Below are 115,343 nucleotides of genomic sequence, written 5' to 3'. Positions count from 1 at the left end.
GCATACGCTCCACAAGCCATCCTGCTCCCATTCCGAAGGTCGATGTAACCCGTAGATTTCCTGCTGGCTTTTCACAGCTTTCACTTAATTGCGAGCGTGCACTTTCAAGCTTCATCAAAACATCATGTGTTGTCCGATACAGAATTTCACCCTGCTCTGTTAAGATTAACCCCCGCGCATGACGCTGAAACAAGGACACACCAACATCGTTCTCTAAAGCTGAAACCTGTCGTGAAATGGCTGATTGGGATAGATGAAGCTTTTGTGCCGCATGTGTAAAAGATCCTGCTTCTGCAACAGCATGAAAAACCCTCAACTTATCCCAATCCAACGGTGACGTCACAATTCTACCTCTAATTTTTTCACTTTTAATAAATTGTCATGTTTGTAGATCTAAAAAACGTTCTGCCTCCAACGCCGCCATACATCCCCTACCCGCTGCTGTTACAGCTTGACGAAATGTTTCGTCTGTTACATCACCTGCAGCAAAAACACCAGCAATGCTTGTTGCTGTTGAATCTGGTTCTGTCCATAAATAACCGCCTCGTTTTTGTTTCAGTTGCCCTTCAAACAAAGAAACAGCAGGATCATGACCAATGGCAATAAATATTCCCTCTGCATTCACCTTAATTTCTTGACCGGTTTTAACATTTTTAAGGCGTGCACCGGTTACAACAGCCCCCCTTGAATCCTGAGCTGGCAAACCAACAATTTCTTCTACCACATGATCCCAAAGAACACGTACATTATCGCAAGCAAGCAATCTATCTTGCAAAATTTTTTCTGCCCTAAAATAACCCCGCCGATGAACCACGCTTACACTCTTTGCCAAATGGGATAAATAAAGAGCTTCTTCAACAGCTGTATTTCCACCTCCCACAACAATGACATCCTTATCACGATAAAAAAAACCATCACATGTAGCACAGGCAGAAACACCGCCACCCATAAAAGTCTGTTCACTTTCCAAACCAAGCCAACGCGCCTGCGCTCCTGTTGCAATAATCAGCGCATCACAACAATATTGCGTTCCTGAATCTCCATATAAAATAAAAGGGTACTTCAATAAATCAGCCTTTGTAATACTATCATAGACAATTTTTGTACCCATATTTTCGGCTTGTTTTGCCATTTGTTCCATCAACCATGGTCCTTGAATTGGATCAGCAAAACCTGGATAATTTTCGACATCAGTTGTAATCATCAACTGACCGCCCTGCTGTAAGCCAGTGACCAAAACCGGCTTGAGCATTGCTCTTGCCGCATAGATCGCCGCTGTATAACCAGCTGGACCAGAGCCAATAATAAGCAACCGAATATGCGATTGTGCCATAGAATCCCCTTCACTTTTTCTTACTTAATTATTCTATAAATTATAACGGAATGCTGTATTAAAAAACATTTTTCAACAACCTCAATTATGGTGTATACATATCTTTTTTCAAATTTAGTGAAAATGTTTGGTTGTCAATTCATCAAATCCTGCTTAATGTAAAAACCAATTTTTACCCTATAAAGAAAAAAACGTAAATTCTTATGAGCACAAAACCATAACAAAAAAAGATAGAGAACGATCATTTTTCAATTTATTATCAATGTCTGTGCACGTTTTGCGTTAATCATGGGAGGAGCAATGCTTCTACCAATTTTTGTAGATTTGCACGACAGCAACCATAATTGGATAACCTTTCTCTACTCTTGCACCATAACCACCATATTAGCAACGCTGATTCTTTTAGCCACAAGAGGTGCCACCTGCCGTTTTTCAGCACGGCTTGGCTTTATGCTCACTGTCTGCCTTTGGCTAACAGGAAGCATCGTAGGTGCCTTACCTCTTTACCTTTCGCCCCTCTCAATTTCTTTAGCAGAAGCCATCTTTGAATCCGTCTCTGGAATTACCACCACAGGCTCTACAGTACTCACAGGCCTTGACAATTTATCGCGCAGTATTTTGTTATGGCGTTCTATCATATGCTGGATTGGAGGCATTGGCTTTATCGGTTTAGCGTTATTGCTTTTACCTTCACTGCGAGTGGGTGGAGTACGGCTTTTTCATATGGAATCATCCGATAAATCTGAAAAAATATTGCCCCGTATCAACCAAATTGCCAATGGAATTATCATAGCCTATGTTGGATTAACACTTGCTTGTATGCTTTCCTATTTTGCTTCGGGCATGAACTTATTTGATGCCATCAACCATGCAATGAGCACAATAGCAACAGCTGGATTCTCAACTCACGACGCCTCTTTTGGCTATTTCTCTGATAAACCAGCCATCTTGATTATTTCAACACTCTTCATGTTGCTCTCCGCACTACCATTCGTGCTTTATGTTAAATTAGTGCTTCCTGGCCACTCCAAACGCTTCATTGATCCGCAAGTGATCGTTTTTTTGCATATTGTTTTTCTCTTCAGCTTTGCTTTAGCAGCATGGCTACGATTTCATGATCATCGCGCGTTCCATTTAATTTTTCTTGATGTCATTTTTCACCTTTCATCCATCATTAGCACGACTGGCTATAGCGCTGAAGATTATCAACTTTGGGGGCCGTTTGCGCTTGGAGTTTTCTTCATTGTTTCTTTTACAGGTGGATGTGCTGGTTCTACCTCTGGTGGAATGAAAATCAATCGCTTAATTATCCTTTGGCGTATTACACAAACAAATATAGAAAAACTTTTTTCTCCTAATATCGTTGTAAAAGCGCGCTACGATCATTCAAACATATCGAGCGATGTTGCCAAAGCAGTTTTATTTTTTGTATGTCTTTATATGTTTTGTCTTCTTATCGGCACTGCACTTTTGCTTACAACTGGTCTTGACTTTACTTCTGCTTTTACGGGGGTCTTAACAGCTCTTTCAAATATTGGCCCAGGTTTTGGAGATATTATTGGTCCTGCTGGAAACTTTTCTACAATTAATGATAATGCCCTATGGATTTTGAGTTTTCTCATGCTCGCTGGGCGTCTTGAAATTATAACCATATTCGTACTTTTTATCCCCGCTTTTTGGCGTGAGCAATTTTAATACATAGCATTTAATTCCAAGTGATAAGAAATTTACAATATAAACACTATACATAACTAACAAAATAATCCCTAAAGTAGGAACCTGCACCCTTCTTTTTAGGCACATTAACTTTTTAAAATGGATGCAAAACACCAAGAACCCTCAAGTATCAGATCTTTCACGTCAGACGAGATCTTATAACATTCTTGCTGTATGCACCTTCCTCATCAAAGAAAGGCTTCAATGTAATATTTCAATATACCTTATCAACAGTCTTTAATTAAGAAAAACATAGAGGGCTTCTAGTAAAAATATTTTTTCTATTACAACACGCTTATTATGCTTTTATTATTGCAAAATACACAATCACTTCCATACTGAAGCAACACGAACAGCTTTAACAATCTAGTCTTTATAGAAAGAATACCACACTATATTCTCAAAAGCATTACCTGAATAAGAAACAATCATCCCTTCCATTTATTTACATCACTCTAAAAATATAAAATTTTAGCTCTTCTATCAAAGATTCTGATAGCTTATCGTTACATCACCTTAAAACATGCTAAATTCTACGAAATAAGATTTGCATTATTAAGCCATTCACTTGAAATATTTATTTGTGGAGACCTTTAAAGATGGCACATTCTCTCCTCTTCCCAAGAAGATTTCCAATATATTCAAAGTGTTCTTTCCACAAAGATTTCCTCGTAAACGCTCCCAATTGCTGCTGCTTCCTTTTCCAAAGGAAAGTTGGCACGAACATGGGCTAAAGCTCTTTGCCCTGCTAGCATTGTTTTTTCTAAATCAGTAAAATAAGGTTCAATCGCTGCTGTTAAAGCTGCTCCATCTCCTGCTTTCACAACCGTTCCTGTTCCCTCTACCACCAATTCTTTAAAAATTCCCACATCACTGGTCACTACAGCTGTCTGTGATGCCATTGCCTCCAATGGTGTCAAACCAAAACCTTCCAAACGAGAAGGAGTCACATAAAGTGACAGACGACGATACCACAGAGGTATATCAAGCCTCTCGCCAAGAAAAATAATACGATCACTCAAACCGGCCTCAGCAATCTTCTGACGTAATTTCTTTTCAAAATTATAATGTTGCTCTGTAGTTCGACCAGCGATAAGCGCTGTCCACTCAGGATAATGGGGCAATAATGTTATCATTGCATCCACAAACAGATCAGTGCCCTTTGCGTAGCGCACACGCCCAAAACACCCCACCGCATATTTTCCTAAAAACCCTGCTGCTGGGAAAAAATCATCAACAGTCTCCGGTGGTGAAAAACGCCTAACGTCCACCCCATGCATAATAACTTGATGAGGCACTTCTAGATAAGTCCCCGTGCATGCACTGGTAGCAATAACCTTATCCATACGACGAAGCAACCATTTGGTAAAAGGTTTGTGTTTGCGTTGAGATGCCGAAGTAAAGATGAGTTTAAGCTTCATTCGCAAAACATCCCGAAGAAATACTCCGCAAAGCATCTCAATATTGCGCCGTGCATGCCAAATACGAAATGACCTCCCCCTCGGACTTTTCCAAAGTCCAAAAAGGTCACTAAAGGAAAGAAACGGTAAATCTCGCGGTAATCCAAATCCAAAAGTGGATATATGTATACCCTGTTCTCGCTGCAATGGAATGAGTTGGATAACTGTAGAGGTCACTCCTGATAAGCGCTTTTTAAAGTGAGGAGCAATAATCTCCGTTTCTTCCAAAGATACATGCATAACAAATTAGATGTACTGAACCTTAATAATTTCGTAATTATGCGAACCACCTGGTGCATTCACCTCAATCACATCACCCTCTTGCTTTCCAATGAGTGCACGCGCAATAGGGGATGAAATAGAGATTTTACCAGTTTTGACATCAGCCTCTTGATCACCAACGATCTGATAAACCTTTTTTTCTTCAGTATCTTCGTCCAAAAGCTTGATAGTGGCTCCAAACTTAATTTTGTCACCTGAAAGGCGTGAGACATTAATAACTTCCGCCCGTGCAATATAGTCTTCAAGCTCATTTATACGCCCCTCATTATGACTTTGTGCCTCTTTAGCAGCGTGATATTCAGCATTTTCTGATAGATCACCATGTGCACGTGCTTCGGAAATTGCTTCAATAATTCGTGGACGTTCCTGTTGTTGGCGCCAACGTAACTCTTCTTTAAGACTTTCAAAACCAGCTGTAGTCATCGGAACTTTTTCCATAATCCGTCCCTTTCTATTACACGGAAGGTTTAATAAAAACACAAAAAACGGCCTCCAAAATCACTTTTGGAATCCGAAAACCATAATCCTCGTTTATTATATAGTACAGTATCCCCGTTTTCCATATAAAAATAAAAAAAGGAATAAAGTATTCACCAATTGTGTTTAAGCTATCTACTATTTTAGCACTTAAAATGCCAAACTGCATTCCAACCATTAGAATTCTAAAGAAGAAATAATTGTATTTTTTTCTGTTTTACCCTAACCTAACAGAAGAGATCTCATATGAAGAGAAAAGAAAAACTCTAAAGGAAGCCTCTACAAAAAATGAAAAAGCTCGTAATTTTTTTTGTTTTTGGCTCTCTCTCTCTAACCGCAACGGTATCCGGAGCTGCAGATGCCTTTACCACAAACAACCTTAATCTTAGAACGGGACCAAGCATTCAATATACGCTTTGCGGCTTAATCCCCGCAGGAAAGTTGGTATTTGTCCAAACATGTAAAAGGAACTGGTGCAACATCAGATATAACACCCAAACAGGTTGGGTATCATCTCGTTACCTCTCATTTAAAAATGGAAATGATCTTTATCAAACATACACAACTCTTCCAGTAACAAATTACAATACATACAGTCATTATCCACGGTAGCCACAGTAAATATTATAAATAAACGCCCTGTCAACATCATGGCGCAAATGAGATAGTGTAGATGAACGATTACAAATGTCACCACACTCTAAAAACAAAAAACCAAAGAACCTCCTTAAAGAATTAGTCTCATATCCCAAACTTATCAAATATCCTATGAAACATACAATAAACCGAAAAAAACTGCTGATTAACGTTTTGTCGTTATCGCGATTAAATTGTAAAATTGAGTATTTCGTTGAAAACCACAAGCACTTTTTTATATCAAAAAGGATGCAACAATGAAAAACGGTGTCACAGCAACAGTAGAAGCTCTTTCTGCCCTGATTGCGTCAGGCAATCCCCTTTTTAAGAATGGCGTATTATGGACACCCCACCGCCCTGCTCGTCCTGAAAAATCTGAAGGTGGCATTCCATTTCAACTCGAAACATCTTTTGAACCTGCCGGGGATCAACCCCAAGCAATCAAAACTCTGATTGAGGGGATAGAAAAGGATGAGCGTACACAAGTGCTTTTGGGTGTTACCGGTTCAGGAAAAACCTATACAATGGCCAAAATCATTGAAAAAACACAACGTCCAGCTTTGATCTTAGCACCAAATAAAACTTTAGCAGCACAGCTTTACGGAGAATTTAAAAGCTTTTTTCCCCACAATGCCGTCGAATATTTTGTTTCTTATTATGACTATTATCAGCCAGAAGCCTATGTTGCGCGCTCTGACACTTATATTGAAAAAGAATCTTCTATCAATGAACAAATCGACCGTATGCGTCATGCTGCAACACGTGCTGTACTTGAACGTGATGATGTCATTATTGTTGCATCTGTATCCTGTATCTACGGAATTGGTTCAGTAGAAACCTATACTGCCATGACCTTTGAAATAAAAAAAGGTGACAAACTCAATCAACGACAATTACTCACTGATTTAGTTGCTCAACACTATTGTCGACAAAATATAAACTTCATTCGTGGTTCCTTTCGTGTCCGAGGAGATATAATTGAAATTTTTCCTGCCCACCTTGAAGATCGTGCTTGGCGTATCTCTCTTTTTGGCGATGAAGTAGAAACAATTACTGAATTTGATCCCCTCACAGGCCAAAAAACAGGTGATCTTCAATCAATTAAAATTTATGCCAATTCACACTACGTAACACCACGCCCAACATTAAATCAGGCAATGAAGTCCATCAAAATGGAACTGGTGCAACGCCTTGCCGAATTAAATGCCGCGGGACGTCTTTTAGAGGCGCAACGTTTAGAACAGCGTACAATTTTTGATTTGGAAATGTTAGAAACAACCGGCTCATGCGCCGGAATCGAAAATTATTCACGCTATTTAACAGGGCGTAAACCCGGTGAACCACCTCCAACCTTGTTTGAATATATTCCAAACAATGCTCTCGTTTTTATCGATGAAAGCCATGTCACTATTCCCCAAATTGGTGGCATGTACCGAGGTGATTTTCGAAGAAAAGCAACCTTAGCAGAATATGGATTTCGTCTCCCTTCCTGTATGGACAATCGTCCCTTACGCTTTGAAGAATGGGATGCCATGCGCCCACAAACTATTGCTGTCTCTGCAACGCCTGGACGCTGGGAAATAGAACAAGCTCACGGCATTTTTGCTGAACAAATTATTCGCCCAACAGGATTGATTGATCCAGCAACAGAAATTCGCCCAGCCTCCAGCCAAGTCGATGATGTTGTGAACGAAATTCGTAAAACAATTCAAAAAGGCTACCGTACCTTAGTAACTGTCCTAACCAAGCGTATGGCCGAAGATTTGACAGAATATCTCCATGAACAAGGCATTCGCGTACGCTATATGCATTCTGACATTGATACGTTAGAACGTATTGAAATTCTACGTGATCTTCGGCTTGGCACCTTTGATGTTCTCATCGGTATTAACTTACTTCGGGAAGGTTTAGATATTCCAGAATGCGGTTTTGTTGCTATTCTAGATGCCGATAAAGAGGGGTTTTTGCGCTCTGAAACTTCGCTCGTACAAACAATTGGACGCGCTGCACGCAATGTAGATGGCCGCGTTATCCTTTACGCAGATACAATCACAGGCTCCATAGAACGCGCCTTACAGGAGACACAAAGACGTCGACAAAAACAAATAGCCTACAATGAAGAGCACCATATTACACCAACCAGTATCAAAAAAAATATCGATGATATTCTCAATTCAGGAGGCGAAAACAACCATACTTCCACAAATATTCCTGATTTTATCAGGCAAAACAATATGGTTGGCAACAATTTAACAATCCATATTAAATCCCTTGAAAAATCAATGCATGAAGCAGCTGCTGATCTTAACTTTGAAGAGGCCGCACGACTTCGCGATGAAATCAAACAATTACAAAAGATAGAACTAGAAATCGCGGAGAATCCCTTAACACATCATAGCGAACAATCCACCCATGGACCGATATTACAACCAAGTCTTTTCTCCAAACCAAACCTTGATCACATGGGACCAACCATGGATACTGGTATTTTGGAAAATCGAAAAGGGAAATCTCGTAAAAACACCCCTAACCAAGCGACCATAAAACGAAAAAAAACGCGTCCAACAAAGGAGCAAAAAAATTAAAATCACCAAAAATAATCTTTGGCTCTTCTAAAAAATAACTAAAAATGAAAAGCAACCAATATTGCCCTAAAAATAGATAACCTCAAACATTAAGGATTCTCAAATTTGTTTAAAACAACATAAGAAAGAATATTTTACAAAAAAAATCTTAAAAATATTGACTTTTTAAGCAATTTTTCTTGTTAAACAACGTTATAAAAATACATAAAAATGTAAAAAACTTCTAAGCTATAAAAAATCAGACAAATTTAAAGAAAATGTCTACGATATATCAAAAAATTAATGAAATATATTATATTCATAAATTTATAATTTGATATATAAATCAATATTATTTATCATTACAATATAATATAAAAACATTACAATTTTCTATAAAACAAATAAAGTAAAATAAGAATTTGTCATAACACAATAAGCCTATTATAACAAAAACGATAGCTTGTATTCATACACCTATTGTTAAATTAATATTATATCAAGTAATACAAAAAAGTATTCATAAATAAAGAATTTATAACCAATAGTAAAAAATCTTCTGCTCTCAATACAATCTGCTTAATTAACCTTAAGAAGAGTACATTAATTGAAATCAAAATTCTGTCATGATTTTACTTTACTGTATTGGCAATAGCTTTAACTAAATGAATTTTTATTTTTTTGTCACAATAAAGTTCAAAATTGTTCAGGCTCTATTCAGTTTGAAACGCGTAGGAAGCGAAAAATACGAATTTACACAAAGGAGCATCATTATGAAAAAAGTGATCAGGTTAGCGGTATTATCAGCAATGTCAGTTGTAACCGTTTTTATGCCGCTAAATGCAACGCTTGCGGATATAATATGGGATCTTACTCACCCTATCACGAAAGAAATAGATGATGAGATGAGAAAGATGCGTAAAGAAAGAGATGATGCGACAAGGGAAATTGATAAGAAAATTGATGATATCTGGCGTTCTAGTTTGTCTCGTTCCCATTGTTCTGATAGAAACCGCGGCTTTTTTTCTGATGATTTTCAAAAGTTTATTGATGATTTCCACGGGTGTTCTAGTGACAAAGACAAAAGCAAGAAACAGCAACAACAACAACAGCAGCAACAACATCATCACCATCACCATCACCATCATCAACATGTTGAAAACAAGACATATCACTACGTCGAGCGCGAAAAGACAAAAGCAGATACGACTCCTAGTACAATTTTAAAAAAACCAGAACAGCCACAAATTGTTTATCAAATAGTACCACAATATCAAATTGTATATCAACAGGTTCCACAAGAACAGATAATTTATGAAGCTCCGCAAACGGTGGAATATGGGCCACACCAGCAATCGTCGGTATCTAATTGGCTTAACTATTGCAAGAAAAAATACCGTTCGTTCAATCCTAAAACAGGCACTTTTCGAGACCGGAATGGTTTGGAACACTTTTGTTATGCTCCAATAAATTAATTTCTGTTCCGTCCTACTAAAAAATCTTAAATAGCACAAAAAACGCTCCAGAGCGTTTTTTGTGTTTATATGCTAACCATTTGAAAAAAAGGTTGTTTTGGCACTCATAGCCTATGCAACTTCCTGAACCATGCCCACAAATAAAACAAACGTCATCACCTAAGGGAAAAACTTTTTCCTTAAGAGATCTCACCAATTCTTCATGAGAACAGAATGGAAAATCCGTACGTCCAATAGAACCACGAAAAAGGACATCACCCAATAAAAAGCGAAGCGTTCTTTTTCATTGAAATAAATGACATGACCAGGGGAGTGTCCCAGTGTGTACAAAACCCTAAACTCATGTCCAGCAAAATGCACACACTCACCATCGTCTAACCAAATCGAACAACGCACCATGATGCTTTCGGGTGTAAGCCATGATTTAAGAACCATTCTCACCCGTTTTAAACTTCAGCTAGCGTTAGCAAATACTGACTTTGATATTAAGCCGCTTGAGCAAGATGTAAGCGACATGCAAAATATGTTAGAAGATTACCTTGCTTTTGCACGTGGTGAAGGAAGTGAATGTGTTAAAACTTTTGATTTAAATGCTCTTATGCAAAAATTCTCTACCGATGCGCATCTTCACAAACGTCAGTTTTCCTACACCATTGAAGGTCCTACACAAATACAAGTACGCCCACGTGCCTTCACGCGTCTCATAAACAATCTTGTGTCAAACGCATTTTGTCATGCCAATAATCTCAAACTAACAGCCATATCCCAACAAGAATCTTTCCTCATAACTATTGACGATGATGGACCTGGTATTCATAAAAATGTGCGCACAGAAGTCTTTAAGCCATTCTTTAGACTTGATAAAGCACGAAATAAAGATGCGAGTGGAACAGGACTCGGCCTTTCTATTGCTCAAGATATAGCACGTAGCCATGGAGGCAATATTCAATTGGATGATAGCCCTCTAGGGGGCTTACGCGCTATTATTGATCTACCCCTTTAGTAACTTTCCTTGTTAAACCACGTTATAAAAAATCCCTAAAACTATCAAAACACGCCCAAAACACTTCTAAAATCTAAACGAGCACAAAAAAATTAAAGAGAATGTTTCCCATATATCAAAAAAGTTCCCGCAATATATTATTTTTATACAGTTATAATCTAATATCGAACTCAATATTTAGCCTCACAAGAGAGTAGTCAAACAGGACTGTATTCTATCACACAAATAAAGTGAAATAAGATTTTATCATAGCACCATAAGCCTATGATAAAAAACGATAACTTTTATTCATACACCTATTGTTCAATTCATATTGTATCAAGCAATAAATAAAGTACTCATAAATAAAGAATTTATAACCAATAGTAAAAATCTGCTGCTCTCAATACACACTTATCAAGTAAAATTAAGCAGAGTAAAATAATTGAAATCAAAATTCTGTCATGATTTTATTTTATTGTTCCAGCAATATTTTTAACTAAATGAATTTTTATTTTTTTTCACAATAAAGTCCAAAATTTTTCAGGCTCTATTCAGTTTGAAACGTGTAGGATGTGAAAAATACGAATTTACATAAGGAGCATCATTATGAAAAAAGTGATCAAGCTAGCGGTATTGTCAGCAATGTCAACTGTAACCGTTTTTATGCCGCTAAATGCAGCACTTGCGGATATGGCATGGTATCATAACTATGATACGATGAGGGAAATAAGGAAGGAGGCTGGTTTACCGTCTCACAATTTTAGCTCCCATTTTTCTCATAGTGAACATCACTCTTTTGATAATCCCCATAAGCGTCATTATGTCAGCCATCAATGGGGAGCACAACAACATCATCATTTTGAACACAAGACATATCATTATGTCGAGCGCAAAAAGACAAAACACAGTAGTATTAATATAAATAACTCAGGAGAAGCTTTAGCAATGGGCATTCTTGCTCTTGCAGCAGGTGCACTTCTCGGCAAAATTTTAAAAAAACCAGAACAACCACAAATTGTATATCAACAGGTTCCACAAGAACAGATAATTTATGAAGCTCCGCAAACGGTGGAATATGGGCCACACCAGCAATCGTCGGCACCTAATTGGCTTAACTATTGCAAGAAAAAATACCGTTCGTTCAATCCTAAAACAGGTACTTTTCGAGACCGGAATGGTTTGGAACACTTTTGTTATGCTCCAATAAATTAATTTCTGTAACAGCTTACTAAAAAAATCTTAAATGGCACAAAAAACGCTCCAGAGCGTTTTTTGCATTTATATGCTAACCATTTGAAGAAAAGGGTTGTTTTGGCGCTCATAGCCTATACAACTTCCTGGACCATGCCCACAAATAAAACGAACGTCATCACCTAAGGGCAAAACTTTTTCCTTAAGAGATCTCATCAATTCTTCATGAGAACAGAATGGAAAATCCGTACGTCCAATAGAACCACGAAAAAGGACATCACCCAATAAAGCGAAGCGTTCTTTTTCATTGAAATAAATGACATGACCAGGGGAGTGCCCCGGTGTATGCAAAACCCTAAACTCATGTCCAGCAAAATGAACACACTCACCATCTTCTAACCATTGGTCAGGGATACAAATGCATGCATCTCTAATGCCGTAACTTTTTGCGCTTTCACTCACAACATCCATCAGGGGCTTGTCACCACGATGAGAACCAATGATTTTAACATTAAGCGCCTCTTTCGCTTGCATTGCCGCTCCTACATGATCAAAATGACCATGTGTTATCCAAATAGCTTCAACGGTAACACCTCTTTTCTGGATCACTTCTTGAACGCGAAGCCAATCACCACCGGGGTCAACCAAAACCCCTACTTTTTGTTCATTATCAAAAAGCAGGGTGCAATTTTGTTGAAAAGGTGTAACTGGAATAATATGTGTACTAAAACTATTCATGATGTCCTTTTCAAAAATAAAATTCTTCCAAGCTTACAAGACACATTTCCTCCCCTTTTATAAAAAATAGACTGCTCGACAGCTTTATATAACTTATGTAAACTTAAGTTTTGTGTAAACTAAATTTTTGTCAAGGTTTTTAAGAATGACCGATCATGTTGAAGTTTTGTGTGACGATGCACCTCACCTTCTTGTGATTGATGACGACACCCGTATTCGCAACCTTTTATTTCAATTCCTCATTAAAAATGGTTTTCGCGTTTCAGTCTCAGCCAATGCCGATGAAGCAAAGCGACAACTCGCATGCTTAGATTTTGACCTTCTTATAGTTGATGTCATGATGCCTGGTGAAAACGGCATCGATCTCACCTACTCACTGCGACAAACAAAAGATGTTCCTATCCTCATGCTTACAGCTTTATCGGAAACAGACCACCGTATCCATGGCTTAGAAGCAGGCGCTGATGACTATCTTGCTAAACCGTTTGATCCTCGTGAGCTTTTACTTCGCATTAACGCTATTTTACGACGTGGTTTTCCACTAAACCAACCCAAAATCGAGCAGATCGTTTTTGGACCATATATCTTTTCAATTGCACGGCGCGAGCTCAAAAAAGGAGGAGAAGTGATTAAACTGACAGATAAAGAACAAAAAATGATGGTTCTTTTTGCCGAAAATGCAGGTGATATCATCCCACGCCATAAATTTGCAACTGACGATAACAATACCAGTGAACGTGCCATTGATGTACAGATCAATCGTCTCCGTCGTAAAATCGAAAAAAATCCAGCTCTCCCGATATGGCTCCAGACCGTGCGAGGAATAGGTTATAAACTCTCAATTGAATAGATACACAATGATCAAACCCTCAAAAAAATTCGTCGGGTGGTTAACAAAAAAGATGCCTAAACGGCTTTATGCCCGCTCTTTGATCATCATTATTGCTCCTATGGTACTCTTGCAAACAGTGATTGCTTACGTTTTTATGGAACGTCATTGGCAAATGGTAACCGAGCGTCTTTCAACCGCTGTTGTCCACGATATTTCAGCCATTATCGATATCATTGAAACATATCAGCAACAAGATAACTATGAAGATATCAAGCGTATTGCACAACAACGTATGGGATTAAACATTTCTATCCTCCCCCCATCCCCCCTTCCCCCCCCAGGACCGAAACCATTTTTTGCAATTCTTGATTATTTTCTAAGTGAAGAAATTACTCGCCAAATTAACCGCCCATTCTGGATTGATACCGTAGGAGATTCTGATCTTGTCGAAATTCGTATTCACCTTGGTCACAACATCTTGCGTGTTTTTGCACCACGCAGCCAAGCCTACGCTTCCAATACCGCTATTTTTTTAAGCTGGATGGTAGGAACAGCTCTTGTTTTATTATTGATAGCGATTTACTTCTTGCGTAACCAAATCAAACCAATTCAACAATTGGCTGAAGCAGCAGAAAGTTTTGGACGCGGTCGTCCTTTACCAGAAGGGTTTCAACCACAAGGAGCTGATGAAGTCCGTCGTGCTGGCTTTGCTTTTTTACGCATGCGTGAACGTATTGAACGCCAAATCGAACAACGCACCATGATGCTTTCGGGTGTAAGCCATGATTTAAGAACCATTCTCACCCGTTTTAAACTTCAGCTAGCGTTAGCAAATACTGACTTTGATATTAAGCCGCTTGAGCAAGATGTAAGCGACATGCAAAATATGTTAGAAGATTACCTTGCTTTTGCACGTGGTGAAGGAAGTGAATGTGTTAAAACTTTTGATTTAAATGCTCTTATGCAAAAATTCTCTACCGATGCGCATCTTCACAAACGTCAGTTTTCCTATACCATTGAAGGACCTACACAAATACAAGTACGCCCACGTGCCTTCACGCGTCTCATCAGCAATCTTGTGTCAAACGCATTTTGTCACGCCAATACTGTCAAACTAACAGCCATATCCCAACAAGAATCTTTCCTCATAACTATTGACGATGATGGACCTGGTATTCATAAAAATATGCGCACAGAAGTCTTTAAGCCATTCTTTAGACTTGATAAAGCACGAAATCAAGATGCAAGTGGAACAGGACTCGGCCTTTCTATTGCTCAAGATATAGCACGTAGCCATGGAGGCAATATTCAATTGGATGATAGTCCTCTAGGGGGCTTACGCGCTATTATTGATGTCCCCCTTTAGCAATATTTCATAAATCGTCTATAAGAAAAAAAGCTAAATAAACTTGACAATTTAGGCATTCCCTACAGTTTCAAACAAAGTATATTGCAGTGCCTTGCAAGCGCTTTCCCCACACCAAGCGACCATCTGAAATGCAACATAATAGCTTTCACAGACTTTAAGAGCATTTATTAACAATGTTTCAACCTGTACATGAGATGGATGCACCCCACCAGCCAGAAGAAGCCCTTGCCGATAAATAACCGAATGATTCCCTTGCCAATAATCAAAATGTCCCAGCAATAATTTTTCATTAATTGCTAGCAATAAGCGATGCATTTCTGCCGTGCGAGCGTTTTTAATAGAAAGATCAAATGCACAAGCCAAATGAAGAGCTTCCTGCTCTTCCATCCATGAAAAAGCAAGGTGATAATTTGCCCTTTTTCCTTCCACACAAACACTAATTTCATCTTGTGCGTCCCGTTCAAACGACCAATCATATTTACAAGCAATCTGTTCTATAAAGTCAACAGGATGCTCTTCTCTTTCTGTGGTGCAAAATGCAAGCCTCATCATAATCCTCAATCATATTAAAACATTGTCAACAGAACATAATCAGCCTAAAAACTGTAACAACATTTTGCTACAATCAAAGCCTTTACACCAAACAAATACACATTAAAAACATCGACAGGACACCCCCCCAGAACCCAATAATGCTTCCTGCGGCAGCCTGATAACAATAAAACGAATCATCAAGCTTTTTCAGTGTATTGATACAATTTCATAGTACTAGTCCCCCACATTCAAAAAAGTGTTTTTTTACAAAAAACAAATGGATAATCTGCTCTAACAGACTCAGGATTAAGCATTTTTTAGTTTCATACATTCCATTGAAAAATTGGGGATATTTTTTCTAAAACTCTATTTTTTATAAAAACTATTTTACTTTTTTCGGGTCTGCGCTTTTTCCAAATCATCGAGGCGCCTTTTCAAATCAGCATTGTCGGCATGTGCTTTCAGTACCATCTCCTTAAATGTTTCAAATTCTTCACGTGAAACAAGATCAAGTTTGTTGGCTATCTTTTCAGCCTGAAAACGAAAAGCTGTTCCAGCTTCACGTCGTATACCTTGCACAACATCAGCGGCATCCGTTGCTAATTTTGCCAATTCATCAAGAATACGGTTTGATCCATTACGCATAATGTTTTTCCTTACATTTTAATTATTGACACACGCACTATAACGCATTTTCATAACATTTAGATACTGCATTTGTTCCTTTTATCCGATAGATTTTATCTTACCACGCAGATTTTTCTCTGAAATTTTTTTAAGTCTTTTTACACTTCTTTTACCACATATAAACTAGTAAAAACCTATTACCCTTCTGACTTGACCATTGTGTATTCATCTGTCATTTCTGTCCATCATGTAACTTCATATAATGTAAAATGCTTAACTCATGAACAGTCTTTCTTGTCCAGCCATTGCTTTTCCATCTTTTCTCGACCCCGTAATTATCCACTTAGGTCCTGTAGCTCTTCATTGGTACGGATTTGGGTACGTGGTGGGCATTCTTTTTGCTTGGTGGTATGCACAAAAACTGTTAAAAAAGCAATCCCTATGGCATGCAAATCAGCCTCCCATGGACAACCAGACGATTGGAGATTTTGTTGTCTGGTCTGCCATCAGTGTCGTTGTTGGTGGCCGCTTAGGACAAGTGCTTGTATGGGATCCCATTTATTATTTTAGCCATCCAAACGCCATTATCGCAGTATGGGATGGAGGAATGTCGTTTCATGGTGGGCTTGTTGCCATCATCATTGCAATGATCTGGTTTGCTCGTAAAAACAATATCAGCATACAAGCAATGTTTGATATAATTGCGGCAGGTGCTCCTATTGGTATTGGCATTGTACGAATATGCAACTTCATTAACCAAGAACTATGGGGTAATATTACCACATACCCTTGGGCTGTTTGCTTTCCCTTAGATCCTTACTATTTACCACGCCATCCAAGCCAACTTTATGAAGCGTTTATGGAAGGATTTCTTCTCTTCATCATCTTATTTATTCTTATTTTTGCTTTCAAAGCATTAAAACGCCCTGGTGCCGTATCAGGAACATTCATCATAGGCTATGCAATAGCACGCAGTATTTCAGAGGTTTACCGTGCACCTCAAGAAGATCCAGAATGGTTTTCTACCCTTTTCCATTCTATGGGGTTTACCTATGGCATGGCTTTATCTCTTCCCATGCTTGTTTTGGGATTTTATCTCCTTTTCCGAGCCTTCAAACACAAATCTACAGAAAATGGCTACTCTCAAAGAAAAAATTAAGGAAATTATCGCGCTTAATGGGCCAATCACTGTCAGTCAATATATGACATTAGCACTCACAGACCCCCAGTTTGGCTACTATCAAACACAAACACCCTTTGGGAGAGCTGGTGATTTCATTACAGCACCTGAAATAAGCCAGTTATTTGGAGAGATGATTGGCATTTGGACTCTTGCAAACTGGAAAGCTCAAGGTTGTCCCAATCCTTTCATCCTCGCCGAAATAGGTCCAGGACGTGGAACTTTGATGGATGATATTTTGCGCACCATTCAAAAATTATCCACCACAGCATTTAATGCTGCTGAAATTTTTCTTATTGAAATAAGTAAACAGCTTGCAAAAGAACAAAAGAAACGTCTTTTACCTTATAAAAAACAAATCTACAATATTGAAAGTTTTGATCAAATCCCTTCAAAACCTCTCTTCTTAATTGCCAATGAGTTCTTCGATACACTCCCCATCAACCAATATATTAAAGTCAAAGGAGAATGGAAAGAACGTCGCATTACAATCAATCAAGATGGAAACTTCATATTTATTGCTGCTCCACGAAAACTTCCTTCTTCTTGCTTACAATCCTACTGTTCTGAAATACCTGATGGAACAATTTTTGAACATGCACCCTCACGGCATCAATTAATGCAACAAATCAGTAACCATTTGATACAAATGAAAGGTTCTGCTTTACTTGTTGATTATGGAGCTTCTGATCTTGCATTTGGTGATACGCTGCAAGCAATCTCAAAACATAAATTTCGTGATATTTTTGATGCTCCCGGTGAACATGATTTAACATCACATGTTGGTTTTTTCTTTTTAAAAAAAGTCGCCCTTGAACAAGGCTGCTTTGCTGAAATTCTACAACAAGGAGATTTCCTTTTAAAAATGGGACTGCTGGAACGCGCAGCACAGCTTGGAGTCGGCAAAAGTGTTACAGTGCAAAACAAAATTCACCAAGATATCGAACGATTAGCCGGCCCAGATCAAATGGGTAAATTGTTTAAAGTCTTATATGTGAGTAATAAAAACATACCATTGCCACCTAGATTGTGACTACCAGCAATAATACGCCCAGTAATAATACGCATTGACAAATATAAACATCTCACACACCATTCTCACTTGAAAAATAACCATCCACATAAGGAACTTTTATGAATCCTGTGCTTCATCCCATCCTTGCAAAAGATCTTTCTGCTTTACACCCGTATGGGATAAGGCATGGTTTTTTTACGCGTCAAGGTGGGGTTTCTAAAAGCCTTTATCAAAGCCTTAATGTTGGACAAAGTTCAAATGATCACCCTAAAAATATTGCACAAAACCGCATTTTAATCGCTGATTATTTTGATGTTGAAGTACAAAGTTTAATCACTGTCAATCAAATACATTCTTGTGAAATTGTAGTGGTTAATCAAGCTTTTGTTGATGAGCCTCCTAAAGCTGATGCTCTTGTTACAACCATGCCAGAACTCATAATCGGCATTCTCACAGCAGATTGTGGACCAGTTCTGTTTGCTGATCCCAAAGCAGGCGTCATCGCTGCAGCACATGCTGGCTGGCGAGGAAGCTTAAATGGAATTATAGAAAAAACAATTTCTGTTATGGAAGAACAAGGAGCCAAAAGACAATCAATAACAGCAGTCCTTGGACCTTGTATTGGTCCTTGCCACTACGAAGTAACAAGCGAGTTTTACAAGCAATTTATTGATTGCCAGAATAAGTTCCAAAAATATTTTTTAAAAACAGATAAAGTAAATCACTTTCACTTCAACCTATGGGCATTCATTATGAATCAACTAAAAGAAGCAGGAGTTCATGCTTCTTGTGTGGAGCTTTGCACCTACCAAGATGAACAGCACTTTTTCTCCTATCGTCGTGCAACACACCGCAACGAACCTGATTATGGACGGCAAATTTCTGCTATTATGCTGAAATAATAAAATCTTTTTGCAAAAGAGAAGACCAAAACTGCAAAATAAAATTTCTACTTAAATAAAACAATAAGACCTCTTACACTATGCTTTTTTTAATAATTCATTAACGTACAAAATGTGAATGTTTTGGCTATTATTATTTTCAATATTGGATTTGTGATGATTAAGTTTAAGAGAAATTCTTTTAACAGCGGCTTCCCTTAGTCCATTTCACACATAAGACACCGCTCATATTGAAGCTACTCTTTTATAAAGAAAGTAAAAAAAGCTTAATCAATATGTATCTTTTTCTCCATGAATAGAAAACTTTGCTCTAAAAATAACAAAAATCTTGGAAAAAGAAAAAACAAAATGCATCCCTCTTTAATAATGATAGATAAAATTGTAATGCTTTCGTAATTGTTTCCTTGCAATCTGGTGACAAGAAGTTAAAAGGCGTTGTCGCACTCTACTGTGATTATTCAGAGGTTCTACCATGAAACTTTTCTGCGGAAATTCTAATCCACGTTTAGCTGAAGATGTTACAAGTTATTTAAACATCCCCTTAGGTAAAGCAACTGTGAAGCGCTTTGCTGATCAAGAAATTTTCGTAGAATTACATGAAAATGTCCGCGGACAAGATGTGTTTGTTTTGCAATCCACCTCCTATCCTGCAAACGATCATTTGATGGAATTGCTCATCATGATTGATGCTCTTCGCCGTTCTTCAGCGCGTCGTATCACAGCTGTTATACCCTATTTTGGTTACGCTCGCCAAGACCGTAAACCTGGACCAAGGACCCCCATTTCAGCAAAACTTGTTGCCAATCTGATTACTGAAGCAGGAGCCCATCGTGTTTTAACATTGGATCTTCATGCAGGACAAATTCAAGGTTTTTTTGATATTCCAACGGATAATCTCTATGCAGTTCCTGTTATTTCTCGCGATGTCAAGATCCATTACCCCCTTGAAAATGTGATTGTTGTTTCACCTGATGTCGGTGGAGTGGTACGCGCGCGCTCACTTGCCAAGCGCTTAAACAGTTTGCTAGCTATTGTTGATAAACGTCGTGAACGTGCTGGTGAATCAGAGGTTATGAATATCATTGGAGATGTATCTGGAAAAGATTGTCTTTTGCTCGATGATATTGTTGATTCAGGTGGAACGCTATGCAATGCAGCAAGTGCTCTCCTTAAACACGGTGCCAATAGCGTCACCGCTTACATCACACACGGTGTTCTTTCTGGGAATGCTATAGAACGCATTATCAATTCAGAAATGAAAGAATTGGTTATTACAGATTCAATTATGCCAACACAAGTAATTGAAAAGGCACATAATATTCGTGTTCTGCCAATTGCCGACCTAATTGGAGAAGCAATTGCAAGAACAGCAGCTGAACAATCTGTTTCAAGCTTATTTGGTTAAACTGGTGCCTTGGGATCTCCTAGTGCTGTTTCTACACCAAGCTCAGGGAAAGCTATAATACGTTGACCACTCAAATGCGTATGAATGACAATAAGTCCACGCTCTTCAAAGTAGGTTAAAAGTCGACGTGCACGACTTAAAGAATGGGTTCCATAAAGACGTGCCAAAAATGCATCTGATGGGCATGGTTGTCCGCTCAAAGCGGCTTGTGCTACATTCAAAAAAACACCTTGGACATCGTCTTCCAAACTTTCCGATAGATCTAAAACGCGTTTCCAGCTTTCACTAATAGCGATTTTTTCGTCAACACAAGCCTGAGCAATAGCTAATTTACGCCGAAATTGCGAAAGGTTTAAAAAATCTCCTGAGTGACCATGAATACGGCAACGAACCAAAAAATCTTGATAAAGCACCGCGGTTGAACGATAAGAAGCCTCGGGATCATCAAGAATTTCCCGAATAACACGTTCTGCTTGGTTATCACGATCAACAATAGACAGTTCAGGAAATAAGCTTGGTTCTTCTTCTAATAACTCTTGTTTTTTATGCACAGCCTCTTCTAACATCTCATGAATTGATTTTTCTTTTACCAACTCTCGTGATTGTTTAAATGGAATTAAAATTTCCTCCGGTGAAGCAGTAAAAACAAGCTCTTTTACATCAACCCGCTCTGTTGGAAGCGGCATTAATTTTGGGCTAGAAGAACGTGCTAATGTTTCAACAGGACCAATAATAATTGGTAAGGAACGCCTTGATAAAGCGGGGCCTAAAGCTATAAAATGACCGCGCTCAAGGTCTCTGAACATTTCCGCTTGGCGACGCTCCATTCCCAAAAGATCAGCAGCACGCACCATATCAATATCTAAAAAAGTCCGCCCTATTAAAAAATTTGAGGCTTCAGCAGCTACGTTTTTGGCAAGTTTAGCCAAACGCTGTGTAGCAATGACACCCGCAAGACCACGTTTGCGCCCTCGACACATAAGATTAGTCATAGCACTCAGTGAAATTTTACGCGCTTCATCAGAAACTTCTCCTGCCGCAGCTGGAGCAAATAATTGTGCTTCATCAACAACAACGAGCATGGGATACCAATAATCACGTTCCACATCAAACAATGCACCAAGAAAAGCCCCCACAGCGCGCATCTGTTGTTCAGTATCCAAACCTTCAAGATTGAACACCACCGAAACCCGATGTTGACGAATGCGTTGAGCAATACGTGTCAATTCTAGTTCACTGCATTGAGCCTCAACAATAACATGACCAAATTTATCTGCTAAAGTGACAAAATCACCCTCTGGATCAATCACACAATGTTGTACCCATGAAGCGCTTTGTTCAAGAAGGCGGCGAAGAAGATGTGATTTTCCTGAACCGGAATTGCCTTGCACAAGAAGACGCGTCGCCAATAATTCTTCCAAATCAACAAAAGCCGGTACAGATTTACACAAAGCACGACATTCTGCCATCTCACCCAAGGCAATCTCAACCTTCATAACATCTCCAGTATTTGATTTTGAATGTATCAGCTAGTAAGTTATTTATTCTCCATCTAAACTATGCTTGTAACATTTCCTCTCTCTAAACGATAGAAATCATCGATTTTTCCCACAACTCTTGCATCTGTGAATAGTTTGAATTATAGAAAAACTTCTGCGTAGACACCCTTGGAGGCAACGCAGAATGGAGCAATCGCTGCTTGGCAGTGCATATCTTCATATTCATGCAAAAACTGTTGTTGGTTTTTGATGGATCTCCAATCATGTAAAAGGACTTAAATCATGAGCAAAAGCTACACTCTTAAGGCCGAGATACGCGAGCGGGTTGGTAAGGGGTCCTCCCGTGAACTTCGCCGCAACGGTCTCATTCCTGCTGTCATTTATGGTGAAAAACAGCCTCCTTTGGCAATCGCAGTTCCCTATAAAGAAATTTTCCACAAAATTCACGCCGGTGGTTTTCGTACCACTGTTGCAACTATTGCAATTGGCAAACAAAAAGTTACGGTTTTACCAAAAGATTACCAATTGGACCCCGTGCGTGACTTTCCCTTACATGTAGATTTCCTGCGTATTTCAGCAAAATCTGTTGTGGAAGTGAATATTCCTGTACACTTCCTCAATGAAGACACAGCTCCTGGACTTAAAAAAGGAGGCGTCCTCAATATTGTTCGACACGAAATTGAATGTATCGCTCCAGCAAATGCTATCCCTGAAGCAATTGAGATTGATCTCTCCAGCTACTCTATTGGTGATTCTATCCATATTTCAGCAGTGCAACTGCCAAAAGATGTTACTCCAGTCATCCAAGACCGAGACTTTACTATTGCAACCATCGCAGCTCCTGCTGGCATGGATGTCAGTGATGAACCTTCCGAACAAGAAAATGACGAGAACAACAAAGAAACTTGATAAATTTTGGCAGGCGGGAAAATTCCCGCCTTAACTTTTTAGACATTTATTAACCGCTCACACTTTACTGAAGGTGCACATGTGGCTTATTGCTGGCCTTGGCAATCCTGGTTCACAATACAAAAATAACCGCCATAATATCGGGTTTATGGCTGTTGATGCTATTTACCAATCTTTTTCTTTTTCTCCATGGTCAAAAAAATTTCAAGCCGAAATTGCCAACGGTCTCATAAATGGTGAAAAAACTTTTCTTATAAAACCTCACACGTTCATGAATCTTTCTGGCCAAGCTATTGGTGAAGCCTTACGATTTTATAAATTAGATTTGAAAAATTTGATCATCATTTGCGATGAGCTAGATTTACCGCCGGGAAAAGTACGTGTAAAAATCGGTGGAGGAAATAATGGACATAATGGTATAAAGTCTATTGATGCCCATTGCGGTAATGATTACTGCCGTGTACGATTAGGGATCGGGCATCCTGGAACCAAAGAACTTGTTCATCAGCATGTTTTAGGAAATTTTACAAAATCTGACCAAGAATGGCTCCCTCCTCTTTTAGAGGCAATCGCAAAAAGCATTGCTTCTCTCATAAAAGGTGACAAGGTCCTCTTTATGAACGAAATTTCACAAGCAATGAAAAACAAAGATCTTCACAATAACAACCCATTTCGCTAGGGCATAAAACATAATCAATACTACTTAGTACAATTCTTGCCCATAGCACTTTTTTGAGAGAGCTCATTGAGCAGAAAGCCCAAAATGATCGAATAACACTAAATAAGCTTATCCTCCTTGGAATTAAAAAATTTCACTTGAATTTGGATTGATTGTTGACTGTAATGGATCGTAAACATTTGATTGTTGACTTAAAACACGAGATCTACTCTCACCATTTTGCAACACCACTACACGCGAACCATTGGGAACACGATCATAAAGATCAATAATATCTTGATTGAGCAAACGTATACACCCGCTTGAAATAGCATGGCCAATTGACCACGACTCGTGTGAACCGTGAATGCGGAAAAGTGTATCTTGTCCATTTTTGAAAAGATAAAGTGCTCGTGCCCCCAATGGATTATCAGGACCCGGTGGCATTCCTTTCCCCAAATGACCATAACGTTCTGGTTCTCGAGCCATCATTGCCGCTGTAGGAGCCCAATTTGGCCATCGGCGTTTGCGCTGCACAACCCCCTCACCTTCAAACGCCAACCCTTCTTTACCAACCCCGATACCGTAACGCAAAGCTTGCCCATTTTCACCAATAAGGTAAAGAAAACGCTCCTGCGTATCTATAACCAATGTACCAGGTGGATAAGACGTATAATAAATTACTTTTTGACGCCAAAATTTTGGCTCAATTGTCGAAAGATCAACAGCAGGCAATAAATAAGGCTCATTTGTTACAGGGCCGTACAAAGCCTGCATCTCTGCTGGGATGTATCGAACTTGTTGAGAAGAAACAAACGACATATCCGACTGACGCGTAGCACATCCAACCAAAGCCAAAGGTACTGCAATTAAAAAGGCACGACGAGATAACACTCTTATATTTTCTCCAATTAATTTTTTATGTAGGTTTGCATACTATGAAAAACTTAGCACATTGTTAACGTTAATTCTGAATTCTCTTACTGATATAAGATAGGGAGTATTTAGAATATGGCAAAAAAAGCAGATTAGCTTATCGCCATAGACTTTTTTTATCTACAGCAACAGGAGGCTATGACTTTTCTCAAAATATGCTATAGAAATTTTTAAAAAGTTTTATCTTGACCATAAAATCAATAGAAAAGAAGACATTCATGGGTTTTAAATGTGGTATTGTGGGATTACCTAATGTTGGTAAATCAACCCTTTTTAATGCATTAACAAAAACAGCAACAGCACAAGCTGCCAATTATCCTTTTTGTACAATCGAGCCCAACACGGGCGAAGTCGCAGTTCCAGATTTGCGAATGGAAAAAATTGCCTCTATCGCTGGTTCAAAAGAAATCATTCCTACACGCATCAGTTTCGTTGATATTGCCGGACTTGTACGTGGCGCTTCAAAAGGTGAAGGTTTAGGCAATAAATTTTTAGCCAATATTCGCGAAGTCGATGCCATTATCCACGTTTTACGCTGTTTTCAAGATGAAGATATTACCCATGTAGAAGGACGTATTGATCCCGTTTCTGATGCCACAACTGTTGAAACGGAACTCATGCTCGCGGATCTTGAAAGTCTTGAGCGGAGGATCGTACAAATCCGTAAACGTGCAACCGGAAAAGATAAGGAAGCTCTAACGATTCTTCCCGTTATGGAAACAGCATTAAACTTGCTGCAGAAAGGAAGTCCTGTCCGGTTATTACTTAAAGATATCTCTTCCGATGAACGCCGCATCCTTGAAAGTTTAAATCTTTTAACTTCCAAACCTGTACTTTATGTGTGCAATGTAAGTGAAAATGACGCCGCTCATGGAAATAGCTTTACCCAAACGGTTGAGAAAATAGCAACAGAGCAAAACGCTCAAAGCATTATCATTTCAGCTTCCATCGAAGCTGAAATTACTCAACTTAATGATGCAGAAGCCTCAGAGTATCTTAATGCCCTAGAACTCCTCGAACCGAGTCTAAATCGCCTCATTCGTGCTGGCTATCATTTGCTTAACCTCATTACTTATTTCACCTGTGGTCCTAAAGAAACACGAGCTTGGACAATTACGCGTGGCACGAAAGCACCCCAAGCAGCTGGCGTAATTCACTCAGATTTTGAACGTGGCTTTATTCGTGCTCAAACCATCAGCTACGATGATTATATTTCTCTAGGTGGAGAAAATGGCGCAAAAGAAGCAGGCAAAGCCCGCGATGAAGGCAAAGAATACGTTGTGCAAGACGGCGATATTATATTATTTAAACATAACACCTAATACCAACTTCGTCTTAATATTTTACATTTATTAAGCAAACAATAAAGCGTTTTTTAATGGAGAATGCCCCTCACGAAGAATGGCGCGTTATTATATTATTCATTTACGCAGAAATATCTCTCGTTGCCCTTAGCCCTATTTCACAGTGCCACCTGTGACAGGTATAAGCTGGCATCATTATTTTCTTTGCAAACTCCAAATGATGCCAACTATTATTGCATTGAGATAATTCATGTGAGGCATTTCTATTCCTTTCTTAAACGGTTTTTATCTACACGTTATTTCCTCTTGTGAAATACAAGAGAATAATTTTTCTGATTCATCAAAAGAAAGGACGAAATGAGAGAATATCCCTGTCTTCAAGATTATCACTCAAGGTGCATAACAATGAATTGTCTTTATAAATAAGTTATCCAATATAAAGAACATCTTGTTTTATAAAGCTTTTTAAAGATGAGAGATAGAATTTTCAAACGCTCTTATAAATCTATTAAGAATCCTGTTTGAGGTATTTTTTAGCTGCACGAAACATCCAGAATGGTTTTTCTAAAAAAATTAAAATCTTTAAAGAACTACAACCGCTTCTTACATAAAATTCTTGTAAAATCTTCAAAAAGGCCCTACGCAAAAAAGTTGCTATCATACATAAAATGGTAGCAACTTTTTTATCCATAGAAAATGGAAACGCAAAATTATCGTGCCCAATGACCTTCATATTTAAATGTAGGAGCTTCCTTTAAAGAATCTTTTGTTGCATTCGTAATAAGTTTCCACTTGCCATAATCATTTGTCATCTGAATTGTTTCTGGAGAAACGACCACATAACTCTCCCCTATACCAAGGAAACCACCAACTGCAATAACAAATCCCGCAATGTTATTTTCACGCAGAATAATATCTTTTACTTCACCAATATTTTCATCTTCTACATTGTATACATTTGCACCAATAAGGCTTGAAGCAACAAAATCAGTTGCTAAAGGTGTAACATAACGCACAGACATATCGGAACCCACCTGTACCATACCCGTCGAAGAAATCATCTCAGGTTTAGAAGGTACTGCGAAAGACTGGGCATAAGTACTAGAAGCCATCAAAACTGACAGAAGAGTAGTGTAGGCAATTTTTTTCATTTTAACATCTCCGTTTTTACTTTGCTTTTACTTGACAAAGTCTCAATGCATCATAACCGGATTTGTTCCCTATATTCTTTCAAGACCAGCCTCCGAGCCTTTTTCCTTCTCAGTCTTTTATTTTCTTTTCAAGCTCCTCCTCTAAACCCTGCCAAATACGGCCTTTTAAAATATAAACAAGCACTCCAAAAATGATAAGAAATAAAATAACACGAAAACCAATTTTTTTACGAATCTCCATGTGGGGATCAGCAGCCCACATCAAAAAAGCAGAAACATCACGCGCATAATGTTCAACTGTTTCGGGAGTTCCATCCTCATAGGAAACAACACCATCCCTCAGAGGAGGTGCCATAGTTAAAGAATTGCTTGCAATAAAATAAGGATTATACCAATAACCATCAGCAATTTCTGTTTTCTCTGGTGCCTTCTGATATCCTGTTAAAAGAGCCGTAATATAATCTGGACCAGCAGTATTATAATGAGTCAATACATCAGTAATCAAAGCAGGAAATGGCAAAGATATGGCACGTGCACGTGCCATCAGTGATAAATCGGGAGGATAAGCGCCATTATGAATAAACCTTGCTTCTTCTTCATTAGTAAAGGGAGAAGGAAAAGTGTCTGTTGCAGCATCTGCGCGTTTAAAAAATTTCCCTTCTTGATTAGGACCATCGCTCACTTCATATTGCCCCGCAAAAGCCTTAATCTGTTCCTGATCATAGCCAAGCGCCTTTAAATCGCGAAAAGCCACATATTTTAGCCCATGGCAACTAGAACAAACCTGTTTATAAATTTTTAACCCACGCCGCAATTGCGCTTTATCATAAACCCCGAATGGCCCTGAAAAGCTCCATTCCTGTTTTTTAGGAGAGCGCAAAGGAAAAGAAATAAACTCCTCCTTTGTATCAGAGATATTACCAGCAACACTGTGAAAAGAAAAGCTCATCACTGTTATAAAAATCAATCCAATAAAAACATTTACCATAGTATATTTTTTTTCTGTTTCATATCTTCAGTAATTGAAGAAGGAAAAGAACCTCTCTTTTCAAAAGAAGGGAGAATCGGTAAAATAATCAAAAAGAATATAAAATAATACGCCGTAGCCAATTGCGTCCATAAAAGAGTGCTGTCACTGATTTCTTGTGAACCAAGCCAACCAAGAAAAATAACATCGACAATTAACGCCCAAAAGAAAATTTTATAAACAGGTCGATACCTTGCGGAACATATTTTAGAGCGATCTAACCATGGAACAAAAATTAAAACGAAAACCGAACCAGCTAAGAGAACAACACCCACAAAAGTTGATGAAAGAGCACCAATATTAAACGTTATAGCACGCAGCATCGAATAAAAAGGCAAAAAATACCACTCCGGCACCACACGAAGAGGTGCCTTTAAAGGATCAGCAACGCTATAATTTTCAGCCTGTCCCATATAATCAGGCATATAAAACAAAAACCAAGCAAAAAAGATCAAAAAAACAGTAATAGCAAAAATATCCTTGATAAGCGCATAGGGCGCAAAAGGAATAGTTTCCTTATCTGATTGTATTGCAAGGCCGGTTGGATTACCCTGCCCAACTTGGTGGAGCGCAAAAATATGCAGCCCCACAAGAAAAAGCAAAACAAATGACAATAAATAATGAAAAACATAAAAACGGTTCAAGGTTGGTTGTCCTACGCTATAACCACCAAGAAATGTTTCATGCAACCACATCCCCACTAAAGGAATAGCTTTTAAAAGGCCTGCAACTACTGAAGCTGCTGAAACAGACATCATCCCCCAAACCAGCACATAACCAAAAAATGCTATTGCCATCATGATGATATAAATGCAAATGCCCGTGATCCAAACCATTTCTCGCATATTTTTATAAGAACCATAATAAAGGCTACGTGCTAAATGGATATAAACAGCAATAAAAAAAAACGAAGATCCTACACAATGCCATGGACGAAAAAGCCAACCAAACTGCCCTTCACGCCTAAAACGTTCACCAGTTTCAAAAGCTAAATGAATATCTGGCACATAATGCAATGCTAATACAATACCGGTTAAAAGCTGTGATAAAAGCATAACGGTCAAAATACCGCCAAATGTATAAAAATAATTAAGATTACGTGGAACAGGAAAAATGATAAATACATTATAAAAAAGTCGAGGAAGAGGTAAGCGCTTATCAAACCAACGGGCAAGAGCACTTTTAGGAAAATAAGAAGGAAATTTTGTCATCACTTTATCCTATTTTCAGCAAAGTATCAGAAAGAAATTGATAAGGCGGAATGGCTAAATTATAGGGTGCTGGCCCTGAGCGCACTCTTCCAGCTGTATCATAAACAGCACCATGACATGGACACAACCACCCCCCAAATTTACCTGATTGTCCAAGTGTTACACAGCCTAAATGCGTACAAAGATTAATGAGAATAAGCCAATTCTCACGCCCCTCGCCCGCAGAACGCGCGAAATCCGTCGCTTCTTCTTCACCTTCAAGATTAGGGTTACGCGCCTGACGATCTCTAAGAATATCCAATGTGATAGCACGAGATTCAGCAATTTCTTTCGCTGTACGGTTGCGAATAACAACAGGCTGTCCACGCCACCTGACCGTCACCGACATACCCTCTTCAATACCAGAAAGATCAACCTCAACAGAAGAAGATGCCAAAACAGCCTCATCAGGGCGCATTTGACAGATAAAAGGCCATACAACTGCACCAATTCCAACTGCCCCTGTAACACTTGTTACCAAAAACAGAAAATCGCGTCTTGTCTGCTCACTCATTACCTTAACTAAAGGATCCTATCCCCTAAAACATTTTTTACCATACCCTTCCCCATTACACAATCCCTGATCATTCAATCTCCTAAACCATAAAAATATCTCTAAAAAACTTTTTACTATTTGTATGATTTGTCCTCTTTTGTCTTTCCTTAACTAAACGCAATTTCGACCAATAATTGAGCACCAACATCCACCATATTTGCTATCTTCAACACTCTTTTATTTTTAAAATCCTACATTTGGAAATTATAATTTTTTTGTTCCAATCGTAGACGCAACTTCAACATCCTCAAGCTCTATAAAGAAATATTATCAGATATATTACCTGCTATAGCTAACCTATTTACTGCGAAACCTCAAAACTCTTTTGATTTTTAACTCACTAAATATTCTGCTATTGCTTCTACCAACAATATCGAAATTCTGCGTTTAATCTGCTTTATCACCTCATCGAAATCATAAAGCTTATCCGGTAGTTGGTACTGATAAAAGAAACAATAAAAGCTTATTTGATAACTGGTATGACTCCACGAACTATCTTTATTGTTAATCGAATTCTCACACTGATAAGTACCAAGCTTATGCAATAAAATGTTGCGAGAAAAATAAACCTGAACATTCTTTGATAGGACATATTTTTGTAATCATCCAAATCTGTATTGGAACGCATTAACCATAATCATCTTTCACTGCTCATGCTTTGCTCATCTTATAACAAATCTAGATGCATAGTTTTTCCTTGAAATCTAAAGTGAATAACAGATAAACAGAAAAACCACATGCTTCTCAATTATATTTTTTTAAGTAAGATACAGAGCTTCTTTACAAACACGAAGGAAAAATCATACTACATAGAATATGACACTTCACATTGCTCTTTTTCAACCCGATATTGCTGGCAATACTGGAACGATTTTGCGTCTTAGCGCTTGTTTTGGTTTATATGTGCACATTATTGAACCCGCAGGCTTTAATCTGTCAGATCGCAACCTTAAACGAGCAGGGTTGGATTATCTTGAATACGCCTCATTAGAGCGACACATTGATTGGCAACATTTTATAAAAACCATGAGACACTTTAACCGCCGTCTTTTACTTTTAAGTACAAAGGCAAAAACATGCTATACGCAGGTATGCTATCAGAAAAACGACGTTTTACTTTTTGGTCGTGAATCGGCCGGAGTTCCTGATTATATTCATGAAGCCGTTGATTATGCGCTGAAAATTCCCATGCAACCACACGCACGTTCTCTCAATCTTGCAATGAGCGTCGCTATAACAACAGGAGAAGCGCTTCGCCAAATTGGTTATAATGAAAAAAGAGAAACTTCATAAAGAAAATACAAAAATCTCATTAAGGGATTCAATAGATTGATAAAAACGCCTCGTGTATTGTACATATCCCATAGCTTTCAAAAAAACGAAATCGCCATATTTTCCGAAGACTTACAATACCCTTAAAATTTGATAATCTTCAATTATACTTCTGGTATAATCCTCCAAAACACCTTCACAAATCATCAGGGGAAAACTACATAGAACTACATGAAAATCAGAGTGTGTATAACCTTCATTGCACTATTTCCGCTATCAATAATCAAGCAACTACAAACAAACCTAATATTAAAAAATAACGAAAGCGTCTTTATAAAAATTCATATTACAAATTAATTTTTTCTAATAATGCATGACGATCCATTAAAAATCCGCTTTCAATCCATATCACTTCTAGCTCTTTGAGCTTTTTTCCTAAAAGGACTCCTTTACAAAAACCTTTTTTTATCAAATCCCCTCCTTTAACAGGAAACGTCGGAATCTGCCATTTTTGTGCAAGCTGGTAAAGTCTAATATAATCTCCTGCTTTTTGCGAAGTCCCATTCCCCCCAAAAGTATCAGTATGTGCTACTGCCACAGATAAAGATAACTGATCTAAAACCGGCTGACGACCATGAAAATAAATTAATTTTTGCACAACACCATCTGAACAATTTTGACTAATTGTTTTTAACTCTGCCCATTCCTTTAACCGCATTGTTTCTTTATGAGAAAAACGCAAGCGATGCGCCATTTCATGAAGACGTGCAGGGTCAGGAGGAAGAAGACTTTCCAGCCGTAACAACGGATCGATCTTCCAACCAAAAGCCTGTTCTGCTTTCACCAATGAATGGATTGCATCAATTCCCCATTTTTCTGTTTCAGGGAGAATGCGTGTTAAAATTCCACTTTGACGCATCCATAAAAGAGCACGTGTCGGATCTGAAGCAGCGAGAAGCTTTTTCATTTCTCCCCAAATACGCTCAGCTGAAAGTTTTTGCAGACCATCTTTTAAATAAACACATGCTTTCAACCCCTGCACATCAGGTCTTCCTGCTCCATACCAAGCAAAAAAACGAAAAAAACGCAAAATACGTAAATAATCTTCGCGAATACGATTTTCTGCAATACCAATAAAACGTACTGTGCGGCTGGCAATGTCATCCAAACCTCCCACATCATCATAAAGCTGCCCAACAGCATCACAATAAAGCGCATTAATCGTAAAATCCCGCCGTTCAGCATCTTTTTGCCAATCGCGACCGAATGCCACTTTTGCATGACGACCATCCGTTTCAATATCAGAGCGAAGTGTTGTTATTTCATAAGAACATAACTGAGAAACCACAGTCACTGTACCAAACGCAACGCCTGTAGGAATAGCTTTAAATCCTGCTTCTTCTACCCGCACTATAACCTGTTGTGGCAAACAGGTTGTCGCAATATCAATATCACTAATAGGCTGCCCTAACAACTGATTGCGCACTGCCCCCCCCACAACACGCGCCTCTTCACCCTCCAAAGACAAAATACGAAGAAGTGTTTGGACGTCACTATGCTGCAACCACTTAACCTGTTTAAAACTTTGTCTTATACTCACCCTTTAAACCTTTCAAAAAATTGTCCTCATTGTCTTAACCAGATATCTTCATAAGAACAATATTTCTAAGCTATCCTTTATACAACACATCTATTTGTTCCAAATAGATTACTCTGTGTATGTGCAAATATAAAAAAACAACATATTACACTTCTTTTCTTCTCATTTTCTGTTACAAATTATAAAATATTCATTATCATGCAGAAAAAATCAGTGATTTTGCAACAGATGCCTTAAGGAAGAAATATGAGTCAACCTGATATATCATCCAATTCTCTTAAAAAGGCTAATATCAATCATGAAGCCCAAGAAGTTATTAATGATATTGATACAGCACACAAAGAATTGGATATTTTACAACAAGAAATTGATAAAGTTATTTTTGGACAAAATCATGTGATTGAATACGCTTTAATAGCTATTTTCGCTAGTGGACACACCCTTCTCGTCGGTGCTCCAGGACTTGCTAAAACGCGTCTTGTTGAAACTTTGGGAACGGTATTAGGACTTGATGAAAAACGCATTCAATTTACCCCCGATTTGATGCCATCAGACATTATCGGTTCTGAAATTATGGATTCAGATAAAAATGGTAAACGTTCCTTCCGCTATGTTCAAGGCCCTATTTTCACTCAACTTCTCATGGCTGATGAAATTAATCGCGCCTCTCCTCGCACACAATCAGCTCTTTTACAAGCCATGCAAGAATATCATGTCACTGTCGCTGGTAACCGTTATGATTTACCACAACCTTTTCATGTACTTGCAACCCAAAATCCTTTTGAGCAGGAAGGAACCTACCCACTTCCTGAAGCACAACTGGATCGCTTTTTAATGCAAATTGACATTGACTATCCTGACCTAACCACAGAACGACGTATTATTTTAGAAACAACGAGAGAGAAAAACAAAAAAGCAAAACCGATTTTGTCAACTCAAAAACTGCAAAAGATTCAAAAGATCGTTCGCAAAATGCCACTCTCGGAAAATATTATAGAAGCCATTTTAAAGATCGTCCGTTCAGCCCGCCCCCATAAAGACAACACTCTTGCAAATGCTTATATTGCTTGGGGACCTGGTCCTCGAGCATCGCAAGCACTTTCACTTTGTGTCCGTGCCCGTGCTCTTTATCATGGGCGTTTAGCTCCTTCACTTGATGATGTTGAAGCATTAGCCCACCCCGTATTACAACACCGCATGGCACTCAATTTTTCCGCACATGCTGAAAATATAACAGTAAAAGATGTTATCAATGATCTCGTGAAAGACGCCCTCTAATGGCTATTGGTAAAAAAGTTTCAAAACAGTCTCCAATGTCCCTTGCGGTTAAACTGCATGAAGATGCTGCGAAGATGCCATATTTTCTTCTACAAGCACGTCAAATCGCTAAAACACTGATATCTGGACGGCACGGGCAACGTAAACGCGGCAACGGAGAAAATTTTTGGCAATTTCGCCCTTATGTTGAGGGGGAATCCATTACACGCATTGACTGGCGCCGCTCAGCACGTGATGAACATACTTACCTACGCGAACACGAATTGCAAATGACACAGACAGTATGGCTTTGGCCTGATCAAAGTGCATCTATGCATTACTGTTCGCGCTTTTCCAAAATCTCTAAGGGTGATCATGCCATTATTCTTACCCTTGCATTAGCATCACTTCTAGCACAAAGCGGTGAACGTATTGCTATCCCTAACTTAATGCCCCCTACAATGGCATCCAATGTACTAGAACGGATGGCGTTAGCTTTGGCAAATCATCAAAGTGAAAATCCATTTCCAAACTTTTCAACGATTACACGTTTTTCACATGCTATCATAATAAGCGACTTTCTTGATCATCCTGAAAAAATCATCCAACATTTAACCATTTTATCCACAAAACAGGTCACTGCTCATTTAATTGAAATTGCCGATCCCGCAGAAGAAAACTTTCCCTACAAGGGTCGCACAGAATTTTCTGATCCAGAAACAAAAGAAAAGCATATTTTCGGAAAAGCAGAGAACCTTCGTAAGCACTATTGCAAACTGTATCAAGCAAGGCGACAAAAATTAGCAAATTTTTGCTCACGCCAAGGATGGACCTATCACGTGAGTACAACAAACCAGCCCTTCAAAGAAACCATTTTGCATCTTGCAAACAAAATGGGGAGCTCTTCATCTCATAGCAGGAGGTTGCTTTGAGTTTTGCTGCTCCCTTGCTGTTACTAGGACTTTTATCCCTACCAGTCATTTGGTGGTTGTTGCGGATAACACCTCCATCCCCGCGTAAAGAGCTCTTTCCTCCTTTGCGCTTTCTACCAAAACCAACGGATCAGCAAGAAACCGCAAACCATACACCTTGGTGGTTACTGTTATTACGGTTAACCATAGCAGCACTCATTATTATCGCTTCGGCACAACCCACTTGGAATCAAAAGCCAATTACATTCTCTGGGTCTCACCCCCTTGCACTCATTATCGACAATGGATGGGCGTCAGCGAAAGAATGGGAAAAACGCATTTCTGTTGCCAAAACTCTCCTTGCACAAGCAGAAAAACACCAAAAAGATATTTATTTACTTGCAACTGCTGAAGATGATACCTCCCATATAGGCCCCCTACCCGCGCAAGCCATAAAACAACATTTAATGCATTTGCAGCCCCGCCCTTGGCCTGTCAATCGTATGCCAGCGCTAAAAAAACTCGTTGAAATAACCAAAAATGACCCTCTTGATATTGCTTACTTAAGTGATGGATTACAAATAAGTGACGGTGATCAGACCGTCGCTCTTATTGAACAATTAAAACCCAAAACATTCTTATGGTACTCAGCTGATATTTCTGATTTAATTGGCATAGCGGCCATAGAAAATAACAATGGAAACATGGTAGCACGCGTCATCCGTCCAACGACACATGGCAAAACTCCAGCCACGCTAAGCCTTTACGATGCAAACAATCAATTGCTCGGACAATTTACAACAAACTTTCCTGAGGGAGAAACAACAACGCTTGTTCCTTTTAATGTACCACTTGAACTCCACAATGATATTGCTTGGATGAAAATCAATAACCAAGCGCATGCTGCTGCTACCTTCTTAGTAGACAGCCACAATAGAGTGAACCGTGTTGCTCTCCTTTCACCAAGTACTAATGAAATGGTACAGCCTTTACTCTCTCCATTTTACTACATTATCAAAGCATTACAAAGCCATACACAGCTTATAACAGCCGATGGAAGAGAACTTTCAACTGATATTGATCACTTACTTAAACAAAATCCTTCTGTTTTCATTATGGGGGATATTGTGAACATCTCAAAAGAAGCAGAAAAAAAGCTATCTAACTTCGTAAATAAAGGAGGAACACTCATTCGCTTTGCAGGAGAGAATCTGAGTAGTGCAGAACACTATGATAGCCTACTACCGGTACCACTGCGTCCTGGTAAACGTTCTCTTGGAAGTATTATGTCTTGGACCAAACCGCAAAAACTTGCGCCTTTTGCAAAAAATAGCTTCTTCTTCGATCTCCCTTTTCCAGAAGATGTCACTGTCACACGCCAAATCTTAGCAGAACCAAGCTCAGATCTTTTTGAAAAAACATGGCTCAGTCTTTCTGATGGAACACCTCTTATTACAGCAACGCGTCGCGGCAAAGGAACGCTCATTCTTATTCATATTGCTCCCGATCCCACATGGTCAAATCTTCCACTTTCTGGCTTTTTTGCACAAATGTTGCAAAAACTGATCACATTAAGTACCTATGAAAATACAAACCCAACACACATAAAAAAAGGAACAGCAATACAAAATCCTTGGCGAACAGTGAGTGCCGACGGGCAATTACAAAGACCTCCTTCCCATGTTGTTCCACTGGTCCTTGATGCCCAAGATCTACCCATTCCTTCCTATCATACCCCACCTGGACTCTATGGCGTTAAAAATAATTTTTATGCACTCAATCTCTTAAATCATGCATCACACTTGATGAAGCAATCATCATTACCATCCTCTTTAAGCAAAAGTCCTTTATCTTACGATACTAAAGAAAAACATCTTACTGGCCTACTTTTAGGATTAGCTCTCTTATTATTTACCTTTGACAATTTTCTCATGTTATGGATGGGAGGCGCTTTTTTTCTCAACCGGCAGCGCAATATGCTTCTTTTCCTCCCTCTTACAATAGGTCTCATCACCTTATTTTCCCATGATCCAACAGTTCATGCACAAGGTACAGAAAATCATAATGAAACCATAATACAAGCAGCTGGTGCTACACATCTTGCTTACGTGATAACGAACAATCATGAAATTGATACAACGAGTAAAAGTGGTCTAGAAGCCTTAAGCAAATTTATTGCAGAACGTACAATGCTCTCGCCAAGCTCTGTGATAGCACTTGATCTCGATAAAGATGAGCTCTCCTTCTACCCTCTCATTTACTGGCCAATTGATGCTAACAGTCCTGTACCAACTTCAAAAAGCCTTGAAAAAATAAATAACTTCATGAAACACGGAGGCACCATTTTATTTGACACGCGTGATCAGATAAATACCAACCTTAATCTTGAAGGAGCGGCCACCCCTGCTACACAAAGATTACGAACCATCTTAAAGGGATTGAACATTCCAACCATTGAACCAGCATCAACCGATCATGTTATTGCGCGTTCTTTTTATATTATGCCTGATTTCCCTGGCCTCTATCGTGGCTCACCTTTGTGGGTTGAAACATCATCAACAAATAAAAAAAACAAAAGTTCTCTTGCCACCGGTGATAATGTAAGTTCCCTTCTGATCACCGCGAATAACTTTGCTGGTGCTTGGGCACTAAATGAAAAAGGCATGTGGAAATACCCACTTATTCCTAATGATCCAATGCAACGCCTATGGGCATTTCGTGCAGGATTAAACATTGTTATCTATGTGCTTACAGGAAACTATAAAGCTGACCAAGTTCATGTTCCAGCACTCTTAGAACGCTTTAAAAGAGAAAGAAGGCAATGATAGCATTCATCACTTTTCAGCCTTTTTTACCACTCTCTTGGATTCTCCTCTTAAGTGGATTATCTACCGTGTTCGTCATTATTGGCCTTGTTACACAACGCCAAGGCTCTTTATTGCGGCTGATGGCATTGTTCTCATTGATTCTTGCTCTGCTTAATCCCATGATCATAAAAGAGCAACGTGAACCAGTTAAAAGCACTGTAGGCATTGTCATTGATCGCAGCAAAAGCCAAACATTTGGCACACGCACAAGTGATAGTGACACAGCACGCGCGCAATTAACCAATGCATTGGCGCATTATCCGCAATTTGAACCACGATTTATTGAGGCTGGAAAACTTGCTGATAATCAATATGCCCACTCAACAAATTTGTTTAATGCCTTAACACAAGCGCTATCTGATATCCCACCATCTCGTTATGCAGGTACAATCTTCATCACTGATGGACAAGTCCATGACATTCCGCCTCTCTCAGAACTTCACCATAAAGCACCTGTCAATGCCCTTATAACAGGAAGATCAGATGAATTTGACCGCCAAATCAAATTTATTTCTCCTCCCCGCTTTGCCCTTATTAACAAACCACAAATGCTCTCCATCTTGGTAGAAGATAAAGGACAACCCAAAGAATCTCTACCAACGCAAGCAGACATTACTATAAGTATCAATGGACAAGAAGTTGGCCATTATTCTGTAACTCCTGGCATTGTTTTTCAAACTGAAATCACTCTTCTTCATGCTGAAAAAAATATCATCCAAGTTACTACTAATGCGCACAAAGGTGAATTAAGCTTTGAAAACAACCGTGCCATAACTATTATTGAAGGAATCAGAGAAAATTTGCGTGTCCTCCTTATTTCAGGAGCACCTTACAATGGTGAACGGACATGGCGTGATCTTTTGAAAGGTGATTCCAATATTGATCTTGTTCATTTTACTATTTTGCGTCCTCCGAACAAAGCAGATAATACGCCATTAAGCCAATTATCACTTGTAGTCTTTCCTACAAGAAAACTCTTTGTTGAAGAGATCGGGAATTTTGATCTCATCATCCTTGACGGCTACCAACATTCTACTGTTCTTCCATTAATCTATTATGATTATATCGCGCAATATGTACAAAAGGGTGGCGCGTTGCTGATGGTAACAGGACCTGAATTTACTCAACAAAACTCGCTTGCCAAAACACCTTTAATAAGCATCCTACCCGCACTACCAAATGGTGTTATTATTCAAAAACCTTTTCGCCCCCAATTAACTAAAGACGGTGAACGTCATCCTGTCACAAGAGGGCTTGCAACACCCACTGATCCAGCCTCTCAGTGGGGGCAATGGATGCGACAAATTGCCATTCAAAACGGACACAAAGGCACTTCTCTCATGAAAGGAGCTGATGAACAACCACTTTTGCTTCTTTCCCATGTTGGTAAAGGACGTGTAGGCATGTTACTCTCCGACGAAAGTTGGCTGTGGGCAAGAGGCTTTGAAGGAGGAGGACCTTATGCAGCTCTTTATCGCCGAATTGCCCATTGGCTTATGAAAGAACCAGAACTTGAAGAAGAAAAGTTAAGTACCACCAGCGACCAACATCGTTTAATGATTCACCGCCAAACGCTCAAAGATCACCCAGAGCCAGCCGAAATAACTTTTCCTTCTGGAAAAAAAGAAAATATTATCCTTACAAAAGAACAAGAAGGTGTCTTTACAGCAACTATTAATACGAATGAAACAGGGATTTTTACCATCAAAAATGGCAATCTAACAGCGCTTTCTTCTGTAGGGATATTTGATAATCTCGAATTGTTTGACTTAATTTCAACGGAAGAAAAATTAGCCCCTATCAGTAAACACACTGGCGGACATATCACGCGTTTATACGACAAAGAAAGAGGAAGCATTCATCTTCCTCCTCTCAAGGTAATTCGATCCCAAACAAGCCCAACATCCCTTCCTTCTCATTCAATTGTTCTGAGAGAAGCAACGGAGACCCGTTTAATCAATATTTTTCATTTTTCGATCTTTTCCGGTTTTTTTGCACTCCTTGCTTGTCTTTTACTATTAAACAGCATGTGGTATCGTGAAAGCCGTTAAAAAAAACTGAGAATTTATGCCGTAATCTAAAAATGCAATCCATCCTACAGAAAAATATACACCGATGAGCTAAATAATAACGCAGAGTATCATACTCTCTTTTTATCATCCAAAAACCAATGAAGCATAAATTCCCCAAAGGTTTTTATTACATTCACGACAAACTATTTTTTTATTTCACAATCCTCTCTTTCCTCCCAAAAGCACTGGGTTTTTTTATAATTTTTTTATTGCCTAAATCGTTTTCAACGTTATGCTAACGCTTATGTTTTATCTTGCTCATATATCGGATGTGCATCTTTCACCTTTGCCGCAACCTTCCCTATTTGAACTTTTTGGCAAGCGCCTTACTGGCTATCTTAATTGGCAAAGAAAACGTAAGAGCCAAATGGCAACCAATGTCCTAGAAACTTTAATGGATGCCTTAAAAAAGACAAATCCTGATCATCTTGTAATCTCTGGTGATCTTGTCAATCTTGCTCTCGACAAAGAATTTGAACAAGCACATAATTGGTTGCTTAACCAAGGACAGCCCCAAAATATTTCTTTAACATTTGGCAATCATGACGCCTATGTCGGTGGAGCATTTCTAAAAGCCTGTACTCTCTTTCAATCTTGGATCTCAAGTGATTCCCCTCAAAAACCTTCCCTTCCCTTCCCTTATATGCGCATTCGCAATAATATTGCCATTATAGGCGCTTCCTCAGCCATTGCTACACCACCTTTTCAAGCTTTTGGTTATTTTGGTAAAATGCAAGCGCAAGCTTTATCACAACTTTTAAACGAAGCAGCAGCACGCGATCTGTTTCGTGTCGTCATGATACATCATCCTCCCTTTCATCATGCAACCTCTTGGCATAAAAAATTATGGGGCATCGAGCGTTTTCTAGATGTTATAAAATATCATGGCTGTGAACTTGTTCTTCACGGTCATACCCATTTACCCACACTAAAGGTCATTGAAGGAACAATAGGAAAAATTCCTATTGTTGGTGTTGCTTCCGCATCACAGGCTTTTGGTGAAAAAAAACCACCCGCAGGTTTCAATTTATTTTCCATTGAGCGCTTTCACCATCGCTGGAACTGTCAGCTGCAACGCTATAATCTTATCAATCAAAAAAATGAAATAGCGTGTACTGAAACAATTAATCTTTAAACAATCTGTAAGAATAACCCAAAAATTGTAAAAACAAGCAAAAAACGAAAATATCTTTTAATTCATATTCCTTTAAATAATAATTTTGCCTCTTCTTCACCCTAAAAGAAGAAAGTTTTTAACCATCTCTGATTACAGATTAGTTCCTCTCGAGTGTGTATCATCAAGCTTTATATCACTATCCTAAAAAACAATGTTTACGCTTCTACAGATAATTGGGGAAAATCTTTTTATATAAAAGGAACCACCGTCGTGCCCAAGGGTAACTTAGCTTCATTTTCAGGCTCAACATGAATAGAAATACGCACATTATCAAACTCTTTTTGAAGAACCCCTTCAATTTTATCGCAAATCTGATGTGCTTCTCCTACCGACATTGCAGCTGGAACAACCAAATGAAACTCTATAAAAGTAACTCTACCAGCAACACGCGTAAGCAAATCATGGACTTCAAGTGCACCATGCGCATTTGCAGAAATAAGCTCCCGAATGCGCATATTTTCATTCAATTCAACTCCAACATCCATTAACCCTTGAACCGCACTCCTAATCACCTTCCAGCCTTGTAAAAGAATATTAACCCCAACAATTATCGCTAAAATCGGGTCCAAGACACTCCATCCACCCACAAAACCAGCAACCAAACCAATTAAAATGGCAAGTGACGTAAAAACATCTATCATGAAATGCATCCCATCAGCTTTAAGAGCTGGTGATCGATGAATTTTCCCCTGCCGCATCAGAACCCAGCCCCACATGTAATTTATAACACTTGCAACAAGATGAATAACGAGCCATATTCCAGGCTTCTGCAATAATTTAACGGTTGAAAGAGCCATCCATGCTTCTCTTAAAATAATAATTGCCGCAATAATGATCAGGATTCCTTCAAGAATTGCAGAAAAGTATTCTGCCTTATGATGTCCAAAAGGATGATCATGATCCGCAGGCTTCAGACTGATTTTAACAGCCCACCACGCTGCTAATGCAGCAAGTATATTTACGATCGATTCTAAAGCATCAGAATAAAGTGCAACGGAATCAGTAATGTAATATGCCCAATATTTCAAAGCAAAAACGATACAAGCAACGAAAATAGAGTATAAGGTTAAGCTTTGTATATTGATTTTTACATCCATAACCACACCCTTTTCTTCAGGTTATAAGAAATAACACTTTTAACCATATACCCTATGATATTTTTGACATATCGCCAATATTTCTCCAATATCACAGAAATTTCATAATACAATCAATGACTCTCACAGCGCACCATTGTTATTATAACAACTGCCCTATACTTATACTCAATATAATACAATGAATAGAAGTAACACGGATATAATTCAAACCAACAGCTCTTAAGAGAAATCACTTGTTATTTTTTCTCAAATGCATCACTCTCACGCACCATCATTCAATCTTGTTTATAATCATAGAGCCATTCAACAAATTAACATAATCGCACACAGCGTAAAAAGATCGCTTAACATTCTGTTGCAACCTTACACTTCAACTATATTAAAAAATATGACTGCTAAAACAACTTAAAAACCATTTTCTAGAACGAAAAAGGAATACCCAAAAAAGAATCTGGGCATTGGGGACCCAGATTCTTTTCCCTTAGGAATTAAGGGCATGCAGAGCTTAGGAAATAGCGGGGACCTAAGACCCTGCATCCGATGCGAAAACAAAATACATTGTACCGCCCTCGGCATTCCCTATGTATACCAAAGGTTGCATAATGTCAACATAAATTCTACCTTAGGTTTAAAATAATGTTTTTTTCGTCTTAACTATTCAAAAATAAAGCAAATATTTAACATCTGGCAATTTAGAAGAAAGAACATTAAAAGCCCCATATGCATTTGAACATCACCACAATCTACGAAACTGATGATCCACGTTTGAGAAACTATCACAATATCCGTGAAAAAGATCTTGTTGGACGGCAACATCAATTTATTGCTGAAGGCAAAGTAACATTGTCGGCATTGCTGCATTCGAAAGAATTTTCTGCTCTCTCTCTGCTTATTGTGATAGAACGTCTTCCTGGACTTATACCCCTTTTAAAAGAAACACAACCAACATGCCCCATTTATTGCGTTCCACAAAAAGTCATGGATAATATTGCGGGATTCCATGTTCATCGTGGTGTGCTTGGTATCGGTAAACGCAAAACGCTACTATCATTACAAAATTTTTTACAAGATCTTCCAGAAAAAGCCTTGATTCTAGTTTTATGCGGCATCTCTAATCACGATAATATGGGTGCTATTTTTCGTAATGCAGCTGCCTTTGCCAGTAATGGCATTATCGTTGACAAAACCTCTTGCGATCCACTTTACCGCAAATCAATCAGAGTTTCTGCTGGTGCAACTCTCAAGATACCCTATACACAAGGCGCCGATATTAATAACATTATAACAGCTTTACACGATGTAGACTTTCATCTTTATGCGCTTTCTCCCTCTAGCCCATGCACTCTAAAACAAGCAAAAATAACAAAAAGGACAGCCCTTATTTTGGGAACAGAAGGGGATGGCTTACCAAGCCATGTACTACAAAAATCAGACACCTTACGTATTCCAATGGCTCATGGCTTCGACAGCCTCAATGTAGCCACAGCATCAGGTATTGCACTCGCCCATTTTAGCGATTCTTATAAACTCTATTAAAGATTGATAATATTTTAATTTGTAAAAAATATCCGATGAAGATACCACTTTTATTTATAAGAAACGGTTGTTTAAATTTTGGAAGAAACAGTAGCTTTTGTTTCCAGATTACACAAAACGCGCTTCAACATCACTTCAGCACCGGCATCACGTTCTGAATGAGTAACAAAACCACCTCCAAGAACACGTGCTCCATCACCATTTCCATCATAAAGAACACAAGCTTGCCCTGGCGCCACACCGTTTTCACGTTCCAACAATTCAACGGAAAAAATACCGTCTTGATAATATACGCGAGCAAGATGGGGCGGACGTGTTGAACGAACTTTTACAGCTACCTCAATACCATCAGAAGGAAAATTATCTAATTGCTCATCACCAAGCCAATTTACGTCACGCAAAAAAAGCTTATGTGTTTCCAGCATTTCACGCGGCCCAACAATAACACGCGCATTTTCTACATCGAGATAAATCACATAAAGCGCTTCACCCGTTGCAACACCAATACCACGACGCTGACCAACAGTATAATTAACAATTCCCGAATGTTTTCCTAAAATCTGTCCATCAATATGCACAATAACCCCAGGATTAGCTGCTTCTGGACGTAATTTTGTGATAACATCAGAATATTTTCCTTGCGGAACAAAACAAATATCTTGGCTGTCATGCTTATTGGCAACAACAAAGCCCATTTCTGCTGCTATTTCACGAACACGTGCTTTCGGAAGATCACCAAGTGGAAAACGCAGATAATCAATCTGCTCTTGTGTCGTTGCAAAAAGAAAATAACTCTGATCGCGATCAGCATCGAGAGGACGAAAGAGCGCCCGATGTACTCCATGGGGACGCGAGCGAATATAATGCCCTGTTGCCAAAGCATCTGCCCTCAACTCACGCGCAGTTGCTAATAAATCAGCAAACTTGACAGTTTGATTGCAGGCCACGCAAGGTATGGGCGTTTCTCCATGTGCATAACTTTCTGCAAAAGGATTAATCACAGCTTCGCGAAATCGCTCTTCATAATCAAGAACATAGTGAGGTATCCCGAGTGTCTCTGCTACGCGACGCGCATCTTCAATATCTTGTCCAGCACAACATGCCCCCACACGATGTGTTACAGCACCATGATCATAAAGCTGCAATGTAATTCCAACGACATCATACCCTTCCTTTTTCAAAAGACCTGCAACAACCGACGAATCAACCCCACCAGACATTGCTACAACAATGCGGGAATTTTCAGGTTGGCCTGGCAAATCAAGACTGTTCAAAAACATGTATTCATTCTCTATTTAATGGGCATCTCTTGGCTCATTTTCCTATGTGCACTCTGTCACTTGTCATTTTTTATAGTTTTTTTATCCTATCCACAACCACTAGTATAACTCTACTTTAAAGCGGCTGAAAACGAAAAAAGAGTGATAAAAATAAGGCACAATAAAAGTCCTTTTTGCTCTTTTTAAAAAAATGCAACAAAAACATCGTAATAGGCTACTCTATGCGCCTCACTTTGCACCATATTTTTACCTACTGGCTTACTTTGTTAATTTTTTTTCAAGGTGTTTAGCTCTTTTTTAAATTTCATGTTTTACAAACGAATCAAGTCCTTGACTAAAGGTAGAGGATACAATGACTACTTTGATAAAAGCACAAATGAAATATGTTATTGGGCCAGATGGAAGTCCACTTACAATCGCGGATCTACCGCCAAAAACAACACGGCGTTGGGTAATCCGTCGCAAAGCTGAAGTTGTTGCGGCTGTCAGAGGTGGATTGTTAAGTCTTGATGAAGCGTGTCAACGCTATACTTTGACCGTAGAAGAATTTCTTTCATGGCAAAGTTTGATCGATGAGCACGGTTTAGCTGGATTACGAACGACCAGAATCCAACATTACAGGTATTAGTTACTACTGATAATGATTCGATATCGGCTATAAAACACCCTTAAAACAGCCAAGCTTTTATCAAGTTTGGCTGTTTTTATCTTTTCAGCACATAAACATCTTAATGAATTGATTTCCAAATAAAAACTTTTATCATCCAGTCATTGAGTTAGATTGAATTAAAATACAATCATCATCGACTTTTGCCTTCTTTTCCCGCGTCTCCAAAAGCTGTGCACGTTGCAACTCTATCTTGACTTCATGGAGAGCAATTTCAGCATTTGTTTTTTGAAGCTGCAAATCACGAATCGAATTTATAAGATTATCGCGCCTCTGCCGCGCTGCACGAGCAAAAGCAGAATAAGCAAAATGGTGAACATCATTATTTCCAGATTTACGTTCTTCATTAACAATTTGCGCTTCTAATTCTAGCACCATTTGCTCAAACTCTGCGATCATCATCTCAAGCTGTGCAATTTCGCGATGCTTCCCACGCATTTGAAACATCCTCAATTGCACCATACTTTCCCGTGGCTTCATACTCTCTACTCCTTGATTGCGCCAACCCAAAATTCGCATCCACACTCTTACATATACTTTTAATTACACCTTTTTCTGACGAAAACGGTGCATTTATTAACTTGAAATTATAATTGTTTTCCTTCCTTAAAACACCTGCAAACACAATCTGCTTTAAAGAGAAATAACCATTTTTTTACTTTTCACCCCCATTGTAGAATGAAGAGGCTTAAAGCTCAGTAAATAAACACTGAAATTGTAAAAAAGTAATTTAAAATAATCCGTTATAACTTTTTTAAAATCAAAGTTATTGGAAAAAGCATTTCACTTTTTTATTAAGTTAAAAAATATGCAATTTTTCTAAAATAATTTTATAACCTCTTTCAAAAATAAAAATATTTTGTTAACCACTATAATAGATAGTGGGGAATTCAGTGGTGATTTGTTGCGCGTACTACTGAAATATTCATAGACACTTTTATTGTAAGTGTTTGATTTTATGAATTGTTTTTTTATCAACAGTGGTTTTACCAACTGTTATAAATAAAAATGCTCCTTTTGATTCGGAGGAGCAAAGTGAGGGATCTAAAATGCGCGTATTACTAATTGAAGATGATAAAGCAACTACTCAAAGCATTGAGTTAATGCTAAAATCAGCAAACTTTAATGTCTATATCACTGATCTAGGTGAAGAAGGCATCGATTTAGGTAAGCTTTATGATTACGATATCATTCTGCTTGATCTCAATCTCCCTGATATGTCAGGGTATGATGTCTTGCGGACCCTAAGATTAGCAAAAATAAAAACCCCTGTTCTCATCCTTTCCGGCATGAATGCCATTGAAGACAAGGTACGTGGTTTTGGCTTTGGTGCAGATGATTATATGACAAAGCCCTTCCATAAGGATGAGCTCATTGCACGTATTCATGCAGTTGTTCGTCGCTCTAAAGGGCACGCGCAATCGATTATTGTTACCGGCGATCTCACCGTTAACCTTGATGCAAAAACAGTCGAAGTTGCTGGACGCCCCGTTCATTTAACTGGTAAAGAGTATCAGATGCTAGAGCTTCTCTCTCTGCGCAAAGGTACTACACTTACCAAGGAAATGTTTCTCAATCATCTCTACGGTGGAATGGATGAACCAGAACTTAAAATTATCGATGTCTTTATCTGTAAACTGCGGAAGAAACTGGAAGCAGTCTCTTCTCATGTGAACTACATCGATACAGTTTGGGGACGTGGTTATGTTTTACGTGATCCAGTTGAAGAAAACGTACGGAAAACCGCTTAAACAGTGAAAATACACATTGTAAAATCTCGGAGTGTAGCGGGCCGAGATTTTTATCTCTATTACAATAAAAGGCTCGCACACTAATTAAACCCTCTTTTTTACATAGCTTAAGTACTTTTATTTAAAGTTTCTTCACACTTTCCAAAATAATACAACTGTCATCAGTTTTATCGATATTTATTTTCATATCTGTCATCTCAGCAAGTAACACTGTGTAATAAAATTGGATGGCATGGGCATCAATATGTTCTTCCTGAATGTTACCATTATATAACGCAATAAAATGAGAAGGAATACGTAAAGTGTTACCGCAAATCTCAAATCGAAAAGAACGTTTATTTTCATCTTGCAAAATCATCACAACAATTTCTCCCCCACGAGAAACGGTTGCGTTTGCAATTAATAACAAATTAAGCAAAAGTTTAACTTCATTTTTTGGTAAAAGCAGAGCAGGAGCTTGCCATTTTAAAATTGCTTTTTCTTCCTTCATATATTGTTGAGCAACCTGTTCAGCAGAACGTGTATCTATCTGCCCGCCACTTGCTCCTGCAAAACCAAAAGCCAATCGCGCAAATTGTAGACGTGCAGAAGCATTCGCAACGGACCAACGCACCAATTGCAAAGCATCTTCTTCAGCTCCGCCTTCATCATAGAGCTCCATCGCATTTTGAATAGCGCCAACAGGTGAAATCAAATCATGGCAAATACGGCTACAAAGCAAAGCAGCAAGATCCGTAGGCTTCAAAACAACAGCTAATGTCATAATTATTGAAAACTCCTAGATTTAGAATAAGCTTCATTTTAAAGCAAAATTCTTAACATCCGATGCATATCTATGGGAAACTTTAACAATTACGCTAAATTTTTTTTCAGAAAAAATTCAAGAATTTAAATAACCTTAAATCTTATTTTTTATTTGAATAGAATGAAAATCCTAATATTATCTTTTTGTTTGTAACTAATAAAAGGGAAAAACTCTATGACTCTCTTTCTTCTAACACGCAGGTACAAAAGTATTGTATCTTTGATCTTCCTTTTATTTGTAACCATAAACACTGCAAATGCTCAACTCCGACCAATAGAACAAAACCAACCCCATTATTCGCTACAAGAAATTATCGATTCTGGTCATACTTTTTTTGGAAAAACAGCCAGTGGTATAGCAGTAGCAATTCAAAATATCTTTTCACAATACGGGTATCCTAATGCCTATATTTTAGGGGAAGAAGCTTCCGGTGCTTTCTTTGCTGGATTAACCTATGGCGAAGGAAAGCTTTTTACCAAAAACTACGGTCAACATAAAGTTTTTTGGCAAGGCCCTTCTGTAGGATGGGATTTTGGTGGACAAGGTTCCCGTTTAATGATCTTGGTTTACAATCTTAATGATACAAATAATTTATGGGGACGCTATGGTGGTATTTCAGGTTCGGCCTATTTAATTGCAGGTGTTGGTTTCCATGTCCTTAAACGGCACAATATCTTGCTAATTCCAGTACGTACAGGAATTGGTGCACGCCTTGGCATCAATGTAGGATATTTGAAATTAACACCCAAACCAACCTGGAATCCATTTTAAATGGACTCTCATTGAAAAGGGAATTTATGCTTATCCAATCATTTCTATTTTTTATTCTTGGAGTCGCAGCCACTTCTTGGTTATTGGTACTTTTTGCTCCTCTTATTTGGCGTAGAGCCTTGCATTTTGCGCATAAAGTTGTTTCTGTACAAATTCCGTCATCACACACTGAAATACAGGCAAACTATGATTTTCTCCGTGCTCAGCACGCTGTAGAACTAGTACGCTGTGAACAAAAATACGACTCTTTGCAAAAAAAATATGCACAACAGAAAATACAACTTAGCCAAGTAACGGAACAACTTTATCAATTAAAACTTTCCACACAAAACACTTCATCTTCCTCCAAAAAATTATTGCAATCGAATAAAATGTTGTCACAACAAATACTTTCGTAATGGAAACCAAAACTATGCATGAAAAAATCGCACATTATCAGCAACGTTTACAAAAAATTCAAACAGATGGGCTCAACACCACAATGCACCACCAACTCCTAGATGAACTACGTAAAGAAACAATGGAATTAGCAGCAACATTAGCTGCCGAAATAGCACTACAAGAAGGGAAAGATTCACCTATCATTGCAATGGCCAAATCTTTTCAACGACCCTACTATGTTAAAAAATACAAATGCCCTGAAGAGAGAAATGATCTTGCATTTCTTATTTACAAAAAAATACCCCACAGCCGCAAAGAAAACCTTACATAAGTTGCCTTTTAAAATAACTTAAAAGAATATTGAGATTAATTAACATTAACTGTATCTTTTGTAAGACAATCTTTATAAGATATGAGTGCCCCGATTAACAGAATACCCGCTAATTCTAACTTTATTTTTTAAATTAAAATACAAAAAACACCTTTCAAAGCATAATCTAAATAAAGCTCTCCGTTAAAATAATAAATTTAAAGATAAAAATCTCTGATTCGCTGAATAACCATATCTTGATCAGTTTGCGTCAAATAAGGATGCATCGGTAAACTTAAAACACAATTTCCTAGAGATTCAGAAACAGAAAGAGAATCTTTTACATAAGGAAAGTGTTTATAAGCTAACTGTTGATGTAATGGAGTTTTATAATAAACCATTGTAGGGATAGAATTTTTCTGTAAATAATCCTTTAATTTGTCGCGATTTTCTACCTTAATAGTATATTGCGCATAAGCACAACGCTCTCCCTCTCTCACTTCTGGAACTGTGACAATATCTCTTAAATTATTAGAATAATATTGAGCAATAGCCACACGCTTTTCTATCTCTTCTTCAAAAATAACAAACTTTTCTAACAAAATTGCCGCCTGAATGGTATCTAGACGTGAATTCATACCAATACGCACATTATCATATTGCGTTTCACCTTTACCATGAAACAGAATAGAACGTAAAAGTGCTGCTAAATTATCATCATTGGTCATCATAGCACCACCATCGCCATAACACCCTAATGGTTTTGCAGGATAAAAACTTGTCGCAGCCACATCACCAAAAGCTCCGCACATAATATTACCGCTTCTTCCCCCCATAGATTGCGCAGCATCTTCAATAATAAAAAGATTTTCCTTTGCCGCCACTTTAGCAATTTTCATATAATCAGCAGGAAGCCCAAACAAATCAACAGCAATAATTGCCTTTGGTTTGAGACGTCCCCTTTTTTTGACCATTTCGATTGCTTCAGAAAGTTTATCAACGTCAATATTAAATGTATTAGGCAAAACATCAACAAAAACAGGTTCAGCACCCACCAAAGCAACCACTTCAGCCGTTGCCGAAAACGTGAAACTAGGACAAAAAACAGCATCACCAGGACCAATATTTTTAGCCATAAGAGGCATCTTCAACGCATCAGTGCCGTTAGCACACGCAACCACATGCTTGACACCAAGATAATCCGCCAACCGCTCTTCAAATTCCGTTACCTTCGGCCCCAAAATATATTGACCGCTGGAGACCACATGCGCAATTGCAGTATTAATTTTATCTTCGATGCGCAAGCGCTGCGCTGCAAGGTCGATGAATTGCATATTAACTCCATTGATAGTTATACCCGTGTGAAACCACTACTCATCTTTTTTATTCATGATAATTAATATGAGCAGCAGTCAAAATTCGTAAAACAGCAATAGCTTCATTACCATTTGTACGAGGCGCTTGACGCGTCTCAATACAATGAAGAAAATGCTGCAATTCATAAGTTAGCGGCAAACCTTCACAAAGTTCAATGTAATTCAGCTCATCAGTACTAAAAGCCCACTTTTTACCTTCTTTCCAAACAGCAAAATGATGCAACGCTAATTTACGACTCCATGGCTCCATATCATCAAAGACAAGCATAGCTTTTGTACCAACAACTGTTAAGCGCCTTTCACGATAAGGACTTAGGCGTGAAGCAAAAAGATGGCTACGTATACCATTGGGAAATACCATATGAACATGTGCGAAATCAGAAAGCTTATCAACTACAGCAGCCCCCTCTCCGCGAATTTCAGAAGGTTCGCAACCTGTCAAAGCCAAAATCATCGAGAGATCATGAGGAGCAAGATCCCATAAAGCATCACTTTGTGTATGAAATTTGCCAAAACCTAATCGATGAGAATAAATATAACGCACATCCCCCAGCTCTCCTTTTGCCACCAACTCACATATTTTTTCAAAAGCAGGGTGAAATCGCAAAACATGCCCCACCATAAAAATGCGCCCATATTCACCAGCAACCTGCACTTGACGTTCAGCATCAGAAATATTCAAGGCTATTGGTTTTTCAACCAAGACATCTTTACCATTTTTAACAGCACGCAGAACATTTTCTGTATGAAATTGCGCAGGCAATGCCAACACCAGCGCATCAATATCTTTATGAGTAAAAAGATCTTTTGGCGCAATGGCTTCAACACCATACATACAAGCAAAGTGCGCCGCGCGCTCAACATCCATATCAGAAACTGCTGCTAAAGCTCCGAGCCCTTGGAGTGTTCGTATATGATTTCCACCCCAAGAACCACATCCTAAAACCGCTACACGTGGCATCATTTTATGCCTTACCCTGCTCATCATATAAAAAACATACTTTCATTTACTCCATATCGAGGATGAAATAGAATGACAAGAGAAAAGCTTAAAAACGATGCTTGACATATCACTATTCTACCTCTTATATCCGCAAAAGATAAGGTGAGTTACAATCATATCTCTCTATTTTGGCGGAGTAGCTCAGTAGGTTAGAGCAGAGGAATCATAATCCTTGTGTCGGGGGTTCAAATCCCTCCTCCGCTACCATTTTTTAAAGGGTTTGTGTAACTTGTCGGCGGGTTTTGTATATTTTGCCACTAGGTTTTGTACCAATTTATTTTTTTTCAAAGGATTTTTAAGGGGTTCTCAAAGGGTCTTCAAAGACCTTTCAAAGGGTATTTAAGGCCCCTTTTATGAGTATTTTTCTCTCCCTCTAAAAATCGCAATTTGAAATGATGAGCTCTCGAGCCAGAGTCTGATTCTTTGAACCGCATGTATAAGATGTATTCACCTCTTTTATCTTAAATTGGCTAAAGGTTTTTCGCATCTGAGGCACATCATTAAGAGACAGAAGAAACTTCCCCTTTAATTGTGCAAGCAGTGTGGACACCGCCTGATAATTCTCCCGCTTAAACAAATCCTTTCCATAATAATCCTCAACGCCAAAGTAAGGTAGAACAAGGTATTTAGCCGGTCATAGCGCCTGATAAAGTCAAACCAGTCTAAATGTTCAATGGTCACACCTGCCCAGCAAAACTCAACCGCTGCAGATATAAAAATCGCAAAGCCCGCTCTAAATCCGTCAGAGTCTTTGGATCTCGTAGAGTAAAACTTTGAAACGCCTCACAGCTGCTTATCTGGGACTCAAACAGATCCATAAAAGGGTGATAATGGCGTTGCAACACCCGAAAAAAATTCACCACATCACCTGAACGATCATTGATGACTTCATATAAAGGTATCAATTTCCTCCTAAAGAATATTCCTCCCATTCCAATAAAAAGCTCAGCATAAGTGCAATGGGGGATAGCTTCTATGATTTTGATACAGGAACTGATCACTGGCCATGCAATAATGCCGACTGATCCCCAAAACAATTAGACCGCCTGTAGGTTTTGAACACAGACAATTATTATAATTCAGACGATTAAAGATCGGATCTAAGGCTTTTTAATCCAGTGGACAAACACGAATAATATGGCCGTCGGGATCTTTGATTAGGAAGGTACGTCCATATACAGCAACACTTTGATTTATAAAGATAATTCACTGTTTTGCATATTGAATGAGAGACCCGAATATCCTAAGATTCTCTCATTTCAAATCTGTTTATGTTGCATCAATCAAAACCACTCATTTGCACGTTACAAGCAGGATTAGCGTGTGGATCAAATTTGTATAAGAAAGGACTAAAAATGGCTCTTATGAACCGCCTTAATGCAAGGGCTGTCGCAACATTGGGGGCTGGAAAATATAATGATGGTGCCGGCTTGCTTCTTCATAAGCGTAAAGATGGTGGTGCTCAATGGCTTTATCGTTATACCATTCATGGGCGGCGCCGTGAAATGGGTTGGGTACCTTAAGAAACGTTTCTTTAAAAAAAGCCCGTGAATTGGCAAACCAATGGCGTTCTGTTTTGCACGAAGGTCGTGATCCTATTAAAGAACGTGAGAAACAAAAGCGTGAAGCAATAAGCAATCTCCATTATTTAAAAGACATTGCTTTAGATGCTTTTGAAAGCCGTAAAGCTGAATTAAAAGGAGATGGTAAAGATGGGCGTTGGTTTTCGCCTTTACAACTTCATATTCTCCCTAAATTAGGGTGTTTACCCGTTAGATTACGCAAACAGAAATACGCAATGTTATTGCTCCTATTTGGCATACAAAAGCCGCAACAGCTAATAGAGCTCTTACCCGTCTCAATATTTGTCTCAAACATGCGGCTGCCTTGGGTTTGGATGTTGATTTACAAACAACAACAAAAGCACGCGCGCTCTTAGGAAAACAACTCCATAAAACACAAAATTTACCTGCAATGGATTGGAGAGATGTTCCCGATTTTTATAAAACACTTTGCGAAGCATCAACCCTCACACAACTGGCATTACGTTTGCTTATTTTGACAGGCGTTCGCACACGTCCTTTGCGTCATATCCATAAAGATCAGGTTGAGGGTGATCTATGGATCATCCCTGCTGAGAATATGAAAGGAAAGCGGGATGCTACAACAGAATTTCGCGTGCCCTTATCATCTGAAGCATTAGAAATCTTAAAACAAGCACGCTTGCTGTCTCGCAGTGATTTTTTCTTTTCTGCAAGCGGTCGGGGGCCCCTTGGTGAGGGTAATATGTTACAATATATGAAACGTATTGGACTTGAAACCTGCCCCCATGGTTTTCGCTCTAGTTTACGCAATTGGCTTGCTGAAACAACCGATGCCCCCTATGAGGTCGCTGAAACTATTCTCAGTCATACAGTAGGCGGTAAAGTAGAACGTGCCTATCGTCGCACTGACTATCTAGAACAGCGCCGTGTCTATATGGATAAATGGGCGGCATATGTTACAGGTCAATCTTAAGATATGGGGTGAATAACCCCATTATCTGTGGATAACTTTAGCTCTCTTTTCTCTCATTCTTTCTCAATAAGATTCATAAATTATCACATTAGAAAAACTATAATAATATATTGTTTTCTATGATTAAAATACCTTCAAAAATGAACCAAAATGTGGTTAATAAATAGTTATGATTTGTTCTCATTTTTTGATAGAAAGGATTTTAGTATGACAGAAAATGATATTCTTTTGACAGACCGTGAAAGTGCAAAATTGCTTCATATGAGTGTCTCAACATTCCGACGTCATGTAACCAATGGCTCTCTCCCCAAACCTCTAAAATTTGGTTTCTTATCGCGTTGGTTACAATCGGATCTTATCAATGTAATCGAGAAAGCAAAACAGCAACGTTATAGGATTTAAAATGATGTGTTCTTTTAAGAATGCGCAGGATATTACACGTGCCTTACGTGGTGTTTGGCATGGATATTATGGGATAGCCTGTTGTCCTGCTCATGATGATAGGCTACCTAGCTTATCCCTTGCCAATGGACATGATGGGCGTCTTTTACTCACTTGTTATGCTGGCTGCTCTTTTAGAGAGATCATACAAGCACTCATTAGAATTGGCTTGCTTGGAAAACAAGCCTTTTTTGATAAAGCTTATAATCAGACGCTCTCTTTCTCAAAACAGTTTTGTACTGATCTCAAACGAGCAAAACAGAAAGCAGAGAGAGCAAAAGCAATTTGGCTACAAAGCAAACCAATCAAAAATACTTTAGCAGAAACCTATTTACGTATGCGGGGTATACATGTGATTTGCCTACTGATTTATGCTTTCATAGCAAATGTCCACACCCTTTAGGGATTACGCTACTCGCGTTGGTCGCTCTTGTTAAGGGTGCTGGCTCTTTTGCCATTCATAGAACCTTTTTAAAAGACAATGGCTGCAAAACAGACCAAAAACCAGAAAAAGCCATGTTGGGATCTGTAACGGGTGGCGCGGTGCATTTAAGTCAAGCCAATCCCAAACATCTGGTCATTTGTGAGGGCATTGAAACCGGTCTGGCTCTGCTATCTGGGTTGTTATCAGAGCCCATTAATTTGGGCGTCCCTTTCAACCAGTGGCATGATGCGTGTGAATTTACCCGATACTAAATCCCGTCTCACCATTGCAATGGATGGGGATGATGCGGGGCGTAAAGCAGGTTTTACCCTAGCTGCACGTGCTTATAGCCAAGGCTTTGAAGTCTTTATCATGCAAGCTCCAAAAGGAGCCGATTTTAATAACGTATTACTTTCTCAAAAGAGGGAACTATGAAAGATAGTCATTTACAACACAATAATGAAAATACCCCCGTCAATGATAACGATAATGCCTCTTTAAACGATAATACTTGTTTAAAAGCCATTCCTTATGAACAAGCCTTGCAACAAAATGGTTGGGGGCAATTAAAACCGATTGCTACAGCTTCTTTTACCCGTCGAGCCTTTTAATCCATTACAGCTGCCAATGTCATTCATGAACTATATTTATGACGTTTCAGAGCGTCAACAAGCTCCAATGGATTTTATTGCTGTCTCTGCTCTCTGTGGTTTGGCTGCTGTCATTGGCAATGGCGTGCGGGTTGCTCCAAAACAACATGCCAATTGGAAAATTGTTCCTAATCTCTGGGGTGCCATTGTGGGGGAACCTTCAACTATGAAAACAGATACCATGGAAGCTGCTTTAGCACCTCTCGATGTTTTTCAAGAGGAAAAGAAGAAAAAACAGCAAGAAACAAAAGATATTCTTATTGAATTAGACAAAAGAGAAAAGAAAAAACAAGCCTACAAAGCACTCAAAGATCAAGACGAGGAACAAGCCCTTGCTCTTCTTTCTCAATCTCTTGAATATAAAGAAAGTGAGGAAGATGACACGCTTAATAAACGACGTCTTATTGTCAACGATGTGACCGTCGAAAAGCTTGGGGAATTGTTAAAAGAAAACCCCCGTGGTTTATTGTTGGTTCGTGATGAATTATCTGGTTTTTTATCCGATTTGGAACGTAAGGAATATCAATCAGACCGTGCTTTTTATCTAACAGCTTTTAATGGAGATGATCAATTTACCTATGACCGTATAGGGCGTGGAACCATTTTTATCCCTCATGTCACTTTATCCATAATTGGAGGCATTCAACCTTCACGCATTATTCCACTCATTCAAGCAATGCACCATGGAACAAATAATGACGGCTTATTGCAACGCTTTCAAATGCTGGTGTGGCCCGATGAGCGACAAGAGCGGTTATGGGTTGATAGACCTCCCAATCAAAAGGCATGGGAAAGTTATCAAAGGATTTTTCGTTCTCTTTATGATAAACCATTAGGATCACCAAAACACCCTATTACCATACGTTTTTCTGCTGAAGCTCAAGAAATGTTTCGTGAATGGTGGGAAAATTTTCAAAGAACAATCAAAGGAGGTCATTTCTCATCAAGTTTACAAGCGCATCTTTTGAAAATGAATAAAACCATACCAACCCTTGCATTGATTTTTGAATTGAGTGAAGGGGGGCGTTTTGAAATCAATAGAGATGCCCTTGAAAGAGCCTTGTATTGGGAAAAATATTTGATAAGTCATGCAAAACTCATTGTAGAGCCTTGTGATCATTTACCAGATGGTTTTAGCTGCACGAGATGTTTATAAGCGTGATTGGAAGCTTTTAAAGGATAAAGGAATTATTCAACAAACTTTAGAGCTTTTATGCTGTTGCAACTATCTTCATGAAATTTATGAAGACAAAAAAACCAAAAGGCAGTCGGCCTACAAAACGCTATGAATAGCCCACTTTGGTGAAAAATCATAGGACTACACAATAGAGAAATCTCTTTTGAGAGTTTTTCAAGCCAATCGCTCAAAGCTCTTTTTAGTGATATTCTCTTCATTGCTCTTTTTTCAAAGAAAATGATCAGAGTTCTTCTTACAAAGAGTTTTGTTGCTTTTGGAGAGTTATTCCAATGTTTATGTTATTTTTTAAATAATAAAAAATAAAAAACATTATATTTTAATATTTTTGTTTAGGATCTCGAGCTACTCTATGGAAATTTCTATTTTTGTAAAAAGTCCAAACGTGCAACAGTATGGTAAAATATATTTTTATGACATTGGTGATTATCTCTAGAGAAAAGAAAAACTTACGATAATAGAAGTCATTTGGGAGTATTGATGGTATTACGTGAATATCAGCTACAATATCATCTGGATTTATATTACTCGTAATTGGCATTTTGGATGCATGGCTCATTTGTTCTGCGAACTATTGGACTTGAATGTTTAATCCATAAGCCCAGTATTGATAGTATTAGAATAAACGCCATCTTAATTTGTAAGTTTAATCGAATGCAAATTGAGAACATTCGATATAATAACAAGCGTATGCTTCTTAGCTAGCCCCCTTTAAGTAAGATAATAAGGCCACCTGCTATACTGTTCTGATTGGGGGTGAGCTCAGCTTTATAATAAACATCAAGCTGAAATACCTATAATTCTTTCTCATCAAAAATCTTGAATAAAAAAGGCAAGTTGCTGTTTAAATTACTGCTAATATCAAAAAAATCAAAGCCAATTTTGCCACCATCTTTGACACTTTTAGTATATAAGATTCCGATACATGAGACAAGCACCATATCGTTCTTCCATCGGTATGTCCTATATCTATTCACGAAACATAGCTGCTTCAGAGTAGGAAACACTATATATTTGTAGCAATTTCTTTTAATTTATTCATATCAAAATACAAATCCGATACCTTTCGGCAAAATTTATCAAGATAAATAAACAATTCATCAGAGAGATATATCTTTTTTTCTCGAATTCTCATTAAATCCTCAGTTTTATTATTTAACGGATGCGCTTCAAAATTACTTGCACGATTTCCTGCTAATTTGGTAGGCATATAATGATTTATGATGTTACAAAAACTACAATCTAAAGGGCCAGAAACATTACTTCCAACCATACCAACGTAGTTATTTTTATTCTCAAAACACTTATATAATTCTTTAATATTACTTGCAAATGGCTTATAGACAAAAGCATTATAGCCATATTCGTGAATTTTTTCATAACCACATTTCACAAATGTCTCATCAGCGATATTTAAGAAACCCAAATCTGGAATTTTTGAAGGAAATTTCATAGGCTGTTCTATTCCAAACAAATTATTCTTATCTATCCTATCAATAAAATAATTCCACTGCTCAAAATTAATACTTGCATTGAAATCAATAATAAATTTTACATTTTTGTTTTCATTAACAATTGCAATTGTATCATCCAAATACTGATTCGATGATTTCAATTTTATCAAATCGTAATTACGTATCTCATCATCAATAATTTCACCTATTCCTATCGTTTTAATAGATTTTATTAATCCAGAATTAATAATTTTAGCCATTTCAACTTTTTTAAAAAAATCTTCCAACCCAAAGAAATAGCTTAAAGAATTTGAAAAGTGTTTACTTTTATTTATTGATCTTTCATTTACAGATTTTATAAAATCGTCCGGCATTTCTCCGTGACTAGGTGACAATGGCAACTCCATAGCAAAGGGCGAAATAACTTTATCCCGAACAGTAAATAAAATTATCAGTTCTGTTTTTTCAACTAACACACCAGAAGAACTATGAAAAGAATCCGATAATTTATATTTATTGGTGTAAACTCTGATGCGTATATCCATATTTTATCTCACAGCCAGAAAAAAAATCCCGTATCATATTTAACTGAAATGTATTCTCGTACTTTTTTCTATTTTCAAAATTAACTAAAATGAACTCGGGAGCAGCGATACATATTAGAGCTAACACTTCTGCCAAATCGAATCTCTCCGATAAAGTAATCGTCACACTATATGGTACGCTATATTTTTTCATACATTCTATGTTACGCACCCACTTTTGTTTATATTTTTTACTGTCTAGATTTCTTATCTCTGAAATAACATCTGTGCCTATTTGTATCCCTAAAAAGAACGGATTACTCTTTAATAGCTTCAAATATGGTTGAATATAGATATGCCCCCCTGTGGCAATCCGAAAATATTTTTTACAAATGAGACACATACAAGTATATTTATGAAGTAAATCATAATCGAGCTCAAAAGGCTCTCCACCAGAAAGAATAATAAAATCAGATTTTATGTCATTTATTGTATATAAAGATTCAGGCAACGCGTCATCTCTCACCATACATTCCATCGAATACGGACAATGATTGCAGCCCGCACTGCAATTTTTATTACAAATTACAATATTATCGCCCATGAAATTTCTTATTCAAGTTCATATAATCCAATACTAATTGTTTCATGAAAATATTTTGGTATAGACAAAGATCAGAAATTTTTTTAGCCACAAACGCTTTTATCATTGGTAAAGCTTCATCCTTTGATATAGACAGCAAATGAGAAATATAGTCTATCCGTTCTTCTAAATTGAGAGATAATCTTGGACTGGTGAAAAATGTTAAGATATCCAATTCCGGACTGGCTTCTTGACATAAATCCCAATCCACTACCATAAAAGAACTATCAGGAGTAACAATGATATTATCAGGATGTAAATCTCCATGTGATAAGATTATATTCTTGCTTAATCGATCTTGAAAAATCTTATTGATTTGATCAATAATCGTCTTTTGATGTAGCAAATCCATTTGGCTCAATACAGTACCCCGGATAAACTCCCATTCGACTACTTCATCGCAAAGTGTTATCAAATTTGGTGCAGGATAGAGACTTTGTCGAAAAGAGCCATCCTTGATGTTTTCATTAATGCACGATGCTTCCGGATAAATTTGCCCATAGCAAAACTCTTGATGCTTGCGTTTCAAGAAATGTTGTTTTGACGATTGTGCATTTTCAGGCTGTAACCAAATGATTTCTTGTTTTCTGACAAAAATAATTAAAGCAGACACCCCAAAAATCACAGCCATAATCACTGACAACCACAAATTAGCTTGCCAGAACGTTGAAAAAACATGACCGTATAAAAAACTGAATGCAAAGGATACAACAGCTGTAATAATGGCTGTAAATGATAAAACAGTCGCGATAGCTTTGGGATCAATCAGTGAATTTATAAGAAGAGACGACAGATAAGATCGATAAACAGATTTAAAAACACATAGCAGTAAAAATCCTAATATAAGAGCCGCAATGATTTGAAATGACATGAGAAAAAAAGCAATGGTTACCATACAACCAATCATTAAGACGGGAAAAATAGGATTTTGAAACTTTGAAAAATACTTCTGAAACAATATATTGGAACTTGCTGAAAAAAAATTCCCAATGATAAAAATAATCGAAACCAAAATAGCAGGTTGAAATGGCAAAAAATCAGAAAATGCGATAGAAACAGTTCGATTATTAACCAAAATAGCAAAAGCTGAAACTGCACTTAAAAAAATAAGAGTGAAGCGATAAGGATTTTTGACTTCTTTACGGCTGGCGCACATAACTGTGAAAATATTCGGATGAGCGTTGATATGAAAACTATCTAATCCCTTTGTCAGTTTTGAAAACATAAAAATAGCAAAAATTAATGAAAGGACTTGAAAAATCACAGGCAATGCAGGATGCACATAATAAAGTATTCCCCCTAAAAAAATAAGTACCGTTGTCACACTATAGGTAACAGCAGCCACTTCGGACTTAACGGAAAACAGTGTGCGATGCTTTGGTACTACAGAAAAGAGTAAACTATCTTCCGCACCTGAGAAACAAGCGGCTGCTAATGTAATACATAACAAATAAGTGGCGTAAGCAAAATATGCATAATTCATAAAAAGAGCTAAAAAACCGCAAAGAAAGAAAAACAGCCCAGTATAAATAACGCGCTTACTTCCATAAACATCTGATAATAAACCCAAGGGGACTTCTAAGATCAAAGGAAGCAATAAAAAATAACTACCGATTAAAACAATATCCGCTTGCGACAAATGCAATTTTTCCGACAAAAAAAGTGGTAAAACAGCAACCACTAGAGCAGTAGACTTGCTAACACTATAAATCTTAAATTGCTTAACCTTATCCACAAAATACCTTCCCACGACATCCGCTACATGCGCCAGATTCTTTCAAAGATTTTAAAACGCTTTGAGCAGACCAATCTATTGCCTCATAATTTTGTAGATTCCCAAAAGCTTCTGAATAAAAGCAATTTTTTAAATCTCCATTATAGTCCAATACCAAGGATGAAAATGGAAATAAACACATTAACGGCGACGAAACGTATGTAGAATTCTCGCCTAAGTAATAATTAATACAATTTACAAAATTTTGTGACGTCCATGAGATTTTCCTTTCTTGGAACTTTTTATCTATATAAATCTGGAGGGGGGATTCTTTCCTTGATAATTCATCTCTCAAATGAAAAAGTGAGGCGTTTGGCGGAAGAATTTTGTTTCTTAAAGCCTTAGATCGATCCTTTGTATTATTTTTTCTAGAAAAACTAAATGACGACGTATCGAGCGGGCTGAATCCGATATAATCGACATCTTTGCTTATACAAAAATCGATAAAATTAATAATATTTTCTAGAATCTCTTTGGTAACTGTCGCTCTTATTCCTATACTTTGCAGAGGTTGAAGATTCTTAACTGTTTCAATGTTTTTCCACACGCGATCAAATTTATTCGCCCCCCGTATATCATAATATCCTTGGACACTAGTCGAATCCATAGAAATAACAATTTCTTTTATGTCATACTGTGAAATCCATAAATTTTTATGCAATAAGATGCCATTGGTATTTAATTCAACAGGCAGACCTAGTTCATTCAACGTTAATAAAATATCTTTAAGCTTCGGATGCATTAAAGGTTCTCCCCCAGAAAGCATCACTGAGGCAGCTCCTTTTTCTTTCAACATTCTAAATAAGGGTATTAAACTTTCTGGAGTATGCCAATTTTTTTCCTTAATTTTCCAGCAATCGCACATGATACAAGGGCTATTGCAATTCTGGATAATATGTATAATAGGTGTTACAGGTACCCATAATTTTTTAAGATCAAAAATCGAATCTGACGCACTAATCAAGTTTCCCTTCTTTAAAAGAAAACCATTCTTTTCTAGTTCTCTTAACAAGATTGAAAAATCTGATGCTAAAATCTCTTTCTCTACATTAAGCTTTGCCGCAACAGTTTCAATTTTCTGATTTTGTAAAAAAACTGAATCAATTAAAAATATAGCTGAATCATTAAGCACAATAGTCTGAAAATCATTTAATCTAGTTATGCTATTCTCGTCGAGATTAATACGAAACATCCCCCCTCCTAAATTGTTTCTTAATAATACAATGGATAAGGGCGCAGCAGCGCCCTTATCCTGCTTTTTTATTTTTTTCTATCTCGCACCAATGGTTTATAACAAGTTAAGGTTGCACTATTCACAGTGCCAATCACCTGCGGTTTTTTATATGACATAATATCCTCCTCATATTGTTATTATGTACCTTATTTATATTCAAGGCATTGAAATTTACAACTTTATAATTGTAAAGTCAATTTAACTGTAATACGCAATATTCAGTTTGGAAAACAAATTGGCCTATACCGGTATAAATCGAAAAACTCTTGTGCTCAGCTAATTTCCATTTTAATTAGTAAGTTCATTCAAAAAGTATTATTCCTGATTTCAATGGCTATTTCACTTCAATCGCAATAAGAAATATGCAATGCTCTGCTTTATCAAGTAATTTTAAAAAGGTTTTTTTGGGCTGAAATAAAGAATAGTTGTTGCGTAAATCAGCTTCTCAGAAGAAAAATTTTTCAATTATTTTTCTGTTTTAATTGTAATTTTGTGAAATACTACTTGCGGTGAAATTACTTTTAAAAGAGGTTCTACTCGACGCCAAAATACAAACTTTTATTTCTTATTAAAGATACAATCATATTGATTTATAATGATAATCTAGCATTATTCATATTGAATTAGACCCTCGAATAACGCAAGATTCTTTCATTCCAAACCTGTTTATGTTGAATCAATTCATATCACTTGCTTGCACGTCAAAAGCGGGGCTGGTGTGTAGATAAAATTTATACAAGAAAGGACTAAAAATGGCTCTTATGAACCGCCTTAATGCAAGGGCTGTCGCAACATTGGGGGCTGGAAAATATAATGATGGTGCCGGCTTGCTTCTTCATAAGCGTAAAGATGGTGGTGCTCAATGGCTTTATCGTTATACCATTCATGGGCGGCGCCGTGAAATGGGTTGGGTACCTTAAGAAACGTTTCTTTAAAAAAAGCCCGTGAATTGGCAAACCAATGGCGTTCTGTTTTGCACGAAGGTCGTGATCCTATTAAAGAACGTGAGAAACAAAAGCGTGAAGCAATAAGCAATCTCCATTATTTAAAAGACATTGCTTTAGATGCTTTTGAAAGCCGTAAAGCTGAATTAAAAGGAGATGGTAAAGATGGGCGTTGGTTTTCGCCTTTACAACTTCATATTCTCCCTAAATTAGGGTGTTTACCCGTTAGATTACGCAAACAGAAATACGCAATGTTATTGCTCCTATTTGGCATACAAAAGCCGCAACAGCTAATAGAGCTCTTACCCGTCTCAATATTTGTCTCAAACATGCGGCTGCCTTGGGTTTGGATGTTGATTTACAAACAACAACAAAAGCACGCGCGCTCTTAGGAAAACAACTCCATAAAACACAAAATTTACCTGCAATGGATTGGAGAGATGTTCCCGATTTTTATAAAACACTTTGCGAAGCATCAACCCTCACACAACTGGCATTACGTTTGCTTATTTTGACAGGCGTTCGCACACGTCCTTTGCGTCATATCCATAAAGATCAGGTTGAGGGTGATCTATGGATCATCCCTGCTGAGAATATGAAAGGAAAGCGGGATGCTACAACAGAATTTCGCGTGCCCTTATCATCTGAAGCATTAGAAATCTTAAAACAAGCACGCTTGCTGTCTCGCAGTGATTTTTTCTTTTCTGCAAGCGGTCGGGGGCCCCTTGGTGAGGGTAATATGTTACAATATATGAAACGTATTGGACTTGAAACCTGCCCCCATGGTTTTCGCTCTAGTTTACGCAATTGGCTTGCTGAAACAACCGATGCCCCCTATGAGGTCGCTGAAACTATTCTCAGTCATACAGTAGGCGGTAAAGTAGAACGTGCCTATCGTCGCACTGACTATCTAGAACAGCGCCGTGTCTATATGGATAAATGGGCGGCATATGTTACAGGTCAATCTTAAGATATGGGGTGAATAACCCCATTATCTGTGGATAACTTTAGCTCTCTTTTCTCTCATTCTTTCTCAATAAGATTCATAAATTATCACATTAGAAAAACTATAATAATATATTGTTTTCTATGATTAAAATACCTTCAAAAATGAACCAAAATGTGGTTAATAAATAGTTATGATTTGTTCTCATTTTTTGATAGAAAGGATTTTAGTATGACAGAAAATGATATTCTTTTGACAGACCGTGAAAGTGCAAAATTGCTTCATATGAGTGTCTCAACATTCCGACGTCATGTAACCAATGGCTCTCTCCCCAAACCTCTAAAATTTGGTTTCTTATCGCGTTGGTTACAATCGGATCTTATCAATGTAATCGAGAAAGCAAAACAGCAACGTTATAGGATTTAAAATGATGTGTTCTTTTAAGAATGCGCAGGATATTACACGTGCCTTACGTGGTGTTTGGCATGGATATTATGGGATAGCCTGTTGTCCTGCTCATGATGATAGGCTACCTAGCTTATCCCTTGCCAATGGACATGATGGGCGTCTTTTACTCACTTGTTATGCTGGCTGCTCTTTTAGAGAGATCATACAAGCACTCATTAGAATTGGCTTGCTTGGAAAACAAGCCTTTTTTGATAAAGCTTATAATCAGACGCTCTCTTTCTCAAAACAGTTTTGTACTGATCTCAAACGAGCAAAACAGAAAGCAGAGAGAGCAAAAGCAATTTGGCTACAAAGCAAACCAATCAAAAATACTTTAGCAGAAACCTATTTACGTATGCGGGGTATACATGTGATTTGCCTACTGATTTATGCTTTCATAGCAAATGTCCACACCCTTTAGGGATTACGCTACTCGCGTTGGTCGCTCTTGTTAAGGGTGCTGGCTCTTTTGCCATTCATAGAACCTTTTTAAAAGACAATGGCTGCAAAACAGACCAAAAACCAGAAAAAGCCATGTTGGGATCTGTAACGGGTGGCGCGGTGCATTTAAGTCAAGCCAATCCCAAACATCTGGTCATTTGTGAGGGCATTGAAACCGGTCTGGCTCTGCTATCTGGGTTGTTATCAGAGCCCATTAATTTGGGCGTCCCTTTCAACCAGTGGCATGATGCGTGTGAATTTACCCGATACTAAATCCCGTCTCACCATTGCAATGGATGGGGATGATGCGGGGCGTAAAGCAGGTTTTACCCTAGCTGCACGTGCTTATAGCCAAGGCTTTGAAGTCTTTATCATGCAAGCTCCAAAAGGAGCCGATTTTAATAACGTATTACTTTCTCAAAAGAGGGAACTATGAAAGATAGTCATTTACAACACAATAATGAAAATACCCCCGTCAATGATAACGATAATGCCTCTTTAAACGATAATACTTGTTTAAAAGCCATTCCTTATGAACAAGCCTTGCAACAAAATGGTTGGGGGCAATTAAAACCGATTGCTACAGCTTCTTTTACCCGTCGAGCCTTTTAATCCATTACAGCTGCCAATGTCATTCATGAACTATATTTATGACGTTTCAGAGCGTCAACAAGCTCCAATGGATTTTATTGCTGTCTCTGCTCTCTGTGGTTTGGCTGCTGTCATTGGCAATGGCGTGCGGGTTGCTCCAAAACAACATGCCAATTGGAAAATTGTTCCTAATCTCTGGGGTGCCATTGTGGGGGAACCTTCAACTATGAAAACAGATACCATGGAAGCTGCTTTAGCACCTCTCGATGTTTTTCAAGAGGAAAAGAAGAAAAAACAGCAAGAAACAAAAGATATTCTTATTGAATTAGACAAAAGAGAAAAGAAAAAACAAGCCTACAAAGCACTCAAAGATCAAGACGAGGAACAAGCCCTTGCTCTTCTTTCTCAATCTCTTGAATATAAAGAAAGTGAGGAAGATGACACGCTTAATAAACGACGTCTTATTGTCAACGATGTGACCGTCGAAAAGCTTGGGGAATTGTTAAAAGAAAACCCCCGTGGTTTATTGTTGGTTCGTGATGAATTATCTGGTTTTTTATCCGATTTGGAACGTAAGGAATATCAATCAGACCGTGCTTTTTATCTAACAGCTTTTAATGGAGATGATCAATTTACCTATGACCGTATAGGGCGTGGAACCATTTTTATCCCTCATGTCACTTTATCCATAATTGGAGGCATTCAACCTTCACGCATTATTCCACTCATTCAAGCAATGCACCATGGAACAAATAATGACGGCTTATTGCAACGCTTTCAAATGCTGGTGTGGCCCGATGAGCGACAAGAGCGGTTATGGGTTGATAGACCTCCCAATCAAAAGGCATGGGAAAGTTATCAAAGGATTTTTCGTTCTCTTTATGATAAACCATTAGGATCACCAAAACACCCTATTACCATACGTTTTTCTGCTGAAGCTCAAGAAATGTTTCGTGAATGGTGGGAAAATTTTCAAAGAACAATCAAAGGAGGTCATTTCTCATCAAGTTTACAAGCGCATCTTTTGAAAATGAATAAAACCATACCAACCCTTGCATTGATTTTTGAATTGAGTGAAGGGGGGCGTTTTGAAATCAATAGAGATGCCCTTGAAAGAGCCTTGTATTGGGAAAAATATTTGATAAGTCATGCAAAACGTCTTTATGCGGCGAATGATACATTAACAGAAGAGCGTGCAAAATTAATTGTAGAGCGCTGTGATCATTTACCCAATGTTTTTACGGCAAGAGATATCTATAGACGGTGTTGGAGGTCTTTAAAAGACAATGGAGCCGTTAAGCAAGCTTTAGAGCTTTTATATCGTTGTAACTATATTCGTGAATTTCCTATAGAGGGGAATGAATTAGGTCGGCGTCCTGATAGACGGTATGAATGGCATCCTTTGGTTAAAAACAACAGCATAAAACAATAAAGAAATCTCTTTTGAAGTCTTTAAGACAACCACGCAAAACTCTTTTTATGGCATTCTCATCAAGGAACTTTTTTCCAAAAGCAAATGATCTGAGTGATCTGAACAGAAGAGTTTTGTCCAGTGCTGTCAGTGTTGTCAGTTCTTTTTAGAGCCTATATTATTTTTTTAAATGAGAAAAAAAATTAAAACATTATATTTCAATATGTTAGCATTTTAACGATACAACCTATATCGACAATATAACCTTAAATACAATCCATAATACATATTTGTCAGTTTGTGTTTGTAAATTGAACTGACAAACTAGATTATTTTAGTGACTCATAAAACCTATCAAAATAATCATTATGATATTTTAAAAGCACATGCTTCATTTGTCTTTTTTCCATAAAATAAACAGCAAATTTCACTATTTTGCTGATCTGATCTCTCTCATGGGCTGCGGATAAACAGCATTTAAAAACTCTTTTGAAAAAAATTTATCCGCTTTTTTAGCATTTTTCTGCATTTTTTCTCAATTCGTTCAAAATGGATTTAATAAGCTTCGTTTTGATTCTTTTGAAGATAATTAAACCCCTTATACGAAAACGGAGCTCTGTTGTAACAGGGCGTGAACTGGATCATTTGCACGTGAATTATGAAACTGTAGAATCTTATTCCGTGCCTTAAAAAAGGGTAATCCAAAATTTACAGAGATCTCTAATTATGAGAAATTCTATTATGTGACTGAAATGAAATTCGCAAAAATTAAGAATAGTAAGGAAAAAGATAAATCGACTGTTATTTATAACAGCAATATCATCATGACAGGCATCCCTCTTGAAGCTTATGAGTATATCGTCAATGGTAAACCCGCTCTTGAATGGATAATGGGTCGTCAATGTGTTAAGGCTGATAAAAAGAGCGGCATTGTGAATGATGCCAATCGTTATGCTGTTGAAACCGTTGGCAACCCTGCTTATCCATTAGAATTGTTTCAAAGGGTTATTACTGTAAGTTTAGAAACAATGAAGATTGTTAAGAACCTACCAAAATTGGAAATTAGAGAAACTGAATAGACTTATAAAGCATGCTCACATAATGAGTGTGATAACCTTACAAGGGGTATAAGGTCTTATAACCATTAATCTATACCTCTCTTGTTAAATTACTTACATACAATCTTAAAAGGAGTGTTTATATGCGTTATTCTAAAAAGAAAAAACTTGCACTTTTAGATACTCTTATTTGAATTGCTTTAAGACTTTTAAGAAATCCCATCTTAAAGTGAATACACTTCTTTTACATTGCCTTTAAGAGGTTATACCGTAATCTAAAATGATAGCTTTATTGTTATCAGAAGCTTTGTTTAAAGAGAGTTATGTATATTCATTTTCTTATATTACTTATAGGATTTGAAGGTGTTTACTCCCCCAAAACTCTACAAAATATATAGCATTAGTTGAATTTATAGGTTGTAATGTTGATATAGATTGTTTTTTGAAAAATTGATAAAATTAACCACTTGAAATATAATAAACTTTTATTTTGGATAAAAAAATAAAATAATACGTATAAGAAGCACCCCCTAAACCTCCAAAACTCATAACCATAATGGTCTTGATAGCATTTATTATGATTATAATCCCTTTCTTTTGAAAGGCTTTAAAGGATCACATACTCTCATAAGACATGTTTTAATCATTCACTAAATGATCACTTTTGTCGATTCAATGCACTGACACAAACTGACAAATATATATTTACAGTTGTATTTGTTTGTTATGGCTGTTTTAATAAGTTGTATTTTGAAAAATTGACAAAACTTAACTCATTGAAATATAATGATTTTAATTTTCTCTCATTTAAAAAAAATGATATAGGTTCTAAAAAGAACTGACAAGACTGACAAAAGTTTATTAAAAGGGATTTTGCTCATCTCTATAATGCAGTAGCGGTTGCCTGACATACTGTACCTATATTAGACAATATTTCAACAAGAGTTTGTGACGCCTCCGTTCACGGTGTGCTCTATTTATATGTTTTTACTCGCTTATTGCTATATGCTAAAATAGCAAAGCCGCGACTACATAGTCTTCACCAACTTGATTTTACCACCAACATAAGCAGCAGCTGGTTCTATAGAAACAACAGATTTTAATGTTTCTTCACAAAGTGTATCCATCATTTTTAACACTCTTTCATCTATATTAGCCATCTTCTCATTGCTTCAAGTGATAAGAAGTGGCTGCGATGTTGTGTTATCTTACATCGGATGGATGTGTTGCAAACTATCCCAGTTGGCTGAGCAACCAACCCAACTTCTATTTTTCGCTGCTTTCTTTTCCCTTTTTTGGAGCTTCGAGTGTAATTTCTGTGATATATCCGCTTTGCTTATCATAGCAATGAGTAACGGTTGCGACTTTCTATGGACAATTGATTTCAGCCCGAAACCCTTGCAACACTAGAGGCTGATCGGCCATGATTTCTGGTTGCCCTTCGAAAGACAAAGAACCACTCCCCACAACACAGCATAGATGGTCTGATTCTGATGCCACTGCAGTCAAAGCCTCTTCCTTGCTGGTGTAACAAGTACGAAGACGCCGCACAGGACCAATAAAACCTGTCTGATGCTTGACTTGACATTGCTGCTCTTGGTGAATGATCAAAATAAGAGGCTTCAATGGTGCCATATTGGGTGCGTGGCTCAAGGGTAAATTCCCAATGAAAGAAGTCCTATTTATGGATTGCTAATGCCGGTAAACTGTAATCGCTCAAAAACAAAAACTCATTGTCTTTAATTAAAAAACGCACCTGCACCCGGTCGGCAAGCCGTGTTAAAAAATCATGGGTCGATTGATCCGTACGAATCATGTAAGGTAAAGGTTTCTTAGTGAACTGTTGATTCACTTTTGCTTGATACCCATGGCGTTTAACTAATATTTCAACAATTTTACCAACGGTTCTATAGTCAAAATATTCACTGCTTTGTTCTTTGATTTCTTTATACATAGAGGCACTTTTGCCACAAAAGGCGCAAAATCTCCCCATAGCTACCCCAGACACTTACAATCGATTCGACAACAAAACACCCATAGAAACACTAATGCTGTTCTCACTGCACAATAAGTTTAATGGGTATTTTACCGCAAAGCCAACTTGACCAATGAAACTGGTCCTATAAATCAATGCTGCCAACCCATTCTCTGATACGTTGGGGCAAGGATTTAAAAAAATCCTTCAGCCTTGTAATGAGTGTCAGCAATCAACATCCAATTAGCCAAGTCTTTCCTCGCCTGTTCTATACCGGATTTTGCACCATAAGAAAGCCTTTCGCGGGCAAAAAACTCCCCAACCAACCCCAAAAATTGGAAAGGTTTTGCTTAAAATCATCCCATAAATTGCCAAACCATTGAGCAATAATCCCGCAACCTTGTTTCAACTTTTCCAATGTTCAGAAAAGTCAAAGGCGCCGGCAAGTGCCTTTTCCCACTTGGTGATGGTTACCGTATCGGCACTCCAAAATATACTAGTCATCATATATTCAACAAAAAATTTAACAAATATATTTCATTAAATTTCAGAAAATAGAACAATGCAATAACAGCTCCACACTACACCATTACATCCAGAACCAACTAACTCAATCAAAAAAACATATTAAACGATCAAAAGACCATTCTATGTTCTTTTATTGTTCTATTGAATAACATCCTCTCTAGGAAAGGAGAGTGCACACTTATCGACAAAAACACCCTTCAAGATGATCATTGACAATCCCAACGGACTGCATAAAAGCATAACAAATTGTAGGACCAACGAATGTCCAACCACGTTTTTTCAAATCCTTAGAAAGGCGAAGAGAAGCAGGTGTTATGGGATTAGCCAACAGTGTTTGAAAATCTATTTTTTTATAACGCTCTGATTGTGGTGGTTGAAACGACCAAAAATAGCGGGACAAACTCCCCCACTCTGTTATAATTTCCTGCGCTCTAAATGCATTATTAAGCACCGATCGAACTTTTCCTTGATGGCGAACAATACCTTTATTCTGCATCAACATTTGCACTTTTACTTCATCATAATGCATAATTTTTTCAAAATCAAAGTGATCAAACGCATTTCGAAAAGAAGGGATTTTTTTTAAAATTGTGTGCCAAGAAAGCCCTGCCTGAAAACCTTCAAGACAAATTTTCTCAAACAAATGGCGATCTTCAAAAACAGGTTTTCCCCATTCATTATCATGATAAGCACAATAAAGTGGATCCGTCCCTGCCCATGAACAACGAACTTTTCCATCCGCCCCCATAAGAAGCCCTTCATCGAGCACCACATTTATTGTATTAAAAGAGCGTTCCTTGATCATCTTGCTTCGATTTGATCCGTTTAGATTTTGAAGATCGGTTGAGAGCATGATCATGCGTTGAAACACTAACTTCACCATCAAAAAAACGTAAACTGATTTGCCCCGTTTCAGGAAACTGCACCAACCGTTTAATGGGCTTATTATCCTGCCCCAAAGCCAAAACAAAACCACGCTCTAAAATATTTTGATACGAAGTGCTTTTTAAAAGCCTAAACGCGACCTCTACCTGAGCACGTTGTTTTTCCACATTGTGCACAAAAGCACGATGAAGGCGCGCAGTATACTCCTTTGTATTACGTTTCGCTTTTTCAGTATTCAGTAAACGCGGTGAAAAACGTATAGCAAGCGCATGAAAAGAAAAATGTTTTTTATCGCAGCTCACATGAAGAGCACGCAGCAATCGACTTGAAATTTCATCAAAACCACGCCGAGGTAGAGCGAAAAGTTGATCGACAGTCGGAAGCCCTCTTATAATAGCACGCAATTTTTGTTGATGAAAATCAAAATAACGCACCAATCCCTTGCGTAAACGGGCACCAAGAGACGCAACATACACTTCGAGATCAAGCTTAACAGGAACAGCCTTTTCTGCCGCTCCTGTGGGAGTTGGAGCGCGCCAATCAGCAACATAATCAATCAAAGTCCAATCTGTTTCATGCCCAACAGCAGAGATAACCGGAAGAGCTGACGCATAAACAGCACGAACAACAGCTTCGTCATTAAATCCCCATAAATCTTCTAAACTTCCTCCTCCCCGTGCAACAATAATAAGATCAGGTTTTGGAACAAGCCCTCCTAAAGGAAGAGCATTAAAACCTTCAACAGCAGCAGCCACTTCCTGACCACTTGTTTCCCCCTGAACACGGACGGGCCAAACCAAAATATGCAATGGAAAACGATCTGATACACGATGAATAATATCACGAATAACAGCGCCTGTTGGTGATGTCACAACACCTATAATTCGCGGCATATAAGGCAAAGGTTTTTTCTTGGATTCATCAAATAAACCTTCATCTGCAAGCTTTTTCTTGCGCTTTTCTAGAAGTGTCATCAAAGCGCCAACTCCTGTTGGCTCAAGCGCCTCAATGACAATTTGATATTTTGATGACCCCGGGTAAGTTGTCAGTTTGCCGACAGCGATCACTTCCATCCCTTCTTCGGGAGGAAATTTGAGCTTTTCCATAATGCCACGCCAAATAACCGCTTCCAACCGTGCCTTATCATCTTTTAAGGCAAAGTAAGCATGACCGGAAGCATGAGCCCCGCGATAACCTGATATCTCTCCCCGCACCCGCACATAACCAAATTTCTCTTCAACAACGCGCTTTAAAGCCCCTGCTATTTCGGAAACAGTAAATTCTGCTACATTCGTTGCACCTATTTTTTCACCAAACAAACTTACCATTTTTCAATTCTTTACACCCGTTTCTGTGAATCTTTTTGCAACACTGCATCTTTAATCATTTGATTTATATTTTTATCTAAATACCCATTAGCACCAATTCAGATACCTATATTCTTAGCCTCAAACCGATTATGAGAGTTATAAATAACACCTAAAGCCATTGTATGGAAATCCACACAACCATTATTCTATCTCATAAAATTGCATCAACGACAGTTAAAATATTAAATCTTAACATCCACACAAATACATCTTTAATGAGAATGAAATCTCTTCCTAAAAGAGAATGTTTTGAAATGAAATTCTCTATAAAACATATCAACATATCACCTATAAAATTCAACGTATTGCGAAGTTTTTAAACGCTTTGCAATACGTTAAATATATCGTAATCATACTTTTTCGTATTTTATAAACTTAATACTCTTTTATTTTTCAATTGCACTATAAAAAATATGTGGTGCACTATTCCAAACCCATTTTTTGACATTAGGTGTCATAGCAACAATATTATATGTCTGATAGATAAAAGCATAAGGTCCTTTTTGCATAAATTCACGCTGCAAATCAGCATACATTTGCGCCCGTTTTTGTGGATCTTTTTCAAACAACGCATCCTGAACCTTTTGATTCATAGTTTTATCAAAATACCCATGGCACCAACTAGCATAGCCTGTATTTTTTGCCTCATACCGATTATCAGGATTGTAAATAAGACGTGAAGCCATTGTATGGGGATCACCAGAGCCATTATTCCATCCGAAAAAAATCGTATCAAAACCTCGTGCATAAAATTTTGAAAACAACTGCGTACCTACAAAACGTTCAATTTTAAAACGCACGCCAATTTTTTTTGCATTGTCTTGAAGGGACTGAGCAATGGGCAAAGCAAAAGGATAAGGAGATGCACCTGCAAAAATATTGGCCTCAAAACCATTCGGATAACCTGCTTCCGTTAAAAGCTGCTTTGCCTTTTGAAGATCAAGTTTAAAGGGTTGCCCTTCTTTTTCATCCAAAGCTCCAAAATTACCAAGAGGAATAAAACTTGCACGTGGAACACCAACATCTTTAAGAAGGGTCTTACCAAGTCCTTCATAATCAATAAGATAGCGCATCGCCAAACGCACCTTTTCATTGGCAAAAATAGAATTTGTCGCATTAAAGCCCCATATGATCATGGAAGGCGCCAACACTCTTTCAACTTTAATATCTGTTGTTGCTTGGAGATCTGCTACATCCTCTGGCATCAAATTACGTGCAACATCGATATCGTGTTTTTGCAACAATAAACGTTGTGTTCCAGGCTCCGCGACATGGCGAATTAAAATCTTCTTCAATTTAGGTGCTTCTCCCCAATAGTTAGGACTTGCATGCAACAAAAGGGCTTCTCCAGGACGCCAGCTACTTATCTGATAAGGACCAACACAAGCAGAATGGCTAGCCAAATACCGGTTTCCCATATCACCATCTTGTTCATGTTTTATAAGTGTCTCACGATCCAGCAAAGCAACAGTACGGTTAGTAGAAATATTGCTAAGAATAAGTTCTGCTGGATAAGGTTTATCAAATTTCATCACTACGGTTTTTTCATCCGGTGCTTGAAAGGCCTCATCAACATTCTGTTCTGTGATACCATATTCATTAAATGTAGGAGCATTAGACATCTTCAGTTTAACAACCCGCCTCATACCCCAAACAAGATCATGAGCACCAGCAGGACGACCATCATTAAACTTTAAACCATCACGCAAATGAAAAGTAATTACCGTGCTCTGATCATCACTTAAAACATCCCAACTCTTTGCCAAAGAAGGAACCATTTTAGTTGCATCATCTTTAGCGGATTCAACTAAATTATCACAAACATTGACAACAATTTCAGTTCCATAACGGTCATTGAGTTGTGCAGGATCAAATGTACTTATTGCATCGAGATTCCAAGCCATCACAAGAGTATCGGCAGGCGTTTTTGCTGCAACTTGTTGCACAAACATTCCCATGGAAATAAGAGCAGAAACAAAAGAGCTGCTACCCTTCAATATTTTTCTTTTCAAGTTCATAGGCTTTTCCTTTTAAAGCTTATTCTATAAATTCCCCATGCAACAACGACAGACAAAAATAATAAGATAAGGCTTAGAAACCACACCTCTTAGAAGTAAAATTCAAAATCTTCAAAAGCAGCAGCTACCTTCCAACCATTCTTTCCCCCTGAACAGGTATAGGCCAAACAAAAAGATGCAACAGAAAATGCTCTAATATCCAATGAGTGATATCACGCATGATAACTACCTGTTGATGATGCCACAACACCTAAACTCAGGGCATATAAGACAAAAGTTTCTTCTTTATCTCATCAAACAAGACTTCTGCTTCAAATCTCTTTTTGCGATTTTCTAAAAAGAATCCTCAGAGCACCAACCTCGGTTGGTTTAAAAACCTCAATCATCCTTTGATATTTTGATGATCCTCATAAGCAAGTGCTAACCATGGACACTCCTCTCCTTCCTCACAAGGCAATTTGAGCATTTTCATGAACCCACACCAAGGACAATCCCCAGCATATCATCATTTTTAAGGAAAGGCAGTGCAATTTGAAGCATCAGCTCCACAATAACCTCATACTCCCCAAATTCACCTACATACAACCAAATTTTTTCTCAACAGTACATTCTAAGGTCCCCCGCTTTTTCTAAAAAATACTAAATTCTGCTTATATTCAGTGTGCTCGTTTCTTTAACAAACAAATTTATTATTTTTTTAGTTTACTTAAGATTAAAATCTCCAATCTTAATATCTATGTGTACATGCATTTTATAAAAATGCATAGCCCCTCTCTAAAGAAGGGTGTATTGAAGTTACTCTATAGAGAATAAATCAATACATTTTACAAATAAACTTCGATATTTTGCTAAAGTTTTAAACCCTATACAAAACATCGAAGATATCATGATAGTATTTTTATATGTTACAACATTTAAGACATACTTATTTTTCAATAGCATTATAAAAAATACGTGGTGCACTATTCCACACCCATTTTTTTACTTCAGGTGTCATAGTGATAATACTATATGTCTGATAAATAAAAGCATAAGGTCCTTTTTGCATAAAATCACGCTGCAAATCAGCATACATTTGTGCCCGTTTCTGTGGATCTTTTTGAAACAGGGCTTCCCTTACCTTCTTATTCATATCTTCATCAAAATAGCCATGGCACCAACTAGGATAGCCTGTGTTTTTAGCTTCAAATCGATTATCAGGATTATAAACAAGACGTGAAGCCATTGTATAAGGATCTGCAGAATCGTTATTCCATCCCATAAAAATTGTATCAAAGCCCCGTGCATAAAGTTTTGAAAACAACTGCGTTCCTACAAAATGTTCAATCTTAAAGCGCACACCTATTTTTTTTGCATTGTCCTGGATAGACTGAGCAATGGGCAAAGCAAAAGGATAAGGAGATTTTCCTGCTAAAATATTGGCCTGAAAACCATTCGGATAACCTGCTTCCGTTAAAAGCTGCTTGGCTTTTTTTAGATCAAGTTTAAAGGGTTGCCCTTCTTTTTCATTCAAAGCCCCAAGATTACCAATGGGAATAAAGCTTGCCCGTGGAATACCAACATCTTTAAGAAGAGTCTTTCCAATAGTGTCATAATCGATAAGATAGCGCATCGCCAAACGCACCTTTTCATTGGCAAAAATGGGATTTGTCGTATTAAATCCCCACATTATCACAGATGGCGCCAACACTTTTTCAATCTTAATATCTGTTGTTGCTTGAAGATCTGCTATATCCTCTGGCATCACATTACGAGCAACATCGATATCATGTTTTTCTAACAACAAACGTTGTGTGCCAGGCTCTGCAATATGACGAATTAAAATCTGCTTCAATTTTGCTGCCTCTCCCCAATAATTGGAACTTGCACGCAACAAAATTGCTTCTCCAGAACGCCAGCTCACTAATTGATAAGGACCAACACAAGCAGCATGACTTGCCAAATAGCGATTGCCCATATCACCATCTTGTTCGTGTTTCATAATTGTCTCACGATCAAGCAAAGCAGCAACACGAGTAGTAAGAATATGTCCAAGGATTATCTCTGCTGGATAAGGTTTATCAAATTTCATCACTACGGTTTTTTCATCCGGTGCTTGAAGAGTAGAATCAACATTTTGTTCTGTAATTCCATATTCGTTAAATACTGCCGCTGCAGACAACTTCAATTTAACAATCCGCCTCATACCCCAAACAAGATCATGAGCACCAGCAGGCCGACCATCATTAAACTTCAAACCATCGCGCAAATGAAAAGTAATTACCGTACCCCCGCCCTCATTTGAAACATCCCAACTCTTTGCCAAAGAAGGCGCTATTTTAGCTGGATCATCTGTAGCAGAATCGATTAAATTATCACAAATATTGGCAACAATTTCATTGCCATAACGTTCATTGATTTGCGCAGGATCAAAAGTCTCGATTGAATCGAGATTCAAAGCCATCACGAGGGTATCGGCAGGTGTTTTTGCTGCAACTTGTTGCACAAGTATCCCCAAAGCAATAACAGCAGAAACAAAAGAGCTGCTACCCTTCAATATTTTTCTTTTCAAGTTCATAGACTTTTCCTTTTAAAGCTTATTCTATAAATTCCCCATGCAACAACGACAGACAAAAATAATAAGATAAGGCTTAGAAACCACACCTCTTAGAAGTAAAATTCAAAATCTTCAAAAGCAGCAGCTACCTTCCAACCATTCTTTCCCCCTGAACAGGTATAGGCCAAACAAAAATATGCAACAGAAAATGCTCTAATATCCAATGAGTGATATCACGCATGATAACTACCTGTTGATGATACCACAACACCTAAACTCATGGCATATAAGGCAAAAACTTATTCTTTATTTCATCAAACAGAACTTCTTCTTACGATTTTCTAATGAAGTGTCATCAAACCGCCAACTCCCGTTTGTGCAAAAACCTCCTTAACAATTTGATATTTTGATAATCCTAAATAAGTTGTAAACTGCCCACAATAACCACATCTATCCCTTATTCAGAGGGAATTTGAGCTTTCCACAACTCCACACCAAAAAATAACTCAAAATTTGTACCTCGCGATATTTTAAGGCAAAGAGAATATAATCTGAAACATGAGCAGCGTAATAACCTGTCATTTTACCACACATCCGCAGATAATAACCAAAACTTTCTTCAACAATCCAATTAAAAGCTCCCCACTCTTTCAGAAACACTAAACTCTGCTTCCTTTGTTCCGCATGCTTTTTCAACAACAAACTTACTATTTTTTCAATTTACGCAGATTGAAATATCCACTGTTAATACCTATACGAGCACAATTTTACCCAAATGAATAGTCTCTCTAAGAGAAGATGTCTTGAAATTACGCCCTATACACAATATATAAAGCTATTATAGGTTCTTAGACGTAGTACAGAAAATTTTCATCATCATGTAGAACGTCGAGACATTATCAATATTCTCCCACAAATTCTTAGAAACTAAACAATATCCATCAAATTAATGAAAGGAATACTATGAAAAAACCTCGAAAAATGCCAACAGAACACGAACGCGTTTCAGAAACAAGCGCAGATGTTACACCAGTATTACAAGGTGGTGAACTCGAAAAAAAAGTAAGGAAAAACAAAAGAAACATTTTTTCTTTTTGGTGATAACATGATTGTGTTATGCAGTGAAAGCGTAATATACGCGAAAGTGAATTAAAATGAACAAAAGGAAAAAGTTGTCTAATTCTCTTCATGCATTTCTTGGAAGAACATCAGGGCATGTTGCTTTAAAATTGCTCATCCTTTCATTCCTTGTTGGCATCGTGATGAACTTTTTTGGGTGGACTCCTCCAAGTCTCGTGCAAAGAATAATAGAATTTTTTAAATCTCTATGGAAAACAGGATTTATAACTCTTGCAAATTTTTCCCATATGACCATGATGGGTGCCATTATTGTTGTGCCTATTTTTCTTTTTCTACGCATTTTTCATAAAAAATAAACGCCTTCACGTTTCCCTTCTACTAATCTTTTCGAAAAATTAAACGACATAAAAAGCCTGTACTAATAGCCACAATTACCGCTACAATACCATATATAAAACTATGCTTATGCGCTGCATGAAAAATTGTATAAGCAATATGTGCTTTAACGATTTCAAGAGTTGTAGTCGCACTATCAATAAATTCCCCATCGCGGAAAAGATAAGCTCGAGCCTGATAATGTCCGACAGGAATATTTGCCGGCAAACGAAAATGCGCTGTAAATAGTGCACCGGAACCAAAACGGACGCCACCCACTTCCTCATGGTAAAGGTTTTTAGCTTTTTGCAATTTTATAAGTTCATCGCGAAAAATCTGTATTTTCCCCTGATCTTGTTCATCCGTCTGCAACAACAAATAGGGTAATCCTAGTCTCAAACGTTTATAATCTTCAACGCCAGTAATAGCATCAGTCTCACGCGTTGTGACCATAGAATAAAAGAGAGGAACATTTTTAAAAGTGAGAGAATCTGTGTTAACCCAAACTCCAGCATTACGTTTTTTTTCCCGCATAATCATAGATCGAGCTTGTCCTTCCAAGCTCACAACAATATCATAGCGGTTCTGTCGAGAATACAATGGATCAATATTTTCCAAAACACCAGCAATATAAAAATCACGACCATCAAAATGTGCATCAACTGTAATCGTACTCGTTGTTACGATAATTTGGATAGTCTCGTGATTAACTTGATCAAGGAGCGCAGCTTTCGTGCCAACATGCCCCCACGTAGAAGAAGAGACTATATAAAAGCAACCCGCAATAATGCATAAAGAAAATAATCTACCCATTTTTATCTCATCAGAATATCCAGAGAGAAAAGATTATCAGGGCGTACAAATAATTGAAAAGCAAGACGCATACATACAATCAACACCAAAAATGCAAGCGCCATGCGCAATTGTTCAGCCTGTAATTTTCGTCCAGTGCGTGTTCCATATTGTGCACCAATACTTCCGCCAAGCATCAGTAAAAAAGCCAAAACAATATCAACTGACTGATTACTTACACTTTGTAAAACTGTGGTAAAAGAAGAGACAAATGTAATTTGAAAAAGTGAAGTTCCAATCACCACACGAGTTGGGACACGCATAAGATAAATCAATGCTGGTATCATAAAGAATCCCCCACCAATCCCCATAATAGAAGACAATAAACCAACAATAAGACCAATTCCTAAAACTGGAATGATGCTAACATATATCATTGATGTCCGAAAACGCATTTTCAACGGCAAGCGATGGATCCAATTATGTCTACCTGCAAGACGAACATTGACTTTTTGTGCTGTGCGTTGACGCACCATATCACGCCAACTTTCAATAATCATCAGACTTCCTACACTCCCAAGAAGAATCACATAAAGAAGCGAAATCATGAGATCTAATTGCCCTAATTTTTTCAGAACAGAAAAAATCTGAATCCCGATTAGAGAGCCAATCCCTCCTCCAATCACTAAAAAAATACCAAGTTTTATATCAAGAGTACGTCTTCTAAAATGTGTAATCGCCCCAGTTACAGATGATGCAATCATCTGATTAGCCCCTGTTGCAACAGCAATAGCAGGAGGAATATTATAAAAAATCAATAAAGGCGTGATGAGAAAACCACCACCAATTCCAAAAAGGCCTGAAAAAAAACCAGCAACAACTCCCATACCAATCAAGATCAGCATGTTGAGTGACATTTCAGCAATTGGTAAATAAATACTCACTTACAGAACCTTCAAGATAATTTGAATTTTTAGATAATTCGAGAGCTTCTCTTTAATCAACTCCCCTCTTCAATAATCTTTGTTGCACGTTTAAAAGAACAAGTTTAGATGCTACACACGTTTTTGCAAAATTATGAATGTGCAACCTACTACACATCACTTAACCTAACATCATAAAATTAAAAAAATGAACTCCTTTTAAAAAGCCATAAAAGCATAACGTCATCGCTGCCATAAATGCAATGATTAAAAAACAAAGAAGAAATTTTTTAATAGGATAACATAAAAAAAAGGAAATTCCCAGAGACTCCGCTTTCAATGAAGAAGATTGATCATTTTCAATGCAACGACCAGATGCTTGAACAGCAGAGCGCCTTTCTTCTATTACAGAATTCTCCACAAACTCCTCAGCCTCTTTTGAAGAAGACTTCATATCCTCTATTGGTGAAGAGCTTCTATTCCCCTGTTGCAATGTATTTTCAATATTTGTTTGGATTGGAGTTATGCTATTTTGTTCCGAAAAATTTTGTACCTTTTGGAGCGACGCGCATTCTTGGCTTTCCTCACATTTCATATGAGCAAGATGCTGTACAACAGAATCAAACGATTTTGAACGAGACATATACCGTGTTACTGCTGCTTGTTCTAAGCTTTTTTTTTCGCTATGCAAACTCTGAACAAGCGTTTTTATCTGCTCTAAATGCTCAAACAGCTTTTTTTCTTTTTGGCGACGTATATAATACTCTGCCAAAATTGCCCGACTAATATCATCCAAGTAAGATTTAAAACTCTCTTCCACAGAGCTTTGTAATGTCAAATGACGCGGTGAATGCTTCATCTGCATTTGTGCATGAACCAAGCGCAATTTTTTAGCAATATCCGACATCGTCACTTCAGTAGGCGTGCCCACCGTCTCCTTTTGCTCAATAGCAAAAAAAGAGGGTTTTTCATGCTTAATTTGCTCTATAATATGACTCTTCGTATTCAAAAACACTACCCCTCACTGTATTGCAAATGCTACGCCTCATTAATTTTTTGCAAAGAATCGCACAAATGAATGGAAAGTGTGCTCTATTTTAGTAAATAGAGCTTTAAGAATTTCCAAAACATTGCCAAAAATCTTTAAAAGAGTGAACTTTAATTTTCCTGCTTTCAAGATTTAAATTGAAAAGCCTCTCCTCCATTTTTGCTTTTTTTACTTTTTTGCCATTACATAAAAGACCTCTGATATCCGTTACAAAGCAAGCATACGAACCTAAAGAAAGAATACTCTCATAACACACTGATTTTTTACTTTTTGTTCAAACAAAGAAGACAATTATTGAAGTGCAAAAAAAGCCAAATATAGATTGGACACGATGATAAGAGTACAAATAAATGCAAGAAAGCTTATATAATGAGAAAACCAATTATAAGTGAAATTCAGTTCTAAACGATTTGGTTTCTTATGATTATTAGGATAAACTTTTGATCATACAAACAAAGAGGATCATCATGAAAATAATTGTCGCTGTCAAACGTGTTGTTGATTATAACATCAAAATACGCGTCAAACCTGATGGCACAGGCCTTGATCTATCTCACGTAAAGATGTCTATGAACCCTTTTGATGAAATCGCCGTGGAAGAAGCAATTCGCCAGAAAGAATCTGGAAAAATTTCAGAAGTTGTTCTTGTTTCAATTGGACCTGAAGCCGCACAGGAAACCTTACGAACAGGGCTTGCAATGGGTGCCGATCGCGCACTCCTTGTAACAACAGAGCAGACACTTGAACCCCTAGCAATTGCTAAAATTCTCAAGGTCATTGTTCATGATGAAAAACCAGATATAGTCTTTTTAGGAAAACAAGCCATTGATGATGATAGCAACCAAACCGGACAAATGTTAGCAGCGCTTCTTGGTTGGGGGCAAGCAACTTTTGCTTCGCATCTAAACATAGAAAATGGGCACGCGACTGTTATCCGTGAAGTAGATAATGGCACACAAACTCTTTGTCTACCCCTCCCCATCGTGATGACTGCTGATCTACGGTTAAATGAACCACGTTATACTTCTCTGCCCAATATTATGAAGGCAAGAAAGAAGCTCATTGAACAAAAAGCACTTGCCAACCTTGGCGTAGATACAAAAGCACGCTTAACACTCCTTAGCGTTGAAGAGCCCAAAGCCCGTCAATCCGGTGTCAAAGTGGCTAATGTAGCAGAACTAGTCAATGCGCTAAAACAAACAAATCGCATTTAATATTCGATAACAAATAGATCAAAAACAACACTGTATAAAAGGGCAAAAACTTATGGCAATTCTTTTATTGGCCGAACATAATATAGAGGAAACTGCAAAAGCACTCACCGCAGCGCAAGCAATCAGCGATAATATTGATATTTTGGTTTGTGGAACAAAGGTTCAAAAGATTGCCGAAAACAGTTCCAAGCTCGCTGGTATACGGCAAATTCTTGTTGCTGAAGCTGATTATTTAGCACATCAACTCGCTGAACCTATGGCAAATACAATTGTCAAATATGCGAATAATTATGATGTGATCATGGCTGCATCTACCAGTACTGGTAAAAATGTAATGCCACGCGTAGCTGCTCTTCTTGATCTTATGCAAATCTCAGACATTATCGCGGTTATTGCCCCCGATACCTTTAAACGACCAATCTATGCAGGAAATGCACTTGAAACTGTACGCACCACTGATCGCCAAAAAGTTATTACAGTCCGTACAGCCTCTTTCATACCAGCCCCTTTCCAAAATAACACTGCTCCCATTAAAACGATAACACCAGCTCCCAATCCAAACCTTTCTTCTTTCATAAAAGCAGAAACCAACAAAAGTGATCGCCCTGATCTCACCTGCGCACGTGTTATTATATCAGGCGGACGTGGTCTTGGCTCACAAGAGCAATTTATGGCACTCCTTCTCCCCCTTGCAAACAAACTAAAAGCTGCTTTAGGTGCTAGCCGCGCAGCAGTGGACGCAGGCTATGCTCCTAATGACTGGCAAATTGGACAAACAGGCAAAGTTGTTGCTCCAGAACTCTATATTGCTGTCGGTATTTCCGGTGCAATCCAACATTTAGCCGGCATAATGGATGCGCAAGTTATTGTAGCTATTAACAAAGATGCTGAAGCCCCTATCATGCAAATTGCTGATTACGCCCTCATAGGCGATCTTCATCAAATTATTCCTGAGTTGGAGAAAGCTTTATAAGCCATGAATGCATCTGTGCATCACCAACGTGAAACTATGGAATTTGACATAGTAATTATCGGAGCTGGACCTGCAGGACTTTCTGCCGCAATTCGTCTCAAACAGATTAATCCCGAACTTTCTGTCACAATCGTTGAAAAAGGCACTGAAGTTGGTGCACATATCCTGTCTGGAGCAGTTGTTGACCCTATCGGCATTGATACACTCTTGCCAGAATGGAGAAATGAAAACGATCATCCTTTCAAAACACCTGTCACCAGTGATCAGTTTTTTCTTCTAAAGCCCAAAAACGCCACAGTATTTCCCAATATTTTGCGCCCAAAAATCTTATCAAATGATGGATGCTATATCGTTTCGCTCGGAAATGTTTGCCGTTGGTTAAGCAAAAAAGCCGAAGCGCTCGGCGTCGAAATCTATCCTGGTTTTGCCATAACAGAAATCATTCAAAACGATAATGGAGCTATCATTGGTGTTCTCACAGGTGATATGGGGCTTGAAAAGAATGGGACCCCTGGGAAAAATTACATGCCAGGTATGGCCTTACTAGCAAAATATACCCTAGTCGCAGAAGGCGCGCGTGGCTCCATTGCAAAACAACTAATACAGAAATTTGATCTTAGTAAAAACCGTGAACCACAAAAGTTTGGTCTCGGTCTCAAAGAACTTTGGGAAGTTGATCCACAAAAACACAAACTTGGTTTAGTTCAACATTTTACCGGTTGGCCCTTAGACAATCGTACCGGTGGTGGCGGTTTTCTTTATCACCAAGAAAACAACTTAGTTTCTGCCGGTTTTGTTGTGCACTTAGATTATAAAAATCCTTATATTTCTCCCTTCGAAGAGTTTCAACGTTTTAAAACACACCCTCAACTTTATGAAATTTTCAAAGGTGCAAAGCGCCTTTCTTATGGTGCACGCGTCATCAGCGAAGGCGGTTGGCAATCTGTACCAAAACTTACCTTTCCCGGTGGAGCGCTTATTGGCTGTTCTGCTGGTTTTGTCAATGTCCCCCGTATCAAAGGATCTCACAATGCCATCCTATCTGGTATATTAGCAGCCGATAAAATCGCTACCGCTCTTGCTCAAGGCCGCGCCCATGATGAAGTCAAAGAAATCGAAGAACATTGGCGAAAAGGTCCCATTGGAAAAGATCTTTATAAAGTACGCAACGCGAAACCACTCTGGGAAAAATTCGGCACAAAATACGGAATTAAGCTTGCCGGCTTTGATCTGTGGTGGCAACAATTATTTGGATTTTCCTTATTTAAAACACTCTCTCACACAAAAGCAGATTATGAATGTCTCGAACCAGCAGAAAAATTTCAACCCATTGCTTATCCAAAACCAGATGGTATTGTAACCTTTGATCGTCTTTCTAGTGTCGCACTTTCTCATACACATCATGAAGAAAACCAACCTTGCCATTTAAAAGTAGCCTCATTAAAAAAACAAAAAAACTCCGAATATGCAATCTATGGAGGGCCCTCGACACGCTATTGCCCCGCAGCTGTCTACGAATGGCTAGACCATAATGATCAAGAAACTTATGTTATCAATGCTTCAAACTGCATACATTGTAAAACCTGCGATATCAAAGACCCAAACCAAAATATCAATTGGACCTGTCCGCAAGGCAATGAGGGACCACTTTATCTCAATATGTAATCATTGTTCATTCTACTAAAATAAAAATCCTATCCGATACTTTTAAGGCACGAGTTTTTGCACAATGTAGAATGTGTTCTATCACTACTCCCACAATCAAAAACTCTCTTACTACCGCATCATTTTTTTCATCAGAAATATCTATAACATAACGGTTATTTAAAATTTTTTATCTATCAATGACAAAACAAAGACTAATATAGTGGGAACATTCTGCTCGTAAAGACGCAACCCATTGTGCATCTTCATCATCTTCTTTAATTCAGTTCTCCGACCTTCAAAAACATCCACAGCAATATCTTTTAAAGAATGAAGATTGCACAACACCACACGCTTTTGCTTTTCTCTTTTCTTTACTGGATTCACGTCCCTCGTAATGAACAACACACCATTTTACGCTACGCATTCACGCAACTGTTTCAAAGAGATGTTTCTCATAACTCCCAAAACCTATTTTCACCCTCCTCCATGAACAGTATAATATAAGATCCATCAGGCACTATCATCTTTGCGTTTATGAAAGCACAAACAGGCATCACCATTCTATTTGCCAGCACAAAATGTTGCACCTACTCCTGTATAAAATTTGTTTATAAAGGAGCATATTTACTCCCTTCTTAAATGATCTGTACCCATATGTTGATCCTCTCTATAACATATAAAAACAAACGTTTTTTTGGTTCATGAAAAGAGAAATTAAAAGAAGAGAAGCGTGCTGTATTCAGTGTTCTCATTCAAGTTACGAACGATAAATTATCTTTATAAATTAACTTATCACTGTAGAAAAATTCTGAATATCAATCTGTTTTGGTTTTAAAATATGTATATGTTCACATAAATCTAAACGAGCACACCAATACCACTCTCATTAAGACCAGAAAGAACATATTAATCCAGCATTTTAATGTGTAAACGGAACGTTTATTTTTTGCAAAGTGGTCTCAAGAGCCGTTATTAAAGCACTCCTTCCCCCTTGACGAGAAAAACAGTTTGACAACAGCTCGTTTGTTCCCCCCTTCGTTGAAAACTCTTTCTCAAGCAGAGAAAAATCAAGAAGTTTTGAACAATCGGCTGCTATAGTTTTGCGCATTTCATCCGTAAGATTTCCAAACATCATGGCAAGAAAATCTGCTGATTGTTGTTTTTCCAACCCCTGTGTCACAAACCATTGGTGTGCTGTTTCTATAAAATTAAAATAAACCCCCATGAGTGAACCTGCTGTCATAAAAAGATTAAACTGCTCTTCTGCATCCAACACCAATGTTCCTCCCAACGCATCAAACAAAATACGCAAAAATGGATGATCAGGATAAATGGGCGTCAAATTTTTACATTCTGCCACAAAAGGAAGCGGAACAGCACGATAAACCTTATGGTTGATCCACTCTTCAACTTCTGCTGCTTTTGCCATGGCAAGCACGGAAATGACAAGCTGTTCTGGATGAAAACGAAGAGAACGCAAAACTTCTTCTGCAATTTGGTTGGGCAAACAAAGAAAAACACAATCACTAAAATCCAGCAATGCTTGATTGTTTTCAGCAATAATAACCTTATCATAATTGTGTGAAAGGCGCTCTGCACTTTGTGCATTGCGGGGAGAAACAATAATGGAAGAAACGTCAAAAGCGCTCATCATTAAACCCTCAATCATTGAGGTACTGATTTTACCCGTTCCCAAAAAGCCAATTTTCATTTCTTTTCCTTATCCTCATAATTTTAAAGAGAACTCAACCAGCGCTTCACGCATTTTAACTAACGTAAATACTAATTGAGGAAGCAACACACAACATAGCAAGAATAATCAATCCCAAATAAACTTTGGGCTTATCAAAAATAACTGCAAAAGCAGAAAACCAACCAACGACAGCAGCTGCTAATGCAAATAAAAAACCTGGCTTATTCATGAGTGCAATATGCATTGCCATGAGACCACCAATAATAAGTGCTCCAAAAACAATCAACAAACCCGTTGCAAACTTTTCATAATCATCCATTATTTCACTCCTCATAGTGCTCAAACTGTTAAGCACTTTTTTATCCCATGTGCTCATAAAAACGAAATATTTTCCATCTACCATGGTTAAAATGATATAAAAACTCTTATTTACCAGACGTAAAAAATGCTGGAATATGCTGCGGCCAACACCACGGTAAAATTGCAATCAAGTCAAAGCGTAAACATAAAAGAGCACGATCTTTTTGTCGTGCTAACCAAATATCAGCTGCTGCCTCAATGCGCCTCTCATTCACCCGAGAAACCGCCGCCATTGCTTCAGCCAATGTTGAACGCGCTTTTACCTCAACGATTAAAACAAGATTTCCACGCCGCGCAATTAAATCAATTTCACCGCACTTTGTTTTAAAACGAATTTCAGCAATGTGAAACCCTTTAAAACGTAACCACCAAGCAGCCCATTTTTCTGCACGAACACCCCTATAAAAAGACTTTTTCCTACGTTCTTTTTGTATGCTTTTCCTCATCATTTTACACATCTTTTAAAAAATTCAACCGCTGAAAAAGTTCCTGCTTTTTTAAGCCAGTTTTCTTTGCCGCCAAAGCAGCCGCTTGAGCCGCAGAATGTGTGCACGCCAATTCTAATAACATCTCATCAATTTCTTGATCACTCATCACTTCCAAGGAGGCAAGTGCTTCCCCAACAAGCACAACAATTTCCCCACGAATATGCGCTTGCTTACTGTAATTTTCTAACAAATTTCCTAAATGAGAAACATCTACTGTTTCAAACTTTTTTGTTAATTCACGACAAATTGCGGCAGGACGATCAGCCGAAAAAAAAGAGACCATATCCCGTAAAGTCTCGACAAGACGATGGGGTGATTCATAAAAAACCAACGTCGCGGGAATAGCTCTTAATTGCTCCAACCGCTTTTGACGCTGTACCTTTCGCGCACTCAAAAAACCAGCAAAGAAAAAACTATCTGTAGGAAGCCCCGTTGCAACAAGAGCAGCTAAAAGTGCTGATGCCCCAGGAATTGGAACGATTTTGTGACCAGCTTTGCGTGCTTCTTCTACCAATCGAAATCCAGGATCAGAAATAAGCGGTGTCCCAGCATCTGAGACAAGCGCTACAGTTTTATTTTCTGCTAAAGCTGCTAATAACTTCACCCCTGCTTTCTGCGCATTATGTTCATGATAAACAAATGGTTTTTTCTGAATACCATAGCGTTCTAACAAAACACGGGTCACCCGCGTATCCTCACACGCTAAAATATCAACACCTGCAAGTATTTGCAAAGCACGAAGAGTGATATCTGCAAGATTTCCGATAGGCGTTGCCACAAGATAAAGCCCTGGTTCTATGACGGGTGCACAATAAGCATGAGCACCTATAAAATATGTTTTTTTCACACATACCTTTCTTTCATAATCAAATATCCCCTCTTCACAAGCTCTAAACAAAAACTTTTATCTGTAATCATCAATGATTTCTTTCTGCAAAATTTTCTTTGCCACTGCCAAAAGATCACTCACTCGAATAATTGCTCGTAACACAACAAGATAGCTTGTACCATCATCCATGCTTTTTTGATATCATACCCCCTTTTTGTTCATTATTATCCCCTTCAATAGAATGAACTCCCAGCGTTACCAATAACCACATCAGTCCCAATAATTTTCCGCAAAACCTTTACTCAAGAACCGAAGAAATAATTCTACTCATTCCCACATTGCGAGCTTATTCAATCTTTTTTAAGAGTTAAATTCTCCCGATAACCTCTATAACCGGCATTTTTAAAATCAGCCTCATTTATCGATGTTCAAATCTTTACCCCAAGTAAAAATGAATCACTTACTAGCAACAGCAACAACTGTATGTATCATTTTTAGATAACATGAACTATCCGTACCGCAACATCTCATTTTGCAACGCTATGATCAATATTCAACAACTTCGTATAAAAAAACCGTGTTTTTCGCACTCAAATGAGATCTTTCATCCCATTAGCAAAAAAACAACTGACAGCTTTTTTATAAAAACAAAATTATCGCTCACCGTATGATTAGTTTTTTGCCCATTTCACATCTAAAAGATCTAACCCAAAAATGAGACATTCATGGAATGCAATTCCCATAAAAACAGCTATTTATGTTTTTTAATATTGTGTCCTAGAAAACTCTCTAAGAAAAACGTAAATCTAACAAAATTTGTCTTTCACTTGATCAACAATCGCACGATAAAGTTTGGCATGCTCCTCATCAGGCTTAGCGATAAAGATAGGTACACCGCCATCTGAGGAAGACCGCAAAGCCGCATCAAGTGGCACTTCTGCTAAGAAAGGTACCCCTCGGCGTTCTGCTTCTGCACGCGTGCCACCATAACCAAAAATATCGTAGCGTTTTCGCGTATCAGGAGCAATAAAATAACTCATATTTTCAATGAGTCCTAAAATAGGAACATCGACTTTCATAAACATTTCTATCGCTTTACGTGCATCAACCAAGGCAAGCTCCTGTGGAGTAGAAACAACCAACGCACCCGTTAACTGCACTTGTTGAGCAAGTGTCAATTGTGCATCCCCTGTACCTGGTGGCATATCCACCACCAAAACATCAAGAGGTTCCCATAAAACATCTCTGAGCAATTGCGTCACAGCCGCCATTACCATAGGGCCACGCCATACCACTGGTTTTTCTTCCTCAACCAAAAAACCCATCGACATCAATTTAAGTCCGAATTTTTCAAGAGGTTGAAGTTTTTTCTCGCCAATAAGCTGTGGTTTTTGGTTAACAAGTCCTGTCAAACGTGGCAAAGATGGACCATAAATATCCGCATCCATCAAACCTGTTTTGAAACCAGAATCCTGTAAAGCTAAAGCAATATTTATCGCCATTGTAGATTTGCCAACCCCTCCCTTTCCAGAAGCAACCGCAATCACATGGCGCACACCTTCTATCGGCGTTTTTACAGGCAATACCTTTGCTCTACGTTTTGACGCAAGAAAATGTGAAGATACCTTCGATTTTTTTTCTGCCGTAAGTGTAACAACAACAGATTCAACCCCATCCAAAGCACATACCACTTCTTCAGCAACACGGCGCAGCGATTCCCATTCTTGCACACGTCCATCTGGAACTGTAATGGAAAAGAAAACCTTACCATGAGCAACCAATATTTCTGAAACAAGCCCCAATGATACAATATCGCTTTCAAAATCCGGTCCTTTGACTTTATGTAACGCACTGCGGATAACCTCGCTTGTAATAGGATTCATGCTCTTTCCTCTCTATAGAAATGCCAGAAAATATAGCAATAATGACCAAAAACACTTCAACTTAACCACCTGAAGTTTTCCACTTTATAAGGATTATAAAATGTAAATATATTACACTTTATCTCTATAAAACAGGAAACCAGTCTCAATAAAAACCTCGAGCATAAAATCTAGTACAAAATCCTATCAAACATGTTTCATGCAAACACTTTACGAATGTTTCTATAAAAGCCTTTAAGAGGCAAAACTGAACACACTTTTTATGTTAAAAAATACACTTTGCTACAATCATAAAATAACAAGCGACGATTCTTTATTTACTCCTTTAACGTCTTGAGTATTCACTTGTATTATAAAAGAGATAACTGTAAACTGGGCTATTACCAATTATTATTTTTCTTAAATTTTAGAATGTTACGAATAAAATACACATCTACCGTAGAGTTTTTTGTGTTTTAATAAAGATAGAAAAATAATCTAAGATTGACTTTTTTTATATTTTTCCTTATGTGTAAGCAGCTATATGATAAGGTGAGATTGTTCATCTAGCGCATAATTGCCCATAAAATTAAGAAGGGCCGCACTCCGCGGTATTTAAATAAATGAAACGTACTTACCAACCCTCTAAACTTGTCCGTAAACGCCGCCATGGGTTTCGTGCACGTATGGCAACAGCTGGTGGCCGTAAAGTTATCGCCGCAAGGCGTGCGCGTGGGCGTAAGCGGTTATCTGCTTAATCATTTATAAATTTTCACAGCAATTGAATATTACTTATTCTTTTTTGTTGTGAAGCTTTCGTTGTAAACCTTTAGTGCCTGCTTTTGCAGGCATTTAGCAAAATTGCAAAACGCTCTTTATGAAGAAAAAACACCCCTGCCGTATTCGCAAAAGATCGGATTTTTTGGCTGTACGCACAGGAGAAAAACGACGCGGTCCTTTATTTTTGCTCGAAGTTAAATCCCATGAGCAAACAGCAGAAATAAAATCTCCGCTTGTTGCGCGCGTAGGTTTCACGGTTACACGTAGAAACGGCAATGCTGTCAAACGCAATCGTATCAAAAGACGTCTACGCGAAGCAGTAAGGGTTGGTTTAACAGAAAACATGGAGGCAGGAACAGATTATGTCATTGTGGCGCGTCCTGATGTGCTTCATGCACCTTTTGCATCTTTGATCAATGAATTAAACCGACGGATAAAACCAAAAACAAAACATCAAAAACGGCAACAGGGGTGTACGAATGGAATATAACCGCAATTTCTTTATCGCCATTGGGTTGTCTTTTGGTGTGCTTATCGCATGGCAATTTCTTCATGTTGTTCCCAAACAGGCTGAATTAGAAAAACAACAAATCATCGCACAGCACTTGTCAAAACAACAGTCAGCACTTTCTACTCCTACTCCAAATTTTTCTGACGCAGCACAAACGCACGGAGCAGCATCTGTAATTGATCACAAAATGACTCCTGAAGTCCGGAATGCTGTATTAGCCAAAACAAATCGTATTGCCATAAAAACCAGTGAACTTGAAGGTTCTATTAATCTTGTTGGTGCACAGTTTGATGATCTTCTCCTCAAAAAATATCGCCTGACAGTAGAGAAGAAATCACCGGAAATTGCTTTGTTGAACCCAAAGGGATTCACAACGACCTACCTTGCTGAATTTGGTTTTACCAGTCCGTCTTTGTCAAAAGAAGCCTTGCCACAATCTGATACACAATGGCAAATAGAGGGAAACAATACAACACTGACCCCTTCAACACCGGTCACTTTAATTTATAATAACGGACAAGGACAAATTTTCCGCCGTATTCTTTCTGTTGATGATCACTACATGTTTACCATTGAGGATTCTATCAGCAATGAAGGGGATAAACCGATATATCTCTCGTCCTATGCTCGCGTTGCACGCGCAGCTCCACCAGAACATACAAATGCAACCTACCTGCTTCATGAAGGCATGATAGGCATTGCAGGTGATTCACTTAAAACTGAGAAATACAAAAACTTAGCGGAGCTTGATCCAAATCCTGATAATGGCCAAAAAAGCATAGCTTTCTCCAAAGTAACAGGAGGTTGGATTGGTATTACCGATAAATATTGGGCTGTAGCGGTCATTCCCCCACAAGATAAAGAATATACAAGCCGCTTTATTTATTTTGATCGCTTGCAAACACATTATCAGTCTGACTTGCTAGGATCGCTTTTAACTATTGCTCCAAATGAAACAAAAACCGTTACAAATCACCTTTTTGCTGGTGCAAAACAAGTTGAAATCATTAATCACTATCAAAATGACTTGAAAATTAAAAAATTTGCTCTTTTAATCGATTGGGGCTGGTTTGATTTCATCACCAAACCAATGTTTTCTCTTATTGACCTTCTTTATAAGCAAACAGGCAATTTTGGTATTGCCATTCTTCTTGTCACGGTGCTCTTAAAAACGCTTCTCTTCCCGCTAGCAAATAAGTCCTATAAATCTATGGCGCGCATGAAGCTTATACAACCGATGTTGTTAGAAATAAAAGAAAAATATCCAGATGACAGAACCAAACAACAACAAGCAATTATAGAACTATATAAAAACCAAAAAATCAATCCTCTTGCAGGCTGTTGGCCGATGTTGGTTCAATTTCCAATATTTTTTGCTCTTTATAAAGTTCTCTATATCACCATCGAAATGCGGCATGCACCTTTCTTTGGTTGGATTCAAGATTTAGCAGCACCCGATCCAACTTCCCTTTTTAATCTATTTGGCCTTTTACCGTACACAACTCCAACGTTTCTTATGCTTGGTGCATGGCCTTTGATTATGGGAATAACGATGTTTTTACAAATGCGTATGAACCCAGCCCCTCAAGACCAAACACAAGCTATGATCTTTGCGTGGATGCCAATCATCTTTACTTTTATGCTTGCTTCCTTCCCTGTTGGTCTTGTCATCTACTGGGCATGGAACAATATATTATCAATGATTCAGCAAGGCATCATGATGAAACGTCAAGGAGCTAAAATTGAGCTTTTTGATAATCTTAAAGCCTTGTGGCGAAAATCACCCAAAAAAGAAGTGCATGAATGACAAAGTGTTCGTCTCTTTTTGGAATTTTTTCTCGCAAGTGGGTTTTTATTCGTGGTGTACCTGCATTACGCTTTCTTCCACCAGAAGGACCACCAGAAATCGCATTTGCGGGACGTTCCAATGTTGGGAAATCATCTTTAATCAACGCACTCGTCCAACAAAAAAGCTTGGCGCGTACCTCAAATACACCAGGGCGAACTCAAGAACTTAATTACTTTGTCCCCGATGGCTTCAGTGGACAACTAGGAGATCTCCCCCCTATAGCGCTCGTAGATATGCCAGGTTATGGTTTTGCCGAAGCTCCTAAAAATCTGGTTGATGCGTGGACAGAGTTGATTTTTAACTATTTGCGGGGACGCACAACACTAAAACGTGTTTATGTCTTGATTGATTCACGTCATGGAATCAAAAAAAATGATGCAGATGTTCTAGATCTTCTTGATAAAGCAGCCGTCTCTTATCAAATTGTTTTAACGAAAAGTGATAAAATAAAATCGAACGTCCTTGAAAAATTAATAATAACCACAAAAACAAAGCTGCTCAAACATCCAGCAGCATATCCTGAAATTCTTGTGACATCTTCAGAAAAAGCATTAGGTTTGGAAGAATTGCGTGCTGCCATTTTACAAGCAATCACAGCATAGAACATATTCCTTTTATTAGAAGTTTATTAAACATAATTGTGAGCTTTTACTAATAATCTTGTACTTCTAGTAAAGCACCTTTATAAAAATTCTTATTACTTGAAAAAAATCTCATCAACTCTATTTGATAGTGTAGATTATGCTGACACTTTTTCATTCTCCTCTATCTTCTGCCTCTCGATTTATACGCCTCATTCTTGGTGAATATGGTGTAAGCACTCAACTGATTGAAGAACATGAATGGGCAAGAAGGCATGAATTCCTCGCATTGAATCCAGCTGGTCATGTCCCTGTTCTTCTTGATGAACATGAAGTTCCATTATCAGGAGCCTTTGTAATCTACGAATATTTAGATGAAACACATGGGAGTTTACGACAAGAGAACAAATTCTTTCCAGCAAACCCTTTAGACCGTGCCGAGGTGCGCCGCCTCAATGACTGGTTTTTAAATAAATTTGAAAATGAAGCAGCACGCCATATTGTACGAGAACGAATCTATAAACGCGAAATGCCGCTAGCCATTGGTGGTGGTGCTCCCAATTCACAAATTTTACGCAATGCGCGCGCCAACATTTTACCACATATGAACTATCTCAATTGGCTCTGTGCATCTCGTGACTGGTTAGTCGGCTCTGCATTATCTTATGCGGATCTAGCAGCCGCAGCATCTGTTTCTGTACTTGATTTTCTGGGGGAGATTGACTGGGAACAATCCCCCGCCGCAAAAGACTGGTATATGAGGATGAAATCGCGACCTTCTTTTCGCTCTCTTTTAACAGATCGCATCCGAGGAATTGTAGCAAGTCCTCATTATGCGGATCTTGACTTCTAAACACATTTCCCGACAAATAGAAGTGATATTAAAGATCTCAGAGAAATATGCCTCTGCACCAACAAAATCTTATGCATTTTTATACGCCATGTAAGGGATTGACTTATAAAGACAGTTCATCATTTTACAATTGGAAATCTTCCAAATACAAGGATATTTTCTTATTTTCGCCCTATCTTATGATGAATCAAAAAATGTTTTCTTACACATTACAAGCAGGATTAGCGTGCAAATAAAAATCATTTCAGAAAGAATTTAAAATGCCTCTTAATGAATTGTTTAAATGCAAAAACTGTGGCAGTATTGAGAGCTGAAAAATAGAATGATGGTGCCAACTTGTAATCCTCCATTCTGCCCAATACATATGAAAAAACGTATTGCGTAACATTCTACATTGTTTACTCTATAATGAAAACAAAAACTCCTTTTATCATGTTATCATGCACTTCTATAAACTAGCAATTTCTTTACACAACTAAAGAAGTAAAATTTTTTCTATAGAGAATAAAGAACCGTTGGAAAGAGAGAGAGAATTTGCCTATACTTAAAAAGTAAAGTTATAAGGAGAAAAATATGCGCCTTACAGTTGTTGGTGCTAATGGAAAAATGGGGCGCGAGCTCATTGCAGCTATCCAAGATAGAAAAGATATAGAGCTTTGTGCTGTGCTTGTGCGCAAAGGATCACCTTTTGTAAACAAAGATGCTGGCACATTGATTGGTTCAAACCCTCTTGGCATTCAGATCACGGATGATCCTGAAAATGCCTTTTCTCATACTGAAGGTATTTTAGATTTTTCACAGCCACAAGCCAGTATTCTCTACGCCAACTATGCTGCTCAAAAAGGTCTTGCCCATATTATTGGCACAACGGGATTTAGCAAAACAGAAGAAGAAAAAATTGCAGATTTTGCGAAATATACAACTATTGTCAAATCCGGCAATATGAGCCTTGGGATAAATTTGTTAGCGAACTTTGTAAAGAGAGCTGCCAAAGCATTAGAACCTGATGATTTTGATATTGAAATTTACGAAATGCATCACGCTAATAAAGTTGATGCCCCTTCAGGAACAGCTCTTCTTCTTGGGAAAGCAGCAGCAGAAGGTCGTGATATTACGCTTAAAAATGTGAGTGTGAGTGAACGCAGTGGCCATATAGGTAAACGCAAAAAAGGCGCAATAGGCTTTGCCTGTTCACGGGGTGGAACGGTTGTTGGCGACCATAGTGTCACTTTTGCCGGCCAAAATGAGCGTATCGTTTTTTCACACACAGCGCAAGAACGCTCTATTTTTGCCAATGGTGCATTAAAAGCAGCTTTATGGGCAAAGAATCACGAAAATGGTCTTTATTCAATGCTTGACGTTTTGGGATTGAACGATGAATTTTAAACAGTCAATGTAATGTAGGAAATTCATAATGGGACGCACACTTGTACTTATCCGTCACGGACAAAGTGAATGGAATCTCAAAAACCTTTTTACCGGTTGGAAAGATCCCGATTTGACAAAAAAAGGTCATGCTGAAGCAATAGCTGCAGGGAAGAAACTTAAAGAAGCTGGTTTAAAATTTGATATTGCTTATACATCTGCCTTACAGCGCGCGCAAAAAACGGCGCAACACATTTTAGAGCAGATGGAACAATCCGATTTACAATTGATAAAAAATCCAGCATTGAATGAGCGAAATTATGGTGATCTTGCTGGTTTAAATAAAGATGAGGTCCGTCACCAATGGGGAGAAGAGCAAGTGCAAATATGGCGCCGCTCTTATACGATTGCTCCCCCTAATGGAGAAAGCCTACGCGATACTGGTGCACGCGTTTGGCCTTACTATCTTTACCATATCCAACCGCATATTTTGCGCTCTAAAACTGTTTTGGTCGCAGCACACGGTAACACTCTTCGTGCTCTTATTATGGCACTTGAAGGTTTAAATGGTGAGGAAATTATCTCTCAAGAATTAGCAACCGGTATTCCTATTATTTATACATTTAATTCTGACTCAACAATTTTATCAAAGACAATCATCACACCTTAAATTTCTAAAAATCGTAGTGGACATAAGCAGTTTAACGCAATAATTTTGAGCTGAAAAATAAATTTTATAATTTTATTGACAGAGCTGTTTCACAAGCTTAGATGAATCTTAAGCCCAGATGGCGGAATTGGTAGACGCGCAGGTTTCAGGTACCTGTGCCGCAAGGCGTGGAGGTTCGAGTCCTCTTTTGGGCACCAAATGTATTTATGTTACATTTCCTTATCGATTTTGTATATCTTTTTAAGGTAAAGAAAGTTGCCAATTTCTATAGAAAATAAAAATGCACAGATATACCCCGTTTTTTAGCCACATCTATTAGTCTATTACTGGCATACAATAGCTTTCTTATCGTAAAGAATTCAATCAAAACGATTAACAACTGTCTATCAATATGTACCTAAGAAGCACTCATTGTTCATCAATATACTTACATACTAAAGCTGACTTATATAAAGCATACCCTTATTACTATTTTTATAAAAATATGCATCCTCTATCATAAAAATGTATTTACAATAATGCTGTTTCGACATAACCCGCCTCTGTCACATTCGTGGCAAATAATGGAAACATAGAAATTAAGGGGGGAAGATCATGGATCATATGGGTTGTAATTAATTAATAAAAAATTCTTTTACCTGAAATTACTTTTCAGGTAAAAGTTAAACCAATGAATAAATGTGGGGGGAAGTGTGGAACAGCAATATATTTTAGGAAAATACACACGTGTTGTTGTCCGTGAGAAGGATGTAATTTTTGGTGCAGGCTCAAAACAATTTATTATCAATGATCGAAAACACTGGGAGAGTTTGGTACTTCTCGCCGCACAATGGATCGAGAAAAAAACGATAGAAGAAGCTTACCATTCGCTATCGTCAACCATGTTAAGAGAAAACTTTAACCGCTCATTTGACTTTCTTTTTTCTAACCATTTTCTTGTTTTGGCTGAAACATCAGAAAATATCTTCAATAATCGGTATTCCAGAAGTCATCTCCACTATCAAAGTTACGGTATGAATCCAAACTCCGTTCAGCACACCCTATCACAAAAAGTGGTCGTCATTTTAGGATGTGGCGGGATTGGTAATCATGTATCAGCAATGCTGGCTACTTCTGGTGTAGGGAAATTAATTCTTATTGATAATGATGTGATTGAGATGACCAACCTTACCAGACAAATTCTCTTTACTGAAGAAGATATAGGGCTTCCGAAAACAACTGTTCTTCGACGTGAATTGATGCGGAGAAACAGCAAAATAGAAGTTCATGAATTACAAATATCGATCACTACGAAAGAAGATATCAAAAAATTACCCACAGCTGATTTATGGATCATTTCTGCTGATACACCTGATCAACTGGTACCATGGATAAATGAATGGTGCGTCCAAAATAAACAAGCCTATATAAATTCCGGCTATGTCAATGATATAGCTGTTTTTGGCCCTTTTTACATACCTGGACAAACTGGCTGCTACGCATGCAGCTCGTCCATAGGAAATCTCCCCCCAAAAAGTGACCACTTAATCTATGAGGCTTGTGCTGCTATCAATAATAACTTTAAAGTCGCCACCTTTCCCCCCGTGAATGCTCTTTCAGCTTCAATGTGCGCCAATGATGCGCTTAAATTTTTGGGTGGTTATGGTGATCTACTTTCCACTAATCGCCGTGTAGGGATATGGAGCAGCAAACTTTTCACAGAAGAGCGTTCCTTAAAAAAGAATCCTCACTGCAAAGTCTGTGGAACAAAACAATGAACAGACCCCGAACACTCGCTGTAACCTATGGATCCTACCACGCAGTACGGATGTTGATCGGTGTTTATCACGCCATTTTTTTGATGTCTATGGGTGTTAGCCTATCCCAATTGGCTCTGCTACAAATCACCTTTTCAGGAACCGTCTTACTTCTTGATTTTCCCTGTGCTGTTTTGGCTGACAAATATCGGCGTAAATACTCGGTCACAGCTGGAGTTTTCATGACTGGGTTGTTTTACATTCTCTGTCTTCAAGCCCCCAATATGACAGCACTTATCATTTCACAGATCTTCTATGCAGCAGGAATTTGCCTTATTGTCAGCGCCATTGACGGATGGATTTACCATTCTTTAGGCAACAAACAGGATCTTTTTTCGCATTATGCGCATCTTTCTCACCAAGTAAATTCCTTCGGAAGCGTTATGAGTGGTATAGTAGGAATTGCAACGATATATTACTCGCAGCAATATTTCATGGGATATATCATCTCGTGCCTGATGATGGGAGTACTTCTCTTTGTATTTCTTATTGTTCCTGAAGAGACGAAATCAAAAAGTGAAGGGACAAAAACAAAAACCATCCTACAAAATGTTAAAGAAACGCTCTGGATATTTCAAAACACCGTGGGAGGAGCATGGTTTGTTTTTCTGATGTGCCTTTTCAGCGCTGGTATTCAGATTATCTATCACTTCTGGCAACCGATAATACTCTCAGGGGGAAAAATAAATCAACTCAATGGCTCACAGATGTTAATATTAATGTGCTGCCATATCGGAGCCTTCTCAGCGCAATATTTTTCTAATTTACTGATGTCTAAATATCACGTCTTTGATAAAAAATATAAGAATTCTGTAAAATATTTTTCCTTTTTTTCTGCCCTTATGTGCATAGCGCTTTATTTTTTCGTCCATAGCAATCAAACCACTGCATCAATCATCGCGTTTTCGTTAATTCATGGTTTCATTTGCACTGTACCGATAGGCGCAAAAAGTTTGTTTTTTTCAGAGCTTACCCAAAAACAAACTCAGCATATTTCCGGTGTTGTTGGCGCTGTATCCTTCAGCGGAAGAATATTTTCAATCGCAGTGTTAAGCGTTATCTCTCTTCTTCCTGCAAAAGTGTCACCTTCTTATTATCTTATATTACCAACCGTGACTTTTTTCATGTGTGGTTTGGTTATCATGAGATGGATGACGCTCTCTCGCAAATCTATATGAGAAGAAAACCATACAATTACCATCTCCAAATGTTTCCTTTTGAAATATATCTTATGCTTTTTTGACCTTCTGCACATCGAAACATTTCAAAACACAACGCAGACATCATGATAAAAATCAATGAAATACATCATAAAGCTATTATTGCTCACCGGAATCGAAGTACCTGAAACAACAGCACATCCAAACAGGTTAATAGGTTTATAAAACGATATGATGATAACTTTGGCATCAGCATATAAATCAAGCCATACTCAATCTCTTCTTATCTTGTGATAACAAAACACTCAAGGCGGTAAAGTTGTATAGTAATTGTGCGTAAGGATCACAAACCACAGCATAGGATACAAAAAGTTTATGAACTGCGAGCATCTATTAAAAACTACAAAATTGTGCTTTTAAAATTACAAAGATATCATCCCCCAAGATTTAGGTAATCTTATTAAGGTTTAGCCTGCATGATTGCTCAAACTGAGTAACATCGTAGCAAAAAACTGTGCAACATCTCTAAAACTCATTCTAATGCTCCCAAAACCCATTTTAATGAAAACCTCGAATTTTGACACTTCACATAAAACTACCCCAAAACAGTTCATACAACAATTCAATAATACAAAGAAACTTTCTGTAGCTACTCAAAATTTTCTGAAAGCATGCAATGTTTTTTAAATGAACAATTGACAAGGAGCTTTTAGAAGATAATCCAATTTTAGAACGTAAAAAAATATCTTTTAACAACAAACAGAGCATCGCTACACAGTAAAAACTGCAAACCGCAAGAGATACACTCTCGAAGCAAAAAGACTACAAAAATGTCGGGATAAGAAAAAATAAATCAAGTAAATAAAAGCACTAAAAATGCCTAGCCTTATTTATGAATCATTGATTTTATTGGTGAATGGCGGAGAGGAAGAGATTCGAACTCTCGAGAGCCTTTTGAGCCCTACTCCCTTAGCAGGGGAGCGCCTTCGACCACTCGGCCACCTCTCCAAGGAAGTGCATAAATGGTATCAACAGAAACTTCAAGACATTTTCGATTTTTTTCAAAAATATCTAAAGTTTTTCCTTTTCAATGATCCAAGATCATAAAAAGTTAACAAAACAAAAATTGTGCCTTTTTTACCACATTGCCTTGAATAGTACATGAATATCCTTCAGAAAGATAATTTCATATTTGTATCTTTAAAAAAGATAAGTATAGCTAGAATTACAAGTATCGCGTATTTTTGCCTTTCATGAGTTGAGCAAATAATATTCCCTAGAAAAGATTAAACTACCTTTCATTGGAGATCCACTATGAATGTTAAATCCCTATTTTTAAGTTCTACAGCAGCTTTCTTAGCAATTTCTGGAGCACAAGCAGCTTCCACAGTGATTCCAGAACCAGAGCCTGTAGAATATATTCGCGTTTGCGATGCATACGGGAAAGGATATTTCTATATCCCCGGAACAGAGACTTGCATGCGTTTATCAGGAAATGTCCGCGCTGATTTTCTAGGTGGTGATAACGTTGATGCAACAACCGACGCTGAATTAGCTACAAAAAGAAAAACCTATGGTGCATCATCACGATTAACCCTTGTTTTTCAAGCCGCTTCTGAAACAGAAATGGGAACACTCCGTTCTTATGCACGAATCTACTCAAGCTGGGGTGATGGTGCTAACAAAGCTGGTGCAACACTATCCGCTGCTTACATTGAACTGGGTGGTTTTCGCGTAGGTCTTGATGATACAATTTTCAACAGTTGGACCGGTGGTTATGGAAACGTTCTAAATGATGACAGCATAGCACCAGCTGGTAACACACGTACCAATTTTATTTCTTACACCTTTAGTGGTGACGCTGGCTTTTCTGCCATTATCGGAGCCGAATTAGGTAACGCCTCAGGCCCTACTACAGAGGGTAAGACATACTACTATATTGATAACAATGATAAAATTGCTGTTGTTCCTAACGATCGTCTCCCAAGTAAAGAAATAAAAAATTACACTCCTAATCTGGTTTTTGGTATAAAATTTATGCAAAAATGGGGGGGCTTTTCAACAGTTGCCGCTTATGATGCTTATTACAAAAAATGGGCTGGTAAAGTACGTGTAGATTTCAATGTCAATGATCGTTTTAACCTATGGGTAATGGCGGGCTATAAAAATAGTGTTGATTACTACGCACATGATCCAAAAGATGAAAACAACGTATTATCACGACAGAACACAACAATCTACGCAAACTGGGGAGGCAAATGGGCTGCTTGGGCTGGTGCAACTTACAAACTCACTCCAAAAGCAGATTTGAACGCTCAAGTTTCTTATAGCGCTGTCAAAACCTTTGCAACTTCTGTGAATATTGCATACACGCTGGTTCCAGGCTTTGTGATCACACCAGAGCTCACTTATGTTTCTTGGAACGATGATCGCTCCTTAAAAAGCATAGACAATGCTACAACACATACACATGCTCTGCATGGGAAAAGTGCTTTACAAGGTATGATTCGCTTCCAGCGCTCATTCTAATCCCTTTGAACTATATTTTTAAAAACTGGCAACATATGTTGCCAGTTTTTAATCTTTAAAGTTCCCTAGGATAACTATAACACTATCTCATGATGTTTTTTTTGCCACTATCTCTGTAAAAAGTTGCTTACTGTTATAAAAACATTCCAAACAAATGAACCTCTCGATGGATGCCTTCACAAGCCTTACACATGTGATTTAAATAAATAATGCAGATTTTTATCACCAGAGAATTTATCATCAAAGCTGTGTAAATATTTTCAAAATAAAACAAAATGAGCAGGATATAGCTTCAATGCATTAGACAATTGATCATAGAAATATTTTTAGTAAAAATGATCATGCTAAAATAAATAACGAAATTATTTACAACTTGAGTATTTGTAAATACGTCAAAAATATCCTCTTAAGAGTAGAAGTGATGTATATTTTTCAAAACCCTGAAAACATTGGCACCTATATTCTTTGCAGTGCGCATGCCATCATTCTATTTACCAGCTCCCAATGTTACAACTGATCTTGCATAGAGACGGCCCATAGGAGGTTACCTCTTTTTAAATGAGGGTGTTTCATAAACGATAAAGAAACGGGTTTTAAAGTTTACCTCTTAAAACTACAGAGCTTTTTTCATGAATAGCTTTATATGTAATTTTTTTCTCACACTGTAAACAAGCCTCTTTTACACAAACCCAATAGGCAAAATAAAAAAACACTGGCCATAGAAAACACACACTATGAGAATTATACGCATTTTAATAAAGATGCACTGAATTAATTCGACGGAAAATACTTATCTACCAAAGCATAAATAATGGCTGCTGTTTCAACATCCAAAATACCATCATAATTTTCTTGACGAAAATGAAGTTGAAATGCTCGTATCAAATCCTTATATCCAATTTCGGTACATGCAACCGAAATATCGTATCCATAACATTTCAGTTTAGCCAAAATATCCTCTTTAGCTGGAAGACCCTTAGAGAACTGTTTTTGATAATGATCTTTTAGTTCATCATCATACCATGCCCCTATACCAGCCATATAAAGTTCTTTCCACGGGAAAGCTGCCCCTGGATCACTCTTCCTTCCAATGGCAATATCACTGTGTCCAACAACATCGACTGGCATGATATCTGGATACCGTTGAAGAATATTCAATGCCAGTTCCTTAACTGCATCAATTTGCGTTGGATTATAAGGAGGAAATACAAAATCTTCATTATTGTAAGTAGTGAGGTTAATTGTCTCAAACTGTAGAGCTGTACCACTCACATGAGTGCCCTCAGCCCATGAACAAACATTAGTCTGTAATTGGCACCCATCTTTATTAACGAGATTTAAAACACGCGCATCCTTTAAAGCTACTTCAACATACGTCTGCTCTACACTATCAGAATGACCAGTAGCTAAATTGACTATTTCAATCCCAATAGAGGTATCATTTATATTACTACGCCCCGCCCATGAACTCACACCCGCATGCCACGCACGCTCGTTTTCATCTACCAGATTAAAGATACGCATATCCTTAAACCCTGCCTCAATATACGTCTGCTCTGATGGATCAGGAACAAGATAGTGGGCACTAACTCTCTCTCCTGTGAGAGCCATAACTGACTCCTTAAAATTTAGGGAGGTATAATGCATGATAAGAAAATGAACACGACGACTAAAGCTCTTGGTAGAACGATAACTGTTATAATCAATCTGATACATAGAAATCCTGCTTTTTCTAGTTCAAAAACACCATCGCACATTACAATAGATATTACACGAAATGCGTGTTGAAAAACATACAACCAGATATCGCCACACAAAAGGCATAAGAACTAATCATCGTGCGATATAAAAACATGAGAAGTGTACTCATGATATCTTTATGTCGATTTATTGGCAGACTCATAAAAAATGCATATTCGCGATTAACTCTTCACTGTGTATTTCCTACAAGACTCGCAAACTTTTTCTGTACAGTCACAAATAATCAAGATCCCTTCTTATTTTTTCATAAAGAAGTTTTCTCTATCTCTCTTCTTAAAAGCATATTCCTCATCTCTAAATCAGCACTTGCAAAAAATCTTTCTTGAACTGAATAAAACAATCTTCAAGAGGTACTGTGGTTTTATCATGGAACAAAAATCCCTTTACAATTCATGTATCCTTATGATTTCTACCAAAACTATATAAATATTTGTTGCAAAAAAGGTAATGGCGAGCTCTAGCCCCAGCAATATCACGAACAAAACCTGAAAGATAATACCGAGATTTTTTCTGTAAAAGCATTTAGAGTAGAATATTTTACCTTTATTAATACCGCTTAGCTATTGTTTGATGTCAAAGGAAACGCTAGTAAATATAAATGATCTAGACTATCAAATAGAGCACTTTCTTTAACCCAAACAACAAAAAAATGATGTGGAGAATATTCCTAAATCCCTAAAGAGTATCATTTGCGTTTCTCCGTTTGCGAATATCTTTTTAAAACTAACCAAGCCGCATATTCCTGTAAGACTACACCTAAAAGCGGACGTGTATAGGGAAAAGTTACACGCTCATCATCATAGCCTTTCATCCGTATAGTTATGGTAGCATGTCCAAGGCTTTCTTCTTGATTTTCTAGTATCTCCAAAGAAGGTGACAAGCTAACCCCAACCTCAAGCTTCGGAACATTTTTTGTACTTTTTTCTGTTGAGTGAAAATATTGTAAAAGGTGCGGATCAGTCGCAAACCAATGAACTTCTGCACGCATTGCCAATTGTTTACTAGCAGTAGTAACTTCTGCACCAACCAAATATGGGCGAAAATAACTTTCAAATTCTTCGATTAAATGCGGTGCCAAAGGCGCTTCTGATTGACCAACCAGTTGTACCAAAACATAAGGGCTTTTCCATAAAAAATGCCGTTCAAATGGCTCATTTTCAAGATGACAATCAACCCACTGCGCAATTGTACTTTCATCAATTCCAATCAAAGTCCATGCATATTGAGCACGCGATACAGAAGAATATTTCTTCTCATTGTGTTCTAAATAATTCTCTAAAAGCGCAAGAGCCTGTGATGGCGGCCCAGGCAAAACAACAAGCGTACTTCCAAAACAAGAGAGATAAAACCCTGGTGCTGTACCAGTAGGATTGTCAAGCACGGTTGCTGTTTCTGGAAACAACGCTTGACGCGCATTGCTGGCATCAGGCGCAATACCTAACCGTTGTAATTGACCTTTTATCGTTTGCCAAACAGCTTCATGATGAACCAAAGGCTGCTGTACAGCTTGAGCAACCGCATCACGTGTTTTATCATCTGATGTTGGTCCCAATCCCCCACTGATAATGATAAGATCTTCTTGTCCAAGACAAGCAATCACTGTCTCACTTATTTGCTGTAATTGATCAGCACAAACAAAATGCTGTGTTACTTGGATATTTCTCCTATTTAAGCTCTGACTTAAATCCTGCAAATTCGTATTCAAATATTGTCCTGAAAGGAGTTCATCACCCACCGTAATAATTGCTGCACGACAAACAGAGACAGACTTCACAAGAGAATTAAGAACAGCTTCAGCCATTTGACGTGTAGAGGCTACGCCTCCCAAATCATAAGTGACAGTTTTTCCAATGCGAATAACCTGATCAACACTCTCAGATAATTGTTTTGCTTCTTCCTGAAAACCTAAATACTCTAAAAGTAAAGCCGTAGTATAAAGCATGGCAGAAGGATTTGCTTTATTTTGTCCAGCAATGCGCGGTGCACTCCCATGAACGGGTTCAAAATAAGCAATTTTGCTGCCCACATTTGCGCTAGACGCAAGCCCCAATCCCCCCATCACTCCAGCAGCAAGGTCAGAGAGAATATCGCCAAACATGTTTTCAGCAACAATCACACCAAACTGCTCTGGTTTTGTTGCAATCCACAAAGCGACCGCATCAACATTATGAATATCTGCTTCGATTTCTGGATAATATTGCGCGATTTTCTCAAAAATTTCCTGAGCAAATTGTCCACTTTCCCGCATAACATTTGGTTTATCAGCAAAAGTAACCCGCTTAAATCCGTGTTTGCGTGCATAAGAAAAAGCGTATTCAAATAACCGCTCTAAACCAAAGCGTGTTTGCAAACGGACCGTCCACGCAGCCTCCTCAAGACCGTATTTTTCTAAATTGGGGTGTTTTAACCAGGCGGCTGTTTCAGGAGTTATTCCACGAAAATCTAATCCCGCATAAAGACCTTCACTATTCTCTCTGATAACACAAAACTGAAAAGGCTTTCTCGGACCAAAAATGTATCTGATAGGGCGTATATTCGCAAACAAACCTAACTTTTGACGAAGTTGAATAACAGGAGAAACATAGGCAAGTTTTTTCTCTTTTAAATGCGGTGCAAGTTCTTTTAAAGCCGCTTCTTTTCCTTTACTGGTCACAGCTCCAAGTAAAACAGCGTCACTCTCAGTGATTTTTTGCCAAGTAGCTTGAGGAACAGGATCTCCTTCCTGTTTCCAACATTCCCAACCAATATCGCCATAAGTAAACTCGATCGGCAATTGAAATTGCTCCAAGACCATCAGCGCAGCATCACAGACCTCAAGCCCCACCCCATCACCAGGTAATACAAGAATTTTCTTTTTCATAATCTATCAATCCATTCATCAATGACTGCATTCGTCATAGTAGGATTATCCTCCCACAAACGCGTACCAGCACCAGAGATAATCTTATATTCATGATGCATACAATGACTTCTCGTTTGATTATCTACGGTTGCAAGTTGTGAGTTTTCACCTACCAAAGCTAAAAACCTTCCAGTGTATTTAATAATCTCATCCCTAGCATCCATTCCCAACAAGAATTTAAATCCTCTCGTCATACGTTCAATTGCCAAATTCTTTTGCTCATCAGGAATCTCCAATAAGACTCTTTTTTTCATGACCTCACGAGGACACATAAAAACATTAAGTGTTTCTAGAGCTGCCGACAGATCACCATTTTCCAATAAAGTAAGAACAGATCCAAGTCGTTGTTGCAAAGTCTTATCTGGATAGCCTGGAGCATTCACAGCGAGCACAGCCCGAACATTTGGAAGTCGAGCGGCTAATATTTGTACTAACATTCCAGCCATAGAAAACCCCACGAACACTGAGGATTCCTTAAAATATTTTTCAAGTTTCTCTGTAATAACAGACAAAATTCCTATGGGAGAGTTATGAGAAAAAAAAGAATTATTAGGGAAAAGGGACAGTGTATCAAGTAGAGTAATTTGGAATCCTTTTGCTAAACATAGCTTTGTAAACGAGGAACAAAAAACGCCACGATCCCAAATTGGCATCACAGGAGAAAGAATAACAATATGAAGTCCCATTATCTACACCCCACCCCTCTTGTTTCAAAACATGAACTGTAGCAGAAACTTCCCTACTGACTATAACGCATAAAATATAGACATGGCAAAACTTTCCCGCGTATAAGCTTATCACCTGTAATAATCACCGAAATAACTGATTGTATCAGCTATAAACTAAGCCACAATAAACTTTAAGCATGCTCGAGAAAATGAGCATCATTAAAATTCACTCTCAGGGTCTGTCATTTCCGTCTAAGCAAAATAACATCACAACGTTTTTGCACGATCTTTTTTATCACTTCACTCAATCTATTTCCAAATGCATAAAATCATGCGCTTTTCGAATATAAATTATAAACCCTAATAGACAACATACAGCCAATGAGATCGCCATCACCCGTGGACTGTGCCCAGAGATCTTTCCAATAACCGCAGCACTTAGTGCAGCACTTCCTAATTGTAAGGCTCCCATAACACCAGAAGCTGTCCCAGCAGCTTGCGGATGCGATGAAATCGCCAACGCTGTTCCTAACGGCAATAAAAAACCATTACCAAAAGTAAGAACAGCGATAGCTACAAAACTCGTCACAAGTGGCCATGGACTTAGATACATTTGCAGAGCAAAGAGCATTCCTCCTATAACAAAAATAATATACCCGCGCCATACAGTTCTTTCCATAGACTCTCGCTTAAAAAGCCATCGCGCCACGAGATTTCCCAAAATATAGGGTAATGAGACACCAATATAACTATAACCAATATATATCGGTGACAAACCTAAAGTTGTGAGTAAAAAAGGCGATTCCACAATATACGCAAAATATGCCGCATAAGAAAAACACGGAATAAGTGCATAAAAAATAAATTGTTTATTTTTAAGCACCGCGAAACACCCCTTGATAAATCCCACAGGTGAAAAACGCTGACGCCTTTGAAGAGGTAATGTCTCCGTTAGTACAAAATAACAGAGCAAAATGGTAAAGAATATAAAAAGACTTAAAAAGATAAAAGTAGCATGCCAATTGAAAGCTTGTAACAACAGCCCCCCAATTAAAGGTGCAAGCGCTGGTGACATCCCAATAAAGGGGAAAACAATCAAATAAAGCTTTCCTGCTGCCTTTTTATCTAACAAATCATTGATAATAGCACGACTTAAAACAATCCCTGCACAAGCTCCAAGACCTTGTAAGAAACGTAACGCAAGAAAAACGTGAATATTATCCGTATAAAGCACACTGAGAGTGGTAAACAACCACAAAAATAAGCCAAATAGAAGTGTTTTTTTACGCCCAAAATTATCACTTAGTGGTCCATAAATAAGCTGCCCAAGTGCCAATGCAAACAAAAAAATTGCTACCGCACTCTGAATCTGGGATTCTGTTACTTGGTAGTATTGGCGCATCTCTCCAAGTGCCGGCAGAAAAATGTCTGTAGAAATCAGACCTCCTGTCGATAAACATACGATAAGTATAATGAATGATAATGTATATTTATGTTGCATAAAAAAGGCACACTTTGTAATTTAAAAAATGAATATTACTTACTATAATAAATGCTATATTATTTGTTATATAAATATAATTCTATTTTTTATTTATTAACAGAAATATATAAATGCTTTATTATAAAGTTTTTATTTTCTTTAAGAGTATTTATCTCTCATAAAACACACTTTCTCAATCAACTAGCACGAGACTAAAGTTTCTTAAGAAGACGTTTTATCATCGTTTTGGTATGATAATCAGCGCATGATTATCAGCATTTGTTTTGGGTATTTCCCTTCCATTTTTGGCGCACATTTATCCATTTTGGAACATAATGGTTCAGGAAGCATTGTATCTCCAGCATTATTCAAGGAGATAAACACATGGAAACCCGCATTCCTGAAGACACACCATTCGATACTCATTTTCTAGGGGAAACATCCCTAGAGAAAGAATATTCCTTTTTCTACACACCCATTTCATGGTCAGCAATCTTTGCTGGACTGGTGACAGCTTTCGCCACATCTATCTGCCTCTCTTTTCTAGTTGCAGCGTTAGGCTTAAGCCAAATGGATTTCACCTCCTCAACCCCATTTGAGGGTTCTTTTCTCTCCTTTGGCATTGGTTCTCTTATCGTTATGCTGATAAGCCTTGCTTTGGGAGGTTTTGTTGCTGGGCGTTTTGCAGAATCCTCAGGAAGCCTTCATGGTTTTCTCACCTGGGCTCTGTTAACACTTCTGATGACCCTTCAAGCCATCCACGTAGTTTCAAGTACAGCAAAAATAGGGACTAAAGCTGCCTTAGAAAACAGCTCCATGGTCCAACAAACCGTAGACAACTTCAAAACAAATCTTTCTCCCCTTCTTTCAAAATTAAATGGCGAAAGTCTTGAAAAGTTTTTTGCAAAAAACAGTGACAATGGCGTTGATTTTGATCAGCTTGGTAGTGAATTGCGCACCCTTCTTAATAAAAGCGACATTCCTGCCCTCAACCCTGAGCGCTTAAAACAAACCTATCAGGCAGCCCTCAACGATATTGGCTCTGCAATAACAGCTTTTAAAAATGATCCTTCTGACTATCGCACCACTTTAAAAAATCTTGGTGAGCGCCTATCTGATCGTGTAGAAGCCATTACAGCAAAGCTTGATCGAAGTGATATCATCAATGGTCTTATGAACAATGGCATGTCACGTGCAGATGCGCAAAAAACCGCCAACCGTGCTGTTCAACTCTATCAAACAGCAGAAACAAAAACCGAGGACGCACTCAAAGCCCTTGAAGAACAAGCAGAAACACTCTCGGACAATCTTGAGGATGCCATAGAGGGAGCAAAAAACACTGCGACTAAAGTCACCAAAACAGCATCACATATGGGCTGGTGGGGCTTTTTAGGAAGCTTGATTGGTGCCATAATTTCCAGTGTGTGTGGCTATTATGGTTACAGAAGCCGTAAGGATACTTTTATGCTTTAAAAACTTTTGCCTTATAATGCATAAAACAAATAAAAAGCTGTACAGACCGTACAGCTTTTTTTGTAACTTTTTTTGCCTGCTCTTTTGTATCATTGAATTTCATATCGTAAACTTCACTCCCTCACTCCCCTCATGTCTCATGAGCCCCCTTGCTTAAAACAAAAGAACGACTCATCACCGCAAAGAGACATTACACTAATTTTCAAGATAGCTCTTATTGAGAGAGCTTCCTTTCTCAACTCTCATCAGGAAAAAAGTAGACAGAGCGAAATTGCATGATATACATACAACACAGCGCAGAAGGAAATTTTAAAAGCCGTAAAAGCCTTGGCATCTTGGGGGGCGTTGTGACAAAGAAGGAATCCATGATTTTCACCCAAATGGGACTTTTCCTTGTTTTGGGCTTTAGCAGCTTTGCCGATGAAACAGCACAAGTTACATTTGCTCTCCACTTAGCAGAAAGCACAGCCTCTATTTCAATGCTCCTTTTTGCTGGGCTTATGGGTGCAATTTGTGCCGGACCAATTGCACCACGCCTCTTACATCGCTTCCAACCAGCGCGAACAGTACCCATTGTTTTATTGTTGGAAGTACTCTTTATAGCCACAGCTGCAATCGCCAACCAATTTTGGGTTTATATTGCACTTTCTTTCGCACTAGGTTGTGCTGGTTCACTCTTTTGGTCCGCAATCCTCGTTTCCGTCCCAGAATTTGCAACCAATGATCAGCAACTAGACCGTATAAACCGCATTATCCAAACAGTCCGTAATCTTGGTTACATTGCTGGACCACTGCTAGGGGGTGTATTGTATGGAATATCAAATGGGCAAAAAGGATTGTTTGTGCTGTCAATCATGGTTCTTTGTGCAACCTTTATCACTCTCTTCTGTTTTAAAAGTTTAAAAATTCATACACAAATGACAAACACAGCAAAGCAAAGCAAAAAAGGGCTAGATTTAACGGGTCTCTTGCGTAAAAAAAATGTTGTCTATGCTCTTGCTCCCCTCATCATCACTATTGTCCTTACCAATGGAAAGAAAAATCTCCCTTTTTCATGATAGGAATTGGTTTGGTAATATCAAGCTTCGGGTTATTATGCTTCGGCTATAATATAAGCATGGATGGGCTGGGATTCTTGCTAAGAGGCATAGGGCTTGGTATCGCCACCATTGTCTGCTTGTCTGCCCCCATCCAACATGTCAATAGTTTATACGTCAAAGACACGGCAGTTATCACACGCATATTACAGCAAATAGGTGGAGCCTTAGGGGGTGTATTCGCAGGCTTTCTGTTACATTTATTGACGGAGGAACACCTTTCCCTCAATCAAACATATATCATATTCTTCATATTCTCTATCTGTGCATTTTTACTGTTTTGCCTCGCACTCTCCATATCGCGTAAAGAGAATAATTCCGATTTATGATATACTTCGTTTGAACGCCTTATCAATAACATTGGCAAATGCTATAGCATTTTCCCCTGTTGAGAAATATCAACACGCTGGGGCTTTGCGCCCCAACCTTTATCATTCTACAAAAGTACACTGAACCATCAAGCTCCTTAAGCTCTAAAATTAGGCATACTCAATCACTTGTGGTATTTGTAATTTTTGATACCTTTGTGCTCTTAGAAACCTCTAAAAAACCTCTTGAAATATGGGATTTTCCGATGGTGTTCTTTGCAAGTATCCACGAAATTAAGCCTCGCGTTTCCATGCAGAATAGTCTCATAAACGCACTAACAGACACCCCTACAGCACCCAGCATAGAATATGGCATCCCAAGCAAGCACCCCAAATGCTGACCATCTTCTGCCACGCACCGCGATGTAAAAATAGCACCGTGCTGCAAACTTGGTGATGTTATTCACCCCATTTCAAACTCATTGAACCGCTATGATTTCATCATGGCAACAGGTTTGAAGATGAAGCGACAAAAACATCTAGTAAAGCAGTATTTTCTCTCCATTTCATTGTTAACTGTAATAACAAATCTCTCCCTCTTTAATGGGAAAAAACCTTCCTACTTGAGAAGAAAGTTTTTAAAATATTGATACACTATGAGATACAGAAGACCATCTCTAAGACTGTTTTTTACTTTTACAGTGTGCTTTTAAATTTTCCTAAGATTTTCCCACCTTTAAATTTTCCTTATAAAATTTACAGTAAAAGAAACTTTTCAGAACCCTTTTACACATAACTTCATTGCTAAAAATTCCCTTACAGGCACGATAACCGATATCCCCATCTACCAAGTACGGGAGACTAACAGCGGATATACAGTAAGCTTGAAGAAATAAACGAAATTGGTAAACCGATCCCCTGCCCACTCATTACTCTCTACCGGTTATGCGAATAAATAAAGAGTCCCATTTACTCTTTCTAACAAGCAAAGAACACACGCATCATGAGATACATAGCCATTGTTGAAATTCTTGTCATAAAGCCTTCCTTTCAGAAATTATGCGCATTGCCTGCTTTCTTCTCTCCAATAAACAATCTGCCAATAAAGAATGTTATTGCAGTTGCTATAATACAAAATTATACTTCTGTTCTCATTCTATATTTTTCGAATTATCACACATTATCCACCCCCTCTTCACTGTTATAACAATGAAAGGAGAAAAAATTTAAAACACAATATGGCATTTCTCTTTCACAAACCTTATATAAACCACAAAATTGTTGCGCGACTTTCTATGCAAGGCCAGGCAATAAAATCATATTCTAAAAACCACTCCACACATCACTTTTTGATATTATAAAGCCATAAAATGCAATTATCATCCCTGCAAAAAATCTCTCAGAAAAACAAAATCCCTCCTGCAATCATTGGACTTCTCCCTCCAATGTTTGCGTACCATTATACGCATAACGAGTTAGATGACTTGTTTATTGCATCATTTGCTCCTCCTGAGATTCCAGTAGGTTCAAAACCCGAAAAAGTTAAAGCATGGCTACGTGCAATCAATATGGAATGCGAAGAACCGCTTGAAGTCCTTGGTAACTTGCTTGGGAATTTTTTGGAAAAAGAATATTATAACCCAAATCCAAGCGGATTCAATCCAACATTAGATGAAAAAGTTTTACAGTTACAAAAAGATAAACGTACAGTTTTAGAAAAGTTAAAGGAGTATGACTTGGAATATCAGCGTGGAGGGCATATTATCAAGAATGAGTTGAACTCCACACAAGAATTGCAAAAAGCAGGTCTCCTCTCTACAGAAGAGCTACAAAAACTTATTGCAGGGAAAAAACTCTCAGCAGTAGAAATCGAAATAAAAAGGGCATTAGAAAATATAGAAAAAGATCCAAGGGAGGCGGTTTTATTTGCAGCAAATCTATTGGAAGCCTCTTGCAAAGCTTATCTCGACCACCATTCTATCCCATATGAAGAAAACTCCCGTAATAAGCTGTCCGCTTTATGGAAACAAGTCGTTGCTAAGGCTAAAATCCATCCCGACGATATGAAGCAAGAAAACTTAAAAAATCAAGATCTAGATGAAAATGGCTTAAAAATGATC

Annotated in this window: 84 protein-coding genes, 3 tRNA genes and 14 pseudogenes (2 of these 101 running past the window's edge); 56 read left to right on the top strand and 45 right to left on the bottom strand. The window is 38.1% G+C overall.

From position 1 onward, the window contains the following. Both LBE40_RS01550 and trxB read right to left on the bottom strand, forming a co-directional pair. A protein-coding gene (locus LBE40_RS01550; protein ID WP_004859579.1) for a LysR family transcriptional regulator crosses the window boundary here: on the bottom strand, positions 1 to 343 show its 5' portion. 563 nt of this gene lie to the left of the window's left edge; only the first 343 of its 906 coding nucleotides appear in the window; its start codon is at positions 341 to 343; its stop codon lies off the left edge, out of view. Positions 344 to 379: 36 nt separating this feature from the next. Continuing rightward, a complete protein-coding gene (trxB, locus tag LBE40_RS01545) occupies positions 380 to 1,333 on the bottom strand; it encodes a thioredoxin-disulfide reductase (protein WP_004859581.1) in 954 nt (317 codons plus the stop codon). A 300-nt stretch (positions 1,334 to 1,633) separates the two neighbouring features. Here trxB and LBE40_RS01540 point away from each other — a divergent pair, with 300 nt between their 5' ends. Continuing rightward, the gene (locus tag LBE40_RS01540; RefSeq protein WP_004859582.1) at positions 1,634 to 3,028 is read left to right on the top strand and encodes a TrkH family potassium uptake protein; all 1,395 of its coding nucleotides are present in this window, start codon (positions 1,634 to 1,636) and stop codon (positions 3,026 to 3,028) included. A gap of 662 nt (positions 3,029 to 3,690) precedes the next feature. On the opposite strand, the gene LBE40_RS01535 is transcribed toward LBE40_RS01540, so the two are convergent. Together LBE40_RS01535 and greA are read right to left on the bottom strand one after the other, a co-directional pair. Further along, positions 3,691 to 4,749, bottom strand: coding sequence for a glycosyltransferase family 4 protein (locus LBE40_RS01535; RefSeq protein ID WP_004859585.1), 1,059 nt, complete (start codon positions 4,747 to 4,749; stop codon positions 3,691 to 3,693). Between the two features lie 6 nt (positions 4,750 to 4,755). Beyond that, a complete protein-coding gene (gene greA / locus LBE40_RS01530; protein WP_004859586.1) occupies positions 4,756 to 5,229 on the bottom strand; it encodes a transcription elongation factor GreA in 474 nt (157 codons plus the stop codon). 327 nt (positions 5,230 to 5,556) lie between these two features. On the opposite strand from greA, the gene LBE40_RS01525 reads away from it, so the two are divergent. The 3 genes from LBE40_RS01525 to LBE40_RS01515 all read left to right on the top strand — a co-directional run bounded on the left by LBE40_RS01525 (position 5,557) and on the right by LBE40_RS01515 (position 9,943). Beyond that, on the top strand, positions 5,557 to 5,880 hold the full coding sequence (locus tag LBE40_RS01525) for an SH3 domain-containing protein (RefSeq protein ID WP_078691996.1): 324 nt from the start codon (positions 5,557 to 5,559) through the stop codon (positions 5,878 to 5,880). A 281-nt stretch (positions 5,881 to 6,161) separates the two neighbouring features. Further along, the gene (uvrB, locus tag LBE40_RS01520) at positions 6,162 to 8,489 is read left to right on the top strand and encodes an excinuclease ABC subunit UvrB (RefSeq protein WP_004859590.1); all 2,328 of its coding nucleotides are present in this window, start codon (positions 6,162 to 6,164) and stop codon (positions 8,487 to 8,489) included. 752 nt (positions 8,490 to 9,241) lie between these two features. Continuing rightward, positions 9,242 to 9,943 (top strand): BA14K family protein, encoded by a 702-nt coding sequence (locus tag LBE40_RS01515; RefSeq protein ID WP_004859591.1) that lies wholly within the window; start codon positions 9,242 to 9,244, stop codon positions 9,941 to 9,943. Positions 9,944 to 9,959: 16 nt separating this feature from the next. Here the strand turns inward: LBE40_RS01515 and LBE40_RS01510 are convergent. After that, positions 9,960 to 10,324, bottom strand: a pseudogene (locus tag LBE40_RS01510) (MBL fold metallo-hydrolase); the annotation flags it as partial. Between LBE40_RS01510 and LBE40_RS01505 the strand changes: the two are divergent. Beyond that, positions 10,323 to 10,946 (top strand): annotated as a pseudogene (locus tag LBE40_RS01505) (sensor histidine kinase); the annotation flags it as partial. The pseudogenes LBE40_RS01510 and LBE40_RS01505 sit on opposite strands and share 2 nt — an antisense overlap. A 588-nt stretch (positions 10,947 to 11,534) precedes the next feature. Continuing rightward, positions 11,535 to 12,140 (top strand): BA14K family protein, encoded by a 606-nt coding sequence (locus LBE40_RS01500; RefSeq protein WP_004859593.1) that lies wholly within the window; start codon positions 11,535 to 11,537, stop codon positions 12,138 to 12,140. A 66-nt stretch (positions 12,141 to 12,206) separates the two neighbouring features. Here LBE40_RS01500 and LBE40_RS01495 read toward each other — a convergent pair whose 3' ends face one another. After that, complete coding sequence (locus LBE40_RS01495; RefSeq protein WP_004859596.1) at positions 12,207 to 12,857, bottom strand: MBL fold metallo-hydrolase; 651 nt, start codon at positions 12,855 to 12,857, stop codon at positions 12,207 to 12,209. A gap of 145 nt (positions 12,858 to 13,002) precedes the next feature. Between LBE40_RS01495 and LBE40_RS01490 the strand changes: the two genes are divergently transcribed. Together LBE40_RS01490 and LBE40_RS01485 are read left to right on the top strand one after the other, a co-directional pair. Next, positions 13,003 to 13,707 carry a response regulator gene (locus tag LBE40_RS01490; protein ID WP_004859599.1) on the top strand — a complete coding sequence of 235 codons (705 nt, stop codon included), beginning with the start codon at positions 13,003 to 13,005 and terminating at the stop codon, positions 13,705 to 13,707. 7 nt (positions 13,708 to 13,714) lie between these two features. After that, the gene (locus LBE40_RS01485; protein ID WP_004859601.1) at positions 13,715 to 15,055 is read left to right on the top strand and encodes an ATP-binding protein; all 1,341 of its coding nucleotides are present in this window, start codon (positions 13,715 to 13,717) and stop codon (positions 15,053 to 15,055) included. Between the two features lie 51 nt (positions 15,056 to 15,106). Here the strand turns inward: LBE40_RS01485 and LBE40_RS01480 are convergent, their stop codons facing one another. Continuing rightward, a complete protein-coding gene (locus LBE40_RS01480) occupies positions 15,107 to 15,607 on the bottom strand; it encodes a type III secretion system chaperone family protein (RefSeq protein WP_004859603.1) in 501 nt (166 codons plus the stop codon). Positions 15,608 to 15,979: 372 nt separating this feature from the next. Continuing rightward, a complete protein-coding gene (locus tag LBE40_RS01475; protein ID WP_004859604.1) occupies positions 15,980 to 16,237 on the bottom strand; it encodes an accessory factor UbiK family protein in 258 nt (85 codons plus the stop codon). Between the two features lie 262 nt (positions 16,238 to 16,499). Here LBE40_RS01475 and lgt point away from each other — a divergent pair, with 262 nt between their 5' ends. The 4 genes from lgt (at position 16,500) to LBE40_RS01455 (ending at position 20,721) form a co-directional block, all read left to right on the top strand. Next, the gene (lgt, locus tag LBE40_RS01470; RefSeq protein ID WP_004859606.1) at positions 16,500 to 17,378 is read left to right on the top strand and encodes a prolipoprotein diacylglyceryl transferase; all 879 of its coding nucleotides are present in this window, start codon (positions 16,500 to 16,502) and stop codon (positions 17,376 to 17,378) included. Further along, positions 17,353 to 18,432 carry a class I SAM-dependent methyltransferase gene (locus LBE40_RS01465; protein WP_004859607.1) on the top strand — a complete coding sequence of 360 codons (1,080 nt, stop codon included), beginning with the start codon at positions 17,353 to 17,355 and terminating at the stop codon, positions 18,430 to 18,432. The genes lgt and LBE40_RS01465 overlap by 26 nt, the downstream gene beginning before the upstream one ends. Positions 18,433 to 18,533: 101 nt before the next feature. After that, positions 18,534 to 19,316 carry a peptidoglycan editing factor PgeF gene (gene pgeF, locus LBE40_RS01460; protein WP_004859609.1) on the top strand — a complete coding sequence of 261 codons (783 nt, stop codon included), beginning with the start codon at positions 18,534 to 18,536 and terminating at the stop codon, positions 19,314 to 19,316. Between the two features lie 472 nt (positions 19,317 to 19,788). Next, a complete protein-coding gene (locus LBE40_RS01455) occupies positions 19,789 to 20,721 on the top strand; it encodes a ribose-phosphate pyrophosphokinase (protein ID WP_004859611.1) in 933 nt (310 codons plus the stop codon). On the opposite strand, the gene LBE40_RS01450 is transcribed toward LBE40_RS01455, so the two are convergent. Then, positions 20,718 to 22,217, bottom strand: coding sequence for a helicase HerA domain-containing protein (locus LBE40_RS01450; RefSeq protein WP_004859612.1), 1,500 nt, complete (start codon positions 22,215 to 22,217; stop codon positions 20,718 to 20,720). The genes LBE40_RS01455 and LBE40_RS01450 overlap by 4 nt on opposite strands. A 285-nt stretch (positions 22,218 to 22,502) precedes the next feature. Here LBE40_RS01450 and LBE40_RS01445 point away from each other — a divergent pair, with 285 nt between their 5' ends. Further along, on the top strand, positions 22,503 to 23,129 hold the full coding sequence (locus tag LBE40_RS01445) for a 50S ribosomal protein L25/general stress protein Ctc (RefSeq protein WP_004859614.1): 627 nt from the start codon (positions 22,503 to 22,505) through the stop codon (positions 23,127 to 23,129). Between the two features lie 79 nt (positions 23,130 to 23,208). Then, positions 23,209 to 23,808 carry an aminoacyl-tRNA hydrolase gene (gene pth / locus LBE40_RS01440; RefSeq protein WP_004859616.1) on the top strand — a complete coding sequence of 200 codons (600 nt, stop codon included), beginning with the start codon at positions 23,209 to 23,211 and terminating at the stop codon, positions 23,806 to 23,808. Positions 23,809 to 23,931: 123 nt separating this feature from the next. Here pth and LBE40_RS01435 read toward each other — a convergent pair whose 3' ends face one another. Beyond that, entirely contained in the window at positions 23,932 to 24,681 is a 750-nt protein-coding gene (locus LBE40_RS01435; RefSeq protein WP_004859618.1) for a L,D-transpeptidase, read from the bottom strand. 260 nt (positions 24,682 to 24,941) lie between these two features. Here LBE40_RS01435 and ychF point away from each other — a divergent pair, with 260 nt between their 5' ends. Continuing rightward, on the top strand, positions 24,942 to 26,045 hold the full coding sequence (gene ychF / locus LBE40_RS01430; protein ID WP_004859620.1) for a redox-regulated ATPase YchF: 1,104 nt from the start codon (positions 24,942 to 24,944) through the stop codon (positions 26,043 to 26,045). A gap of 692 nt (positions 26,046 to 26,737) precedes the next feature. On the opposite strand, the gene LBE40_RS01425 is transcribed toward ychF, so the two are convergent. From LBE40_RS01425 to petA, 4 genes are all read right to left on the bottom strand, one after another. Next, positions 26,738 to 27,178: a PRC-barrel domain-containing protein gene (locus tag LBE40_RS01425; RefSeq protein WP_004859622.1), complete on the bottom strand. Its 441-nt coding sequence runs from the start codon at positions 27,176 to 27,178 to the stop codon at positions 26,738 to 26,740. A 109-nt stretch (positions 27,179 to 27,287) separates the two neighbouring features. Beyond that, positions 27,288 to 28,166, bottom strand: a complete 879-nt coding sequence (locus LBE40_RS01420; protein ID WP_004859624.1) for a cytochrome c1 — start codon at positions 28,164 to 28,166, stop codon at positions 27,288 to 27,290. Next, a complete protein-coding gene (locus LBE40_RS01415; RefSeq protein WP_004859626.1) occupies positions 28,160 to 29,416 on the bottom strand; it encodes a cytochrome b in 1,257 nt (418 codons plus the stop codon). Before LBE40_RS01415 ends, LBE40_RS01420 begins: the two co-directional genes overlap by 7 nt. A gap of 4 nt (positions 29,417 to 29,420) precedes the next feature. Further along, complete coding sequence (gene petA, locus LBE40_RS01410) at positions 29,421 to 29,969, bottom strand: ubiquinol-cytochrome c reductase iron-sulfur subunit (protein ID WP_004859628.1); 549 nt, start codon at positions 29,967 to 29,969, stop codon at positions 29,421 to 29,423. An 858-nt stretch (positions 29,970 to 30,827) separates the two neighbouring features. Here petA and LBE40_RS01405 point away from each other — a divergent pair. Beyond that, positions 30,828 to 31,304: a tRNA (cytidine(34)-2'-O)-methyltransferase gene (locus LBE40_RS01405; RefSeq protein WP_004859629.1), complete on the top strand. Its 477-nt coding sequence runs from the start codon at positions 30,828 to 30,830 to the stop codon at positions 31,302 to 31,304. Positions 31,305 to 31,629: 325 nt separating this feature from the next. On the opposite strand, the gene LBE40_RS01400 is transcribed toward LBE40_RS01405, so the two are convergent. Further along, entirely contained in the window at positions 31,630 to 32,883 is a 1,254-nt protein-coding gene (locus LBE40_RS01400; RefSeq protein WP_004859631.1) for a CCA tRNA nucleotidyltransferase, read from the bottom strand. Between the two features lie 246 nt (positions 32,884 to 33,129). Here LBE40_RS01400 and LBE40_RS01395 point away from each other — a divergent pair, with 246 nt between their 5' ends. From LBE40_RS01395 to LBE40_RS01375, 5 genes are all read left to right on the top strand, one after another. Then, positions 33,130 to 34,161 (top strand): AAA family ATPase, encoded by a 1,032-nt coding sequence (locus LBE40_RS01395; protein WP_004859632.1) that lies wholly within the window; start codon positions 33,130 to 33,132, stop codon positions 34,159 to 34,161. After that, the gene (locus LBE40_RS01390; RefSeq protein WP_004859633.1) at positions 34,161 to 35,072 is read left to right on the top strand and encodes a DUF58 domain-containing protein; all 912 of its coding nucleotides are present in this window, start codon (positions 34,161 to 34,163) and stop codon (positions 35,070 to 35,072) included. The genes LBE40_RS01395 and LBE40_RS01390 overlap by 1 nt, the downstream gene beginning before the upstream one ends. Further along, complete coding sequence (locus tag LBE40_RS01385; RefSeq protein ID WP_004859634.1) at positions 35,069 to 37,876, top strand: DUF4159 domain-containing protein; 2,808 nt, start codon at positions 35,069 to 35,071, stop codon at positions 37,874 to 37,876. Before LBE40_RS01390 ends, LBE40_RS01385 begins: the two co-directional genes overlap by 4 nt. After that, a complete protein-coding gene (locus LBE40_RS01380; protein WP_004859635.1) occupies positions 37,873 to 39,969 on the top strand; it encodes a glutamine amidotransferase in 2,097 nt (698 codons plus the stop codon). Before LBE40_RS01385 ends, LBE40_RS01380 begins: the two co-directional genes overlap by 4 nt. A gap of 253 nt (positions 39,970 to 40,222) precedes the next feature. Continuing rightward, positions 40,223 to 41,125, top strand: a complete 903-nt coding sequence (locus LBE40_RS01375) for a metallophosphoesterase family protein (protein WP_004859636.1) — start codon at positions 40,223 to 40,225, stop codon at positions 41,123 to 41,125. Between the two features lie 230 nt (positions 41,126 to 41,355). Here LBE40_RS01375 and LBE40_RS01370 read toward each other — a convergent pair whose 3' ends face one another. Continuing rightward, positions 41,356 to 42,264 (bottom strand): cation diffusion facilitator family transporter, encoded by a 909-nt coding sequence (locus LBE40_RS01370; protein WP_004859637.1) that lies wholly within the window; start codon positions 42,262 to 42,264, stop codon positions 41,356 to 41,358. Positions 42,265 to 42,987: 723 nt separating this feature from the next. Between LBE40_RS01370 and LBE40_RS01365 the strand changes: the two genes are divergently transcribed. Then, the gene (locus LBE40_RS01365) at positions 42,988 to 43,803 is read left to right on the top strand and encodes a TrmH family RNA methyltransferase (protein WP_004859638.1); all 816 of its coding nucleotides are present in this window, start codon (positions 42,988 to 42,990) and stop codon (positions 43,801 to 43,803) included. Between the two features lie 71 nt (positions 43,804 to 43,874). On the opposite strand, the gene mnmA is transcribed toward LBE40_RS01365, so the two are convergent. Further along, a complete protein-coding gene (mnmA, locus tag LBE40_RS01360) occupies positions 43,875 to 45,083 on the bottom strand; it encodes a tRNA 2-thiouridine(34) synthase MnmA (protein ID WP_004859639.1) in 1,209 nt (402 codons plus the stop codon). A 352-nt stretch (positions 45,084 to 45,435) separates the two neighbouring features. On the opposite strand from mnmA, the gene sciP reads away from it, so the two are divergent. Next, positions 45,436 to 45,711: a CtrA inhibitor SciP gene (gene sciP / locus LBE40_RS01355; protein ID WP_004859640.1), complete on the top strand. Its 276-nt coding sequence runs from the start codon at positions 45,436 to 45,438 to the stop codon at positions 45,709 to 45,711. A gap of 132 nt (positions 45,712 to 45,843) precedes the next feature. Here sciP and LBE40_RS01350 read toward each other — a convergent pair whose 3' ends face one another. Beyond that, positions 45,844 to 46,230, bottom strand: a complete 387-nt coding sequence (locus LBE40_RS01350; protein ID WP_040296970.1) for a hypothetical protein — start codon at positions 46,228 to 46,230, stop codon at positions 45,844 to 45,846. Positions 46,231 to 46,799: 569 nt separating this feature from the next. On the opposite strand from LBE40_RS01350, the gene ctrA reads away from it, so the two are divergent. Beyond that, complete coding sequence (gene ctrA / locus LBE40_RS01345; RefSeq protein ID WP_004859645.1) at positions 46,800 to 47,501, top strand: response regulator transcription factor CtrA; 702 nt, start codon at positions 46,800 to 46,802, stop codon at positions 47,499 to 47,501. 121 nt (positions 47,502 to 47,622) lie between these two features. On the opposite strand, the gene chpT is transcribed toward ctrA, so the two are convergent. Next, positions 47,623 to 48,264: a histidine phosphotransferase ChpT gene (gene chpT / locus LBE40_RS01340; RefSeq protein WP_004859646.1), complete on the bottom strand. Its 642-nt coding sequence runs from the start codon at positions 48,262 to 48,264 to the stop codon at positions 47,623 to 47,625. A 216-nt stretch (positions 48,265 to 48,480) separates the two neighbouring features. Here chpT and LBE40_RS01335 point away from each other — a divergent pair, with 216 nt between their 5' ends. Both LBE40_RS01335 and LBE40_RS01330 read left to right on the top strand, forming a co-directional pair. Then, complete coding sequence (locus tag LBE40_RS01335; protein ID WP_004859648.1) at positions 48,481 to 49,077, top strand: DUF1134 domain-containing protein; 597 nt, start codon at positions 48,481 to 48,483, stop codon at positions 49,075 to 49,077. Between the two features lie 26 nt (positions 49,078 to 49,103). Further along, a pseudogene (locus LBE40_RS01330) lies at positions 49,104 to 49,789 on the top strand (hypothetical protein). A 197-nt stretch (positions 49,790 to 49,986) separates the two neighbouring features. Here the strand turns inward: LBE40_RS01330 and LBE40_RS01325 are convergent. Further along, complete coding sequence (locus LBE40_RS01325) at positions 49,987 to 51,102, bottom strand: DegT/DnrJ/EryC1/StrS family aminotransferase (protein WP_004859655.1); 1,116 nt, start codon at positions 51,100 to 51,102, stop codon at positions 49,987 to 49,989. Between the two features lie 49 nt (positions 51,103 to 51,151). Next, positions 51,152 to 52,108 (bottom strand): Gfo/Idh/MocA family protein, encoded by a 957-nt coding sequence (locus tag LBE40_RS01320; RefSeq protein WP_004859656.1) that lies wholly within the window; start codon positions 52,106 to 52,108, stop codon positions 51,152 to 51,154. A 169-nt stretch (positions 52,109 to 52,277) separates the two neighbouring features. On the opposite strand from LBE40_RS01320, the gene LBE40_RS01315 reads away from it, so the two are divergent. After that, a tRNA-Met gene (locus LBE40_RS01315) sits at positions 52,278 to 52,354 on the top strand. 166 nt (positions 52,355 to 52,520) lie between these two features. Here the strand turns inward: LBE40_RS01315 and LBE40_RS08415 are convergent. Beyond that, positions 52,521 to 53,079, bottom strand: a pseudogene (locus tag LBE40_RS08415) (DNA adenine methylase). A gap of 423 nt (positions 53,080 to 53,502) precedes the next feature. Here LBE40_RS08415 and LBE40_RS01305 point away from each other — a divergent pair. The 4 genes and pseudogenes from LBE40_RS01305 (at position 53,503) to LBE40_RS01290 (ending at position 57,472) form a co-directional block, all read left to right on the top strand. Next, positions 53,503 to 54,664, top strand: a pseudogene (locus LBE40_RS01305) (tyrosine-type recombinase/integrase). Positions 54,665 to 54,871: 207 nt separating this feature from the next. Beyond that, a complete protein-coding gene (locus tag LBE40_RS01300) occupies positions 54,872 to 55,066 on the top strand; it encodes a helix-turn-helix transcriptional regulator (RefSeq protein WP_004859663.1) in 195 nt (64 codons plus the stop codon). 1 nt (position 55,067) lies between these two features. Continuing rightward, positions 55,068 to 55,964 (top strand): annotated as a pseudogene (locus LBE40_RS01295) (DUF7146 domain-containing protein). Next, positions 55,961 to 57,472: pseudogene (locus LBE40_RS01290) on the top strand (YfjI family protein). The pseudogenes LBE40_RS01295 and LBE40_RS01290 overlap by 4 nt, the downstream one beginning before the upstream one ends. A 908-nt stretch (positions 57,473 to 58,380) precedes the next feature. Here the strand turns inward: LBE40_RS01290 and LBE40_RS01285 are convergent. The 4 genes from LBE40_RS01285 to LBE40_RS01270 are packed head-to-tail and all read right to left on the bottom strand — an operon-like array spanning position 58,381 to position 62,961. Further along, positions 58,381 to 59,373, bottom strand: a complete 993-nt coding sequence (locus LBE40_RS01285) for a hypothetical protein (RefSeq protein ID WP_004861537.1) — start codon at positions 59,371 to 59,373, stop codon at positions 58,381 to 58,383. Further along, positions 59,342 to 59,956: a radical SAM family protein gene (locus tag LBE40_RS01280; RefSeq protein WP_004861534.1), complete on the bottom strand. Its 615-nt coding sequence runs from the start codon at positions 59,954 to 59,956 to the stop codon at positions 59,342 to 59,344. The genes LBE40_RS01285 and LBE40_RS01280 overlap by 32 nt, the downstream gene beginning before the upstream one ends. Next, positions 59,946 to 61,730, bottom strand: coding sequence for an MFS transporter (locus LBE40_RS01275; protein WP_004861529.1), 1,785 nt, complete (start codon positions 61,728 to 61,730; stop codon positions 59,946 to 59,948). Before LBE40_RS01275 ends, LBE40_RS01280 begins: the two co-directional genes overlap by 11 nt. Beyond that, positions 61,723 to 62,961 carry a radical SAM protein gene (locus LBE40_RS01270; RefSeq protein WP_004861526.1) on the bottom strand — a complete coding sequence of 413 codons (1,239 nt, stop codon included), beginning with the start codon at positions 62,959 to 62,961 and terminating at the stop codon, positions 61,723 to 61,725. Before LBE40_RS01270 ends, LBE40_RS01275 begins: the two co-directional genes overlap by 8 nt. Before the next feature lie 794 nt (positions 62,962 to 63,755). Between LBE40_RS01270 and LBE40_RS01265 the strand changes: the two are divergent. The 5 genes and pseudogenes from LBE40_RS01265 to LBE40_RS01245 form a co-directional block, all read left to right on the top strand. After that, positions 63,756 to 64,917: pseudogene (locus LBE40_RS01265) on the top strand (tyrosine-type recombinase/integrase). Between the two features lie 207 nt (positions 64,918 to 65,124). Beyond that, positions 65,125 to 65,319: a helix-turn-helix transcriptional regulator gene (locus LBE40_RS01260; protein WP_004859663.1), complete on the top strand. Its 195-nt coding sequence runs from the start codon at positions 65,125 to 65,127 to the stop codon at positions 65,317 to 65,319. Between the two features lies 1 nt (position 65,320). Further along, positions 65,321 to 66,217, top strand: a pseudogene (locus tag LBE40_RS01255) (DUF7146 domain-containing protein). Beyond that, positions 66,214 to 67,804 (top strand): annotated as a pseudogene (locus tag LBE40_RS01250) (YfjI family protein). The pseudogenes LBE40_RS01255 and LBE40_RS01250 overlap by 4 nt, the downstream one beginning before the upstream one ends. 597 nt (positions 67,805 to 68,401) lie before the next feature. After that, positions 68,402 to 68,862: pseudogene (locus LBE40_RS01245) on the top strand (type ISP restriction/modification enzyme); the annotation flags it as partial. A 1,007-nt stretch (positions 68,863 to 69,869) separates the two neighbouring features. Here LBE40_RS01245 and LBE40_RS08370 read toward each other — a convergent pair. The 6 genes and pseudogenes from LBE40_RS08370 to LBE40_RS01220 form a co-directional block, all read right to left on the bottom strand. Then, a complete protein-coding gene (locus LBE40_RS08370; protein ID WP_276577407.1) occupies positions 69,870 to 70,001 on the bottom strand; it encodes a hypothetical protein in 132 nt (43 codons plus the stop codon). A gap of 106 nt (positions 70,002 to 70,107) precedes the next feature. Next, positions 70,108 to 70,900: pseudogene (locus LBE40_RS01240) on the bottom strand (phage late control D family protein); the annotation flags it as partial. Positions 70,901 to 71,522: 622 nt separating this feature from the next. Beyond that, positions 71,523 to 72,149, bottom strand: a complete 627-nt coding sequence (locus LBE40_RS01235; protein WP_004859679.1) for a DNA-3-methyladenine glycosylase I — start codon at positions 72,147 to 72,149, stop codon at positions 71,523 to 71,525. Then, positions 72,127 to 73,557, bottom strand: a complete 1,431-nt coding sequence (gene xseA, locus LBE40_RS01230) for an exodeoxyribonuclease VII large subunit (RefSeq protein ID WP_004859680.1) — start codon at positions 73,555 to 73,557, stop codon at positions 72,127 to 72,129. Before xseA ends, LBE40_RS01235 begins: the two co-directional genes overlap by 23 nt. 428 nt (positions 73,558 to 73,985) lie before the next feature. Then, positions 73,986 to 75,617, bottom strand: a complete 1,632-nt coding sequence (locus LBE40_RS01225; protein ID WP_004859681.1) for an ABC transporter substrate-binding protein — start codon at positions 75,615 to 75,617, stop codon at positions 73,986 to 73,988. Between the two features lie 925 nt (positions 75,618 to 76,542). Beyond that, a complete protein-coding gene (locus LBE40_RS01220) occupies positions 76,543 to 78,174 on the bottom strand; it encodes an ABC transporter substrate-binding protein (RefSeq protein ID WP_004859684.1) in 1,632 nt (543 codons plus the stop codon). Between the two features lie 942 nt (positions 78,175 to 79,116). On the opposite strand from LBE40_RS01220, the gene LBE40_RS01215 reads away from it, so the two are divergent. Both LBE40_RS01215 and LBE40_RS01210 read left to right on the top strand, forming a co-directional pair. Beyond that, positions 79,117 to 79,254: a hypothetical protein gene (locus tag LBE40_RS01215; protein WP_004859688.1), complete on the top strand. Its 138-nt coding sequence runs from the start codon at positions 79,117 to 79,119 to the stop codon at positions 79,252 to 79,254. Between the two features lie 53 nt (positions 79,255 to 79,307). After that, the gene (locus tag LBE40_RS01210; RefSeq protein ID WP_040296935.1) at positions 79,308 to 79,589 is read left to right on the top strand and encodes a DUF6460 domain-containing protein; all 282 of its coding nucleotides are present in this window, start codon (positions 79,308 to 79,310) and stop codon (positions 79,587 to 79,589) included. Between the two features lie 22 nt (positions 79,590 to 79,611). Here the strand turns inward: LBE40_RS01210 and LBE40_RS01205 are convergent, their stop codons facing one another. From LBE40_RS01205 to LBE40_RS01195, 3 genes are all read right to left on the bottom strand, one after another. Then, complete coding sequence (locus tag LBE40_RS01205) at positions 79,612 to 80,421, bottom strand: TIGR02186 family protein (RefSeq protein ID WP_004859691.1); 810 nt, start codon at positions 80,419 to 80,421, stop codon at positions 79,612 to 79,614. Positions 80,422 to 80,423: 2 nt separating this feature from the next. Beyond that, positions 80,424 to 81,344, bottom strand: a complete 921-nt coding sequence (locus LBE40_RS01200; protein ID WP_004859693.1) for a sulfite exporter TauE/SafE family protein — start codon at positions 81,342 to 81,344, stop codon at positions 80,424 to 80,426. Between the two features lie 160 nt (positions 81,345 to 81,504). Further along, the gene (locus LBE40_RS01195) at positions 81,505 to 82,332 is read right to left on the bottom strand and encodes a hypothetical protein (RefSeq protein WP_040296936.1); all 828 of its coding nucleotides are present in this window, start codon (positions 82,330 to 82,332) and stop codon (positions 81,505 to 81,507) included. A gap of 506 nt (positions 82,333 to 82,838) precedes the next feature. On the opposite strand from LBE40_RS01195, the gene LBE40_RS01190 reads away from it, so the two are divergent. The 3 genes from LBE40_RS01190 to LBE40_RS01180 are packed head-to-tail and all read left to right on the top strand — an operon-like array spanning position 82,839 to position 86,223. Further along, positions 82,839 to 83,585: an electron transfer flavoprotein subunit beta/FixA family protein gene (locus LBE40_RS01190; RefSeq protein ID WP_004859697.1), complete on the top strand. Its 747-nt coding sequence runs from the start codon at positions 82,839 to 82,841 to the stop codon at positions 83,583 to 83,585. A 52-nt stretch (positions 83,586 to 83,637) separates the two neighbouring features. Next, positions 83,638 to 84,558 carry an electron transfer flavoprotein subunit alpha/FixB family protein gene (locus LBE40_RS01185; RefSeq protein ID WP_004859699.1) on the top strand — a complete coding sequence of 307 codons (921 nt, stop codon included), beginning with the start codon at positions 83,638 to 83,640 and terminating at the stop codon, positions 84,556 to 84,558. A gap of 3 nt (positions 84,559 to 84,561) precedes the next feature. Next, positions 84,562 to 86,223: an electron transfer flavoprotein-ubiquinone oxidoreductase gene (locus tag LBE40_RS01180; RefSeq protein WP_004859701.1), complete on the top strand. Its 1,662-nt coding sequence runs from the start codon at positions 84,562 to 84,564 to the stop codon at positions 86,221 to 86,223. Between the two features lie 901 nt (positions 86,224 to 87,124). Here the strand turns inward: LBE40_RS01180 and LBE40_RS01175 are convergent. The 5 genes from LBE40_RS01175 to LBE40_RS01155 all read right to left on the bottom strand — a co-directional run bounded on the left by LBE40_RS01175 (position 87,125) and on the right by LBE40_RS01155 (position 91,458). After that, positions 87,125 to 87,916, bottom strand: coding sequence for a pyrroline-5-carboxylate reductase (locus tag LBE40_RS01175; protein ID WP_004859704.1), 792 nt, complete (start codon positions 87,914 to 87,916; stop codon positions 87,125 to 87,127). A 55-nt stretch (positions 87,917 to 87,971) separates the two neighbouring features. Further along, the gene (locus tag LBE40_RS01170; protein ID WP_004859707.1) at positions 87,972 to 88,217 is read right to left on the bottom strand and encodes a hypothetical protein; all 246 of its coding nucleotides are present in this window, start codon (positions 88,215 to 88,217) and stop codon (positions 87,972 to 87,974) included. Between the two features lie 106 nt (positions 88,218 to 88,323). Next, on the bottom strand, positions 88,324 to 88,692 hold the full coding sequence (locus tag LBE40_RS01165) for a YraN family protein (protein ID WP_196792894.1): 369 nt from the start codon (positions 88,690 to 88,692) through the stop codon (positions 88,324 to 88,326). Between the two features lie 16 nt (positions 88,693 to 88,708). Further along, positions 88,709 to 89,593: a 16S rRNA (cytidine(1402)-2'-O)-methyltransferase gene (gene rsmI, locus LBE40_RS01160; RefSeq protein ID WP_004859712.1), complete on the bottom strand. Its 885-nt coding sequence runs from the start codon at positions 89,591 to 89,593 to the stop codon at positions 88,709 to 88,711. A 788-nt stretch (positions 89,594 to 90,381) separates the two neighbouring features. Next, the gene (locus LBE40_RS01155) at positions 90,382 to 91,458 is read right to left on the bottom strand and encodes an Mrp/NBP35 family ATP-binding protein (protein ID WP_252615214.1); all 1,077 of its coding nucleotides are present in this window, start codon (positions 91,456 to 91,458) and stop codon (positions 90,382 to 90,384) included. A 602-nt stretch (positions 91,459 to 92,060) separates the two neighbouring features. Between LBE40_RS01155 and rpmH the strand changes: the two genes are divergently transcribed. The 10 genes from rpmH (at position 92,061) to LBE40_RS01105 (ending at position 101,020) form a co-directional block, all read left to right on the top strand. Then, positions 92,061 to 92,195: a 50S ribosomal protein L34 gene (gene rpmH, locus LBE40_RS01150; RefSeq protein WP_005864709.1), complete on the top strand. Its 135-nt coding sequence runs from the start codon at positions 92,061 to 92,063 to the stop codon at positions 92,193 to 92,195. Between the two features lie 119 nt (positions 92,196 to 92,314). Continuing rightward, the gene (gene rnpA / locus LBE40_RS01145) at positions 92,315 to 92,707 is read left to right on the top strand and encodes a ribonuclease P protein component (protein ID WP_004859717.1); all 393 of its coding nucleotides are present in this window, start codon (positions 92,315 to 92,317) and stop codon (positions 92,705 to 92,707) included. After that, positions 92,697 to 94,535 (top strand): membrane protein insertase YidC, encoded by a 1,839-nt coding sequence (gene yidC / locus LBE40_RS01140; protein ID WP_004859719.1) that lies wholly within the window; start codon positions 92,697 to 92,699, stop codon positions 94,533 to 94,535. Before rnpA ends, yidC begins: the two co-directional genes overlap by 11 nt. Beyond that, positions 94,532 to 95,179, top strand: a complete 648-nt coding sequence (gene yihA, locus LBE40_RS01135) for a ribosome biogenesis GTP-binding protein YihA/YsxC (protein ID WP_004859722.1) — start codon at positions 94,532 to 94,534, stop codon at positions 95,177 to 95,179. The genes yidC and yihA overlap by 4 nt, the downstream gene beginning before the upstream one ends. Before the next feature lie 139 nt (positions 95,180 to 95,318). Continuing rightward, positions 95,319 to 96,011, top strand: a complete 693-nt coding sequence (locus LBE40_RS01130; RefSeq protein ID WP_004859723.1) for a glutathione S-transferase family protein — start codon at positions 95,319 to 95,321, stop codon at positions 96,009 to 96,011. 573 nt (positions 96,012 to 96,584) lie between these two features. Next, complete coding sequence (gene dapB / locus LBE40_RS01125) at positions 96,585 to 97,397, top strand: 4-hydroxy-tetrahydrodipicolinate reductase (protein WP_004859725.1); 813 nt, start codon at positions 96,585 to 96,587, stop codon at positions 97,395 to 97,397. 28 nt (positions 97,398 to 97,425) lie between these two features. Continuing rightward, complete coding sequence (locus LBE40_RS01120; protein ID WP_004859727.1) at positions 97,426 to 98,046, top strand: 2,3-bisphosphoglycerate-dependent phosphoglycerate mutase; 621 nt, start codon at positions 97,426 to 97,428, stop codon at positions 98,044 to 98,046. 112 nt (positions 98,047 to 98,158) lie between these two features. Next, positions 98,159 to 98,243: transfer RNA gene (locus LBE40_RS01115), tRNA-Leu, on the top strand. Positions 98,244 to 98,738: 495 nt separating this feature from the next. After that, on the top strand, positions 98,739 to 99,803 hold the full coding sequence (locus LBE40_RS01110; protein WP_004859729.1) for a HesA/MoeB/ThiF family protein: 1,065 nt from the start codon (positions 98,739 to 98,741) through the stop codon (positions 99,801 to 99,803). Beyond that, positions 99,800 to 101,020, top strand: a complete 1,221-nt coding sequence (locus tag LBE40_RS01105; RefSeq protein WP_004859731.1) for an MFS transporter — start codon at positions 99,800 to 99,802, stop codon at positions 101,018 to 101,020. Before LBE40_RS01110 ends, LBE40_RS01105 begins: the two co-directional genes overlap by 4 nt. An 899-nt stretch (positions 101,021 to 101,919) precedes the next feature. On the opposite strand, the gene LBE40_RS01100 is transcribed toward LBE40_RS01105, so the two are convergent. Then, positions 101,920 to 102,010, bottom strand: a tRNA-Ser gene (locus tag LBE40_RS01100). A 306-nt stretch (positions 102,011 to 102,316) separates the two neighbouring features. Here LBE40_RS01100 and LBE40_RS01095 point away from each other — a divergent pair. Beyond that, the gene (locus LBE40_RS01095) at positions 102,317 to 103,531 is read left to right on the top strand and encodes a porin (RefSeq protein ID WP_004859732.1); all 1,215 of its coding nucleotides are present in this window, start codon (positions 102,317 to 102,319) and stop codon (positions 103,529 to 103,531) included. A gap of 771 nt (positions 103,532 to 104,302) precedes the next feature. On the opposite strand, the gene LBE40_RS01090 is transcribed toward LBE40_RS01095, so the two are convergent. From LBE40_RS01090 to LBE40_RS01075, 4 genes are all read right to left on the bottom strand, one after another. Next, positions 104,303 to 105,247: an N-acetylmuramoyl-L-alanine amidase gene (locus LBE40_RS01090; RefSeq protein ID WP_004859735.1), complete on the bottom strand. Its 945-nt coding sequence runs from the start codon at positions 105,245 to 105,247 to the stop codon at positions 104,303 to 104,305. A gap of 730 nt (positions 105,248 to 105,977) precedes the next feature. Then, positions 105,978 to 108,152 carry an isocitrate/isopropylmalate dehydrogenase family protein gene (locus tag LBE40_RS01085; protein ID WP_004859736.1) on the bottom strand — a complete coding sequence of 725 codons (2,175 nt, stop codon included), beginning with the start codon at positions 108,150 to 108,152 and terminating at the stop codon, positions 105,978 to 105,980. Beyond that, entirely contained in the window at positions 108,149 to 108,880 is a 732-nt protein-coding gene (locus LBE40_RS01080) for an alpha/beta fold hydrolase (RefSeq protein WP_004859738.1), read from the bottom strand. The genes LBE40_RS01085 and LBE40_RS01080 overlap by 4 nt, the downstream gene beginning before the upstream one ends. Positions 108,881 to 109,166: 286 nt before the next feature. Continuing rightward, complete coding sequence (locus tag LBE40_RS01075; RefSeq protein WP_004859740.1) at positions 109,167 to 110,363, bottom strand: multidrug effflux MFS transporter; 1,197 nt, start codon at positions 110,361 to 110,363, stop codon at positions 109,167 to 109,169. Positions 110,364 to 110,729: 366 nt separating this feature from the next. Between LBE40_RS01075 and LBE40_RS01070 the strand changes: the two genes are divergently transcribed. From LBE40_RS01070 to LBE40_RS01060, 4 genes and pseudogenes are all read left to right on the top strand, one after another. Next, the gene (locus LBE40_RS01070; protein WP_004859742.1) at positions 110,730 to 111,818 is read left to right on the top strand and encodes a DUF3792 family protein; all 1,089 of its coding nucleotides are present in this window, start codon (positions 110,730 to 110,732) and stop codon (positions 111,816 to 111,818) included. Between the two features lie 347 nt (positions 111,819 to 112,165). Next, positions 112,166 to 112,849 (top strand): annotated as a pseudogene (locus LBE40_RS01065) (MFS transporter); the annotation flags it as partial. Then, positions 112,846 to 113,244: pseudogene (locus tag LBE40_RS08450) on the top strand (MFS transporter); the annotation flags it as partial. The pseudogenes LBE40_RS01065 and LBE40_RS08450, both read left to right, overlap by 4 nt. Positions 113,245 to 114,593: 1,349 nt before the next feature. Further along, on the top strand, positions 114,594 to 115,343 hold the 5' portion of the coding sequence (locus LBE40_RS01060; RefSeq protein ID WP_040296943.1) for an abortive infection family protein. It continues 183 nt past the right edge of the window; only the first 750 of its 933 coding nucleotides appear in the window; the start codon lies at positions 114,594 to 114,596; the stop codon falls past the right edge of the window.

Origin of the sequence: Bartonella taylorii (genome assembly GCF_023920105.1) — a bacterium.
In the GTDB taxonomy this organism is placed as follows: Bacteria; Pseudomonadota; Alphaproteobacteria; order Rhizobiales; family Rhizobiaceae; genus Bartonella; species Bartonella taylorii.
This window is presented reverse-complemented; position numbering and strand designations above follow the sequence as displayed.

Bases quoted from the DNA above. Each gene is read 5' to 3' on its own strand.
- LBE40_RS01515 (WP_004859591.1), top strand. From the start codon at position 9,242: ATGAAAAAAGTGATCAGGTTAGCGGTATTATCAGCAATGTCAGTTGTA.
- LBE40_RS01130 (WP_004859723.1), top strand. From the start codon at position 95,319: ATGCTGACACTTTTTCATTCTCCTCTATCTTCTGCCTCTCGATTTATA.
- LBE40_RS01525 (WP_078691996.1), top strand. From the start codon at position 5,557: ATGAAAAAGCTCGTAATTTTTTTTGTTTTTGGCTCTCTCTCTCTAACC.
- pth (WP_004859616.1), top strand. From the start codon at position 23,209: ATGTGGCTTATTGCTGGCCTTGGCAATCCTGGTTCACAATACAAAAAT.
- LBE40_RS01080 (WP_004859738.1), bottom strand. From the start codon at position 108,880: ATGGGACTTCATATTGTTATTCTTTCTCCTGTGATGCCAATTTGGGAT.
- LBE40_RS01370 (WP_004859637.1), bottom strand. From the start codon at position 42,264: ATGGATGTAAAAATCAATATACAAAGCTTAACCTTATACTCTATTTTC.
- LBE40_RS01190 (WP_004859697.1), top strand. From the start codon at position 82,839: ATGAAAATAATTGTCGCTGTCAAACGTGTTGTTGATTATAACATCAAA.
- rpmH (WP_005864709.1), top strand. From the start codon at position 92,061: ATGAAACGTACTTACCAACCCTCTAAACTTGTCCGTAAACGCCGCCAT.
- sciP (WP_004859640.1), top strand. From the start codon at position 45,436: ATGACTACTTTGATAAAAGCACAAATGAAATATGTTATTGGGCCAGAT.
- LBE40_RS01490 (WP_004859599.1), top strand. From the start codon at position 13,003: ATGACCGATCATGTTGAAGTTTTGTGTGACGATGCACCTCACCTTCTT.
- LBE40_RS01260 (WP_004859663.1), top strand. From the start codon at position 65,125: ATGACAGAAAATGATATTCTTTTGACAGACCGTGAAAGTGCAAAATTG.
- LBE40_RS01210 (WP_040296935.1), top strand. From the start codon at position 79,308: ATGAACAAAAGGAAAAAGTTGTCTAATTCTCTTCATGCATTTCTTGGA.
- LBE40_RS01180 (WP_004859701.1), top strand. From the start codon at position 84,562: ATGAATGCATCTGTGCATCACCAACGTGAAACTATGGAATTTGACATA.
- LBE40_RS01225 (WP_004859681.1), bottom strand. From the start codon at position 75,617: ATGAACTTGAAAAGAAAAATATTGAAGGGTAGCAGCTCTTTTGTTTCT.
- LBE40_RS01450 (WP_004859612.1), bottom strand. From the start codon at position 22,217: ATGAAGGTTGAGATTGCCTTGGGTGAGATGGCAGAATGTCGTGCTTTG.
- LBE40_RS01465 (WP_004859607.1), top strand. From the start codon at position 17,353: ATGGCTACTCTCAAAGAAAAAATTAAGGAAATTATCGCGCTTAATGGG.
- LBE40_RS01170 (WP_004859707.1), bottom strand. From the start codon at position 88,217: ATGGATGATTATGAAAAGTTTGCAACGGGTTTGTTGATTGTTTTTGGA.
- LBE40_RS01220 (WP_004859684.1), bottom strand. From the start codon at position 78,174: ATGAACTTGAAAAGAAAAATATTGAAGGGTAGCAGCTCTTTTGTTTCT.
- LBE40_RS01120 (WP_004859727.1), top strand. From the start codon at position 97,426: ATGGGACGCACACTTGTACTTATCCGTCACGGACAAAGTGAATGGAAT.
- uvrB (WP_004859590.1), top strand. From the start codon at position 6,162: ATGAAAAACGGTGTCACAGCAACAGTAGAAGCTCTTTCTGCCCTGATT.
- trxB (WP_004859581.1), bottom strand. From the start codon at position 1,333: ATGGCACAATCGCATATTCGGTTGCTTATTATTGGCTCTGGTCCAGCT.
- LBE40_RS01085 (WP_004859736.1), bottom strand. From the start codon at position 108,152: ATGAAAAAGAAAATTCTTGTATTACCTGGTGATGGGGTGGGGCTTGAG.
- dapB (WP_004859725.1), top strand. From the start codon at position 96,585: ATGCGCCTTACAGTTGTTGGTGCTAATGGAAAAATGGGGCGCGAGCTC.
- LBE40_RS01270 (WP_004861526.1), bottom strand. From the start codon at position 62,961: ATGTTTCGTATTAATCTCGACGAGAATAGCATAACTAGATTAAATGAT.
- mnmA (WP_004859639.1), bottom strand. From the start codon at position 45,083: ATGTTTTTGAACAGTCTTGATTTGCCAGGCCAACCTGAAAATTCCCGC.
- LBE40_RS01540 (WP_004859582.1), top strand. From the start codon at position 1,634: ATGCTTCTACCAATTTTTGTAGATTTGCACGACAGCAACCATAATTGG.
- LBE40_RS01425 (WP_004859622.1), bottom strand. From the start codon at position 27,178: ATGAAAAAAATTGCCTACACTACTCTTCTGTCAGTTTTGATGGCTTCT.
- yidC (WP_004859719.1), top strand. From the start codon at position 92,697: ATGGAATATAACCGCAATTTCTTTATCGCCATTGGGTTGTCTTTTGGT.
- LBE40_RS01535 (WP_004859585.1), bottom strand. From the start codon at position 4,749: ATGCATGTATCTTTGGAAGAAACGGAGATTATTGCTCCTCACTTTAAA.
- LBE40_RS01205 (WP_004859691.1), bottom strand. From the start codon at position 80,421: ATGGGTAGATTATTTTCTTTATGCATTATTGCGGGTTGCTTTTATATA.
- LBE40_RS01075 (WP_004859740.1), bottom strand. From the start codon at position 110,363: ATGCAACATAAATATACATTATCATTCATTATACTTATCGTATGTTTA.
- chpT (WP_004859646.1), bottom strand. From the start codon at position 48,264: ATGACATTAGCTGTTGTTTTGAAGCCTACGGATCTTGCTGCTTTGCTT.
- LBE40_RS01380 (WP_004859635.1), top strand. From the start codon at position 37,873: ATGATAGCATTCATCACTTTTCAGCCTTTTTTACCACTCTCTTGGATT.
- LBE40_RS01455 (WP_004859611.1), top strand. From the start codon at position 19,789: ATGAAACTTTTCTGCGGAAATTCTAATCCACGTTTAGCTGAAGATGTT.
- LBE40_RS01280 (WP_004861534.1), bottom strand. From the start codon at position 59,956: ATGGGCGATAATATTGTAATTTGTAATAAAAATTGCAGTGCGGGCTGC.
- LBE40_RS01185 (WP_004859699.1), top strand. From the start codon at position 83,638: ATGGCAATTCTTTTATTGGCCGAACATAATATAGAGGAAACTGCAAAA.
- LBE40_RS01395 (WP_004859632.1), top strand. From the start codon at position 33,130: ATGAGTCAACCTGATATATCATCCAATTCTCTTAAAAAGGCTAATATC.
- LBE40_RS01420 (WP_004859624.1), bottom strand. From the start codon at position 28,166: ATGGTAAATGTTTTTATTGGATTGATTTTTATAACAGTGATGAGCTTT.
- LBE40_RS01375 (WP_004859636.1), top strand. From the start codon at position 40,223: ATGCTAACGCTTATGTTTTATCTTGCTCATATATCGGATGTGCATCTT.
- LBE40_RS01500 (WP_004859593.1), top strand. From the start codon at position 11,535: ATGAAAAAAGTGATCAAGCTAGCGGTATTGTCAGCAATGTCAACTGTA.
- LBE40_RS01350 (WP_040296970.1), bottom strand. From the start codon at position 46,230: ATGAAGCCACGGGAAAGTATGGTGCAATTGAGGATGTTTCAAATGCGT.
- LBE40_RS01175 (WP_004859704.1), bottom strand. From the start codon at position 87,916: ATGAAAATTGGCTTTTTGGGAACGGGTAAAATCAGTACCTCAATGATT.
- rnpA (WP_004859717.1), top strand. From the start codon at position 92,315: ATGAAGAAAAAACACCCCTGCCGTATTCGCAAAAGATCGGATTTTTTG.
- xseA (WP_004859680.1), bottom strand. From the start codon at position 73,557: ATGGTAAGTTTGTTTGGTGAAAAAATAGGTGCAACGAATGTAGCAGAA.
- LBE40_RS01235 (WP_004859679.1), bottom strand. From the start codon at position 72,149: ATGATCAAGGAACGCTCTTTTAATACAATAAATGTGGTGCTCGATGAA.
- LBE40_RS01090 (WP_004859735.1), bottom strand. From the start codon at position 105,247: ATGTATCAGATTGATTATAACAGTTATCGTTCTACCAAGAGCTTTAGT.
- ychF (WP_004859620.1), top strand. From the start codon at position 24,942: ATGGGTTTTAAATGTGGTATTGTGGGATTACCTAATGTTGGTAAATCA.
- LBE40_RS01365 (WP_004859638.1), top strand. From the start codon at position 42,988: ATGCATTTGAACATCACCACAATCTACGAAACTGATGATCCACGTTTG.
- LBE40_RS01320 (WP_004859656.1), bottom strand. From the start codon at position 52,108: ATGATGCCACGTGTAGCGGTTTTAGGATGTGGTTCTTGGGGTGGAAAT.
- LBE40_RS01070 (WP_004859742.1), top strand. From the start codon at position 110,730: ATGGAAACCCGCATTCCTGAAGACACACCATTCGATACTCATTTTCTA.
- LBE40_RS01300 (WP_004859663.1), top strand. From the start codon at position 54,872: ATGACAGAAAATGATATTCTTTTGACAGACCGTGAAAGTGCAAAATTG.
- LBE40_RS01335 (WP_004859648.1), top strand. From the start codon at position 48,481: ATGACTCTCTTTCTTCTAACACGCAGGTACAAAAGTATTGTATCTTTG.
- LBE40_RS01095 (WP_004859732.1), top strand. From the start codon at position 102,317: ATGAATGTTAAATCCCTATTTTTAAGTTCTACAGCAGCTTTCTTAGCA.
- LBE40_RS01445 (WP_004859614.1), top strand. From the start codon at position 22,503: ATGAGCAAAAGCTACACTCTTAAGGCCGAGATACGCGAGCGGGTTGGT.
- LBE40_RS01105 (WP_004859731.1), top strand. From the start codon at position 99,800: ATGAACAGACCCCGAACACTCGCTGTAACCTATGGATCCTACCACGCA.
- ctrA (WP_004859645.1), top strand. From the start codon at position 46,800: ATGCGCGTATTACTAATTGAAGATGATAAAGCAACTACTCAAAGCATT.
- petA (WP_004859628.1), bottom strand. From the start codon at position 29,969: ATGAGTGAGCAGACAAGACGCGATTTTCTGTTTTTGGTAACAAGTGTT.
- LBE40_RS01495 (WP_004859596.1), bottom strand. From the start codon at position 12,857: ATGAATAGTTTTAGTACACATATTATTCCAGTTACACCTTTTCAACAA.
- LBE40_RS01285 (WP_004861537.1), bottom strand. From the start codon at position 59,373: ATGGATATACGCATCAGAGTTTACACCAATAAATATAAATTATCGGAT.
- lgt (WP_004859606.1), top strand. From the start codon at position 16,500: ATGAACAGTCTTTCTTGTCCAGCCATTGCTTTTCCATCTTTTCTCGAC.
- yihA (WP_004859722.1), top strand. From the start codon at position 94,532: ATGACAAAGTGTTCGTCTCTTTTTGGAATTTTTTCTCGCAAGTGGGTT.
- LBE40_RS01155 (WP_252615214.1), bottom strand. From the start codon at position 91,458: ATGAATCCTATTACAAGCGAGGTTATCCGCAGTGCGTTACATAAAGTC.
- greA (WP_004859586.1), bottom strand. From the start codon at position 5,229: ATGGAAAAAGTTCCGATGACTACAGCTGGTTTTGAAAGTCTTAAAGAA.
- LBE40_RS01390 (WP_004859633.1), top strand. From the start codon at position 34,161: ATGGCTATTGGTAAAAAAGTTTCAAAACAGTCTCCAATGTCCCTTGCG.
- pgeF (WP_004859609.1), top strand. From the start codon at position 18,534: ATGAATCCTGTGCTTCATCCCATCCTTGCAAAAGATCTTTCTGCTTTA.
- LBE40_RS01485 (WP_004859601.1), top strand. From the start codon at position 13,715: ATGATCAAACCCTCAAAAAAATTCGTCGGGTGGTTAACAAAAAAGATG.
- LBE40_RS08370 (WP_276577407.1), bottom strand. From the start codon at position 70,001: ATGGCTAATATAGATGAAAGAGTGTTAAAAATGATGGATACACTTTGT.
- LBE40_RS01405 (WP_004859629.1), top strand. From the start codon at position 30,828: ATGACACTTCACATTGCTCTTTTTCAACCCGATATTGCTGGCAATACT.
- LBE40_RS01475 (WP_004859604.1), bottom strand. From the start codon at position 16,237: ATGCGTAATGGATCAAACCGTATTCTTGATGAATTGGCAAAATTAGCA.
- LBE40_RS01215 (WP_004859688.1), top strand. From the start codon at position 79,117: ATGAAAAAACCTCGAAAAATGCCAACAGAACACGAACGCGTTTCAGAA.
- LBE40_RS01480 (WP_004859603.1), bottom strand. From the start codon at position 15,607: ATGAGGCTTGCATTTTGCACCACAGAAAGAGAAGAGCATCCTGTTGAC.
- LBE40_RS01325 (WP_004859655.1), bottom strand. From the start codon at position 51,102: ATGCAATTCATCGACCTTGCAGCGCAGCGCTTGCGCATCGAAGATAAA.
- LBE40_RS01415 (WP_004859626.1), bottom strand. From the start codon at position 29,416: ATGACAAAATTTCCTTCTTATTTTCCTAAAAGTGCTCTTGCCCGTTGG.